Consider the following 93,184-nt stretch of genomic DNA (forward strand, 5'->3'; position numbering starts at 1 on the left):
AGGTCATTGATACCACGGATCATGCCCAAGGGGAAAACCCCTATTACCGCGCTTCTGCGCATTGATTCAGGTGCACTATGAATAAGCTTGAACGGGCCAACCGAGTACGTCGCCAGGAAGCGGGTTTGTGCCGCCAATGGAGTTTGGATGATTTTCATCAGGTTTTAAGAGCAGCCTCCGTCACGCGGGCCTATCTGGTCTATGAAAATGGCTTGTTCAGGCTTTCCCATCCCCATCTGCTGAAACCCCTGCAGAGTTTTTTTGAACTCTCTCAGGATTTTTCAAGCCATGAAGGGGTGTTTATTGGCCGTGAGGAGGGCATTGACGCGCTTTTCTTTGCCTTTGTGCATGATACGCGCAGGGGCTTGGCACAAGGGGGCCTGCGCTTTGCGCCCTATACGAATCTGGCAGAGGTCTTGGTCGACGGTCTGCGCCTTTCACAGGGAATGACGCGAAAAAACGCCTTGGCGGGTTTGGATTGGGGGGGCGGCAAGGGCATTATGACCCTTCCTTCTCAGTTTAAACATCCGCGTGAATTCCAGGCAAGCCCTGAACGTCAGGCCTGTTTTGAAGCCTATGGCCGTTTTGTGGCCTCGTTGGGCGGCGTTTATTATACCGCTGAAGACGTGGGCACCAATACCCAGGATATGGCGGCACTCTTAACGCAAAATCGTTTTACCACCTGTATCCCGCCAGAACGTGGGGGCAGTGGCAACCCCTCTCCTTTTACTGCCCGTGGCGTTTTGCGGGCCATGCAGGCTGCTTGGCTTGCGCTCTCTGGCAGCGACAATCTTCGTGGGGTACGGGTCGCCGTTCAGGGCACAGGCAATGTGGGCGCACCTTTGATCCGCGCGCTCGATGATTTGGGGGCCACTGTTCTGATTTCCGAGCTGAATCAGGCCTCCTTGAATGAAATTCTGGCAGAACGCCCCCATCTGGAGGTGATTTCGCCTCCGGATGCAATCTTTGATGCCGAAGCCGATATTTTTGCCCCCTGTGCCATTGGTGCCCAGGTGAATGCCGATACCATTCCCCGTTTAAAGGTGAAATTGGTTTGCGGGGCTGCCAATAATATTCTCAAGGAGCCTGAAGCCGATGCCGAACGATTGCGGCAGCGCAGTATTGGTTTTGTGCCCGATTTTGTCTGCAACCGCATGGGCATTGTGAACTGTGCCGACGAGTGGCAGGGCTATCTCGCAGAAGATGTACAACTCGCGGCAGAACGGGTTTTTCCGGATACCCTGCGTGTGTTTAATTATGCGCAAAGCCGCCACTGTACGGCTACCCAGGCCGCCAATGATCTGGCCGATATGGCTGCCAGTGAATTGCATCCCCTGATGGGACATCGGGGCAGAAGGATTATTGATCACCTGATCATTTCAGGTTGGGCGCAAGGAGATGCCAAGCCCAAAACAGAACGTCGCTTTGAACCGATTTTTGTGCCCGTGCTGGATGAGCCTCCTTTGCGGCTGCAATGGGAGCGAGAGGGTTTCTACGGGGGAGATTTTCCAGTTTTAGCAGCAACTCCGTACTCTACTGCATTTGCTCCATCTTTGGCTGATATTCTCTCTTCCGTGTTATTGGATATAAAATCCCGGGCCCTGCAACTTCACCAGGGAGTCTCTCCCCGCAGGGTTTTGGGAACCGAGCATGGCGGTCTGGCACTTCAGTTGGCCGTTGAGCGCAATTCGCCCTATACGCGTGAAGAATTGGGCCGAACGGAGTTTGTCTCCATGTGTCGGGACCATTATTTCAGAAATGAAGCCAGGGTCAGAGAACAATTGCAAGTCAGCGGCGTGGGCTTTGAACCTCCCCAATGGCTCAGTCCCATGCGCGATTCCGGCAGTTCAACCGTTCAAGCGCTCTATGATTTTTTAAACCGTTCAGGCTTGGTCTATACCCAGGAGTGCATTGCCTATCACAGCCCCACTTCAGGTTCGGTGATGGTGGCCTCAGATTTAAAGCGCTCGAAATTAAAGGTCGATTCACGTTATTTCTATCACCTTGTTTCAGCGTCAGGTAAATCAGCCGATGTCGAAATCTATTTCCTCGAATATCTGCCTGGGGTGGTGGCTTTGGGCGTTCATCCCGAGGGGGCATATGCCGACTGGGTGGGCCAGGAAATTCAGCATCCAATTTATCGACACCCAATCCCCGTGCTGGCCTCTGTTAATTTAAATGCTGAAATCGAATGGATTATTCCCTTGGCGCGCAAAGCGCATGAAAGACTGGCGCGGGAATACGGTCTGAATCCGCAAGTTCAGCTTTTTGATGCCCAGGGTTTGATGTCGGCCCCTGAATTTCAAGCTTTTACGCCCCAGCAGGCCTGTGAAAATATTGTGGAGCGTCTGGCTTCTCGCCTGCGTCAGGAATCCGGCCAATGGGCAGTGGATGCCCTGTATTGCTCCCGTTCAGGCGTCAGGGTTATTCCCCGTTACAGTGAGCAGCGTTTTGTGCGGATTGAGCAGGCGGTGAAAGACTTGAAACGCGCGGTTATGGAAAATGAAATTCGCTTCAGTTCTGAACTCTGGAAAGAGCATGTTTTGAAAATTCTCTCTGGCCTTTCGATCTGGTGTATCTCCAGGCAGTATTGGTGGGGAAATGCCATTCCCAATTCTGAAGATGTCTTTTCGACTTGGTTTTCAATGGCGGCCTGGGTATTACAGGGCGCAGGCTGGCCAGACAATCCCAAGCCAGAGGCAATCGATGAAGTCTTTGTGGATCAGGAACTGCTCTTCCGATGGGTCGTGCCCTCACTTTTGGTGGGCATGATTGTGACAGGTCAGCCCGTATTTAAACATATTTATGTCCATGGTACGCTCCATGTCCAGGAGCGTCATTTACTCCCTTCAGGTCAGGGCTCGGAGCAGGCCTCTGACGAAGAGCGTTTTCAGTTCAAGCGCGTTAAACGGCCCATGAAATACCGTTTGGGCAATATCGTTGAACCCGCGACTTTGGTGCGCCGCTTTGGAGCCGATGCGCTGCGCTTGGGGTTTGTGCTTTCACTCGAATCCTCAGCTCCTGATGTGGTGATGCTTTCAGAGGAGCGCCTCAGACTCGCGCGCAAAGTCCTGTATGAGTTAAATTCAAAATTGAGTGGTTTTTATCAACTGGTCAAAGCTTCGGATCTCCCGGTTGAGCTTTTGCCTTTGGATTGTTACCTGCTGCAAAAAATACCCGATTTGGAAAAATGCGTTAGTGAGGCCTATCAAGCGAATCAATTTGGCTTGATCGGCAAAGAACTGATTACCGCTTCGCGGGAATTGGTGAAATATATCAATACGGTGATCGAGTTGCGGCGGACGAAAAGTCTGGCCTCTGCCCTGTATGTGGTTCAAGTCGTTTTGAGTGCTTACCATCAGCTTTTTTCGCCGCTTTGCCCCTTTTTGTTTCAAAAGTTGTTTAGTTGGAGCCGGGAAAGAGCAGTTCAAACTTCGGCTGTTTTCTCGGAGTCTGATCCGCTATACTCATGGGAAGAAGCATTGCTCCTGGAAAGGGAGATCCCATGAGAAAACTAAAAAATATCCAGGTATTTGCCCTTGCGCTTTTCGTAAGTGCCTGTCAGACTCAAAATCTGTCAAAGCCCCCTTTGCCCAGCAGCTCTCCTCTTCTTTCAGCCAGTGCAGTGCCGAGCCCTTCAGTCTTCCCAGGACTGACCAGCCCCTCGCCAGTGGCCAGTTCTGTTCCTGCGTTTACGCCGAAGCCCGGCAGTCAGGTGACACCCATTCCCCAACTCACCCCCACTCCCCAGCCCAAGCCGACGGCAAGTAGTTTGCTGCCTGCTGGTGCGAGCGTAGACGCCTCCTTGAAAGCTGAAATGGCCCAAATACTTGAAAAACTTTCTCCTGGAATCCAATCCCATGCTCTGGTTTCAGAGATTACCCATGCCCATGCTTTGCAATTGGCCCAGGATTCAAAAAATACACAATTTCAAATTCAAGCGACGTATGATCCTATTTCCCCCTCCGCCTTGCAAATTTTGATGATGCACGCAGGGGTTTTTGCTTCAGACAACCTATTGAATGCTTATTTTTCTGATTCAAACAGCAGCAGTCTGCTCAGCCGCTTCAGCCAACAAATATCAAAATCCATGGGCAATTTACCTTTTACCCATTATGCGCTGGAGGTCATTCGCAAGGATTCTTCCTGGTATGTCAGCCTGGTGCTCTTAACTGAAATCGTGACGCTTAAAGGGCTACAGTTGGAGTATGCCCAGCCCGCGCAACTGAGTCTTCAGGGATCCATCAGGGATGCTCGTTTTCAGACGCCCAGTGGTTTATTGACGCGCCCCGATGGTCAGGTCGAAAGTTTAAATCTCAGCAGTTCGGATTCGCGTTTTGAGTTGCCACTTGATCTTTCCAGCACTGGCTATTACAGCTTTGAAATCAATGTGGTGGGGCCCTATGGGCCTCAGCCTGCCACCAATTTTGTCGTGGCTGTAGGCGTTCCCTATCCCAAACCTGAGAACCAGCCCGTTCCTTCACCTACCCCTTTGCCAGAAATATCTGGCCTGCGTCAATTGCTCTTGAATCTTGTCAATTCCGACCGACAGGCGATGGGGCTCTCTGCCCTGAGTGCAGATCCGCTCTTGGCTCAAGCTGCACAAAATCACTCCGAAGACATGATCAACCAAGGTTATATTGGCCACAATTCGCCGTCAGTTGGTAGCCCCCAGCAGCAGGTAGCTCTGGCGGGAGTTTCGGATTTGGTGGCGCAGAATATTGCCATTAGCCATTCTCCTGAGAATGCGCAGCGCGAATTGATGAGCAGCCCTGGCCACCGCAAAACCCTGATTAAGCCAGAATGGACCCATGTCGGTTTTGGCATTTCCCAGGCCCCAGACGGTTTTTTATATATTACCCAAGATTTTGTTCAACGCAAATTGGTATTGGATCCTTTCCCGGCTTCTATCAAACAGGGTGAAAATATAGTGGTCAAAGGCAAAGCCCTTTCAAGTTCAGGCTATCTGGGTGTCTTTCTGGATGGCACAATCCAAGGAAGCCCCTATAATCTGAGTGCGAATCCTGAATTCAATCTGCCAGTGAACCTGCTCAGTACGGGCAAACATCAACTGCGGATTGGTATCAGCGGCCCGCCTGTGAATAATTCCTATTCCTTTACTTTCTCTAACCTCTGGGATTTTACCGTCAATCCCTAAGCCTAATGTGAAAGTCTGACGCGCGAGCCTTCAGGGTATTTTTGCACTTCAATCCGAAAAGGGAAGAGTGATTTTAAATCATCCACATGGGTGATGACCAGAATACAGGCATAGAGGCCTGCGACTGAATTGATGGCTTCGACCAATCTGCTCTTGCCCTGTTCGTCCTGGCTGCCAAAGCCCTCATCAATCACCAGGGTTTGAAGCTTTGCACCTGCTCTGCGCGCCAGCATTCTTGAAATAGCCAGGCGAATTGCGAAATTGACGCGAAAGGTTTCTCCTGCACTGAAGGTCTCATAACTGCGAGTGCCCATTTCATCGCTGATTAAGATATCCAGGGTTTCGACCAAAGAGTCTTTGGATTTGAGTGATTTCAGGGTCTGAAATTTAATATGCATGCGACCTTCTGTCATTTGACTGAGCAAATCATTGGCCGCGTGTTCTATTTCAGGAATTGCATTTTCAATCACGACGGCCTGAATCCCCTTTTGCCCGAAGATATCCGTCAATTCAGCATAGAGTCGGAATTCCTGGTCTAAATTTTTTTGGGCAAGCAAAGCCTCTTCACGCATCTCAGACTGTAGATTCAGGCTTTGCAGTTCTTTTTCCAAGGCAAAGATTTTGGCATGGTTCTCTTTTTCTTCTGCCAGATAGATATTCAATTGGGTTTTGAGTAGACGGGTTTCACTCTCCGCTGATAAATAGGCTTGCCGGATCTGTTCGGCTTGGGAGAGCTTTTCAAACAATTGGGTCTGTTCTAAAACCAGGCTGGCTTCGGTTTGGGCAATCCGCTCTGACTCTTTGCTGATTTGTCCCCATAACTCCTCTCCGCTGAGCAGGGCTTCCCATTTCTGTTGGTAGATTTTGAGCCTTTGGATTTCATCGCGAATAAACTGCAGATTTTTCACCCACTCAGGCAGGGGTTCCAGTTCATGCTCCAGCCTTGTGATTTGCGCCTTGAGTTCGGGGGCAAAACTTTGCTCCTGGAGTATTGTTTCTAAAAGGCTGGAGGTTTGTGCTTGCTCGGCAATCTGTGCTGTGAGTTGAGCCAGCTCAGTTTCGGCCTGTTCTGCCTCCTTGAATTTCTGCTCTATTCCAGCATATTGGGAGAGGGCTTTGCGCGCCTTTTGGTGCCTTTCTGGCTGATAATCGAGGACCCTTATTTGGGCACTTATTTCTTCTTTTTCGGCCCTTAAGCGCTGCAGTGAGGGGGAATGCTTCAGTGCATCCAGCAGTTGGGCAAGTTCGGCTTCTTTTTCAATCAATTCAGCTTTGCTGGCTTTTAAAGCCTCAAGCGCCTGTTCAATTTGGCCGATTTCTTTTTGAAGGGGATCGCGTTTTTTCAATTCTCTTGTTAGCTGGCTATATTCGGCGCGAAAGGAGAGGATCTGTGCTTCCAGGTCTTCTAACTCCTGTTGCAGTTTTTTTTGCTGCGTTTGGTTTTGATTCAAATCTTGGCTGTATTTTTGCACCAAGAGATTGAGATCCTCAGGGTTCAAGAGGCGTTCACACAAGGGGCAGGCATCGGCTTGGTGGCTTTCCAATTGCTCTTTTTTTTCAGCCAGTAAGAGTTCATTTTCAGCAAGGCTGCGCAGCCGTTCTGTCTTTTGTTCCTTGAATTGATTCTGGGCCTGCCCTGCGGTGGTGATCTCATTTAATTGATGCTGGAGAAGATTCAATGCTTCCATTTCTGAGAGGCGGTCTTGAAGACGGTCTTGAAGGGAAACTTCTGCTTCAAGCTTTTGAGACTGCGCTGCGATATACGCTCTCAGGGCGTGGGCTTGATCCTCCAATTCACGACTGAAGCTTTCCACTTCCTTTGTTTTGTCAAGAAGGCTCTGGCGGAGGAATTGATCCTGGGAAAATTTTTCTTCCCAGGTCTGAAACTCCGTCAGCAGGAGCGTATAGCGCTCCCAATCGGCACGGATTTCTGGTGCCTTGTTCTGTAGGGTTTGCCATTTCTGGGCCTCTTTGCGCAGATACTTGAGGGCCTCCTGCGCTTGATTCAATTTCAGAGAAACAGCATGGGCTTCTGATTGAAATTTTTGTTGTGCCTGGTGTTTTTCAGTTTGAAGTTCCTGAAGCTGAGTGACTTGGGCTTCTAAGGCTGTTTTTTGTTCGGCATAGCTCTGTAGACGTTGGTAACCAGCTTCAATCTGGGGACGTTGTTCGCGCAGTTTCAAGATTCGGGCTTGCTCAATCTGATTTTCCTGCTTGTTTTTTTCAATCAGGCTGAGTTCCTGTTTGAGTTGAACCTGTCTTTGTTCAAAGATTTGCAGTTCAGCATTTTGAAGTTGAAGGCGATTGAATGCTTCAGTCTTTGTTTCCAGAGCGTTTTGACTGGCTTTCAGCTTTTGATTCAGTTCTTTCTCGGCTTCCTGGAGACTGAGGATCTGCTCTTCAACAAAGGGCTTGGCGGTCAATTGGGCCTCCAATTGTTGCAATTGCCCCTGAATGACCTGTTTCTCCTGTTGAAAACGGGTTTTTTTTTCTTTTGCCAAGGCTTGTAATTTTTCATACTGATTTAAATTGAGAATATCTGCAAGCACATCTTTGCGTTCTTTGGCCGAACTGGTGGTAAAGACATCTGCCCGCCCCTGAAGAATAAAGGAGGAATTGATAAACAGGGTATAATCCATACGCAGGGTCTGAATGATCTCTTGCTGCGTCTCTTTGACGCCTTTGCCACTTAAGGAACGAAAACCCTCTTCGCTTTTGACCTGAAATTCGAGGGTATGTTTGCCTGGGCTCTTGCCTTTGGATCTTTGCCGAGAGCGTAATATTCGATAGGTCTTGTTTTCGAGTTCGAAACTGAACTGAACGCTGACTTCGCTCTCTCCCAGTCGAATAATGTCTTCACTGTTTGGGCTGCGAGATTTTTCAAACAGAGCCCAGGTCAAGGCATCTAAAATTGAAGATTTGCCACTGCCATTGGCCCCCGTTAAGCAGGCAATCTGAAAGGGACTGAAATCCAGTTCAAGATGCTCATAGGCCATGAAATTTTTGGCTTCAAGTATGAGGGGAATCATGGGTAAAGTTCGGAGGCCCTGGCTTCGACCACATAGCTCCAACCAATTGAATCCAAGCGGTTAAATGCGATCAAGAGTGTGGGTTGATCTTTTCTTTTGAGTTCGAGATGTCCAAAAGGATGCTGTTTGAGTTCAGAAAGAACTTCAGGGTGGGGATAAGTTGAAAGTTGAAGCTTCTCTGATTTTGACTGCTCAGATTTTTGCGTTTGCACGACAATTTCTCCTGCCTGATTGAGCAGATAAATATTTTCAATCGTTTTCATATCGGGTAAGGCCAGCAATTGACGGGCCCAGGTCTCTAGGACCATTTCAATCCCAGCGACACCTGCCATTTTTCCTGAGGGCAAGAGTATCGGCTGAACACAGGGCAGCAAAATGCCTTGTCCAGAGGCATCGAGATAGGGCTCTCCCCAGAGAGCCTGGGTTTTACCAAGGGCCTGTTTGTACCAGGGTCTTTGACGGGGATCGTAGCTGGGCTTGTAGCCCCCTTTGCCAGGATAAGAGAAATGAAGGCCTGCTTCCAGCCCAATATATGACCAGATCAGAGGTACGCCTTGCTGATCCAAGGCTTTTCGTAGCTGAGCAAGAGAGCTGAGCGGTTTCTGCGGGCTTTGCATAAAAACTTCCTGAAAAACAGGGGTTAGTCCAGCCAATTGCTTGAGAGGACGTTTGACTGCTGATGCTGAAACGCCAGGAGCCAGTTTAAAACCAGCCTGATCGATGCTGATTTCACGTTGATAGAGCGGAGAGAAGTGAAAATCACGGGGCCTGCGTTTGGGATCTGAAAAATCGTCGTTCAAGAAAATCGCTTGGGCCTGGGGATTTTGAAGATTGAGACTGGATTCGGTGGCCGATACCAGTTTGGCAAGCAAGCCCTGCATGCGTAAAAATTCAGAATCAATTTGCTGTGTTTTTCTGGCAATTTCGGTTAAGTGTTTGCTTAAATGCGCTTCCCTCTGCCTCGAAATCTGAAGCGCGTGCTGGCTGCTCCAGGTCGCGGCCAGGGTGATAGTGGAGCTGAGAGCCAAAAATAGCATTACTCCTGCAGCCACCCGATTGCGGTGTTTTTGCAGCGTTCGGAGGGTTTTGCGTAGCTGATTGTCGGGCCGCGCTTCGGTTTCTTCGCCGTGCAGATAACGGCGAAGATCCTGGGCCAAGGCATCTGTGCTGGCATAGCGATCTTTGCTCTTTTTGGCAGTGGCTTTGTGAACAATGGCCTTCAATTCGACGGGAATCTTGATGTGCGGATCAAAGGGGGTAAAGTCTTCAATCTCTGCCTTCAGCACTTTTTTTAATAAATCCATGGCTCCTGTGGCTTTAAAGGCCGGCAAAAGAGTGAGCAATTCATAGAGAATCAAGCCCAAAGCGAATTGATCACTGCGTCCATCCAGTTCTTTGTTCTTGCCTGCTGCCTGCTGTGGCGACATATAGCGGGGCGTGCCGACAATTTGCCCGATTTGTGTCTGTTCACCCAAGAGATCGTCAGAGATGGCTTGCTTCAACTCGATTTGATCGTCTGCATCCTGGTCTTGGAAGAGTTTTGCAATGCCCCAGTCCATGACATAGACTTCTTTGTATTCCCCGATCATGATATTTGCGGGTTTTAAATCCCGATGTATGACCTGTTTGCTATGGGCATAGGCCATTGCATCGCAAACCTTGAGAAAATGGTCTAGCAGGGTTTCCAGACTGTGTTCATCGTCAGGCAGTTTTCCAGCCTTATAGAGTTCCTGGGATTCTTTGATCAGATCCTTGAGGGTTTTGCCTTTGACCATTTTCATGGCATAGGCCAGACTGCCGTCAGGACGGATATCGAGGTTGTAAATGGGCACGATATTGGGATGGTCTAATTGTGCTGTGATTTGTACTTCATTGAGAAAGCGTCTGAGCAGGCCACGATTTTGAGCCATTTCCTGAAGCAATTGCTTATAGGCAATTGTGCGTTGCAGGTTTTTATCCTTGGCCTTGTGCACCAGCCCCATGGCCCCTTGGCCCAAAAGGCCGAGAAAGTCATATTGTTCTGAGAGTTTCAGGTTGGGGCGTTCTCCCATTTGCTGCTCAAGCAGCTGAGATTGGCTGAGCAAATCGATATGGGTGACTTCAATCGGTTCGAGAAGGTGAATTTCCTGGAGGGCTTTGCTGTCTATTTTTTTTTCGGAATAGAGCCAGGCCACGAATTGATCCAGATTGGCTTGGGGAAAATCATGAAAATAGCTCTGATACAAACTGTCCAGAGAGTCAGGAGCTCGATCGCCTAATACGGTTTTTATATCCTGCAGATTCATGAGGCACCTGCCAATTCAAACTCAAAACGCCTCCTTCATGATCAGGAGGCGTTTTATGAGTAGCACAGGCTGGATTCGAACCAGCGACAACTCGGGTATGAACCGAGTGCTCTAACCAACTGAGCTACTGTGCCAAAGTTGAAACTATTATACTCTGGTTTTTTTCAAGAGCAAAGAGGATTCACAAAGACATTCTTTTTCAGCTATGCTGAACCTATGAAATCTGAACGAAAGCCCTACCCTGACGAGCCACTCTACCGAGTTTTATATCAATTAATTTTAGCGGAAAGCTGGGAACATTTACTTTATATTGGCCAAAAGGGCGACCCTGCCTTACTCGAAACCCTGTTTGAAGCCCGTTCGTATTTAAACCGCGCTCAAAAACTGAGCCTGATAGAATCTGATCCTGAAGCATTTAAATACTATCAAAGCCTGGCTGCCACTCAAGAAAATACTGATTTTTATTTGGGTTATTCACAGACTCAGGCCCATTTCCCTTCGCTTGAAAGCCTGTTTGCCTTTTACCGCAGCCAAAAAACGGCCTGGCACCACTACCCAATTGATTTTTGGGCTGAAAAAGCCGCAAAAGAAGCCCAGGAATTTCATTTATCGCAGCAAAAAGGGCAGTTGAGTCGCCTGAGAGAGTTTTCCCCGGCCCCTGATTTCGTGATTTTGGATGGTTCAGAATTTTTCAGCCAGGCGGATTTGATGGCTTGTTCAGAGGCCCGCTTGATTTTACTGATGGGCGTCAGTGCCTATAAAAACTTTGCCAATTTTAAACGGCTCTCCGAAGATCCACGTTTTTATTTGATGTATCAAAATTGGCAAGCGGGTTTTGGCTACGCCCTGTTTAAAAAGCTACCGGCTTTAAAATCTGGTATCAGCGTGGTGATACATACCAAAAATGAAGAAAAAAATATACGTACCTGTTTAGAGAGTGTGACCTGGGCTGATGAACTTCTGGTGATCGATATGTACAGTGATGATACGACCTGTGAAATCGCCAGAGAATATGGTGCAAAAATCATTCCCCATATCCCCGTCACGTTTATTGATCAGGCCCGGAACTTTGCCCTGGCTCAAGTTCAGCATCAGTGGACCTTGGTGCTCGATGCCGATGAGCGGGTCCCTGAGGCTCTGAAAACAGAACTTCGCCATTTGAGCCAAGCAGCTGATTCGGTTGCGGGTTATTGGTTGCCACGCCAAAATTGGTTCTTTGGCGAGTGGATTCAAGATCTTTTTCCCGATTTTCAGATGCGTTTTTTCCGCAGCGGTTCAGGGGCCTGGACGGGTATGATTCACGATTTTGCGCGTATTCAGGGTGAAACGGTTTATCTGCCTGCGAGACCCGAACTGGCCCTGCAACATTATTCATACCATACGGTTCAGGATTTTGCTCAGAAACAGATCTATTATGCACAGCATACGGTCTCTCAGTATCAGGCGCTTGGCGATCAGGTTCAGATTAACAGTGAGACGATACGAAAAGAATTCAGCCAAGATCTTGCCAAACTTCAAAAACGGATCCAAGACCCGCATCTCAGCGATCTCAATTGGTTAACCCAGACACTTTATTTCTTTTCTAATTACCTCACTGGAGCAAGTTTATTAGAGAAATATGGTGAACTATCTAAAAATACTCAAAAAAAATCGATATTAAGCGCATATACCTATTTAAAAAATGGAATTCGTTTTGATTATCCTTTCAAAGAGAGCATTGCCTCAGCGCTTGAAATCTGTGATGAGTTGATTATTTGCTATGCCACCGATTCAGAAGATGAAACCCCGGCTGCGCTTCAGGAATTGGCTTCACAGGAAGCCAAAATTAAGCTTTTTCCTTCTGAAGTCTGGAAGCAAAACAAAGGCCATGAGGGAGAAGTGATTCGTCTTGCGGCTGAAGAAGCCATGGCCTATTGTCAGGGAGAATGGCTCTGGCATGTGCAGGCCGATGAGGTTTACCATGAAACAGATTTAAAAAAATTAAAAGACGTGCTTTTAGCTGCCGATGCCCGTCAAACAGATGCCTATCGCTTTAAGATCCTGCATTTTTATGCAGATTACCAAACCTTGATTTCTGAATCGGCCCAGGAAATTGGCTGGTATCAGCGCTGCATTCGCTTGACACGCAGGGGTAAAACCCAGCATATCAAAGATGCTTGGACGCAAATCCTGGATCCCAAAGCGCCGGGAAAAATCAGAGATCTTGAAATTCGGATTTTTCATTATGGCCATGTGCGAGAACATGAAGCGATGCGGCGCAAGGCCTCGTATATGGAACAGCTTTATGCTCCCTTGCCAGAGGATTTCGAAGTTTGCCCAGAAGGGCGTTTCAGTTATGATCGGGTACCCGAAGCGTATCTTGAAACCTTTCAAGGCAGTCACCCAGTTTGGATGCGTCAACGCATTGCCCGCTCCGCACTGCAGCACTTGGCTTTGTTACCCCGAAAGCCCAAAGTCTTGGTAATTTCACGCCACCACCAAATCAAAAAAGGTTTTGGCATCAGTTTGAAAGAGATCTATGCCAGCGGTGTATTGCACGCGCATTTTGAAATTCATCAATTGGCCTGGCATTACCATGGGCCCGATCAGCTCCAGGATGAAGTATATGTTTATGGTTTGAAAAAAGAAGATCCCTTTGGCTTGCAGCGCTTAAAGCAACTGCTAATCCTGCTTGAGCCCGAAGTGATTCTTCTGCATGCTGATACGCATTTTTTCCCTGTCTATCTCTCAATACTTGAAAACTGGCAAGGGGCTGTGATGGGCTGGTTTCCTGTGGATTATTCCCGTGTGAACAATCCCCGTCCGATTCTGCCCCTCTTGCAGCGCTGTCAAAAAATTCTCAGTCTTTCAGAATTTGGTATCAATCAGCTCAAAAGGAATTATAAGGGGCCCCTGGAAGTTGTTCCCCTGGGGGTCAATACACAATTATTTTATCCTCTTGAATCAGACCAGCAAAAATGGGAATTGAGAAAAGCCTTGGATTGGCCTGAAGAAGCCTTTGTCTTTTTAATGATCGGAAATAATTTTTGGCGCAAAGGCATCGAATACAGTATTGAATCCTTTTTTCAATTCAGGCTGAAATTTCCTGAATTGGCGAAACAGGCCTTTCTCTACCTGCATACTGAGTTTGCTGAATCTTTTCAGGAATTAATTCAGGCCTATGGTTTAGAGCATCATATTCGCATGAGCAAAGGATTTGACCCCTATCGCCAACCTTTTTCTCAAAAAGATTTACTGAAACTCTATCAAGCGAGTGATACACTGATTCTAACTTCTTTGGGAGAAGGTTTTGGAATGCCCCTTTTAGAAGCACAAGCCTGTGGCTTGCCTGTGATCGGCACTGATTTTTCTTCGATTCCAGAAGTCATCGGTCAAGCCGGCCTTTTAATCAATGCTTCTGCCCCGATTTGTGGACAGAGCTCTGATTGTATTGTTTGGCTCAAATTGCCTGATACTGAACATGCAGCGGAAAGAATGGCTGAAATGATGAGCAATGCCAGTTTACGTCAAGAATTCAAGCAAAAAGCCCTGGCCCGAGCCAAACAAATGACTTGGACCCAAACAGCTGAATTGCTGGGGGGAGCTTTAAGCCAGTTGGTTGGTCAGGGAAAGCCCGTTTTTGAATACCAGGAACCCAGGATTCTTTCTGTATGAAAATCAATAAATTTGTCTTGATACAAATTGCTGAAGAGTCTTTTGACGAGGCCTTGTTTATTCCCCGTTTGATTGAACAATTGCCTGCCAATAGTCAGGTCTATTGCCTTTCCAACTCGATTTCCTCAGCCTTTATTTCGAGTATTACAGGTCTTCGCGTATCGATGATGACTGAAAATCAGGAAAACAATCTGCATGATTTTTCAACCATTGTCGTCAACGATGAAATCGACGCCATCATTGTCATGGATTTGTATAAATACCTGGTCACGCCCAAAGATATCAATTTCCTGCCCAATTGGTTGGATGAGTTTTATAAACCGATCTATGCCCTTGATTATTTTAACCTTCTGGAATACCGCGAGCATCAATTGCTATTGAAAGCCAATATTCCGCGTGCCTATGCCGAAGGTGAAGAACCAGAGCCATTGACCATTTCACCTATTTTGCTAAAGCCATTCCCCCCCAATTATCCCCTGGATTTAAGTGGCGAGCAGGAAAAGGTTGTCCCCTGGAATGCTGTAGATTCGATGTTTCAAGTCAGAAAAGAAACGGTAAAGAGCCAAATTCGTGCTTCTTTTCAGATTGATGAAAATGAAAAAATCGTGACCCTCTTGGTGGATCCCCTCTTGTTTTTAAAATCGCTTGAAATATCTGCCCTTGGCTACTATATGGCCTTGATCGAAATTATCGGTTTTTACTTAAGGCAGTTCCCCGAAACCCGCTTTCAATTCCTGATTGTCGGTCTTTTCCCCCCCCAGGAAGAGATGAACGAAATTCAGGATCTCAATTTAAAAATTCGTTATTTCTCGCACCTAACGGCTGACAATTATCTGACCTTGATTGCGGGCAGCGATTTGCTCTTAACCCATACCACCCGCAGCCCCTTGCTTTTGGATGCCATGGTTGCAGAAACCCCTTGTTTGGTTTTGGGAAACAGTGTGATTCAAGAACTATTGGAAGATCAAACCCGTGAATTAAAATCCTTTTTTAGCCCCCATCCCTTTCTCTATGATATGGTTCATCTGATGATGAATCTGAATCAGTGGACTTCCTATCTTCCGATTTTTCAATTTACTGACTATCCCATTCCCTATAAGGAACTTGATTTTCCAGAACCGGGAATGAAATTTCAAGGATTGATTTACCATTTCGCCGATGTCTTTGATGATTTAACCACAGTACCTATCTTTGAAAATCTTTTGTTTAATCCTGAATATATGAATAATTTTAATGAACAGGTAAAATTAGCACTTAAACGCCATGAATCTTTCTTCCTATCTCAAATCATTGCCCGAAACGCTGAAGCTTAAAGAACGATATACTGCCAGTCAGGCAGCATTTAATTCCGTGCTCAGTCGCAAAACTCAAGAAATCCAGATTCAACCTGCCTGGAGTCATCTTCAACCTGAATTTTTTAGAGCCCCAGAGGTCTGGCAACTCAATTCTCCTGATCTCTATCCCTATTACCGGATTCTCTTTTATTCAACCGTTGCATTGATCGTCGCCGTGCTTTTGATTCTCATTGCCTTTATTCAGGGGTTCTTTGTCAATGAAGCGAAACTATTTAATGCTGTAATGACAAACTATGCTTCAAATAATCCAAAATTTCAAGAAAAAGCCCAAGAATACTTAAAAAAGTATCCCCAAGGCAGCTACCATCTTTCCGTTGAGAATATTGTCCAGTCAAGTTCTCAAATTGGCTATCTCGCTGCCTTAAACCAAGCTGAGCATCAACCCAGTTATCCCTTAAAAATGCAGGCTTATCAAAATGTATTGAGTAAATATTCGGCTATTCCAGCAGAAAGAAAACAAAAGCTAGAAATAAAGCTTGCTAAATATACAAAACAAGTTCAAGAATATGAAAATCTTTTAAATAAAGCCAGAACTTATAGTAAAAAAGAATACTTCACTTCCAGCCTGCTTTTACTTTCAAAATTGGTCAAAAAAGGGCCTGTTTATGGCAATTTGTATACTGAAGCTCAGGATTTATTAAACAGTATTTCAATTAAGAAAATTGACTTTTATTTGGTAAAAGGGCAATTGAGAAAAGCCAAAATCGCCTTAAACGATGCCCGCATTTATGGTGTATCCGAGAATGTGCTTACGGATTTAAGCAAAAAGATCAAAAATTTAGAACAGTTAAAACCCTTAAGATAATTGCATCGATGCAATTGGCCCCTCCAGAGAGGGGCCTTGCTTTGTGTTCAATTTATTCAGCTTCTAAAGCGGCGACACGTTGAACCACATCGACAAAACTGTCGGGGTTCAGGGACATCGAATCAATCCCTGCTTTGACCAAAAACAAAGCAAAATCTGGATAATCACTCGGACCTTGGCCACACAAGCCCACTTTAATCCCTGCCTGATGGGCTTTTTCGATGACTGTTTGAATCATAATCTGAACGGCTTCATTGCGCTCATCAAAGAGATTGGCCAGTTTGCCAGAATCGCGATCCACGCCCAAGGTCAATTGGGTTAAATCATTCGAGCCAATCGAAAAACCATCAAAACGGGTGGCAAATTTCTCTGCCAAAATGACATTGGAGGGAACTTCGCACATCATATAGACCTGTAATTCTTCTAATCCCCGTTTCAAGCCATTCTCAGCCAAAACCTCATGGATTTTATCGGCTTCATCTAAGGTTCTGCAAAAGGGAATCATGATGCTGATATTTTTAAAACCCATTTCTTCTCTGACTTTGCGAATGGCCTGGCATTCCAAACTGAAGCCCTGTTTATATTCTTCGCTATAATAACGTGAAGCTCCCCGAAAGCCCAACATCGGATTTTCTTCAATCGGTTCATAGGCTTGCCCACCGATTAGATTGGCATATTCATTGGTTTTAAAGTCTGACATACGCACAATCACCTGGCGAGGATACTGTGAAGCCGCAATTTTTGCCACGCCATATGCCAATTGGTCAATAAAATAGCGCTTTTTATCAGCATAACCGCGCGTCATTTGTTGGATGATTTTGCGGGTTTCATCCTCTTCTAGACTGTCATAATGAACCAGGGCATTGGGATGAATTTTAATCGCATTGTTGATGATAAATTCCATTCGGGCCAGACCAATTCCATCACTGGGTAAACGCCACCACCTGAAAGCCATATCTGGATTGGCAATATTGAGCATAATCCGGGTTTTGGTTCTGGGAATATTCGTGAGCTCCACTTCGTTTTCTTGAAATTGGAGAATGCCATCGTAAACAAATCCTTGATCTCCTTGAGCACAGGAAAGCGTCACCAATTGTTCATGTTTTAAAATACGTGTCGCATTGCCTGTACCCACCACAGCGGGAACCCCCAATTCACGGCTGACAATCGCAGCATGACAGGTTCTTCCGCCTTGATCGGTAATGATCCCTGCGGCTTTGCTCATAATCGGAACCCAGTCGGGATCTGTCATTTCGGTAACCAAAAGCGAACCCGGTACAAATTGCTCAATGTCTTCGACTGAGCGAATCAAACAGACTCTTCCTGTTGCAATCGCATCGCCAATACTCAAGCCCGTAACTATCGGAGCTGCTGCATCCAAGAGCTCATAGGTTTTGAGCATATGGGCTGTCTTTTGCGACTGAACCGTTTCAGGCCGTGCTTGAACAATAAACAATTCACCTGTTTCGCCATCTTTTGCCCATTCAATATCCATGGGGCGATTGTAATGTTTTTCAATCGTATGGGCCCAGCGGGCCAGTTTGAGAATATCCTCTTCGCTCAGGCAGTAACTTGTTTTTTCAGCCAGGGAGGTATCTACAATTTGGGTGGTTCCCACCCCTCCCAAGGCATAGATCATTTTTTTATGCTTATGGCCCATTTTTTTAGAAATCAGGGGGTGTGTCTTTTCTTCCTCTAGAAGCGGTTTAAAGACAATAAATTCATCGGGGGTGACCATGCCCTGAACAACACATTCTCCCAAACCCCAAGCCCCAGTAATCACAATGACTTTTGGAAAACCTGTTTCTGTGTCCAAGGTAAACAAAACCCCAGAACTGGCTTGATCTGAACGTACCATTTTTTGAATGCCGACACTGAGAGAAACCTCGAGATGATCGTATCCCTGTTTTTCGCGGTAAGCGATGGCCCGATCAGTAAACAGTGAGGCATAACATTTTCTGATCGCATCCAGAATCCCCCCCAAACCTGTGATGTTTAAGAAGGTTTCCTGCTGGCCAGCAAAACTGGCATCGGGTAAATCTTCAGCGGTGGCACTGCTGCGCACGGCAACATCGACACTGTCTTGGCCATACTTTTGGCTGAGTTCTTGGTAAGCAGCTTTGACAGCCTGAATAAATTCAGGCCTAAAATCAGTATTCAAAAATAAATTGCGAATGGCTTTGCCTGTTTTTTCCAAAGAAACCTCTTCTTGGCGAAAGGCTTCAATACAGGCTTTCATTTTTGTTTCCAATTGATTGAAGTTTAAAAATTCCTGGTAGGCGGCAACTGTGGTTGCAAATCCATTGGGAACCCTAATATTTTTTTTACTTAAGAGGCGAATCATTTCACCCAAGGATGCATTTTTACCGCCCACTAGGGGTAAATCGTTCAAACTGAGGGTGTCATAAAAACGAATATATGAAGTCATGGTATGCCTCGAGTTGTATTGAGATCTTCTCTATTATACAGTGGGGGAATTTACTTGTTTTTTTATTTTCTTTTTGGCCCTCACGCCGATTTATCCTGTCAAGTGTCCTGTCAAAGATAATCGGCACGCGCTTTTTATTTTATCTCCAATAATAAACATTATTGGAGATGTAGAACCTATGAAAACACTGGGTTTTTACTCTTTAACTACAATAACTTGGCAACGTATCTTAATATATTTCAGGCGGGTCATTTTTTTAACTCCAATAACACGATGGCTGTATTTTTTAGTTTTTGATCAGATTTATTTACTTATCTCTCTTTGGATTACTATTTTTGTTTATTTTTGATTGTATATATCATAACATAGGTTTTTAATGAAAAATAGAGAAAACTAGAGATATAATGTTCTATTATATTTTTTTAATGATTAAATAGTTATTTATGCGTAGATATATCAGTTTAAAATTTTTCTTGGCCCTGCACAAAAGAATTGCATCGATGCAATTCTTTTATCGACCCTATTTTATGCTTTATTTTCAATAATCTGTTGGCTTTATTTTTAATCGAAATACTTTCTAAATATATTTCAATACTATTTTCAGCTTATTTTTAATCTATAGTCATTAAATTGAGTATTTGATATTTTTTGTTTTTTGAGACCCAACTGCTGCTCATTTTTACTCTTTTTCAGATTTTTGAGAGCTCCTCCCACCCCTTACGATGAAAATACACCTTTCATCCAGACACTAAAAAAGCCTCTCTTTTCAGAGAGGCTTTTTTATATCTTCAGTTTTATTACTGAATGAACTTTTATTCAGTAATATATTTTGAGGCAACCCAACCCACTGTTCCCTGGGATGTTTTAATTTGTGACCAAGTTAAACCGTCTGCAGTAACTGTTGCACTTTGTAAAACTTCAATTTCAGTTTGTGCTGGCAGGGTGGTGATTAAGGCTTGGCTGACAGAGGGGCCCGAGCGGAAACTGACACCAGCAGCATTAATTTTTTTGGTTGCTGCACTGCTTGCAGGTAGACTTGAAGCCGGTGTCTGATCGAGAGTTGTCGTTTCAGTTGGGGTGGCTTGCGTATTTTCGGCAATGGGTTGTACTGCAGGCTCTGTTGTTTGCTGAGTTATAAATGAAGCTGAAACCCAGCCCGTTAAACCAGAGGTTGTTTTTATTTTTGACCAAACATACCCCCCTGCATTCTGGCTCTTGTCTTCTAAAATTTCAACTTTTTCATTTTGACTCAAACGGGTAAGCGCAGCTGATTGGGTACTGGCTTCAGAGCGCAAGGCCACTCCATTGCCTGTGATCATACCTTCAGGCACGACAGGGGCAACAGCTTGGTTTGCTGTGCTCACAGTTTCAGTCGCTTCTGTTTTTTGCGGTGTGGTGGAGGCAGGTGTTTCCTGTTGCACTTGTGCAACAGGTTTGGGAGTAAAAATTTCAATGCATTTCATTACGATTGGGGTCAGACAAATCAGACCGACCAGGATGGTCAATAAGAGCATTTTATTCTGATAAAGGGGCATTTCATTGCCTTGCTCTTCAACTGTGGATTCTGGGCTTTCCATAGTATTTACTTCTTCTTCCTGAACCAATTGTGAAATTGTACGCATATTAGATTCTATGACTTCGATATCTTGCTCAGTACTGGCATAACTTAATGCTTGCTTTAATTCTTTTAAAGCCTGACGATAATTTCCTGCCATATAAAATTCGTTTGCACTTTTATGATAATGGGCCAACATATTTGCTGGAGAGGTAGTTTCTTGTGAGATAGGGGGTTGATTCATGCCATCAGGATCCTTTACTGTTTCAATCGCTCAACTTACACTACTATATACAATAGGTAATATAGAGGGGCATGGGAAAGGGTAAGTGTCACAACTTCAGGATAACAAAAGGAAATCTTTTCTGAAAGGCATAGTTTATGCTTCTCAGAAAAATATTTTATCAACATGAAGCATCTTTCTTCCGAAGAATGGATTATTGCCTGTACACTCAAAAAATTAGAACGGGAACAGCGTGTTGAATTGATGATTCAATCCCATGTGATTTTGATACTTTTAAACGAATCTCAACCCCTTGCTCTTTTAAACCGTTGCCCGCATCAAGGTTATCCACTCAGTTCCTCTCGCCTGGATGCTGAACAAAAGATTTTAACCTGTCCTTTTCATGAATGGTCTTTTTCGCTTTTGGATGGCCATTGCCTGCAGAACCAGTCTCAACTTCAGTTTTTTCCACTGAAAGTCGAAGCCGGGATGGTCTGTGTAAAATTAAGCCCTTAAGAATCCGTGTTAAAATTAGTGAGAGTTTAAACAAGCAAAGGTTAACCCATGGGCCTTCTTGAATTTTTATTTGGCAAACCGCGCAGCAAGGAAAATTATCAGCAGAATTTACCCGCTCCTTTGGTAAAATCTGGCAAAGCGCTGACCCGGCAGGCTTCGGTTCTGGATCTTCAGGTCGGAGGCGTGGTTTCCTATGACGGCACCGATTTTATTGTTCGCAACCGCCACGCCTATGAATCCCATGGCTTTGAATGGTTTTCCTTTCACCTGATCGATACGATTTCAGGTCGCAAACTCTGGCTCGATGCCGAAGATGACGATGAACTTGAAATGGGTATCAGCCAGGAGATTGATTTGGAACTGTCTGGCAGTATCCCTTCCCGCCTGAGTTGGCAGGGACAAACCTATCGCCTCGATGAACATGGCTTTGCAAAAGTGCTGATGGAAAGCGAAGACAGCACCCCCAAATATGCCCAGGTGGAATACTGGGACTTTTATTCTTCTGATGAAGAGAGTGCCTTAGGCGTTGAAAAATGGGGGGGGGATCTCGAAGTCAGTTTGTCTCAAGCAATTGAGCCCTATGAAATCACGATTCTCGCGCTCGGACCTGCCGATGCCTAGAATTGTTTTTATTGTAATCTTTATACTGGTTGCAGCGATTCCCTTTCTGCTCTTTGCAGGCTTAAGCAATGCTGGCACGGGTTCAGCTGGGTCTCACAACGGTTATTACCGTCGGGGCTCCTCGTTTTACTTTTTTGACTTTGGCGGCCGAGGCCGTGGCTACAGCAACGGTGGCTTTCAAAGTGGCGGTTTCCGTTTTGGCAAATAAACTTTTTCGGAGGTAAATGTGGAAGAACTTCGCGCGCTTACACCTGGTGTACTCTTGGTTTCTTTAATCTATTCAATTTTGGGTATGATTTTTTTGATGGTGGCCTATAAGGTCTTTGATATCGTCAATGCCCTTGAGTTTACCAAAGAACTCGAAAAAAACAATCAAGCCTTGGGAACTGTGATCGCAGGCTTTTTCATTGCCATCGCTATAATTATCGCAGCGGCAATTCACGGCTGATGAAAAAGCTTCTTTCTTCTCTTCTCTTTGCCTGCAGTCTTTCTCTCGGCTCAGCAGCCCTGGCTGAAGAATCTACCCGTTTGTACCTGCCTCAGAGTGTTCCTTTGCCTGCTGTAGCTTTGGTCGATGATTCCAGTGCATTGGGACTCAATCCGGGGGGGGCTGGCGCAAAAGATTTATTTGAACTGTATCTGAGTAAATCTTTAAACCCCAACAATGCTGGGCAATTCAGTGTTTTTGCAGGCATTCCCAACATGTCCTTTGGGTATCAGCAATTTCAAGCGGGAATCTTGGGTGATTTGCGCCGTTTTTCAATGGGGGTCAGCTACCCCCTTCAAGACTATTTATCACTGGGCCTCTCCTATCACCTAACCCAGGAAATTGCATCTGCCAATTCCAATATTCATTCCTTTGATTTGGGGCTGCAATTTCGTCCCGTCAGCTTTTTATCTTTGGGCCTCAGTGCCCGAAACCTCAACAACCCCCGCGTTCAAGACCGCGAAATCAAGCGTTCCTATGTGGCCGGCGTAGGCGTCCGCCCCTTTGGCAAACGCTTGACCCTGACGGCTGATGCCCAATGGGATGAAGGCGATGATGTCAAACAAATGACCGGTCTTTTTGGGCTGGAATCTGAACCCATTGATGGGATACTACTCAGAGGCTCGATCGATTTAAAAGGTCAGTTCATGCTCGGATTGGGCTTCCAGTTTGATCATTTCAATCTGGGCTATTATCACAGCTTCAACGGAACGCCCAATCAAGACAGCCTGCACCTCAAGGTCACCAATACCACCTTTCATAACGCCATTCAACAAATGGGAAACCATTTCGCCTATATTAACCTTCACCAGGGGCTGATTCTCGACTCCGGCGAACCCACAGGCAATTTTCTGCGTAAAAACCAACCGCTTTCCTATTGGCGTTTTTTGGAACAGCTCAAAGAAGTAGAGACGCTTTCCCGCTATAAGGGCGTCGTGATTGATCTCAGCAGCTTACGCGCTGGCCTGGGTACGATTGAAGAAATTCATGAGGCCTTGCGCAGAGTGCGTTCTGCCGGAAAACAGATTATTGTCTATTTGCGTGAGGGTGGCATGGCCGAACACTACCTGGCCTCGCTGGCGGATAAAATCGTCATGCATCCTTTGGGCAGCTTGCAAATGAAGGGCTTTTCTTATGTCATGCCCCATTATAAAGATCTGCTTGAGCAGGTGGGCGTCAATATCGAGTTTATCAAAGTCGGTGCGTATAAAACCGGTCTTGAATCTTATACCCGCAGCGAGTCCTCTGCCGCCACACTCGAACAATACGGTTCGATCCAAAAAGACGATTTTGATCGCTACCTAGCCAATTTACAAGCCACCCGCCATTTGGATCCAGCTGTGATCGACAAGATTTTTAAAAAATCACTCTTCAATGCCAGTGAAGCCAAGGAAACGGGCTTAATTGATGCGATTGCCTATCAGGATGAAATCCCTGAAATAGCGGCCAATTTGATCCATCAACCCAGCAGTCAGTTTGAAGATATCAGCCGGACCCGCTTTGAAAAAAACGCCTGGGAACCCAGTGATAAAATAGCTGTCGTCTATATCTCTGGCAATATTGTGGAAGGCAACAGTGGACGTGGACTGGTCTTTGGAGAAGAATATGTCGGTTCAAATACCATTGTCGAACAAATTCTGGCTCTGCCCCGAGATCCCCAAGTCAAGGCCCTGGTGGTACGCATCAACAGCCCAGGGGGCTCAGCCCTGGCCTCAGATGAAATTTACAGGGCCATGAAACTCTATAAAAAACTGACCGGCAATCCCGTGATCGTCTCAATGGCAGATGTGGCAGCTTCTGGTGGGTATTGGATTGCCCTGGCGGGGGATCAAATCCTTGCCAATGAAAGCACCATGACGGGAAGTATCGGCATTTATGCTGGAAAAACCAATCTCCACGGCCTGTTCAATCTGCTGGGCGTCAAGCATTCAATTATCAAAACGAATGAGAAAGCCGATGCTGAAGGTGAACACCGCGCCTATAGCGATGATGAACGCCAAATGATTCAAAACAATCTGAGAGAATACTACCGTGTTTTCCTGGAGCGGGTCTCTGAAAATCGCAAACTCGATTTCTCGGTAGTCGAACAGGTCGCCCAAGGTCGGGTCTATACGGGCAAACAGGCCTTGAATATTCACCTAGTCGACAAAATTGGAGGCCTTTCTGAAGCAATTGCCCTGGCCCGCAGCCAGGCAAAAATTCGTACCCAGGGCATACAAATTGAGCATTTGCCTGAAATGGGCAATTTCCTTGCCCAAGCGACCTTGCCTTTAGAGCAGAAAGCCCTCTTGCCTGAAATTCGAGCCTCGGTTGAGCGTTTGTTTCCCTCATCTACGCACGTTCTCGCGATGTTGGAGCCTGAATTTTTCTTAAAATTTTAAGAAATTCAGCTTTCAAGAATCAAGTCACCTATTTTTTTTTATTGGATATAAAACAAGTAAAATCTTTTGGATTCTATACTTGTTTTATATCTTTATTTCTGAAAGTGAATAGATAATGAGGCTTCAATCATTTTTCCTTCTTTCCCTTTCCGCTTTTTTTCTCACAGCATGTATGCAACGCAACGATGCTCTCACCCAAGCCGTTCCTCAAGGCGGCGCGAAATTTCAAACGTCTTCTGAAGCTTGTCCCAGTATGTGTACCGCACGCGGTCTCAATTATCAAAAATTTATTGGGACTTCCATCGGAGATTGTTTTTGTGAACCCCATTAAGCCAGTTTGTCCCGAATCGCTTTGACGATTCGCTGGGATGCTCCTTTTGGCCCGTATCTTTCAGCCTGAACAGTTTGGGCAGCCCTTCGATAGGCGGGTTCTGTCAAAAGGCGGTTCAAAAACCAGGCCACGATCTCAGCATGCGGATCTGTTAGCAAGGTGAGCGCAGGCCCCAAAAGGCGGGTCTGCGCCTCTGCAAATTTTGGCGTGTATTGTAGCCCCTCTCGCCCCCAAGTCAAAATTGGAATGCCTAAGCCTGCGGCCTGCTCATGGGCCGTTCCTGCAAAACCAATCAAGGCTTCAGCCTGGTTTAAGATCGCTCCCCAATAATCTGAAGTATAGAGATAGAGGCGCATTTCCCCTTTTTGATAGCGATCTGTTTTTTCAAGCTCTTGTTGTTGCCAACCGCTTTGCAGCAAAACGGTCTGGATTTCATAGTTTGGAATACCGGGTGCCAGGCTGAGCAAGAAGTCATAGGGCCTCTCCCTGCAAGCTTCCAAATGGTGCACTAAATCGTTAAAATTCGCCACAGCATCCTGCCGACTGCCTGGAGCCAAAGCGATTCTGTTTCGCCCGGGTTGTGGGTGATAATTCCAGTTTTTCAGAGGTTCACAGCGATCCAAGATCGGGTTCCCCAATGCTTCTACCCGCAAGCCTCTTATTTTCAGACCGGCTGCGGTGAGCGCGTCGCGTGGATAGATTCCCAAACTTGCCTGACGCAGCATTTGGCATTGCAGGACATCATAGGTATTTTTTCGACCCTGGGTATAATAATCACTCAAGGCACAGCCCACAAAGGCAAAGGGCAGTTTGCGCTGCCAGGCATAGGTGACGACGACGATATCTCCCACTGCAAGCACCCCATCCAAGGGGGTTTGATTGAGCACCTGACGTGCTTTCAAGAGATGCCCCCCCAAACCGGCCTGAAAATCCTTGAAAAGCTTCAATGGATTTAAATAGGCAAAACCAGCGGAAGGCGGCGAAAACTTGACAGGCAGGCATTCAATCCCCGCCTGCTTGTAAAAATGACCTTCTCCTACCAAGGGCAAAGCCAAAAGGGTATCTTGTGGGGCTTGTGCTTTCCAGGCCTGGGCCAGACTGACGCCAAGTAAATCTTCGCCCATGCCATTGCTGAGCAGGAGCATGCGTCGCTTCATAGGCTACCTGGAAAAAAGTCTTTGACCAGATCCAGATAAGCTGTGCTGTGCACCTTCCCCTCACGAATGCTTAAAGTCTGCTCACGGGGCCATGAAGGCATTTTTTGCCAGGACATGAGGATACGTATCGGTTTTTTTCCTGCCTGCCCACTGACCCGACAGAGGGCGTTTAAATAGAATCCCTGCGCTTGGGCTGCCTGCCTCACCGTGGTTTCTGTCTCTGCTGGCAGGATCAGAGCCAATTGCCCCTGGGGAGTCAACCCGTCTTTCGCAAAGGCGAGAATATCCTTCCAACTCAAATCCAGGCTGGAGCGTCCACGGGCCCGGGCTGGCTCTGGAGAAAGCGTATAGGGTTCAAAATAGGGGGGATTGCTCAGTATCAGATCAAAGGCCCGTTCTGGACGGTAGTCTTGTAATTTGAGCTGCCTGAGCTGAAGTCGCTCTTCCCAAGCTGAAGCTTTAAAATTTTCCTGGGCCTGTTCAGCCGCTTGGGGTTCTGGTTCCAGCGCTTCAATTTGGGCCTGGGGATATTTTTGAGCCTGCATCAGGGCCAAAATCCCTGTCCCCGTGCCAATATCTAAAATGTGTTGGGGCTGCTCAGATTCAACCCAAGAACCCAGCAGCAGAGCGTCTGTCCCCATCGGGATGGGACTGTTCTGCTGCCGAATCCAAAACTGCTTGAGGCGAAAATCAGTGGGCATGCCTGAGTTTAAAGTCTTCCGTAAAGCCAATCAATTGATGCAGAATTCCCGGCTCCATGGCCGAATGGCCTGCATCGGGAACAATCTCAAGCTGGGCTTCTGGCCAGGCCCTGTGCAAATCCCAGGCAGAGCGTACCGGGCAGACCACATCATAGCGTCCATGCACAATATAGCCCGGAATCTGGCGAATTTTATCGACATTTTCCAAAAGATAATTTTTGCTTGGGAAAAAGGAATCATGGATAAAATAATGGCATTCAATTCGCGCGAAAGCCAAGGCAAACTCAGCTTCATCAAAGGCTTCGACCAGGTTTAGATCGGGAATTAATTTAGAAGTCGCGGCTTCCCAGGTACTCCAGACCCGTGCAGCCTGCAACCGTACCTCTGGATCTTCTGAAGTCAGGCGGGCATAATAGGCTTTGACCATGTCATGGCGTTCATTTTCAGGGATCACGGCCAGGTATTTTTCCCAGACATCGGGATAAAGCCAAGAGGCCCCTTCCTGATAAAGCCATTGAATTTCTTCGGGCCGACAGAGAAAGATTCCCCGCAAAATCAAACCACTGGCCCGATCAGGATGGGTAATCGCATAGCTGAGCGCCAGGGTACTGCCCCAGCTGCCCCCAAAGACCAGCCATTTTTCAATGCCCAGTTCCTGGCGCAATTTTTCAATATCTGCCACCAAATCCCAGGTGGTATTCTCTCTTAAATCGGCATGGGGCAAGCTTTTGCCTGCTCCGCGCTGATCAAAGAGAATGATGCGGTAAAATTCAGGGTCAAAAAAGCGGCGGTATTTTTCATTCACCCCGCCCCCAGGCCCGCCATGCAGGAACACGACAGGATAGCCTTCTGGATTGCCACAGGCTTCGTAATACAAACTGTGAGGGTCGGAAACCTTGATAAATCCGGTATGGTAGGGTTCAATTTCAGGAAATAGAATGTTTTTCTGATCTGCTTGTAGAGGTTGCATAGCCGCTCCTGACGATGTTTTTCTGCTTCTCCAGACAGAGAACACTGGCAGTATACAAGCTATTCGCTAATACTGCCGACCCAAACGCATTTTAGAACAAACAACCTATCATTGAGTTGCCAGAGGCATCCTATTTCTTTGCAGGTTCTTGATGGTGCAGGTATTCCTTTCCGGCCTCAATCAGGAGGGCTGTAGTATTGAGCACCCAGTCCTTTTCAGTCTTGGGCCAGTTCTCCCAGCCTTCCGGAAACTGGTGATCGCGAAACATCAGGGTCACATCAGCCAGTGAGACGGCAGGTTCTCCGTCAATCTCCTTCGTATTCGGGCTGTTGGCGAGAAAGGCCATCAGTAGCCCAAATTCACCTGTAGAGCCAATCAAGTTATTTTCCCCGAGGGTCTTGGTAAGCGCTTCAAGCACTTCCCGATCCGCCGCATCATCCTGGCGATGTGCAATCTTCTGCAGTATCGCTGGCCCAGTCTTAGCAACGAAATTACCCAGGTCAGCCAAGAGCAGCCCGGCAGCCTTTCCGCTGAAGACCTTCGAATCTGGGTCACGGAGAAGATTTTCTGCAATGAAATGGGCGATGTCGGAGCGCTTCAGGTAGCCATCCTTGGCCCGCATCGCCAGGCGGTCAAATTCAGAGGGGCTAAATCTCCCGGTATTCAGACGCGAGGGATCCCCCTGTAGAATGCCACTGTGACCAGGGTGCGAGCCCTGAGAGCCAGGAAAATCAAGGCTGAACAAGCTCGGCGGTAGCGGTGAATCCAGCGCGCCCGATTTGCTCAGCATCTTCGAATGGTTGCCTTTAGCGAAAAGCTCAAGCAAATTTCCCAGGTTGCCGCCGCCGCTGTTACCAAGGGCCACGACATCAGAGATGTCGGCAAGCGGCTGCTCTTCAGTATTGCGAACGGGCAGCGCACCTCCTGAGACCGCAGAACCTATAAATGGACAGGTTGCTTTCTTGGTAGCGATCGACTCTAACTGCTCGCTGCTTAAAGAGAGGACCTGCGTAAGCACATCTTCCGTTGCAAGCAAGCCTTCTCCCAAGGCCGGATGTGCTTTGTCATCCAGATCCTGAATGGTAGCAGGAGCCTCAAGTCCAGCAATTTTCAAGCTGGACTTGGGCACAGACCCCTGCTTTAAGGCATTGAGATCCAGTGATTTCCCGTCAAGGACATAGCCTTCACCTTTGGCTGAAACTAAAATTCGGTCTTTGCCATCGTTCGGCTTTGGAGCCTGACGATGGTCTTCGGGGGTAGCTTTGCGAACATTTCCATCTAAGGGTTCTTCGTTATTAAAGCGAAAGGAAGGGATTGAGGGCATAAGAAACTCCTATTTACAAATGCACAAACTGCATTAAATTTTAATCATATTTTATCTCGAAATATCTAAATTTTTGAAACAAAACTTGTGCACTTTTTTATAGCGTATTTTTTGTAGCTTAGGGCAGGCCCCCTGTAAAGCCTGGAGCACCTGTCTAAAATTACCACTTTACATCAAAGTGATTTCTCTGATAGCAATGAGGATAATTTTTGAGTATGTCCAAGCTCTGAAAAGAGTCTCAAAGAACGGGTTTAATCCCCATATCGCTCTGTTCTAAGTCTCGAAAGCATTCTCAGACGCTGTGATTTGTTCTGCAATAGCTTGAATTTTTTCAATAGAGACATAGTGTTGACGATTTTTATGCCAGCTCAAAATTCCCTGATAAAACACCTTATTACAACGTTGAAGAATTTGCATTTCATGATCTGCAACCCTATCTGCTACGGCTGCTTCGTGGGTAAGAATAGAGCCTTCACCAGCCATAGCCAATTTACGGCAAATACAAATAGTGTTGACAATCAAGCGAGTCAAAGGATACTCATGCTCCAAGGTTTCACCCAGGGTATAATCGTATTTGCGGTCTTTTAACATTCGAACAAAGGGAAAAACATGTTCATCATTAAAGGCTATCAGACCTTTTTGCTCTCCTTTGTAGCAATCTGCGGCCAATACAGCAGGAGAAGAAAACAGTTCGTAATTTTCGACTTCTTCAATGTTCAAGCGATGATAGCCCAGAGCAATGCTATTGGGCTGCTCAATTAAAGCCGCTGCCAATTGATGCTGAAGCACCCAATGGGATTTGATTTCAATTTCAGGAAACGCCGCAAGCAAAGCCAACAAAAACTGGCTGGTAAACAAATTGCAATCCCAGCCATTGCTCAAATAAAGGCGCAGGGTCTTCGCTTCTCCCTTTTGGGTGAATTGCTGCATCGCAGACATCGTCTGATCCAGGGTCTTAAAAAATTGTGGCAAAGCATGGTTTAAACGTTGTCCAGCTTCCGTAATCACCAAGCCCTGCGCTTGTCGTTCAAAGAGTTGAACATTTAATTTTTCTTCCAATTGTGCAATTTGGTAACTTAAAGCCTGCTGGGTATAATTCAGAGCTTCGGCAGCACGCGAAATATTCAATTGCTTGACCAATTCTTGAAAACTGATCAGGGCGTCTAAATTCACATCGCTCATATCAGATCCTCACGTTGAAAATGCCATTGTGCCAACTGCTCAGCAGATAAAACCTGAGCGTTCAAATGGGAATGATAAGCCAACAAAAGTGCTGGGCGCACCCTTAAAGTCTGAGGCGGCTCTGCAACCACAGCCAATTTGCCTTGACTTTGCTCTTTTTGAGTAATGCTGGCGGGTAAAAAAGCAGCCAAGGCCATGTGTTGACACATGTACTTTAAAATATCCACATTGGGCACAATGATTTTAACCTGACGGGGATAGGCTGTTTGGTTCCAAAGCGGAAAGGGAGCTTGCAAAGCCAATGAGGACTCAATTTCACCATAGAGATAATCCGACCAATGCCCCCCCCTGTATTGGGGATGTGAAACAATTTGAAAAGGTTCTTCAGGCCCCAGATAGAGTTCAAACTCTCGTCCTGAGATATAGGGCATCACCCGTTCTCCATTGAGCGAATAAGTGGTCAATACCACATCCAATAATTGTGATTGAAAGGCATCCAATAAAATATGCCAATCTCGATTGAATCCCTGTACATTAAGCAGGTACTGGGGATGCAATACACGCAGAGCAGAAACCAAAGGCAATAAAATACTTCGGCCCCAAAAATCAGACCAACCGAAGCGTATTTCGGCAGGATAAACATTATTGGATACTTGGTTAATTTTGGAAACTCCGATCAGCAGTTCCAAAGCCTGACGTTTGAAGTACTCGCCAGCATCGGTCAATTCACTCAGTTGATTATTAAACAGGGCAACGCCCAATTGTTTTTCCAATTGACGCATGTTTTTTTGTAAGGTCACAGGGGTTACGTTAAGGCTCTCAGCAGCCTGTGAAACATTCAGACAATCGGCCAGCACAGAAAAAAAGTACAGCCATTGTATTTTCATTTTTTAAGCGTATCCTAACAGCAAGAGTAACGGAACGAATAAATCAAGCCCTGCGGATCCAGCACTGAATTGAGTTTATCATAGCGTATATGCTCCCCAAAACGCTTGCTCCTGTAAACACTCCAATCGCCTGTTTAGACACGTTTCAGAGGGTCTCAAACGAAGTTTCTAATCTGCCGTGTTTCTATTTTCACTGAGTTCCCCGCAGAGATTGACCTGCATCAGTTCACGGGTACGCTCCGGGCTATAGCCCACAGTCAAGAGGTAATAGAGTTTGGCCAAGGCCGCTTCTGCGGTCATATCCCCGCCGCCAATCACCCCCACCTCAGCCAAAGCGCGACCGGCTGCATAACTGGTAATTTCAACACCGCCCTTCAGACATTGGGTAACATCGACAATCACCACGCCCCGTTCTGTAGCTTCTGCCAGAACGCGGAGAAAATCGGGGTCACGGGCGGGGCCATTGCCCAGCCCATAGGCCTCTAAAATCAAACCCTGCAAAGGCGGCTGCAGCATATTTTCAAGCACCTGGGCCGAGATGCCGGGAAAGAGGCGCAAAGCCCCCACGGTGGCTTTATTCAGGGCCTGCACATGCAAATTGGGGGGTGTCACCGGCACCGGCCGAATTTCAGGCCAGCGAATCTCGATTTCAATACCGGCAGTACCCAAGAGCGGGTAATTGGGGGAGGCAAAAGCTTGAAACCCCTTGGCATCAACTTTAACGGCCCGACAGCCGCGCAAGAGTTTCCCGCCAAAGAAGAGACAGACTTCTGGAATCGCATATTGCGATGCGATCAGCAGCGAGGTGATCAGATTATCGCGGGCATCATTGCGAATTTCACAGAGCGGAATTTGCGAACCCGTCAAAAGAACAGGCTTGCGCAATCCCTGCAACATAAAGGGCAGAGCCGAAGCGGTATAGGCCATCGTATCGGTTCCGTGCAGCACGATAAAGCCATCGTAATCGTCATAATGGCTGGCGATATCCTCGGCAATTACCAGCCAGTCATCAGGGTGCATATTGGCTGAATCGAGCAGATTCGGGTATTCGTGGATTTCAAATTCTGGCATGCCCGCCTGATTAAACATCGGCATAAGTTCCATTTGGGCCTGAAGATAACCGGGCTCGGGACGATAGCCCTGGGGGGTATTCATCATGCCGATCGTGCCGCCATTATAGGCAATATAAATCCGTTTCATCAGGCCTGAGTGCCTGATTCACGCAACTTGAGTAAATCTGAAAGAATACCTTCAAAATATTTTTTATCTTTGGCATGGGTCAAGAGCTCTGTCGCTGATTCCAGGGGAACCCACCGCGCTTCAGGATTATCTGGGTCTTGAGGTTTGAGTTCTTCCTGTTCAGTGGTAAAGAGGTACATATAGATGGTTTTAACTTCCCCCCTGTCCTCTGTTCCCTCAGAATTCAGTGCAGTGCGCTGATAAGATGGCAAAGGCCGGTTTAAGCGCAGAAATTCAATCCCGGATTCTTCAAAGATTTCCCTTTGAGCAGTCACGGCAGGCTCTTCTCCCACCTCAATTTTACCCTTGGGCAAAGACCAGGAGGTGCCTTTTTGACTCACGATCAGCACCTCCCCTTTGCTATTGAGAACCACGCCCCCAGAAGAATAGGTATGCGCAATCGGCGTGGGTTGAGGAACCGCTTTCGGTTTTTCTGCTTCTGGTTCTTCCAACAGCACAGTTGGATCTAGAATACTGAGTTTACGGGTCAAGGCCTGGTGGCGTTCTTCCAAGTTTTTATGCGCCAGATTAAGTTGTTCAAGCTCTTCCTGTTGCTTGTTTTTTTCAGCCTGTAAATCAGCATAGCGCTTCGCATTGACAATCGCAATCGCTGCCTGATCAGCCAAATAATCAAAGAGAAACTGATCCACATCGGTAAAATTATTCATGAGCTGTTTTGCATCGGCATAAAACAACCCAATTACGCGTTCTCTCAGCATCAGGGGGGCACACATCGCCGAATAGATTTTCTGCGACATCATGCTTTCACTGTGACCTAAAACCTGGGGATTGTCTGAATTAAGACGTACAATCGTATGCTTTTCACTCAAAGCGTCTTTGAGAATCGAGTGGCTGATATCCGCCTGGCCGGATTCCGCTTTTTCCTTATCAATACGGTAGGTGGTCGCGTATTTCCAGAGGATCTTCTCATGCGTATCTGTCAGCACAATAAACCCTCTTTCTGCGCCAATTAGCCCCAAACCTTCCTTGAGAATATTGAGCAGAATCATGTCCAGATTGTTGAGGGTGAGAATGGATTGCGTTACTTTTTTCAGGCGCATCAGATCATCTTTGTGGATAAAGTGCCTTTGCATATCCATCATGGTGTTTTGGCGGGGATCGGGCCCTGTTTCTTCGCTATAGACCAAATGAATATCGCTGGAGATTTGAATCCGATCATTCACTTCAAGTTGTTTTTGTTTGACCCTGACACCATTCACAAAGACATAATTGGTAGAGTTGAGATCCTGAACCGTATAATGCCCGTTTTCAAGAAATATCCGGGCATGGTTGCGTGAAACCTTGGGGTGATCAAATACAAGATCATTGTCTTTGCTTCTCCCAATCGACAGCACAGGCTTGTCCATGGGATATTTTTTGACAATATCATTGCCTTTTAGGTGTGTTAAGAATTTCATCAGTGGATCATCTGACTCTCAGGAATTTTAACGCCTATTGTACACAATCCTGAGCCTGAAAGGAATCCCGCAGAAATTTAAAGCAGAGCGCGTGGGCCGTCAATCATGCCATTGCCAAACTGCTCATCAAAACCAGGCGCACCCAAGTCAATCGCAGTGCCCTCCAAACGGGTTTTGATCTGGGCGGGGGTCAGCTGGGGGTGACGGCTGCGAATCAAGCCGACCAAACCAGCCACAATCGGGGCCGCCATGGAGGTGCCATCCATAAAATCGTATTGGGTCTGATACCCTTCATTTTGGGTCATATAGACAGAAGTCTGAGGCATGGTAGAAAGAATCTGAACGCCTGGAGCAACCACAGACACCCAAGAGCCAAAATTTGAAAAACCAGCCAATTGGCGGGAATTGTCGACAGCGCCCACTGAAATCACACCGGGAATGGCTGCCGGATAGCGCAGTTCATTGGTGGATTCATTGCCTGCGGCCACCACCACGGGCACATTGCGGGAAAAAGCATAGCGAACAGCCCGTTCGAGGGTAGGATCTGACTGAGGACCACCCAAACTCATATTAATCACCTGGGCGCCATGATCGACAGCCCAGACAATGCCAATCGCAACATCGAAAGCATTGCCTGCCCCTTCGGCATCCAATGCTTTAACGGGCATCAGTTTACAACGGGGGCAGGTTCCAGAGACCCCTTCACGGTTATCACCCACAGCAGCGGCAATGCCTGAGGCATGGGTGCCATGGCCATTGTCATCCTGAGGAGGGGTTTGACCTTGAGAGAGCACATTGTAACCAGAGACAAGATTGGCACGCAGATCCGGGTGAGAAAGATCTGCGCCACTGTCAATCACCGCGATAATCACACGGGGATCGCCCAGGGAGAGATCCCAGGCCTTGCCCATGCCGATAATCCCCAACCCCTTCTGTTCAGAAGAGCGGGGGTCGTTGACTGTAAATTTATTGGTATATACCGGGTTGGGCCCCGCATATTGCACATAAGGATCCTGTTTCAGAGAGTTCATCACCTGGGCAGTGGCCATGGCAGGATTCAATTGTTGGTAAAGCGCTTCGCCCATGGGCGAAACTTTCAGCAGGCGCAGGCCATGGGCCTGAGCAAACTGTTGCAAAAGCGTGGGATGGGTGCGGGTTTTAAAACTGACAATGACTTGGCCTGGCACATACTGGGCACGGGCAGCGCTCGCACGGTTGAGACGGGAGACAGCAGCAGTGGGAAGCGTATTGGAAGGCGCTGAAAGCGTCAATTCAGGAGCCATGCGGCCACAGGCCACCAGGCTGATTCCCGCCAAAGCGGCTGTCATCGTTTTTTTGAAGTTCTGCATGAGCTGTTTTTTCATTGTCATCTTATTCTCTCTTCACGCCAGTGCTTATGCAAAGATTATAGCCTGAAAAGCGCTAAAACTTTCGAACCCTTAAAAAGAATATTACTATTTCTTATCTTCGAGATAAAGAACGGGAGGCACGTAAAGCACTTAAAGCGGCAGAAGGGGCTGCAGGATCCGCAGGAGGCTGCGCTGGATTCATGCCTGCAGCCAGGGCTTGAAGAGAGGCATCAATCTGAATGCGCCCCGAACCGAAGAGACGGGCATCGCCAACCGGCTTCGCAGTCCGGGTTATCAATTCTTTGACCTGTTCTGCTTTTAAGCCAGGATTCATGCTTAAAAGCAAAGCGGCCTGAGCTGTTACAATCGGACAGGCCATCGAGGTACCGCTCATGGCAGAGTAAAATACATCAATACCATTCTGTGACATGGCATTGGTCAAATAGGTCGGCGTGGTCGACATAATATCGACACCAGGGGCCATGACATCAATCCGCTCATCGTGGTTGGTGAAATCCGCGAGCCAGTCTTTGCTATCGGTTGCGCCCACCGCCAGAACACCGGGAAGATTGGCAGGGAAACCGGTATGGGTAAAAGAGTTTCCAGCAGCCGCTACAATCAAAACTCCCTTAGACTGCGCATATTCAATCGCAAGTTGAATCGGCTTGCTTTGATCGCCCCCCCCTAAACTGAGATTGATCACCCGCGCCCCTTTGTCAGTGGCATAGGTAATTCCTTGGGCAATCGCAAAAGCTGAACCCCAGCCTTCCTGGTTCAAGGCTTTGATATTCAAAACCTTAACCATCGGCGCAATCCCAGCCACACCGGTCTGGTTATCTGCTAAAGCAGCGATGATACCCGCTACATGGGTGCCATGGCCCAACTGGTCGAGGGGATCATCATCAACCGTATCGGGAGAGCCGATGCCATTGGGGCCAGAAACATCTTCGGCCATGAAGTCCATGCCATTGATAATTTGTCCTTTCAAATCAGGGTGACGGTAATCTACCCCGCTATCGACCACAGCCACCAGGATTTCCTGTTTACTGCGCATCAGCCCCCACGCTTGGGGAATTCCGATTTTGGGCAAAGCCCACTGCAAAGGATAAAAGGCATCAGAAAGAGGAGCTGCTGCAGTCGACTGTCTGAAAACAGGAACCTGAGGAGCAGCCAAGGCAGTATAGCGTGGGTTACGGGCGACACTTGCCACTTCAGGAAGGCTTTTCAATTTTGAAACCGCTTGATCACTCTGGGCCTGAGACTGAAATTTCAAAAGCGCGAATTTGTCTCCTTGAATGGTCAGAGGCTGGGCATGGGTTAAACCGGGCAGAACAGGAGTCTGTTGGGCTTGGGTGGCAAAACCACTGCGGTACTCGACCACTACTTCAGCGGGAAGAAATGGAGACTGCTTTTTCGTGACCCACTTGGCCTGAACACGGGCAGGGGCAACCTGACGGGTCGGAATCGCAGACAAAGGCGCTTGAAGACCGGAAGAACAGGCTGTCAAAACCAGAAAAGAAGCTGAAATGGTTGAAGCTGAAAAAAGCTTTGATTTCATAAAAAGAAGACTCCGACTACGCTTTTGATAAAAATCATATCGGAAAAAAAACCAAAGAGATTGCTTAGACTAAACAAAACTTAGAAAAAAGTTAGTCATTACTTAATAACTTAATATTTTGTAATATTTATCAGAGACCCAATTGACTTGCAAACTATTAATTGTTAAGATTTGTATATCAGGTAAAGTTAAGTTTTGTAAACAAAAATTTAGTTTTACAAAGGGAGAGGAACAAGGAAATGAAAAACAGTGTGATTCGCAAAAGACAAAAAGGTTTAACTTTGATTGAAATGCTGACCGCCACGAGCATTCTCATGACAGTCAGTTTGGGCATGGCAACATTTATCCCTGCCAGTTTTAAGAACAATGATCGCAACAAACGTCAAATCGTCAGCACCCAGATCATTAACCAGGTCATGGAAGAAATCAACCGCCAGGAATTTAATACCATCAATGCAGGTACAGAACCCGAAAGGGCTCAGAATGAACCCCTGATTACCGTTCTGGATACCCGAGGCAATGATGTAAGTATAGACACCACAGTTTCACCGCCCCTGGTCACAGGCAATACCATCAGCATGGGTGACAGCTCAAACCCTTTGACCTATCCGCGCCTGATCAGCATGAACAACGTCAACTACCGTGTCGATCTGCTGGTTCAAAAAGGACCTTTTGATCAAATTGCAAGTCTTTCACCAGCCCAAAGCGATAACAAACTTTCAGATTTTCTGGTGCCTCCCGCCCTGGCCGGCAACAATGCGAGTCTCTCAATCCAAATGACGCCATCCACGGCTATCGGTTATAAAAATACCACTCCCTTCCAATTCAGCAGCAGTTGCTCAGGTTGCCCTCCCGAAAGATTCCGTCAATACAATTGGAATTTTGGCGTCGGCGAAGGCAATAATTCTGGAGATGCGGCCCCAGTCAAAACCTTCAGTGTCCCAGGCAGCAACAAAGAAGTCTTTCTCACGATTACAGACACAAGAGACCCCAGTTGGGCCGTCAGCACCCGCAGATATCTCACCATCAAAGAATCGGCTGTTACGGTAGAAGTTATTCCCAATGCGCCAGAAACCGGAGAAACCGTCACGTTCAGAGCCACCTGCAGTACAGACAACAATATGGATTGCGGCAGCAGCCCTCAGTTTGTCTGGACCTTTGGAGATGGACAATCCCAAACCGGCCAAACCGTGACCCACGTCTATCAGGAATCGGGAAACTATACCCCCGCAGTGACAGTGACAGGGGGAGCAGATCCCACAGCCAGTCAACCCATCAGCGTCTCTCCGGCAGGCGGTCGCCAGGCAATTATCAATCTCAATCCAGGAAGCACAGGGATCGCAGGGCCCTTAGATAATTCGGAAACCACAAATTTTCAATTTGAAACCACCAGCCGACATCTGGCAGATACTGGTGCCAGCGCAGTAGTTTACAAACTCAATTTTGGCGATGGAAGTCCAGAAGTGGAATTGAGAGACGAAAACCCCAATGATAGCAGCTTTCCCTCCAGCAACCACCGCTATCTGTTGGGAGGAGACTATAAGGTCAGCATGACAGCCACCCCCGTCGGCGGCACAGATACCAGTCCAGTCATAACCAGCACCACCGTTCACGCCCAATCCAAAGTCGAAATTCTGACCTCAACCACCACCGTCAATGTCGGTCAACAGATTCGCTTTGACACCACTGCCTTGGGGACAGGTCAAAACCCTGCCTATAACTGGAGTTTTGGAGATGGTCAGAACCAAGTAAACTATGCAGGCATGAGCTACCATACCTTCGCTGAACCCGGTCTTTATGACGTAAGCGTTCAGGTAGAAGGGGGCACACGGCCTTCTGCAGTCAAACAGATCCAGGTGGTCACCATAAACGGCACAGGCCATGATCAAGCCGAAATGAAAAAAATAACGGTCTTTATCTCACCCTGGACAGGCAAAGGGAATCAGCAAAAAATCAATACCAGCTCCGTCTTTTTTCTGGGCCAAGCGAAACGATAAGGGGAAAAACAATGAAATCACAAAAAGGCTTTACCTTAACAGAATTACTCGTCAGTATTACCTTACTGGCAGGATTGACAGGGTTGGGTTTAAGACTCTACCTGCAATCAGAACAGGCGCTTAAAATCGCAGAATCTGAAGCCAATATGCAACAAAGTGCGCGCATCGCCATTACCAAAATTGCCGAAGAGCTGCGCCAGGCCTCAGATTATTTTGAAGTTCCCTTCGACGGATTGCCCCAAGCGAAAGAGATCCTGTTTATCCGCCCTGTTCACGATCATAATTCAGGACAGGTCAGTGGCAATATCCTGGTCAGGTATTGGTTTCACCAGAACACGGAAGGCGTTTATTCGCTCTTAAGAGCGGAAAAAAATCATGGCAGTGAAACCCACTTAAATACAAGCGATGGGGAATTTGAACCCGATCCAGAAAAAGCAAGCGATCGCGAAAGCTTTAAAATCACCCCCCTGATTCGGGAAGCAACGGTGATCGAGCCCGGAAAACAATCCTATTTTCAACAAAACAGAAGCCAGCTCAATCTGGTCACCCTGCGTCTCGTCACCGCGACCTATGGCTATGTACGGAATCCACAGAGCGCACAGACCAAATTGGAAGTCAAAAGACGGTTTCGTTTGGATACCACCCTTGATGCCCGCAATCTGAATCTTTAAGAGGTCACTATGCAAAGAAAAATAAAACCCCAAAAAGGAAGCGCACTCTTGCCCGTCATGATCCTGGTGGTGGTCATGAGTGCTTTGATGGGAGCCATGGCCATGAAAATTACAGGGCATGTCAAAGTCAATCAACGCACCGTTTTATCTGAAAAGGCATTGATGATTGCCGAAGCCGGAATTCAAAGAGCCTTGACCGGACTCACCTGGCAAAATGACAATATGAGCTGGGAACTCAAAGACCTGACCCAAAGACCCGCAAACGCGCCCGAAAGTTTCTGGCTGTGGAAATGGCAAACCGTTAAAGACAGCAAGGGGCTCCCCATTGGACGCTATTGGCTGGAAATTCTGCCAGCGGAAAGTAACCGTCGCCTCATGCGCATCAAAGCCATCGGACAAATCTTTGCTGACAGACAAGGCGGCACTTCAGGCCGAGAGGTTCAACGAACCCTGGGCGTAGAATTCAGACAAGTCAGCCTGGGAGATTTTGCAATCGCCAGCAACCACCAGCTCGGAGGCACCCGAATCAATGGGGGAGCACGTATTCATGGAGGCATTTTTACAGCCGGAAAACTCCATCTTGATGCTTCTTCAACAGGAATTTACAACGATTATACGGATTTAAATGACAATCAGAATTTTCAGGGCTATAGCTTACCCGTCACCCCCCCTGAAGCTGAAGTCTTTGTTTACAAAGACCCCCTTTCAGCAGATATGGAAAATGGCGTGGTCAAACTGGCTGCACAAGCAGATTTGGGAACTTCAGCCAATCCAATGCAAGCCATCCATGTCCAAGAAAATAGCAATATCATCGACCCAGGAACAGGCATGACAGGAACCGCAGGAGACGGGATTATTGGACAGGGCCAGGAAAAAGCCAAAGGTAAAAAAGATCATACCCTTCCCAGCGTCAGTTTTCCCGATGCCTCTGTGAACAGCAGCTTTATGAACGCCCGCAAAAATGAAGCACAAAACAATGGCAATGCCATTTATACAGGCGACCTGGTACTCGGAAACTCAGATTTCAGTCTCGGCAGTGGGCCCGCACTGAGCTACAACGCCAGTACCCATGAATTGGTACTCCAGGGTACTGTCTATATCATCGGCAATCTGAGCATACCCCAAAGCGTTAGTTATACAGGCAAAGGCGCACTGTTTGTAGAAGGCAATGTTCAAGCGCCTGAGGGTCTTGAACCCAAAGATTCAAGTAATTTCCCAAATACAGAAGCCCTCGGACTGGTTTGCAGCGGCAATATGGAATTGGGAAGAAATTCAGGTGATAGCAGTCGCTATGCAGGTTTCTTCTTCGGCAATCAATCTATCACGGTTCAAAAAGCCAAAATTTATGGAAATATCTTTGGCAATACCGTCAATCTCCCGACAACCGGCACCCGCCCAGATATTTATGTTCACCCTGATTTGATGGGCTCAATTGGGGTGGCCCTGCCAGATTTTAGCAAAGCCGAAATCTTACGCAATAAATGGTGGGAAATGAAAGGACGCCTGGGCTTAAAAAGCCCAGACTAAAAGCCTGAGAACTGGCCAAAGGCCTGGAGCAAAGAGGGTTGAGAACCTCCTGCTCCAGGCCTTTGGCCTCACTATTTTCAGAAGTGGCAGCAAAAATACGGGCCTCGCTTATTTTTAGTTTCAATAACAAGATAAGCAGATGAATGCCCTCCATAAAATTCAAAAGCATTTCTAACATTTGCAAGCAAAACAAGCCCAAAATAGGCAGGCAAACGCTTGTCAGTAAGCAAAATCACAGATGAAAGCACAAAAGAAAGCCCACTCAATACAATACGCAGGGGAGAAAGCAGAAGGAACCCGTAGAGCAGGCCTGGCTTTCTGGTAAACTGGGTATCTGAAACAAACTGGATTCCATGGAGCAAGCCATGTCTACGACCCTGGCCCAATACACAGAGGCCCTGACTGAGAAACTCAAAACGGTAATTGCCGCCTTTAAAAAGAAAGAAAATGATCCCCAATTAGAAACCCTGTTTGCAAAATGGGAAAAACAACTGGCAGAAATGCAAGCCAGCGCAGCCGAAGGAGAAACCGTTTCAGTCGCATTGCTGGGGGGAACAGGCGCAGGCAAAAGCACCTTGATCAATACCTTGCTCGGCGAAGACTTATTGCCCACCCACAGTTTTCGCACCTGTACTTCGGCAGCGGTTGAAATCAGCTATGCTCCCACCAAGCTAATCGCCGTACAGTTGGAGTTTATCAGCCCAGAAAGTTGGGAAGCCGAAAAGCAAGCGTTTTTGGATGAAATCAAAGAATCCCGTGAGAGCGGTCAAAACCTGCTGGGTCAACAGGATTTTATCTACAAAGCCTGGAGCTTGTATAAACCCCAGGAAGGGCCGCCCCCACTGCCCTTTCCCTTGGACGAGATGATCCGCCTGCTTGAAAAACCCCTGCCTGAAAACCTGCAAAAATATCTCAACGAGGGCATTCATCTCAGTCGCTACCGCAGTGCTGAACAACTCAAGCAGGAACTCACAGCGATTCTTACCGCACAAGGGCAGATCTGGCCCTTGCTGAAACGGGTACAAATCAGGGGCCCCTTTGAAATTCTCAAAGGGGGGCTGCAATTGGTGGACTTACCAGGTTTAAATGATCCCAATCCCGCACGGGAACAGATTACACGGGCCTATCTTAAGCAGGCCGGGTTTATCTGGTTGGCCTTTAACCTGACCCGCGGGCTGACCCGCGATGTGATGGAATTGCTCAAAGACCGTGGCTTTCTGACCCAGGTGATCATGGACGGCACCCTCAGCGCACTGGCATTTATTGGCACCCGTGCGGATGAATTTATCCCTGAACTCGAAAAACAACAATTGGGCTTGCCCGCCGAAGCAAGTCTGGAACAAGTACTCAGTGCCAGACAGGAACAGATTCAAGCCCGGATTCGGGAACAACTGAGTGAATTGACCCTGTGGTTCAGCCACCGCTATCGGGTACAAAGCCAAATCGGCGACGTACTCCAGTTGATCGGCCAAACCCTTGAGCACTCACCTGTCTTTGTGGTTTCTGCGCTCGAAGAACAGCGCCTGCGGGGCTGGCGAGAAGGCCAGGGCTTGCTTGAAAATCAGGCGCAAACCGGAATCGCACCTTTGCAAAACTATATGGAAGAAATTGTCAGCAACCAAGGTTTGCAGGCGCGAAAAAAACTGATCCGCAGTCAATGCCAACAGATGAACCAGGAAATCAAACGGCTCTTGCAGGGCTTAAAAGGGCGCAAGAGCTTGCAAAGTGTCGCCGAAATTCACACACAGGGCCTTGAAAACGCCTTCGGGCAGGCCCGTCAGACCCTGGAGACCGGTTTGCAACAAATTCGTGAAAAATTAGAAAAACGCCAGGCCGAGGCAAAAACGATTCTACTGGGCCATTTTTCAAATTATCTGCAGGAAAGCAAACAGGAATTGCCAGAACTGATCAGCACCTGGGGCAGTCATTCCTGGCAAATTTTGCAAAGAACCGTGCGCAATCAAGGCTTTTACACCAGCCCCTCCACAGGCAGCCAACTGAATTTGCCCCAAGAACTTGGCGATTTTGTACTCGGCGGACTGGCCCCGGTCTGGAACGCCTATTTTATTCAGAATATTGAAACAGAGCCCGATCTTTTGCTCAATCAACTGCTCGAGCTGCTCAAACACTTTGCTGAAAGTTTTCAGAACCTGCCCCAAAGTGATGAAGCCCTGCTCACAGAAGTAAAACAAAGGCTGGCAGAAATCAACCGCTCCTGCTCAGAAATATTAAGTGAACAGGCGCTTCAGACAGGCCTGCGCTTGCAGGAAGATCTGAAACAAAGCCGAAGAAAACTCGCAGAACTGCTCTTAAATCAAACCGAAAAAGAGCTGAAAGCAGCCTGTGCTCTGGCCAAAGAACATACGGGAGCAGGGCTCAAGCAACAGATTTTGAGCACCCTGCAAAACCATCTGGAAGCAGGTTGGGAAAGCCTCGAACACGAATCCAATCAAGAAATCGCGAAGCAATTGGAGACGCTGACGCATCATTTGCAGCTCTATCTCGAGATCATGAGTGCCGTGCTGAGAGAAAATGCCCAGATGATCAGCACACTGCTGCCCAAGCAAGCGTGAAAATCCTGCATTTTGCCGATTTACATATCGGCGTGGAAAACTATGGCAAGATCAATGCCGAAACAGGTCTGAATACCAGACTTGAGGATTTTGTAAAATCCTTTGATCGCCTGATCGAAGACGCGATTCAGGAAAGCGTCGATCTCGTAATTTTTGCGGGAGACGCCTTTAAAATCAACGAACCCAGCAATACCCACCAGCGCCTTTTCGCAGAACGTATTCTCAAATTGGCCCGCCATGAAATTCCCGTTTTTCTCTTGATTGGCAACCACGATCAAACCAACCGCTATGGGGAATCCCATGCCTTGGATATTTATGCCACCCTGGATATCCCAGGGGTTTGGGTCAGTGGCCGCCCCCAGATTCAAACCCTTCCCACCCGTTCAGGCCCGCTGCAAATCGTCAGTTTGCCGCATATTTCCAAGAGCGCTTTGATGACCGTCGATGATTATGCCCGCAAAACCTTTACTGAGGTCGATCGCAGCCTGGTTCAACAGGTGGAGGAAATTCTCGATTATTTTAAAAACCAGCTCAATCCCGAAATCCCCGCCATTCTGGCAGCCCATGTGGGGGTGGAACAAGCCCGGATAGGCTCTGAACACAGCATGTCGATTGGCTATGGTTTTACGATCCCGCTGGGGCTCTTGACCCGCTCAGAATACAAATATGTGGCCTTGGGGCATATTCACAAACACCAAATCTTGAGTCAGGATCCGCCGGTAATCTATCCAGGCAGTGTCGACAGGGTAGATTTCGGCGAAGAAAAAGAAGAAAAAGGCTATATGCTGGTCGAAATTTTGCCTGAAAAGACAAATTATCGCTTTGTCGCCTTGCCCAGCCGCCGGTTTATCACGCTTGAAAAAAATCTGCTCGAAAGTGAAACCCCCACCGAAGATCTGCTCAAAGGCATTGAAAAAGCCCAGGTTCAGGATGCAATCGTGCGCGTGATCTATACAATTCAAACCCATCGCGCCGATGAAGTCAAAAGCCGCTTGCTCAAACAAGCCTTGGAACCAGCATTTCACGCCAGTATTCGCCCAATCCTAGAAGACCAGGATGAACGGATACGCATGCCCGATCTGGCTGAGACAGAACCGCTGCACCCGCTCAAAACGCTTGAGCTCTATCTGCAAAGACGCGAAGACCTTTCAGGCCTCCAGGAAGCACTGCTGGAACGCGCACAGGGCCTCTGGCAGGAGCTGGAAAAACGCGAAGGATGAAAAAATGGCCAGCAGGCATTGCCGAAATGCTGATTTCAACCTTCTTTTTTGCCCTGATGAATTTCTGCGTCAAAGGGCTGCCTGGCATTCCCACCCATGAAATGGTCTTTTTCAGGGCTCTGGGCGTTTTCACGCTTTCAGGGCTCTCACTCTGGAAACTGAAGATCTCCCCCTGGGGACAAAAAAAATCCTGGCTGCTGCTACGCGGGCTCTATGGCACCTTGGGGCTGAGCCTCTATTTCTGGACCCTGAAAAACATGCCCCTGGCATCAGCCGTCACGATCCAATACCTCTCTCCGATTTTTTCTACAGTGGTTGCGATCTGGTTGCTGAAAGAAGTGCCGCCTCGTCGTCAATGGCTGTTTTTTGGAATCTCGATTCTGGGGGTCATGCTGATCAAAGGTTTTGACACCCGGATTGCCTGGCTGCCCCTGGTGGCAGGCATTGGAGCGGCGATCTGTTCGGCTCTGGCCTATAACTATGTGCGCAAACTGCGGGGGTTGGATCACCCCCTGGTAACCGTCTTTTATTTTCCCCTGGTGACCTTGAGTTTGGTCAGCCCCTATACCCTGACCCATTGGGTCAGGCCCCACGGACAGGAATGGCTTTGGTTGGGACTGATCGGCATCTTCACGCATTTTGCCCAGTATTATCTGACCAAAGCCCTACAGGCTGAAAAAATGGCGATCATTTCACAACTGAACTATATCGGGGTGGCCTATGCCCTGGCCATGGGCTGGTTTTTCTTTCACGAGCAAATCCCGCCCTTGGCCATTCTCGGCCTGGGTCTGGTGATTGCAGGCGTGGTTTTGGGCAATACCCTGGGGCGCAAACAAGAAAATAAGAGCGCGCTAATGCACACACCCTCTGCGCAAAGCAAAGCATAGCCCCGAAGCGCAAAAGACTAGCAGCACAAACCCAGCATCGAAAAAAGGCTGTAAAAAAGGAACCCCAAGCCCCAAAACCCGTCTATAAAAAACATCCCCCAAGAGGTCAAAACATGAAACCGATTCTGCTTACACTGGCCTGCAGTCTGATGCTGGGCTGCAGTCTCGCCCCGATCACCCCCCCAAATCAGCCCAGTGAAACACCTCTGCCCATTAGCACGCCCAGCCTGCCTCCCGCAGATTTTTCTCCAGAAATCCCCCTAAAACTCACGCTCTTACCGGGTGAACAGCGGGTCTTGAATTTAAAAACAACTCCTGGCATCAAATACCTGCTGATCGTGGAAGCCGATGCCGCCAGCGGACAAAATCTGGATGCCAAGCTTGGGGATCTGTTTACAATCGACTATTTTGGCCCCAATTCAGATATTCAGAGCGAGAACCAGGCCCAAAACTTCCGAAATTTACCGGGCTTGTTTCACGATTTACAGTTTACGGGCATGGACTATGGCGCCTATTTGGCCCTTTCGCTCAAAAAAGAGGCAAAATTCCCGCTGCCCCTAAAACTGACACTGAAGTCTGAAACTCCAGCCCCCGCAGAACCCACTCCTGCCCCCGAAATCACGCCCACTCCCAGCCCCCTCCCGCCGCTGCAAATCAGCGCGGAAGCGCAGCAGGAGACACTGACCCTCTATTTTAATCAGGCCGTTGATTCAGAAAGTATCGAGCAGGCCTTGGCAGCTTACGGGCAAGCCCAATTACCGCTCAGTATCGAAAAGGGAGGGGCAGGCTATTTTGTGGAGGCCAAGGCCCGTAAAATATTTTCAAGTCAAGCATTTGAAAAGCGCTGGAACGCTCAGAAAACAGAGCTGCGCATCAACTTAAAAACAGAATTTCAATGGCCAACAGATCGTGACCCAGAACGTCAGCCCCACTACACGCTAAAATTTGACCAAATTCCTGAATTAAAAGACGCTCAGGGTTTCAAACGAAATTACCAGTTTCTTTCCCCTTTGGCCAGCAGCGATGGCCAAGGTCTTGAACTGAAACCTGTCTATAGCCCGCTCAAACCCCAATTTACCCACGGCAGAGCGAGTCTAAATTCAGACCTGGCTTTGCATTTCTCTCAGCCCGTGGCCTACAGAACGGCAGATCGAATCTTGGCAGGGGGCAGCAATGGCAACCCCCTACAGGCCCCTGTGGCGACGGGCAGCCTGACAAAACAGCAGGTGGCCCAAAACTATTCCCTCAGCCTGGAAAGGGGAGGGCTCACGCTCTTCGAGCATATCTCCTGGGCAGCCTTTGGCGGGAGTGTCGAATGGGGCACAAGCACGTCCGAACTGAAATTAAAAGGCCCAGTGCCCCTCAGCGAGGCCCTCAGCGGGGTTTACCCCCGAGGAGCCGAACTGGAAAGCTGGCCGGGGCCCTACAATACCGATGATGCCGATGCCAATGGTGAAAGCTTGAAACTCTCACTTGTGACCCGCTCTTGGCAGGAGGTGCCCTTGGGAGAGATCAACCTGAGAGAAAACCTGAAAACGGCAGGAGAAGTCGCCCAGGATTTGCAGGCCCAGTTGCGTGAAGCCTTGCTCAAATTGCCTGAACCCTATCCCCATGACAAAGCCAGTTTTACCTGCAAAGCAGACAGCCTGGGTGCGCTTCGGCTGAGCTTTGAGGATCCCCAGGGCCTCTTTCTGGGCTTTCGCTTTCTCAGCCACTTTAAAACCAGCTCCAGTCAGAGACTGCCGGATAAATGGAAAGATCTTGGCCAAGCCGAAACCCTGCCTGCAGGTATAAAACCCCCTCTCTGGCAGGCAGGGGATTTGCTGACCCTTGAGCTGGCCCCCACCTTGTTGGCCCCCGATGGCGATCCCTTTGAAGGCTTAAGTTTTTCGCTGCGAGTAGAATCCTGAGAACCAAAACTGCAAACAGAGAAAAAGCAGCGCGCCGCCCATATCCCAGCACAAATCCCAGGCCGTGCCTGTGCGCGAGGGGATCAGGCTTTGGTTCCATTCGTCCCAACTGGCCAGAGCCAGGGCAATCAGCAAAGCAAAGAAGATCTCCCGCGCTGAAGCCCGCTGACGAAAGGATGACTGTAGCGCGCCGAGCCAGCTCAGCGCCAGCAAGCCATAGGCCGTCACATGGCCAGCTTTCCTGAGCAGGGTATTCAAGCCCGCAAGGGTCTCGGCGCTGAAGCCAGGAAAAGCCCAGGCAAGCAAAAGATAAAGGAGGCCCCCCGTATTTTCCGCAGAAAAGGTCTGAGAAGAAGCCCAAGCGATCAATCCCGTCATGATCAAAGCAGGTAAAAGCGTCAGCAAACGTTTTTTCATGCAGGCAGCATACACTAAAAAATTTCTCAGGAAAAAGTCCTAAATTTTTGGTACGATGATTGAAATCGCATCTTCACAGGAGTCAGCCATGGAGCATCTGGCGCAACTTTCAGATCTAATCGGCATGAAAGGCCAATGGAACGCCGCAGGAACTGTCTTTAAGACCGATACCCTGAGCTACGGCTATCTCAGTCCAATCCAAAAGATTGAAGTGGAAGGCCAGGGGCTCTATATGATTTCGTGCCCGATCACCAATACCGAATGGTGGCATCAATTTATGCCTGTTTCGGGTTGCCCACGGCTGAAAGGCCAATGGATTGAAATCAAAGACCGCTTCGATCCCTTTTGCCGTGCTGCTCAATGTGATGAGGCCTGTGGCGCCGAAGATCAGTTCGTAGATCTCAGTGCCGGGCGCTTTCGCGTCGATGAAGATCGCGAATTTCTCAACCAACGTTTTCCCCGTTTGGGATTCTTTCTTGAAAGAGCAGAAAAACTGACGCAGGAAATTTCACGGCAAACGGGATGTGGGATTCTGCTCGATACCAGCAGCAGTGTACTGGATCTGCGCGCCCGGTTTATCGGCAGCGACGAGAATATCCAAAAATTTGCCCAGGCCTTTAAAGCACTGTATGCAGAAATCACACGCCTGCAGGGCAAAGTCAGTACCGCCTGGCTGCCCCAACCCGAAGATTATTCAGATGTAAAAATCAGCGAAGAGAGTGTCTTGGCAGAGGCCCGTTTTTACGCCTTGCAGGAAGCCGTTCGCCAGGAATCGCTGGATATGCTCAATTTTCTGGTTCAGAAAAAGGGAGGGCAGATCATTGAAAACGAATACTACCTGCCCGTTGAGCAGGTGACCTATACCCTCTTGAATAATAGAATTGAGGCCAGTCGCAGTGGCCTCTATATGGGAGCCGAAGGCTTCAAAAAAGGCGTTCAGGAATTGCAGCAGTTTTTTCAAACCACCCTGGGAGGCGGCCGCTGGTGAGCCCGCCCGTTCTCTTTCTCTGCTATGGCAAACCTGAAGATTTGCCAGAAAGCAAGCTCTTCAAAAATCTACTCAGTTTAAGCCGTCAAAACAAATTGCCCAGCCACTGGGCCTGCCTGCTGATGGGAGAAACCCCTCTGACGGGTGAGGAATGGAACCAAATCATAGCAGAAAAGCTCAGAGAAGAAGGTTTGGAATGGCAGGAAAACAGTCTCACTAAATTTGAATACTTTCAGGTGGCAGAACATTCCACGCAAGAACTCACCCAATTGCATGAATTGATTGCCCATCTCAATGTTCAACTCGATCTTCAGGGCAATTTTCTGTTTTATCCGCTGCAAGAGGATTTTTCAGAATTTTTGAGAATTATACACAGTCTGGGTCTTTCAAGACCCCCTGAAGTGCGCGGCTTTCGCAGAATTTTGCTGGAGATGCCCCTGCATTCAGATCTCGCAGGCTTGAAAAGCAAACAACGCGAATTGCATGACCTCTTTCGTGAAGAACAAATTTTCAGACGCAGCTATGGCCTCTGCCCCTATATCCTGAATGCCTTGATCAGCCTGCGCTTTTCCAATGGCATTTTTGAGCCGCTCTGGAACCGCCACCAGATCCAGGCAGTGGAAATCAGCTTGGGAGACCTTACCCCTGTTAACAGAGAGCAACCCTCTTTTATTGAAGAACGTCTCCCCGCCCTGCTTCAACTTTTATCCCTGATCGCCATGGACCCCCCCGTGCTGCGCGAGGAACAGGCCATTCGCAATGAAATGCTCAAGGTTTTACTTTCTTTAAGAAATCTCGACCCCTACGAAATTCCTGAGTTGGCCATGCTGGGGAGATTGAAATCAGAAAGTCTGCTCCAAGCAGACATTGAACCCCACGAATCCTATCTCGGCTTGCGCATCCATATCGACAATGGACGTTGGAACGAAACCCCCTTTTACCTGCGCAGCGCAGCAGGGGTTCCCCAGGATCGCCTGGATCTGGTTTTTCATTTTCATCCCGTCTCCAATCGGCTGTTTCAAGAAAGCGATCCCTTAGACGTTCAAAACACACTGGTGATCAGTTTTTTTCCAGAACTCAAATTGGAACTGAGCTTGGGAGTTCCCGCCGGTCAAAACACCACGGAATTGCAGGCGGTTCAACTGAACTGGAAAGATGAGGCGAATGCCAAAAGCATGCGCGCAGGGTTTGATGCCCTCTTGCTGGATTGTCTGGAAGGCAGACAGGAACTGTTTCTCAGAGCTGACGCAATTGAAAGCATTGAAGCTTGGATCAGCCCTTTAAAAAAAGCAAGAGAACAGAAGAAACTGCCCCGCTATCTTTACCGGGATTCAGAGTGGGGGCCGAGCGAAGCAGAATCTCTGTTTGAAGATTTACACGCCCAGTGGTGGGAACCTGAAAACTTCTGAAGCGCAAATTCCAACCCAAGGCAGAAAAATCAGGCCATTGGGCTCATCACCAGATTCTGATTCAAAGACTGATTGAGTTTATCTATCGCATCCATCAAGCTGCGCAGGGCATTTTTATCAATTTTCTGGGTTTCGAGAAGGCGTTGGGTCGTATCAAAGAAATTCAGGATCCTTTCAAACTGAGGCGGCACTTTCTCAATTTTATGTTTCGCATCTTCCAGATCCTGTTTGTCTTTTAATTCCTTACGCAGCATTTCTAATTCCATGCATCGTTTACGGATGAAGGTTTTCAAGACCGCCTGGGCCACATCCGCAGGATCATTTTGAAGGGCGTTCATCATCATTTCTTTTTCTTCTTCATTCATACCAAAAGCAGCCTGAAGCTCAGGAGCATGAAGATACGCCATCACCTGATAGGCGGCTTCTATCATCGCTTGAAGATCTTGCTGAGCTTGCCAGTCTTCGAGCCGCTGCTCTTCTTCCAATAGCTCCATGGCATTTTGATTTTCATACGCCCAAAATGGGGCTTCAGCTTGAGTATCGGTTGCTTTAAAAAACTGATCAAGGCCCTGACCTGCACTGCCAGAAGCTGCAGCCAGTGGAATTTGCCCCGTTTGCGTCGTTTCAGCCAGTGAAGGATTTTGGCTCAGCGCATCCAGACGCAAGGCCAATTGAATGGAAGTCACTTGATAGGCGGTAACCCCTTCAGCATTGGTAAAGGGGGTATAAATCTGAATCAAACTGCCACGACTGGCTTCATCCGCATATTTTTGTACGGTGACGGGTTGTTGAGGCCTGGATTGCGTAGCTGGGGTTTCATAGGCCGATGAAACTTGAATCTTGAGGTGTAAGTCGGTTGTGCTCAATGCCTGGGTTCCCACCAGGGAAGGCCCGGAAGCGAGCTGAGACTGTTTCTGACGGCGCATGGCGTCTGCTAAATATTCCAATTGCAGAAAGAAATTCACGAAATCCTGAAAAGCATACTGCACCATCTGCTTTTGCACAGGGCTCAAACTGGGAGAAGCCTGCCCCTCGGCACGCGCAAGCTCAACCTGTTGCAATAATTGTGATTCTAAACGAGAAATGGATAAAACACTCACGAATCAGCCTCCGCCAAAGAAGAATGAATGGGATTAGAATACGCTAGCACAGTACCCCTCCAAGTTTCAAGCTCTTAAAGGCAGGCCTTCACGCTGCCCAGAAGCAATGCGAATCAGGAGAGAATCTTTTCGTTTAGCGCATCAATCAACTGGCTCAAATTCTGCTTGCGGGTGGCCATCAATTCAAGCAAAATCAGGGCAGAGAGAATACCATCCCGCTCCATGATATGCCCTTGAAAGGCATAGCCCCCCAAGCCATCACTGGCCATCAAGGCCTGTTCCTGAACCATTTCAGCGGTAATATTGCGAAAATCTGTGGTAGTTGAATAGGTAATTGGCAATTTGTGAAATTCTGCAACCTTTTCAGCAAAATCATGCTGACGGGTAGGCTTGACAATGCCCCCATGCCATTCTTTCTCAGTGACCAAATAATCAATTAAAAGCGCAAACATTTGATCATGGGGAATCAAGGTGCCACAGATGCCAATGGCCTGCATATTGCAGCCATCGCCATCAATCGCAATGCCCACCCCCAGAGAAGCCCGTGTACTGACCACCACCTGACGCAATTCGTAAAGATTCTCATCACTCAAGACAGGCACCAAACTGCCAAAATCGGAATGGGGGCTGTTTTGAATTTCACGCAAAACCCCACCTGCTTCCCTGAAGATTTCGTGAAGGTAACCCGAGCTGATGCCATAGAGATAATCCACAGTGATATCGATCGGCAGAGAGGCAATCAGGCGTAAATCGACAAAGCGTTTGATTTGGCTGAAATAAGCGGGTTTGGGGTTGTGGAGGTTCTTTTCACCGGGATTGACGCTGTAATGCAGATAGCCAGGATTTTCGCTGAGGATCTGAATTTCTTGTTCAATGCCCTGGGTGGTGTCTTCACTGGCAATGGCCATATGGGAGGTAATAAATTTCACACCATTGTATTCAGCGGACTCATTGGCCCCGGTAATCATAATCGCGCCCGTACAGACCAAATCCTGAACCATCCAGCTGATAACCGGGGTAGGGGCTGCACGATCGCTGATATAGACATCCAGACCATTGTTGGTGACGACTTCTGCAGCCACTTGGGCAAAATGTTGCCCCATAAAGCGCGAATCACAGCCGATCACCAGTCGCGGCGGGAAATTATCAATATAGCTCTGTTGTTTGCGTACATGGTTACAAATGGCCTGCACCACCATACGCAGATTGGTAAAGGTAAATTGGTCTGCTACGACCGCCTGCCATCCATTGGCTTCAAAGCGTGGTTCCATGAGGTATTAAAGCTATTCTCCGCTTGAATTCATCGATGGGCGCGATCGGAGTAGGATCCGTCTGATTGAGCAAGGCCAGATAAACACTGACAAAATCACCCAGGCAGGTCAGATACAAAACTTTTTCCAAATGATTCTCGCCTTGGGCCTGAAGCACCGTTACCGAAGCAATATGGTCTGCCACCAGCTCCAAGGAGACGCGATCAAAATCTGCCACATCGGAATTTAGCGTAAGATAAACCAAAGCCTTTTGGCTATGATAGGCAGCACACATTGCCACCATCTCATTGTGATTGAGTTCCGGCAAATTCGAACAAACGGCAAGCCGCTTGGCATTTTCACTCCATTGGTTTTTCCAGCGTTGGGCAATAATACCCGTTTCTGGATCACTGCCCCAAAAAAGAACGTCGTGGCTACGCAGAGATTTTGCAAGTTTGAGGGGTTCTGGCTCTGGATTTTGTGGGCTGATCGCAAAAGCATGGGCCCAATCGGCAAGAGGCTCCAAACTCTTTGCAAGTTCCGCAGCCGAAAGTTTCAGACTGTCCAGCTGATAAAGACTCCCCAAGAGGGCAAAAAGCATATCAAAGAGTGCAGAGCGTGGTGGCAAGCCGCCTGCAATCGGAATACAGTGGATACCATTTTCGGAGGCAAATTGAGACAGGGCTCCCCCAGAAGAAAGCACGAGCAAATGCGCCCCCCGTGCCTTCGCGGCTTGCATACAGGCCAAAGTTTCTGCCGTGTTGCCTGAATAGGAGACCCCAATCACCAGGGTATGGGAATCCACCCAAGCCGGCAGTTTTGCGGATTTATTCACCCAAATGGGAAGCTTCGACTCAGTACAGAGCGCTTGAAGCAAATCCCCCGTACTGCCAGACCCCCCCATACCACAGACTAAAAGCTGATGAAACGTATCACTGGGGGCCTGAAGGGGGTGGTTCTGCCCCATTTGAAAATGCAAGCGGGCCCGTTCTGGAGCGGCTTTTACCAGTTCCAGCATGCCTGAAGGGTCAAATTGGGTCAGCTGCTGCAAATCGTCAAGCGTCGGGTTCATGAAAAGATTCCTTCAAATCAGTTTGATCAGGCCAGTTATATCCTTGCCCGTACAGTTTAGTCTATTTCTAAGGGTTCTGGTTTAAGAGCGGGACAAAATCCTCGCACCGTCAAGAAGAAAAAGACCACCGCCAAGAGGCGATGGTCTTTAGAAAATGAAAAGCCTAGGCGCGTTTACGCTCAAAGAGTTCTTTGGCGATAATCAAACGTTGAATTTGACTGGTGCCTTCGTAAATCTGGAAGATTTTGGCATCGCGCATCAATTTTTCAACAGGATATTCTTTGCTATAGCCATTTCCGCCGTGAATCTGAACAGCATCAGTGGCCACGCGCATCACGGTATCCGCTGCAAAGCATTTGGCAAAAGCTGCAAATTTGGTATTGCGCTCGCCTTGATCGATCATCCAGGCCGATCTCCAAACCAACATGCGAGCCGCTTCAATATCTTTCGCCATATCGGCAATCATAAAGCTGATGGCCTGGTGGCTGGCAATCGGCACCCCAAAGGTTTTGCGTTGGGAGGCATATTGAATCGATTCTTCCATCGCACGGCGGGCCACACCAACAGCACCTGCTGCGACCATGGGGCGAGAAAGGTCAAAGGCGGCCATGGCAATTTTAAAGCCCTGTCCTTCGCCACCGAGCAGATTTTTGGCAGGAACTTTCACGTTTTCAAAGGTAATCCCACGGGTATCAGAACAGCGCTGGCCCATGTTCATTTCTTTTTTACCGACTTGAATGCCTTCGCTGTCAGCTTCAACCAAAAATGCGGTCATGCCACGGGCACCGGCGCTTAAATCTGTAGAGGCCAAAACAAAATACCAATTGGCAACGCTGGCATTGGTAATCCACATTTTGGCACCATTGAGAATATATTCATCGCCCACTTTTTTGGCGGTCGTGCGAATGCTGGCGACGTCTGATCCCGCATCGGGTTCAGTCACACAATAGGCGGCAAGCAGAGGCGCTTCGGTCATACGCCCCAAAAAGCTTTTCTTCTGGTCTTCATTGGCAGCCACCAAAACGGGGCATTCTGCCAGCATATTGCCTTCCATTGCGGTCGAAATACCAGAACAACCATAGGCCAGTTCTTCAGAGACGATACTGCCATCCAGAACACTCAGGCCCAGGCCGCCGTATTCTTCGGGAATATGGTTGTTGATCAGTCCGGCATCCCAGGCTTTGTTGATGATTTCGCGGGGATATTCAGCGGTTTCATCGTGATAAGCGGCTTTGGGGATGATTTCTTTTTGGGTGAAATCGCGGGCCAGTTTCTGATACTCTTTTTGTTCATCAGAAAGAGAAAAATCGATCATAGCGAGCTCCTTGCGGGGGTAATAGGTTGATCAAACGGCATTATAACACGGTGCATACAAGTGAAGGAGTGCTGGCCAAGATTTATTCAAGCGATTGCTAAAAAGCACGCTAGCGCTCATTGCAAATCTTTGCTGATCTTCTCAACCAGGCCATCATTGTCTTCATAGCCACTGTTGTTCAATACAATCGTGAGAAAATCTTCACTGATCTGATAACTGATCAGGGTGCGAAAACCGGCCCAGGAACCATTGTGCCAGACCAAATCGCCCTCTTCATCAATCACCCAGCCATAGCCATAATCGGTTGTTTTCCCATTGTTCAGCTGTCCAGGTTGAAACAGCATTTTCAGGCCAGCCTTGGAAATCAATTTTCCCTGAAACAGAGCCTCCTGCCATTTGCGCAGATCCAAAGCTGAGCTGTAGATGCCACCATCGCCAACAACACCATCCATCCAGGTGAGATCATCACCAACCAGTTGATTGCGCTGATAGGCCATGCCCTTGACCAGGGGCTTGGATTTGCCCGGTTGGTAGACAAAACTGTCCTGCATGCCGGCTGGGGTAAAAACGTGTGCTTTAAGATAATCTGCAAAGCTCTGTTTGGAGACAGCTTCAACCAACGAAGCCAAGAAAGCATAGCCTGTATTGCTGTAATCATACTTGCTATTGGGCTTAAACGCGAGCGCTGGCTTGTGTTTGCGGAATAAATTTAAGATATCTGCATTGGTGAGTAACTGATCAGTATCCCACTCTTCTTCTGCCAGTTCGATATAATCAGGAAGCCCTGAACGGTGGCCCAACAAGTGATCCACGGTGATTTCAGGATAGGGCAGCTTCAAGTATTTCTGAATTTTATCTTCATAACGAAGTTTGCCAGCTTCCACCAATTGGGCAATGGCCAAGGCCGTAAACTGTTTTGAAACTGAAGCCAGATTAAAAGCCGAGTTCATTTCCAGCTTTTTCTGACTGCGAATATCGCAATAACCTTGTGCAGCCTGAAAGACAACCTTTCCTTCTTTGACCATTAATACCGTTCCATGAAATTTTGGAGCCTTGGAAAGCTGCTCAAGGGAAGATTTTTGCGCAGCCCTTGCAGCAAAATCCGGGATAAAAACGGGGCTGAAGGCAGCGAATATCAAGGCGGCCCCTAAAGCGCCCTGTCTGGCCATGTTCTTCAATTTCAAAATTAAATGCCTGCTTTAACTCTATGGATGGGACAGTAAGAAAAACACAGACAGTATATCTAAAAAAAGGAAATTGGAAAACTGGGCAGAGAAAAGCTCAGAAGGTCTTAAGCACTCTGATTCAAAGATCCGACCGCTCTTTTGATGCCATTCAGGCTCAAATCTTCCATCTGGATCAAACTGCGAATCGTATTCAAAGTCCAGGAACCATAGGTTTGATCCCAGCTCTCCTTGGGCAAGGGGTTCAACCAAACCAGATGGGGAAAGCGTTTTTTAAAGCGGTTTAACCAGACCAGGCTGGGTTCAGACGTTTCATCTTCAAAATACAGACTGCCATAGGGAGAGACCAATTCACCGGGGCCCATGCTGGCATCCCCCACAAAAATCACCCGTGTTTCTGGAGACGCCTGCAAAAGCTTCTCTGTTTCAATGCGTTCCTGATGACGCGCATCTTTGAAAACGCTTTGGTAAATCGTATTGTGAAAATAATAGATTTTCAGACTCTTGAAGCGATCCTTGAGTTTTTCAAACACCAAGCGGGTCAGATCAATATGGGGAAGCATCGACATGCCCCCATTGTCGATCAAGAGCATAACGGTGATTTTATCCTTCAAATCGCGTTGAAAAACCAGTTCAATTTCACCGCCATTTTTGGCTGTGGCTTGAATCGAGCGCTCGATATCCAATTCAGTATGGGCACCCGAGGGTTTGAGTTGCTTCAGCGAAGCCAAAGCCTGGCGAATATTGCTGCCTTTCAAGGCATTCGAAGAGGCATAGTCGATAAAATTTCGTTGTCCAATCGCTTTGATAGCCGAACGGTTGCCGCCCGGCCCATGTACGCGCACCCCAGGCTGGGCCATGCCCGAGTGCCCAAAGGGAGAACTGCCCCCTGTTCCCACCCAACGATTGCCGCCATCATGTCGTTCCAATTGGGCTTTCAAGGTTTCCCAGAACTTGCGAATCAACTCTTCCTGGCTCAATTTCCAGACCGGGCCCGTGATTTCATTTTGGGCAATGGCATTTTTCAACCAGGCCTTGAACTGCGGGGTAGAGAGCAGGGCGGGGTCCCCTTCTGCAAGATTGGGAATATCAATATCCAAAAAATAGAAGGCAAAGGCGCGTTCAAAGGCATCCAGATGCTCTGCCTTTTTGACAACCGTCAGTTTTAAAAAGACAAACAGACTGTCTAAATTCTTAACCAGCCCTCTTTCCAACCCGCTTTGAAATTCAAGAATATACTGCAAACTGATGGGCACGCCATAGCGCGGCAAGAGCTGAAAAAAGGCGATAAACAGGGGATCTGCTTCCATCACGGCTTACCAGGAACGCTGCTGTCGATGGGGGCCTTTGCGGTAGGCCAAAATATCTTCAGTGCGCTTGAGCAAAGCCCCCAGAAAGGGCAGCTGATCGGGTACCAATACTTGGGTTTGAGTTCTTTGCAATGCTTCGAGCCAATCCAAAAGTTCACTGGTGGCAGGGGCTTTTTCAAAGCCCCTGGCCCGCAATTCATAAAAAATATTCAAAGCCGCGTCTACCAAGCCAGAATCCGGGGATTCAAAATGCAATTTGATAATCTCAAGCATTTCTTCCCGGCTGGGAAAGGCCAGATGGTGACAAAAACAACGCCGCAGAAAGGGATCTGACAGCTCGCGCTTGGCATTGGAGGTGATGATGATCAACGGGTTCTGCTTGGCCTGAATGATCTGGTTGACCTCCCGAATGGTGAATTGTTTTTCATCGAGCACATCGAGCAGATTGTCCTGCACATCGGTTTCTGTTTTATCGATCTCATCCAAGAGCAATACCACCCGCTCTTCACTGCGAAAGGCACGCCCAATCGGGCCCCAGATAATATAATCAAAGAATTCATTCACATTGCGCTCCGTCTCACCGGTGCCAAAACGGGCATCGTTCAAACGCAAGACCGTATCCTGCACATAACAGGCCTCTTCGCCTTTGATCGTCGATTTGGCTCTTAAAATTTCAAGCGGCATCTTCAATGCGCGGCTGATCTCAAAGGCCAACTGGGTTTTGCCCGTGCCGGGTTCCCCGGTCAGCAAGAGAGGCTTGTCCATTTGCATGGCCATATTCACAATCATTTTCAATTCAGGGGTTAAATAATATTTATCTGAGCCTGTAAATTCCATGCTTTGTTTCACTGCCTTTCAGAGCAAACTTAAAGATTGTTTTCAAACCAGCTGATACTGCGCTGCCAACAAAGATCCCAGTCTTCTTCGCGCATAAAATGCCCCGATTCAGGATATTCGAAATAGGCAAGGCGTTCAGGGGCCTGGGCATAATAGGTCTGAAGGGCCTGATGAAAATCCCGGGCAAACTGCGCGGGAACCGCTTGATCCTGGCCTGCATTCTGAGAGAGCAAAGCGCACGGGAAAAAGCGTTCAGGCCGGTGAGCCGGACTCTCTGCAGGGCTTTCTCGCCAATAAGGAGAGCCCAAAATCACAGAAACGGCTTTCAGACGGGGTTCGGCTAAAATGGCGGCATAGGCAATATAGCCCCCCATCGACACACCCACCAAGCCCAATTTTTCTGGTTGAATCCAGCCTTCAGCCAGATAGGCATCGATCAAGTGAGGCAATTCAGCCGCAGTGGCCCGAACAGCGGCTATCAATTCACTGCCAAAATCAGGATTCTCACCCGAAAACCGCGCCTCAAAATCAGCATAGCGCCGCGCGCCATGGCCCCTATTGTCAATACCAATCGCCAAAAATCCATGTGCAGCCAAACTTTCAAGCTCTTTCAGGCTTTGTTCTTTGGCTGACCCCAAACCATGGTAAAAAAAGACGGCCCCTTTATGGCTGGCCTGTTCACGATCTTCGGCATAAACCCAAAGGGCAGGCGCAATCTGATCACAAACTTCATGTACGATTCCCATCAGATTCTTGCCTTTCTGCTTTCAGAGGGTTGGCCGCAGGTACAATCCAGTCAGCCAATACTGCTCATTATAGTAGAATCAGAGCGAAAACGCCCGGTTCAGACTTCGGGTTTCACAGCCCGCGTGGCATAGTAACAGGGCGCATTGTAAGCGTGTAAATGCCCAGAGCCATTGGTATCATGGAAGATATCCGTCAATCTGAAACCTGCCCGCAATTGCCCGCCCAGTTGCTCTTCTATCGTATGCGAGAACTGAATGCCCCAATCCTTTTCAAGTGACTCCTGATAAAGTTCAGGATCCTGAAGCGGATTAAAGGGCAGCTTTCTTACCACTTTTTCTTCTGCTTCATCAAAGAGATAATTGAAGCCATTGTCCAAACCTGCCAGCAAAACCCCGCCGGGCTTGAGCACGCGGAAACATTCTTGCCAGATCGACTCGACTTCCTGAACATAGCAATTGGAGACCGGATGAAAGATCAAGTCAAAGCTCTGATCTGCAAAGGGAAAGGGCTGGGTCATATCTGCCCGCAGGGTGGTAACGGAATAGCCTTCGCGTTCGGCAACTTCCTTTTCACGGGCCAATTGCTGCTCTGAATAATCCAGAACCGTACATTCGGCTCCCAAGGCAGAGAAAATCGGGATTTGCTGCCCTCCCCCTGAGGCCAGCCCCAAAATTTTACAGCCCTGAAACGCTAAAAACCAGGCTTTGGGAACCGCTTTGGTGGGCGTCAGAACCACCGACCAATCCCCGGCTTTGGCGCGGGCAAAGGTCTCAGAATCAATCGGCAGACTCCATTCCCAGCCTGAACCGACCCATTGATCAATCACTTCTGAATTGATTTGTGTATAGTGCATCTTCTTTTTCCTTGAGGGTTTGAAATTAGGGGCGTATTTGGGGGCCACTTTGTTCCCGCTTCTGAAGAGATTAAAGATCCAGGTACCAGATCAAAAGAGCAGGCAAAACCCACGGTCTATCAAGCTGGGTTTTGCACTTGGCCAATCAGGGTATAATGAAAAAAATCCACAATGATAGGTAAACCCCCTTGAAAGTCAGAATCCCCTTCCTTTCAGGCATACTTTGCGCCTTGCTGAGCAGCGCAACCCTGCCGGTGCAGGCCCGTGAAGCCAGTTATTCAGATGTCTTCAAACTCAACCCCAACGCCAGTTATATTATGGTTTTCGCTTTTCCCTCTGCTGCCTGGTTGGATTGGTCTAACCCCAGCAGACTGGCACGCACCACGCTTCAAAGCCAAATTGCAAAAAAAATCTATGGCTACCCCAGTTCAATAGGACATGCCCAAATCGCCTGGTCGTGCCAACAAGCGGATGGCAGCCAGCAGGAAGGCGCAGCGGGTCAAACCGGACAAGACAATGGACAAGGGGTCTCCACCCTGCTTCAAGGCTGGGGCATGAGCCTGCTTGAACTTGTCTATGATGACGGCCATCTTGAGTCTGCCCAGGAAGTCGAAGAGCGGATTCAAAGCGGTGCCAAAGCCCAGCAATTTTCTTGGATTGGTTTTCAGGTCAAACCCGAACAGTGTCAAAAACTTGCAAATTTCGTCAAGGCCTATGATCAATCGGGGGCAGCCATCAACTATGGTTTTCCTGTTGAACCGCTCAAGATGGAAGGCGCGGGCTGTACCAGTTTTGCCAATGCCGCTGTCGAAACAGCAGGTATTCCCTTTCCCTTGCGCAAGTTCTGGACCCGCCACTATGATGTGCCTTTAATAAAAATGGGTCGCCAAACCAAACTTCCAGCCCATACCAAGCTGGTCCCCAATGCCCGTCTGCCCCAAGAAAACCGTTCAGTGCCACTGACAGAATTTCTCTGGGGAAATGTGACTTGGGCGCAAGCGGGTGAAAGCTCCATTCCGTTTACTTACTATGATCCTGAACTGTTTTACGAGAATTTTCTGCATCTTGAAAATGTCTACCGCAAAAGTTTAGGCCTGCAACCCAAGCCCCCGATTCGCACCGAGGGCTATGATGAATTTCAATTGCCACTTAAAAATGCAAGCGAAGCATGGATCGAAGGCTTGCTCAAAAAAGGCACGGCGATGAAATTGGGCTTTATCCATCAAACCTCTGGTCTGATTGTAGATCTAAGCCACGAGCCTTGAAGCCCAGCCAATCGAGAGGGGCTTTGCCCTTCTATTCAGTGTAGACTTCCAGTTGGTAACCCGTATATTTTCTCAGATTGATCACCCCTTCTGAAAAAATCAGGTATTGCCCTTTGATGCCTCTTAGCTCCCCGGCAACCTGGGGGTCTTTGTCCAAATTGAAAGAGCTGACTTTTTGGGGGTATTCAAGTACCGGATAGTCGATATTCACGCTTTCAGCTGCCTCTAAAAATTGAACGGCATCGGATTCCTGGGTTTGTACAAAGCTTTTGAATTCATTTTCAAGCTGATTGAAAAGTTGATCTCGCGCTTGTGCCAAATCCAACGCTTCGACTTCATTTTTCAACATTTTACGCCAATTGGTTTTATCTGAAACCTGTGTTTTAAACAGCACTTCAGCCAGGCCCGAGAGATAGCGGCTTGAAACCCGCAGAATAGGTAAGGCCTGCACCGCACCCTGATCAATCCAGCGCGTGGGCACTTGGCTGGTGCGGGTAATTCCCACCTTGATACCTGAAGCATTTGCCAAATAAACATAATGATCAATCATGCAATGGCTTTGACCCCACTCAGGTTCGCGGCAGGTACCCTGGGCAAAATGACATTTTTCTGGGCTCATAATACAGCTGTCACATTGGGCAAGGGTGGTCATGCAGGGATAACAATAACCCTGGCTGAAACTTTTTGAAGTGGCGCGACCACAGTGTTGGCAAAATATTTTTCCTGTAAAAACCAGGCGGATCTGCTGCCCCAAAAGGGCATTCATATCCACAAGCTGCTCTCCCACAGGCAAATGGTAATGAACGGGGGTCTCCAGCTTTGCTTTCATTTTGGATATGGAACCAGTCGCAATCAAGGGCATGTAAGTTTCCTTTTCAGATGATTGAATCTTCAGTCTTATTTGATAATCTAAGGGTTCACCATAACCTCTCTTCAGAATCCTACAGGACTTTGGCAAAGGTCAAGGCGTTTTATCTGTTCGAGGGTCCGCAGGCCTAACCTGGTACGCTGAAAACGCGGGCAGGATTTCCCATGACCGTCGTGCCCGCTGCCACATTCTGAATCACGACAGAACCCACACCTACTTTGGCATTTGCCCCAATCTGGATAGTAGAAAGCAGGGTGGCTCCGCCCCCGACTTGGGCACCGGTTTCAATTTCGACCTTTCCCAAAACGGTTGCCCCCGCAAAGAGGGTGACAAAGGGCCCAAGCCTGACATTGTGGCTGAGAATACAGCCCGTATGAATCAAATCAAAATCACCCATCTGGGCCTGGCTTTGAATTACAGCCCGGTCGAGCACCATCACCCCTTTGCCCAGCGAAACCGAGGGACTCAACCAGGCTGACTTTGCAATCAGGGTGGGAGAATCAAAACCCAACTGGCGAAGATAAATCACCATGATTTCTCGGTTGGCTGGCAAATAAGCGGCGGGAACGACTTGAACAGCTTGGGGGTCTAAGGATTCCAGATACTGGCGGTTTCCCAGCACGGGATACCCCATAAACTGCTCAGGGGGAGCGGGATCATCGACAATAAATCCCACCAAGTGCCATTCTGGATAGCTTTCAATGAGTTCTGTCAGCATTTGCGCCAAGCCGCCGACGCCCCAGATTATCAATTTCATGGCCTGACAGCTTGCGCCACCCTTTCGCGATTGAGCTTGCCCCGTGAGGTTTTCGGAATTTGCGCAACGGGATACCATTGAGTGGGCATTTTATGCGCTGAAATTTGGGTTTTGAACCAATCTTTGACAGTTCTTAAATCGACCCCATCAGTAAGCACCAAGGCCACGCCAATATTTTGTCCGGCTATCTCATCGGGATAGGCAAAGGTGCAAGCTTCCTTGACCAGGGGGCTGCGTTCCAGGGCCAGGTCCAAATCTTCTGGATAAATTTTCATGCCGCCCCGGTTAATTTCATGTCGTTTTCTGCCCACCAGCACCAAACGCCCCTTGGCATCTAAATAGCCCAAATCACCCGTCTGAAACCAGCCATTGAGAAGTGCTGCCTGGGTCAGGTCTGGGCGCTTGTAATAGCCTTGCATCAAGGCGGGTGTTCTTACCAAGACCTTTCCCACCTCTCCCGGCTTACAGGTTTCAATCACAGCTTCCTGATCTTGAATCACCCAAAGATCTGAGCCCCAGGCTTCGCCAATATAGCCATCACAAAATTGGGTACAGTTCTCTTCGGTTCCTGCCAGCCAGCTTCCCGTTTCGGTTATTCCATAGGTATTTTTGACCCGATCAATGCGGGTCCACTCCTGAATTTGTTTTCTTAAATCCAGGCTCAGGGGAGCCGAGCCACAATGGACAAGTTCCAAAGTGTCTTGTGAAGGAGGCGCAGAAAGTTTGAGCGCCATTTTCCACAGCGAAGGTACAGAACTCATAAAACGAATGCGCTCTTGAGTGAGGATCTCCCCCAAATCTTTTAGCGTATTCAGACTGAAAGGAGGGAGCAAAATCAGGGTTTTGCCATTGAGCAAGGGATAGAGACAATTGCATATCAGTCCATGCCCAAAATGGGTAGGCAAGAGATTCAGGCTTCGCTCCAAGCGGGAAAGCGGCACATAGGGACGCAAGAGATAAAGACGGGCAAGCAAACTGCGAAAACTATGCACCACCCCTTTGGGCTCCCCAGTTGAACCCGAGGTATACAGAATCAGCGCGGGGGCGTCCCAATCCACGCCAGAGTCTGGCTGTATTGAAAACTTTACTGGCATTTCGCTCAAGCTTTCTGTTTCAAGCCATAAAAATTCGCCCCCCAATTCTGCCTGTAGATCTTGATGCGGAATTACTTTGCGGTAGATCAGTCCCACACTGCCTGAATGTCGCGCCAGGTTGAGCAGCTCTGGCTGACTTAATTGAGTATCAACGGGTATACAACACAGTCCCAATTCCCACAGTGCAAACAGGTCAAGAAAGAAATAATGCGAATTGCCATGGGCCAAAAGCACAAACTGGCCCGCCCTGAAACCCAGTGCTTGAAAAATCTGCATGCGCAGTGCGATCTGTTCGCGCAGGTCTTCAGGACGCAGGCGCACACCCTCGGCAAGGCTTACCAGCGCTCCTAAATCGCCACTCAGAAAGGGAAGCTTCATGGCAAACACAGGTGTCCCGCTGCAAGCAAATAGGCCTGAATGGCAGCAAAATTTTTCATAGCAAGGATCTCAGCGGCATCAAGACGCAAACCAAATCTCGCCTCAAGTTCAGAAATTAACTGGATATGCGCCAGCGAGTTCCATTCAGCAGAAATGCCGTATTCAAGGCTTTCCAATTCCTGCAATACTGCTTCTCCAAAAACCGTGACAAAACACGCACTTAAGCTATCCACACCCGGCTTGCCTCAATATCAAACAATGAACTAAAAGTATAGCCTCAAGCGAAGCCATTTTCAATCGAATGAGATCTTCCCCCTTTTGCTTTCCACACGCATGTGGCTCAGTCAAACTTGCCCAAAACGCTTATATTATAGGCAAGGACACAAGTCAAGAAAAGCTTTCAGCGTATATTTCTCTCGACAGGGCTTACTTTTGTTTTTCAACATGCTATATGATGATGCTATATGATAATGCTATACAATCTGAAAGCCTCTTGCCGAAAGTCTCTTGGCCGGCTTTGAACAATCGAATTGAGCTTAAATATTGCGATGAAAAAATACGTTCCCTTCTATTTGCTTTGCGCCTGCTTAATTGGCATGCCACTTCAGTCTCTTGCACAAGCGACCTCCCCCCCTGATCAAACGGGAAAGGGCTATGAGTTTGAAGGCAATGGCAAACGTAAATTTGAGTGTCTGAAAAGCCTGTATACCCCCGTCCAATTGCCAGATTTAGAATTGGATCTGGCTGAACAGGCGCAGGCACTTCAATTGTCCCTTCAGCGCCAGCGTTCAGTTTTGCCAGGGCGACCTTTCTGGCGATCTGAACAGTTACAACTCAGTGCCTCAGACCTGATTAAAATCGCAGAAACCATTGCCCAGTTGCCAGCCAAACCCCACATAAGTCAAATCAGCCAAAACTTTACAGCCTATTTAATTCAGGGCGAAGATGGCTGTGGCAATACCCAATTTACAGCCTATTTCGCTCCACTGATCCGGGTCAAAGCTAAACCCGACGCCCAGTTTAAATATCCCCTCTATCGCAAGCCCAGTGCCTGGCCCGGAGGACATATACCCAGCCGAGCTGAAATTGATCAAGCGGGGGCTTTAAAAGGATTGGGGCTTGAAATTGCCTATGCCGAAAATCTCTTGGATATCTTTTTTTTACAGGTTCAGGGTTCAGGCCTTGCCTCTTTTGTGGATACAGGCGAAAATTTCACCTTTCAGTATGGCGGCCAGAATGGCTTGCCCTACAGCAGCGTGGGACGCCTCTTGGTTGAAAAAGGACATGTCCCAGCCCAGCAGATTTCACTGAATGCAATTCGTGAGTTTTTTGAATTGCATCCCGAACTCTTGCCTGAATATTTGGCGCACAATCAAAGTTACACTTTCTTTGACAAGGTCAAAACAGGCCCCAAAGGCAGCTTAAGTACCGAAGTGGTTCCTGAAATTTCAATTGCCGTCGATCCCAAAATGATTCCCCTGGGCAGTGTGCTTTTGGCCGAAATCCCCTTGCTCAACCCGCAGGGAGAATGGATCGGACACAGCTACCGCCTGCTGGTGGCCCAGGATACGGGGGGGGCCATCAAAGGCCCTGGTCATGTCGATCTGTATATGGGAGCGGGCCCCGAAGCCCAAGCCAAAGCAGGTCATATGCATCATTATGGCCGCCTGTGGTTGTTAATGCCACGAAAATAGCGCACAGAGGTCTGCGGCGGCTAAGCTTCCCAGCCCCCCAGATGCACAGTACGTCCTTCTTCAGACAAAAGCGGGCCAATCACTTCAATCGCTTTGGCCCTCCGCATTGACCAATACAGCACCAAAGGGATAATTCCACGTTCACGGGCCTGTCGGGCCAAAACAAAGCAGCGGCGCAGCCATTTTTCATTTCAAAGGATTGACAAGCAAGCAAGCAATCGTCATTCTAGAATGTGGAATCTTGGCTATAAAGCGAGAGCCCCAAGTGATGCTCATGCTTAAAGTGGATAAATTAGGAGTGTTGGATGGGTCTATGCTAAAAACATTGCACAGGTTATTCTTCCTGCTGGCTGCATCTCTCAGTCTGAGTGCCTGCCAGCAATTCCAGGAAGATCTCGGCCTTCTCGATTTGCCCAACTTTCAAACCGTCTTATTTGATTTAAACTGTGGTGAGTTTGGATTTTACACATTTAAATCGATTGAGTTATGCGGCGGAGGTAAGGACAGCTTTGGCTTTCTCTATGAGGAAGACAAAGTGGTGAAGGTGATACTCGATCCCACTGAGGGTGATCATACGCTGTTATATACGCCCACCTATTCCATCGCCTTTCACTCAGATTATCTCAAAGAAGGTCAAATCCTCAATAAATCACAGGCACTTGCCAGCTGTTCACGTTTTCGCAAAGAGTATGGCAATGACCCCATCTACTATACGGAATATGCTTCTGAATTTGAATTAAAAATCATAAAACATAAGGGCGAACAAACCCACCACATTTTGGGTGACTCTACGCAATGGGAACTTGAATGGAAACTGAATTGTCCCCAATTGCAGATGAAGGCCCAGGGCAAAGACCAGATAGATATCAGCCGGGATCCAATCCCCAAACGCTGGAAAGAGGCAAGCACAGCAGGCTTGCCCCCGGCTCCGAATTGAAACAAAGCCACTGAAGCCTCACTTTATTCTGAACGCTTTGCAATGCCTTGAGAATCTCGGATTTGCGCCCTCAGATTTTTTTGATACCCTGAGCGAGAAAATGCTTTCGCTCTGTAAAAGCCAACAGGAAGTTGTCTCCCTATCGGGTATAATTAGGGCGAATAGGAATCAAATTAAAATACAGGTTCTGGAATGAAAACCACGCTTGCACAAGAGACCCTTATCGATCCACAGGCCACTTTTCTGCTCATGTTCTCTGAACAAGACCCTGTTTGGGGGCTAGAAGACTTTTGTGGAAGTATCCTGCGCTTTGATTCTCACCCCGAGCAGCTTCCCCGCTTCAAAGAGGCCACTCTTTATCTCTGTGGCGATCTCAGTCGGACCCGCGAACTTGATTTCAGTGAGGCCAAAGCGGTGAGGGTTATTCGTGAACTGTCCCAGGGCGAACTCGAAACGGGATGGCAAGCAGTGAGTTTGGGACAGGTTCCCCTCAATCTTCATGGTCTGGGTATCTATTATCGCCGCTATTTTGACACTGAGATTGATTATTTCCATGCCATTCAATCTGAACACACATTTCAAATTTTGAGAGAGTCAACCAAACCTGGGGTCGCTCGGCGCACAGGGATTTATTTAACCCCCGTCAAACAAGATACGGAGGGGCTGCATTTTCACTTGCTTCGCTGCTCGACAAATCTTGAAGGTCCAACAGAGAATTTTCAAGCAACAGATCATCAAATTATCAATGCCCTGAACCAAGAGGCCGCCCTTTTTTTCAGATCTCCGGCCCCTTTAAATCACGTGCTTGCGCAAATTTATCACAATTCTCCAGCCAGCGAAAACCAGAAGCAAAGCAAAGCAAAAATTTCAGCCCATGCAGATAAAACCAAGGACATGTCTGTCAATGGCATCATGGCATTTTGCACGTTTTACCATGAACTCGAAAAACTAAAACCGCTCTCAGAAGACCCTTTTGATTATGGACTCTATCAAACCAGTGGATTGACAAAATTGCATTTCCGCCACAAAGCGCCAGAAAGTGCAGGAAATTATCCGCTTGAATTTACACTGACCCTCTATCCCCATTCACTCTTTCTCATGCCTTTATCGACCAATCGCCTGTACACCCATACAATTCAATCTTCTATGTTAGATGCAGAAAAACTGCCTACCCGTCTGGGTTACGTGGTTCGCTGTTCTAAAACCGAAGCCCTGCACAATCAGGGCCAAACCTTTTTAAAGCAAGGTCATCAAGCAATTCCCTTAGAAACGCCATCTTCTGAGGGCCTTAATGAATTGCGGTCTTTGTACCGCGAAGAAAATAAATCAACAGCTCAGATCGCCTACGGAGATCAATTTTTATTCAGTATGAATCAGGGAGATTATTTGGCTCCTGTCTGTCACTCAAAGGATGCGTTTTTGGTCTATGATTTGCCCCCACAAGACAATCTGTTTGAAGCCCTGAAGGCCGCTACACGCTTTGAAATGCAAGGCAAAGGACGGCAAGGAGGTCTATTGGTTCTGCCAAACTCAGAAGATCTGTTTCCCCTGGTTCGAACCACTGCTGAGTTTCAGTTCCCAGCCCAAATTTTTGCTCCGGTTCATGAGCACTTGGCCCAAATGATTCTTGAGCGCACTTCCCTGACCTCAAAATTTAACAATGCCCTGATTGAAATCTATAACAAGGCCTATACCCAGATGGGCAGTCATTCAGATCTGGCACTGGATTTAGAACGCGATTCCTGGATCGCACTCTACTCATGTTATCAAAACCCTGAACAGGCCTTCCCCCTGCGAAAACTCGTGATCGAAGCCAAAGCGACTGGGGAAATTTTTGAAATAGCACTGAAACATCATTGTGTGGTAATTTTCTCAGTCGCCACAAACCGGCTGTTTCGCCACAAAATCATGCTCGAAAAAACGCCAACCACACCAGAGAATAACTGGCTGGGTGTAACCTTTCGGAGTGCTAAAACCTTTGTGAATTATCGCAGCGCTCCTGTTCAATTGGCTGATGGGCAGCAGCTTCATTTGGCCACACCAGAAGAGCGACAAGCGTTTTTAGCATGGCGAAGGCGTGAGAACCAGGAAATGGATTTTGATTACCCCGCGCTGAATTTTACACTCAGTCCGAGTGATTTACTCACTCCTGAATTGCTTTAAATATAATGTAAGATCTAACGAGGAAAACCTACTCCAAGAACATTTCTTTCACTTCATCAACTTACTTATGTCTATCATGAAAATTTGAACACTAATATCAAAATATGCACGTTTTCAATACAAATTAGTTTTTTTCGCTCATATAAAATTGTTTCAATGGTTATCTCTTCCTGAAAGAATAGGCAAGATGATGAACTGAGCAGTGCCTCATCTTATAACAAGCTGTGAAGAATCGCATATCCAAGGGCTATTCCACTTAATTTCTTAGCCGAGATCAGGCTCCTCTTTTTGATCCATGCTCTGATAGAATGGATCCTTTCGCTGCACCAATCACCCAGAGCGTTCAAGATATGATCAATTTACTCAGTCATTGACATTGATTGCTCAATTCTCTTAGAGTTGACATGTCTTGGGTGTAACCCCTGCCATACGGGCATATTTCTCAGACTCTTCACATTTCTTTAAGAAAGCATAGGCCATAGAAATATTATTGTAAACGAGTTTTATCTTTGAATAGGTGTCTGGAATTTCGAGTCCAACTTTTATGGACTCTTCGTATCGGCCCATCGCCCCTAATACCCCTGTCAAATTGTATTTGATATCGTTGTTTTTAGGATCAAGTTTATGCAGAGTTAAAATATCTTCATATGATTTTTGAAACTGATTGTCTTCAAAATACATAATAGAACGACTGTCTAGCGCCTTCCAATAGTCTAATTCGCTGAAATCCGGCGTTACAGTGGGAACAAGCTTGGCAGTTTTTTCAATAATATAGGTATAGTCTTCAATCGCATGTCCACGGCCTTCTGGGGTTTTTAAAGCACCATAGGCATAGGCTCTATTGGTTCTGAGATTTATTTCTTCAATGAAAATCGAGGGTTTAAAGGCATTGTAATATTCAATCGCCTCTTGAAATCTGGCAACCTGCAGAAGTGAGCCAGCCAGCTTATAATAGACTGCATTCATAGAATATTGAGTTGCTTTTAGAAATTTAATTAAAGTATTAGCAGACTCATTGTATTTTTTCTTCTCAGCATAAAAATCAGAAAGCAAGACGACAGGCAAATGCCATTTTGGAGCAAGAGAAATAACCTTTTCAAAAGCTTTTACGATATCTGTCTCTGGATTTGACATCGCCCAATACTTTATAGCCTGAGATAGCAGAACATCAGCAGAGTGAGGGTCACTCTCAATCGCTTCATCCAGTAATTTTTGAGCCGCATCATATCGCCTCAGGAACAGCAATTCTCTTGCAAAAGCAGACTTAAACAAAACCGAATTGGGATTGATATTTAAAGCCTGAGAAAGTTGCATTTCATTGCTTCTTGAAAAAAGAGTTATTTCATATCGGGCAAACTTGGAGTATAAGAGCAACCCAAACAATTTATCATCTTTTGCTTTTTCCAGATAATCATACAATTTATTCAGAAAATTAGAATCTATTCCATAGGCATTTAAAGGATAGGTTCTTAGCTCTATTTCCGTCAACAGTATATACAAAGCCTCAGATTGCATATAAGCCTCAGGCTGTTTTGAAAAGTCATTTAGTTGCTTCACTACAGCTTCAATTTCGTTAAATTTTTCAAGTTTTAGCAAGGCCAGACATTGATTAAAAAGTGCGTGAATTGCCGGAGTTGAACTGTTCGTAAATGCTTTTATCAGTTCAATCGTCCTTTCAGGTTTTCCAGCTAAAAGATAAGCTGAAGATAAATCAAAAATAACTTCAGGATTGCCCGGATTTTTATTTAGTTTTTCTTGAAATTTCTCAACCAAAGTGTCACCAGAAACTGAATATATTTGGCTTTGAATTACACTTGAATCGAAAAAAAGTACAAAGGGCATCAGAGGATCAGAGGTTTCAAAAAATTGAGCTCTTTTATCAAATTTCATTGAGGTGGGGACTTCAGCCACATTTTGTTCATTCAAAACACTTGCTGAAGGAGAGCTTGACGGTTCTGGCGTTGGCGAAAGCTTGATTGAATCAGCTGATTCCCAGAGATTCGAATTAGTAGATCTTATCATGGGTATACTGCTTGGGCTTTTAGTAGTGTTGATCGAGACTACTGGAGTACACGCATTGAGTAAAGTAAAAACCGTAAAAAGACTGGCTAGAACCTCTAAATGTTTAAGTTGAGACATTTTCTACGCCCTTCAAAAATTAGTAAAAAAGGCCTCGCTTTATCAAAAAAATAGCAGGTCTGGAATAAAGAACGATAGCCCATCAAAACAATTCGATTATACTCAATTCAGCTTTCAGATACAATTCTGAGCTCAAATCAAAAATGACAGGGTTTGAAAAACCACTTGATCTCCTCTGTATATATAAGATTTTAGGGTTAGGGAAAAAAGAGCAGAAGCAAAGAAATAGGCTCAACGAAAACTCAGACCGCTATAGATGAAAACGCCTGCATTCAGGGGCTGCCCTAAGAGATAGCCAGCACTCTTCCAACCCCCATTCAAAAATACCCCCCAATGCCGATCAAAAAACCATTCAAAATCAGCTCTGATTGCCATCCCAGTATTAAATTGCTCCTGTTGCCAGAGGTCAAACTGAATGCCAGCGCTAAAATCATCGGTTTTGATAATTTCAGGAAAATTGATTCCCATGCCAAGATTTTGCATAGGGCGGCCATACTTCAAATAGAGCAGAAAGAGTTTGTGATCGATTTTAAAAAAATGATTTAAATACAATTCATAACCCAATGGAGAAGGGTTAAACAGCGTGCCATAACTCCATCCAAAACGCTCATCCCCGAGCAAAATCCAGGGTTTTATTGGCTCATCATCGTTTGTGGGTTTATGAATCACACCATCCCATAGCGTTTGGTAAAACAAGGGATCGAGTAATTCCCAAGCCAGACTGAGGGTGACAGCTTCGTTATAATATTGAATCAGATCGGGTTGTACTCGATTGTCGGCGCTAACAGGCTCTTTGCCACTGTAAAGTTGGTAAGTGGGCAAGATAAAATGGACAGGATCACCCGCTGTTTTTTGCCAAGTTTCAGGAATCGCAGGATTTTGTGGAATTACCAGAAACGCATAAATCGGAAAAAAAGATTTATTGACCCAGCCATGTACCAAGGTATCGGCAAAGGCAGCATTGTTTTTATAGAGTTCGATTTGGCTCTGCCGTGCAATCATACTATTTACTTCAAAACCGCCCACTGAAAGCAAGGCCCGGTCTCTAAGACTGGCATTTTCTGCCATTTCAACTGTGGTAGTAGGAAAAAACGGATTCAGATCATGGAAGATAAACTGACTATTCACCTGCGCAGCCCGTGTCCAATGCCCAAACTCATGAGACCAAATCGTAAATTCATAGGTCCAAAAAATGGACCATGTTTCACTGAGAATATTCCCTACCCAACCGGGAATCAAAGACCTTAAAAAATTTTGATTCAAGTCCTGAAACACTTGATTTCCAAAAATACCCATGCGCGCAGGGATTTCAGGACTGTAGGACAGTGGAAGCGGGGCTTGAAACTGTCGAAAGTAACCAGCCCTCTCTTGAGATTCGCTCTCTGTTTGAACTGTCTGGGGTGCATCGTCAGGTAGACCCTGGGCTTGAAGACTAAAAAATGGGAAAAAGCTCAGTAAACTTGTCAGTAAGATTTTTTTTATTTTATGCATAACCCATTCTAAAATTGCAGTTCAGGTGTGTGAATGACAGACGTCAACAAATTAACGACAGATGGCGTTGATTGTCCGTGCTAAAATTAAGCTCAGTTACTTTCTCGAGCAATTTGCATGACCACCACAAGTCTGATTCATTATTTTTTGGCTTTTTTGGAATCTTTGGATGTGACCCCGATTTTTCTGGTGCCCGGCGCAACTTTGGATCCACTCGTGCAGGCCTTGGCTGAAGATCAAAGCTTAAAAGCTGTGTGCTGCAGTCATGAGGTCAGCGCAGGTTATATGGCCGATGGTTATAGTCGCGTGACGGGCAAACCAGGCATTATGGCTGTGATGGGGGGGCCTGGTGCCAGTCATGCCATGACCGCACTTCTGACTGTAAAAACCGAACAGATTCCCTTGCTGCTTGTGACAGGAGATGTCGACTCCAAGCTAGCTGATTTACACGCATTTCAAAACCCAGGGCCAGCATTATTAAACCAATCTGCCTGGCTGGAACCACTGATGCTGAAAAGCTGGAGAATTCAGGATCCAGCAGAAGCCCCAAAGATTTTGGCGCAAGCCCAGACCTGCTTAAAGGCCTGGCCAGCTGGCCCCCTTCATCTTCAGATTCCCGTCGATCTTTGGGAAAAACCTTTAGAGGCCGATCTTCCGGCCCTCAAGTTAACGATAACCGAAACACCGCCTCTTTCTCCAGAACGAATCAGACAGTTAGGGGATAAGCTAAAATCTTCAGTAAAATGCGCCTTATGGGTGGGCTCAAGTTTGAAGGCCTCGCTGGCAGCGCCTCAACTTGAATCATTGGCAAATTCGCTGCAGATCCCGGTTATCACCAGTTTGCGCGCCAAAGGCCTGTTGCCAGAGAATCACCCTTTGAGTATGGGGGTCTTTGGATTTGGGGGAAATAGTAGGGCCGAACAGCTGCTCTTGAGTGAGGAACTCGAAACCTTGGTGGTTTTGGGGGTTCGACCCTCAGAACGCAATACCCTGTCCTGGCATGCGGATCTGCTCACGGGCAAGCGCAGTATCCTTTGGGTGGATCAGACCACGCAACCTCAATGGGCAAAGGCTTTCCCCCAATTGGAGGTCATTTCAGCCAATCCCAACGCGATTTTAGAAGCCCTGGCCACTCAGATTCCCCCCCTCCCAGAATCGCTCCGGGCACAAAGGTTAGCTTGGCTGAAGTTCATCAAGGAACGGCCCGCCAAGTTACAGCCCCCTGAACGTGAGACTTTGGCCACTTACTTCAAACTTTTACGCCAGGCCATAGAGCCCACGGCCCCAGTGTTTGTCGATGCAGGACTGGTCAAGCGCAATGCAGGTTCACTCTGGCAGGCCCTCCAGCCTGATACCTTTTATATCTCTTCAGAGGTGGGAGCAATGGGCTGGGCCATTGGCGCAGGAATAGGCGCAGCCTTTGCACAGCAAAAGCCTGTGGTGGTGCTAACAGGAGACGGCTCAATGCGCATGCAGGGCACAGAAATCAGCACAGCGGCGTTACATCGCTTGCCCATTTTGTTTGTGGTTTTCAAAAATGGCACCCTGGGCAGCGTGGCGCAAAGGCTAGCGGAAAGCCCCTCAAGCCAATCCCTTTTACAATTGCCCCCGATTCAATGGACTGTTTTTGCCAAGAGTTTGGGGGTTCCTGCCCAACAGGTAAACAGCCCCGCCGACCTTGCCAATATTCTGGCAGAAAAGCAGGTCCTCAAGGGCCCCTTTTTAATCGAAATTCTCTTGCCCATATCTGACAGCCAGGCCCCAGAACGGGCAGTTCCAAGGCTTGAACGACCCGAGCATCCTGGTTACTTGTCAAGGCCCTCAGAGCAAGATCTATGAAAAAGCGATCTGCTCAATGAAAGAAGTCCTCTTAACGGGCACCAGTGGCTATCTGGGCCACGCCCTGGCCAAAATGCTTGAACCCCAATTTGAGCTCAAACGGCTCACTGCTCGCTTGGCGGAGATTCAACCTGAATCATTGCACCCTGATTGCGTCATACATCTTGCCGGTGCGCTCCGCCATCGCGAAACAGAATGCTTTGAAACCAATTTCCTGGGGTTTCAAAGCTTGCTCAAGGGGCTTGCCCATCCGAAAATCCCGATTGTCTATTTTTCCAGCCGGGCGGTTTATGCTCCCCATTCAGAACCCTTGCAAGAAGATTCTCCCTTGGCTTCGGCAGAAGCCTATGGCCAAAGTAAAATCCAGGCCGAACGCCTGTTGCTCGCAAGCGGTCACCCCTTTTTGATTCTGCGACCCACCCTCATCTGGGGTTGGAACGGTGAACAGGCCGGAAGAAGTTTTATTGCCCAAGCTGCCAAGCGCCTGATGAGACAGGAAACCCTTACGCTGTATTTGCCGCCCCGAAACCATGACTCGCTTTATGTGCAGGATCTGGCGCGTTGGCTGCCGAGCTTGCTAAGCCCTGGCCCCCACTGGAACCAAGCTTTTAATTTAGCCGCCCCCCCAACTGACTTTCATACCCTGATTCTGCGCCTGGCCCAAGAGGTCGAAAGACAGTGCGGCCATTCTCCCCAAATTCAATTCCAACCTGGCCCCCCGGCACGGGCCCCGCTGCTATCGCTGGCTAAATTCAGACAGACCTTTCCTCAACTTGGCTGGACGCCAGAGGCTCAGATTTTAAAAGCGCTGGTTCAAGGGCTAAAAGCACTTCCAGAATAGCAAACGGATGACCCAACCCACGCTTGAACGCTTTCAGGCGCATGCGGATTTTTCATGCGGTTCAATAGCGTTCCCCAGCTATCCCCTGATTGATCAGCGAGGACAAACGCTCTATCTGCTCTGATTCTAAGCGAAGCTCTTGAGCTGCCCAATTTTCTTCCAGGCGTTCAATTCTCCGTGTCCCTGGTATCGTGGCAACATCACGCGAAAGCAGCCAAGCCAAAGCCACCTGGGCAGGCGTGGCATCTATTTCATGTGCAATTTCAGCAACAGCATCGGCCAAGCGGATATTTTGGGCAATGGCTTCTTCACTAAATCTTGGATTTTCCAAACGCCAATCTCCAGGTTCTAAATCACTTCTAGAGCGAATCGCACCCGATAAAAATCCCCGCCCCAACGGACTATACGCCACAAATCCAATCTCCAAGCGTCGAAGGGTGGGAAGAATTTCAGCCTCCACTTCGCGCGACCACAAAGAATACTCGGTCTGGAGTGCACTGATCGGATGCACAGCATGTGCACGGGCAAGGGTTTCTGAGTCAGCCTCTGACAAGCCAAGATAGCGAACTTTTCCTGCCTTCACAAGTTCAGCCATGGCTGCCACGGTTTCCTCGATTTCAGTGTTGGGGTCTATACGGTGTTGGTAATAGAGATCGATATAATCAGTTCCCAAGCGCTTCAAAGAAGCATCGCAAGCAGCCTTTACATACTCTGCATTGCCTTTGATTCCTTGCCAACTGCCGTCTTCTCCCCGTGAAATGCCAAATTTGGTCGCAAGGGTGATCTGCGCACGACGCCCCTTCAGGGCTTTAGACAACAAAAGTTCATTGGTAAAGGGGCCATACATGTCTGAGGTATCCCAGAAAGTACACCCCAGGTCTGCAGCCCGGTCAAGTACACTCAGATTTTGCGTTTCTGAAGAGGAACCGTAAAAATCCGACATCCCCATGCATCCCAAACCAATGGCTGGCACCCGCAGGCCCTGTGTTCCAAGAGTCACTACTTTCATCAATCAGGATCTCCCTTTGTCAATATTTAGATCTTCAAAAGATACTGAATTTGAGAGGATTCAAAGCCAAGAATCCCCAAAGTCTTAATTGAGATTATACGTTTCCCAAGCTTCACAGACCTGCCAAATTCTCCAAAATTATTGCCTGATCCTCTAAGTATTTAGAAGAGAGCTTGATTTCTGATTTGTACTGGCATACACTCAAAAACATGAGAGACATGCAGATTTCTGGTTTAAGCAGCAAGGTAGCAAAGCTTTTTGAGGCTGAAAATAGCCGTTATTTACTCAAGCCACTGCCTGGCCTTAAATTGCTACGCTGTACCCAAGCAACCCCCTTAGAGACAATGCTCTATGAACCTGTTATTTGCATAATTCTCCAAGGGCGTAAAGAAACGAGATTGGCAGAGCGAACATTCCATTTTGGAGCCGGTGAATCCCTGATTGTAAGTCATGAATTGCCTGTGCAATCTCGAATCACAGAGGCCAGCCCAGCTCGACCCTATCTGGCCCTCATTCTCAGTATCGATCTCGCGCTCCTGCGCAGCCTCTATGAACAGATAGCTGAACTGGCCTTGCCAAGCCATGAGGAGCAGTCTTTAGCCGTCCACCAGACAGATAAAGCACTCATCGAAACTTTCAGCCGCTATCTGGATCTGATCGACAAGCCACTCGAAGAAAAGATTCTCTCGCCCCTGCTGTTTAAAGAAATTCATTTTCGCCTGCTGATCGCTGCACATGGCGGCATGCTGCGCCACTTGCTTTGGCATGACAGCCATGCCAGTCGTATTTCGCGAGCCATTGAACATGTGCGAAAAAACTTCGCGTCCCCTTTGCCTGTTTCAGATTTAGCCCGACATGTCGGCATGAGTGCCTCTTCGTTTTATCAGCATTTTAAATCGATTACCGGAACCACTCCCTTGCAATACCAAAAGGCACTCCGTCTGCTGGAAGCAAGACGCCTATTGAGCGAAGGCCGAAATTCAGTCAGCCAGATTGCCTTTGATGTCGGCTATGAAAGTCCAACTCAATTTAGCCGAGAGTACGCCCGAAAATTTGGAGCCTCTCCACGCCATGAGCTGCGCATCCATGCCTAGCACTTGAAAACTGCTTAAGGCCCATAGCTTCAGCCAGAAGGGCAAAATCATGGGCCGGAATTTTGAGCTGGCCGAATCTAAGCCCCCAAGATGGCTTGTTCTGAACAAAGGAAAACTTTCAATCAGGAGCTTGTGCCCTGCCTCCTCACCAGTGGCAGATTGCAGATCTAGACGGTGAGGCTAAAAGTCTGGACTCCTCTCCACCGCTTAGATCACAGCTGAAACAATTTCAACCAGAGAAGTAAAGGCCTGAAGGGGTTCACCTTCAGGATATGTGGAAAGTCTTGGCCTTTCAATCTCAGCTCTGGCTGCTCACACAGCAAATTGGGTTGATCCTGTAACCAAAAATGAAGCGCTTGCCTCATTGTGGGTTCTAACTGTTCTGAAGCGGTCTCACTCGGCAAAGGCAATTGCAGGGAAAAGAAGGGGTGCTCTTTCAACCAACGAGAAGATAGATGAAACGAAAGTTGTAAATGTGTGGAAAGGCTTTCCTGAAGTTTAACGAACATATATTATTTGCCGCTTGAAGGGTTCTTGAAAGTTGCATGCTGTGATTGTTTTTCGAGACGAATTAAAAGACACCAAGGCGACTTGGGGTTTGGTTTCAGGGATTCTGACCACATCATTCCTTTTCCTCTCTTGCTCCAAATAGAAGTTCCAATACGTCTTATAGTCGCCTGTTTTTAAGCTGAAAACTAACCGTTGCATATTGTTCTTTTTTACGGCAGGCCCATTATTTTTTATATTCGTCCCTTAGCAATCCCCAATACATCGTATTGCATATTTCGTTATTGATTATTACATCATTTCGAATCACGCCTTCAAGTTTAAAGCCATATTTTTCAGGGAATACAATGCTCTTATTATTTTTATCATTACAACAAATTCTAATTTTATTCAATTTTAGCTCATCAAATATGAAATTAATCATTAAATCACATGCTTTTTTTACTATTTTCTTCCCTTCATACTCCTTATCAATCATATAACCAATTTCCGCAACACTTAAATCATGATTTATGTCTTTGATCAAAACCAAACCGATAATCTTCTTATGCTCCCAAAGCCCCCAAAAATAACCCTCACCATTTTTAAATATTTCCAAAAATTTGGAAATATAGGCTTCAGCATCCCTTACCGTTTTTGTTTTGCTGACAAAGGGAATCCATCTTTCACAGTTTTTTCTATCTCTGTCAATATAATCAAAAAAATATTGGCATTCTCTTTTCTCCAATATTTTCATTTTAATATTGTTGCCAATATCTAGCTCAAGCATCATAATTTCTCCCAATGAATAGAGCGTTCGCCATAAAACCAGCACGACAGCTGACGGATTCTGTTGATCAAATTGCCACTTTATCACTCAAAAACGAATAGTCTCTTTGTCCCTGGTAAATCAAAGAAGTGAGCCCCAGATAACGCTTTAACTTACCACAATAACCTCTGTAAAGGCTTCGACACTAAAGCCTTGAGCATAGACGCGTTTTCAAGCCCAACCGACAAGGACAACACTGCGATGCTCAACTGACTCATATGATTATCAGGAGTGGATTCTCTATGCAACGCACCATCAGCACCTTATTGAGATCGCAACGCCACGCAAGTGCCTTGTCAGCTCAAAGTGCTGTGTTGGCAGGGATCCTGCCTGGAGTTCAAAAATACTCAGAATAAATGTTTCTCCTCAAGATCCTGAAAGTGAGTTAGAATCCGAAAAAATTCAGTGTCGATCTTGCCATTAGTATAGCGAACCTCCCCAAGATCAATTCTGCGTCCACCTTGGGAATCTTGAAAAGTACCACCAGCCTCTTCAACAATAATGGCAACAGGAGCATGGTCCCAAGGTTTTCCAATCACATCAACAAAAGCATCAATTTCACCATCTAGAAACTCGATCATATTTTTCAGTGATGGTGGAATCCAAACTGACATATCTTGAAATTTCTCTACCCGTTTAGTTTGAACTCGTTCCCAAATGGCTATTTTGCTTTGAGAAAGATGTTTGGATAATGATAGGTTGACAGGCAAAGGCTCATCTAGATCAAATGATTTGGCATGATATGCTCCTTTTCCTTTCGTTGCCCACCACCTTCGATTCAAAGCTGGGCGACTAATTAAACCCAGTATGAGTTCGTCATTTTCTTCTAAAGCAATATGGGTTCCCCAGTATTTTTTACCCGCAATGTATTCAGAAGTCCCATCAATGGGATCTAAAATCCAACAGCGATTAGCTTGTTTGGTTAGGCCAAATTCTTCCCCCAAAATAGCATCATCAGGGCGCTCTTTAGAAAGAATAGTCTTCATTTTTTGTTCAATTTCAAAATCTATTCTTGTTACTGGCGTTCCATCCTGCTTCAATATTGGTGAAAAGTTGGTTTGAAAAAAAGATAAAGCATATTTATCAGCCATGTCTGCCAGACGATGGGCAAGAGCTAAATCACTTACGAATGAATCTTGAATTTGCTCTATCACTTTATTCTGTCAAGTCTCTCCAATCTTGATTTTCCTGTGTCTTGAGCCGTCAAGACACGGATTTTGAGCGCATGATGAAAGTTTATTAGAAGTGCCCGGGCCAAAAGCATTGACTGAACTGAATCGTTTTGCTCAGCTCCCGCCTTTCAGGCAGAAAAAGCTGAGAGGACATCATTGAACTTCATCGAAGACATCAACCAAATGTTGAACCAGTTTGAGCAAACGTTCGTATTCCTGCATAATCAGGTTACTGCCCGTTTCAAGTTCGATATCATCAAGATCATCTGCCAGGGCGTCACAGTCTTCCATGAGTTGATTCAGGGTTGCTTCACGCTCTTCTTCGCTAAGCTGATTCATTTGCTTGAGCAATTGCAAAGCTTCTTCCTGTAATGCTTCACAGCCATCCTGGAGAATCTGAAAGGCACCATTGTAATGAAGGGCTTTAAACAAGCGCTCTTGAAGTTGTTCCAGAGGGCGCATCTGCAGCCGGATTTCACTGGTCTCAAATTCCGCTTCGAGCACATCAAGGGATTCTTCAATTTGCGCTTTAACGGCCAGAGTCTGCTGGTAGAGAATACTTTGCAGCTCTGAATTTTCCTCATCAAGGGTCAAGGTGTGGTTAATTTCACTTTGCAAAAGATAACGCACCTGCTCTTGGGTAAACCGAAGAACCCGTTCGTAAAACGCATCATATTCAGTCTGGGATTTCGGAAAACGCAAAGCTGAAAATCGTTCCAAATCTCTCGCCCAACGCTCATCCTCAGAGAGTGAGGTTTCGTATTCAATGTATTGAAAGAGTTCCTGAGCCTCAGCATGTTCAGGATCCTGGTCGAGAATTTGTTTTAAATAGACCTTGGCACTCCCTGAATCTCCCAAGAGATAGAGCAGACGGGCCATTTCGATCAGAAAACGGGCTTCATGAGGAATTTTACGCAGGGCCGTCTGCAAAAGTCGGTGCACTTCAAGCAGCCCAGCTTTGTTTTCAAAGCCTCCAGCCTGAATTTCATCCAAAAGTTGACAGGCCAATACGTAGCAATCGTCAGGATCTTCCCCATATTCTTCAAGAGGTTTACTGCTTTCAGGTACAAACTTGAACATCAATCGCTGTTTCAAACCCAGCATTTGTATTCTCCTTCAATAGCAATATTATCCTAATTTATTAAAACCCTGGTTCTAGATATTAGTGTACCCTGAAAAATTTCAAAATTCCTGAAAAATCAAATCCGCTATTTTTTCAACCATCAACAAGGCCCAAAAAATACACGGCAGAGTTTTCTGCCGTGTCAAAGAGTTTATGAATTAGTGAAGGCCATAGTCTGCGGGGGTTTTACGATTCACACCATTTTCCCAGTTCTGAAAATGTGCCATGGCCTTACGACTGTCTTGGATCGTGTTGACTTCGTCGTTGTTTTCGGGCATGGTATTAAAAAAGAAGACATTCAGAATTGCCTTGTTAAATTTTCCCCAAGACTGGAAAAATTTTTTGGTCGCATCCATTGTTGCCTGGGGGCTGTCGATAAAGCGCTTATTCGCTGCGCGAAATTCTCTCCAGATTCTGCCTTGTTTGGTAGATTGGAGATCATCACCAAACGATTTTCTTTGCGCCCGATAACGCGTAAAGGTGTCAGTGTTTAAAACGCCGATGACTTGATCTGAAGCAGATGAAAGAGATGTCAGCAGTTCAGTCCGACAGTTTTTTAAAGCATTTTCAGTCTCTTCACTGGGATTGGCAAGATGTTTCTGCTCGGCTTGCAGTAAATTTTGATAGGCTCGTTCTGATTGAAATCGGCATGCCGAAGAAATATTTATCTGCTTGTTGCCAACTTCATTTGAGGATACATAATGCAAATGGAGAAATTTCATCTGTTTGGTGGCTTCGGGAGAATCTAAACCATGGCGGTTGATGATCTTGTTTAGATCGCGTGATTCCAAAATATACTCTGTGTTTTCACTACAATATTCTTTATGAGCATAGGCCAGAAAGCGATTGGCTTCAATCTTGGAGGCTGAATCTGAACGGGGGTTAAATTTCATCAAGATGAGATTCATGCATTTAACTTTGGGAGATAAGCCAATTTTTCCACTTGTGGATGATTGTTCAAATTGAATGGAATTCCGGCTGAACCCTATCAACTTATTTAAAATCGAGGTGGCTTTCAGTTTGCTGGCATCGTAATCGATCATTTTAAAGCTGAACTTTTCATCAAAATCTTTGAGCAATTCTACCCGCTTATCTTGAACGACACGGGCTGGCTGGGGCATATCCTGAGCGCGTTCGCTGATCACACTGGGAGTAGCACTTTTAAATAATTCCGCCATGGTTGTTGGCGTTTTTGTTTTTTGTGGAGATTCAGAAGGAGCCACAGAGCTTTCGGTTGTTTTTACGGGTTCAGAAACTTGGCTGGGGGCAGTGGGTTTGGGTGAAAGGGGAGCAGGAATGGGGGTGCTGACAGGGGTATTTGGGATGCTTTGCATTTTTTAACCTCTTGCTGTGGTTTTGATAATTCAAGTATACGGCGTTAACATTATTTTAGTCAAGGTAATTTTCTGATTTTTTTTCATTTTTTTTCTCGCAGCTTATAAATTGATCATTTCAAAATTTGAGCAATGCTGCCAAAATTAAGCCCCAAAAGCTGCTGTCAATGGGCATGATGAGCCGAATTCAATCCAGAAGCGATGTTTGGCTCTGCGCAAGGCATCCGTCGAAGGCAACGCGGGGAGGCATCTCATCGAGGTATTCGATACCGTAATCGACCTGTTTGAGTTCGAGGGTGATGAGCGAGCGCAGCACAAAAGGACAGAGCTAAAAGCTCAAGACCACTCTGCCAGGCCAGCGGCAGCCTGTTTCATCGTTTTGCTAGCGGTGGTGAAAAATGCGGGTATCCCGTTCCCGCTCAACGAAATGGTTCAGCAAGCTTCGCCAACAACCCAGGCAGCTCTGCGATGTTGAATTCTAATTTTTTACAATTCTCACAGGGTGTTTCCATACTTTTTTTTCGACCTGTTCAACCCTTCTCTTGCCTCGACTTTTACGCTACGCTAAACATGTACCATGAAAGGCAAAGCTTTCTAGAATCTTTCTCTTCATTTATCCCAGACCAGCAACCACTCTCCTGTGGTGCTGTTATGCTTTTGTCGCAACAAATCCCGAGGTAATCTATGCAGCGTTTTAAACGAGCGATCTTAACCCACGGGGGTGCAGGCTCAAATCCCCAGAATTCAGACGGCCCTCAAGCCGCAGCCGTTCAGGGCTTGGCTCTTCTGGAGCAGGGCCAATCCGCTTTGGCAGCCGCAGTTCAGGCTGTCAAATACTTAGAAGACGATCCCCGCTTCAATGCGGGCACAGGCTCGCGTCTGCGCGCCGATGGTAAAACCATGCAAATGGATGCCTCCTGCATGACCAGCGCAGGCCAATTTGGTGCCGTGGCCTGTGTCGAAGATGTTCAAAACCCGATTGATTTGGCCCAGGGGGTCTTGCTCTACTCGCCCTGCATTCTGCTGGTGGCAGACGGGGCCCGATTATTTGCCCAGCAGCAGGCCATTCCGTTTTGGACTACCCGCCAAAGCCCCAAATCCAATCCCCAAGCCAACCATCATCCCAGCCCAGATCAGGCCCCGGCCTGCGATACCGTTGGGGCCGTGACCTTCGATGGCAAAGTCTTTGCCGCAGCACTTAGTTCCGGTGGACTCGCTCAAGCTGCCCTCGGGCGTGTTGGCGATGTGCCGCTGCCGGGCTGTGGCCTCTTTTGTGGCCCAGAGGGGGCCGTGGCCTGCACCGGCGACGGTGAGTTTATTGCCCTCAAGCTCTTGGCCAAAGAAGTCTACAATTGGCTGGCTGAGCTTAGCCCCACAGAGGCCGCAGCCAAAGCCCTCAGTCTTTTCGACCCCAGCGTGGATATTGGCTTGATTATCCTCACCAAAAATGACTTTGCCGCCCAGTCTCGCAATGGCATGGCTTGGTCGCAGCAAACAGAGAGAGACTAAAATATGGCCTTAAAACCTTTTTTTCAGGGGCGACTGATCGCCATTGGCGGCAACGAAGACAAATCCGATCAATTATTGGTACTCAAACGCGTGGTACAAGAGATTGGCAAACCAGATTTTAAGGTGGGTATTGTTACCACTGCCAGCGAAGAGCCCGAACAAAGAGCCAAAGACTACCAGGCTGTGTTTACGGCTTTGGGCGCCGCTGAGATCGTGATTTTGGATATTCGCACACGGGCCCAGGCCAATGACAAGGCCATCGCCAAAACCCTCAAAGATCTCGACTTGATTTTTTTGGCTGGAGGTGACCAATTGCGTCTCACCACCATTTTGGGTGGCTCGCGCATACTCGAAGCCATGCATCACAAGCTCGATACCGGGGCATTGATTGCAGGTACCAGTGCTGGAGCAGCTGTTTTCTCAGACACCATGATCTACGAAGGCAGCAGTGAAGAGGGCTTGGTCAAAGGCAAAGTGCTCACCACCTCTGGCTTTGGCTTTGTTGAGAATATTATCTTTGATACCCATTTTATGGCGCGGGGCCGTTTGGGGCGTCTGATTCAGATTGTTACCACCAATCCCACCTGTATTGGTGTGGGTATTGGTGAAGACTCGGGGGTGTTGCTCAAAGGCGATGAAACCCTCGAAGTGATTGGCACAGGCCAAGTCCTGATTGTCGATGGCTGTGATATTGGCCATTCGAATATCATGGATATTCAATTGGGGGGGCCAATTGCGGTCGAAAACGTGCGTATTCACTCGCTGGTCAAGAGCTATGGCTTTGATTTCAAAACCCGCAAATTTATTGCTCCGATTGTCACAGAAAAAAAGGAAAGCCCATGATTACAATTCAAGAACTCAAAGCCCTGCGCGGCCCCAATCGCCACAGCCGCCACCCCGCTATTTTTATGGTTGTGGATATCGCAGGCTACGAATTAACCCCCTCAGACAAATTGCCAGGCTTTAACGCGCGCCTTTTGGCTTTGATACCCAGCTTGCAAATGCATGGCTGCTCCATTGGTGGGCCCGGTGGCTTTGTTCAGCGCCTTAGCCAGGGCACCTGGGCCGGACACATTATTGAGCATATCGCGATCGAATTGCAGTGTTTGGCGGGCATGGAAGTGGCCTATGGCAAAACCCTCGACACAGAACAAACGGGTATCTATCTGGTGGTGTTTAAATACCTGGTCGAATCAGTGGGCTTAAAAGCCGCTCAATCAGCGGTAGCCCTCTTTGAGGCCCTGGCAGAAGACCGGCCCTTTGATTTGGATCAGGCCGTGGCCGAACTCAAGATTTTGCGCGAAGACAATATGCTTGGCCCCACCACCTGGAGCATTGTCGAAGAAGCGCAATCACGCGGTATACCCTGCATTCGCCTCAATCAAGACAGCCATATTCAATTGGGCTATGGCGCTTACCAAAAGCGGATTCAGGCTTCTATTACCAGTCAGACCTCAGCCATTGCCGTCGAAACTGCCGATGGCAAAAGCGATGTCAAAGCCTATTTGAAAAATGCGGGTATCCCCGTACCCAAGGGCCAGATAGTCACCAGCGAAGCCGAGGCCCTGGCTGTTTTTGAAGAGATCTCTGCGGCGGTGGTGGTCAAGCCCGATGTGGGCAATCACGGCAATGGCTCCACCATCAATATTAGCGATCGCGAACAATTGATCAAAGCCTTTCACGAAGCCCAGGCTTATCACCATGAGGTAATTGTCGAAGAATATGTGAACGGTGGAGATTATCGCTTTTTGGTGATCGCTGGCAAGTTTGTGGCTTCTGCCACGCGCGAACCGGCCCATGTGGTCGGCGATGGCCAGTCCACGATTGCCGCGCTGATTCAAGGCGTCAATGCCGATCCCCGGCGCGGCTTTGGCCATGAAAAGGTCCTGACCCAAATTGAAGTCAATTCCATGACCGCAAGACTCTTGGCCCTCAGAGGCTTGTCTTTGGCTGATTGTCCTGCCCCTGGCGAAAAGATCTACCTCAAAGCCACTGCCAATCTCAGCCAAGGCGGCACAGCTACAGATGTCACCGATGAAGTGCATCCTGAGATTCGCCTGATGGCCGAACGCACGGCTCAGATTATTGGATTGGACTGTGTCGGTATCGATGCTTTGGCCCGCGATATCTCCCTGCCTTTGCATCAATCTGGTCTCAAAGTGGTCGAGGTCAATGCTGCACCTGGCTTTCGCATGCATTTAGAACCCACCCACGGCACTTCGCGCAATGTGGCCAAACCGCTGGTGGATATGCTTTTTCCCCAGGGTTATACCCAGGTGCCGGTTGTGGCTATCACGGGTACCAATGGCAAAACCACCACCGCAAAACTGATCACCCACGCCTTGAAATACGCAGGCAAAAAAGTCGGGCTGGCCTGCACCACAGGCATTGCCATTGATGGCAACTTTGTCTTGAGTGGCGATTACAGTGGCCCCGAAGGAGCGGGTATTGTTGTTAGAGAGCCCAGTGTTGACCATATTGTCTTAGAGGTGGCCCGTGGCGGCATCATCCGGCGCGGGCTGGGGGTCGATGAAGTGGATGTGGGCGTGCTCTTAAATATTGGCAGCGATCATATGGGCACAGATTGGATAGAAACGCAAACAGATCTCGCTTTGGTCAAATCCACGGTGATTGAAGTGGTCAAAAAAGAGGGCACAGCGGTTTTAAACGCAGACGACCCCATCACCATGAGCGTTGCCGAGCGCGCACGGGGCAAGATTATTTTGTTTTCGCTCAATGTCCATAATCCGCTGCTGGCTGAGCATATCTCCAAGGGGGGCACGGTGGTTACCGTTGAGCAGCGCAATGTCTTGATCCGCAAACAGGGTTTGGATATTCCTGTTTGCAGTCTCGAAGAAATCCCGATTAGCTTTGGCGGCATTGTTGATTTTAATATTTCAAATGCCCTGGCGGCGATTGCCGCGCTACAGGGCTTAAACCTGCCATTGGAGCAGATTCGCAACGGCATCATGACCTTTTATCCTTCTGCCAATCAGAATCCAGGCCGCATGAACCTCTTTGATTTTCAGACCTACAAAGTGCTAGTAGATTACTGCCACAATGCCGACTCGGCAACGGCTTTGCAGGGCTTATTACCCAGGCTGGCCCAGGGCCAAAAGATAGGGCTTTGCCATGGCACTGGCAGCCGCACAGATCAGCAAATTATTGCCTATGGCAAGGCCCTGGCACCGCTCTATGACCGCGTCATTTTGACTGACTTTGATCCGCGCCAAAGGCCTGAAGGTCAGACACCTGAGTTGGTGCGTGAGGGCCTGCTCTTGGGCGGGCTTGCCGAGACGCAAATTGAGATCGTGCCTGTGGCAGAGGCTTTAAATCAGCTCTTTGCCCAGGCCCAAAAGGGCGATCTTTTGGTGATCAACCCCAACAAACTGGAGCCAATCATGAGCCAAATTATGGAGCGCTACCGCCAAGTGATTGCAGGAATTTAAACAGACAGCCAGGGACGCCCTGTGTCAGGATAAATTTGCTGTCCTGATGGAAACCGCCAGTCTCACCGCTCAGGAATTAAGCGAATATTGCCGCAACAAAGGCCTTTATCCAGAAGAACGTTGGAAACAGACTTTTATTCAGGGTTTCAGCCCCTCCACGTCTGAACCCAGGCCGTTGGTCAGGAAAGACCCGCAATTGGACACCTATTGGAGCCCTTGCTTTAAATCCGGTAAATCTGCCTGATTCTGAACGGTCGGCTGCATGACTCACCTGACAACGACCTTGACAAATACCGGCAGTATTCAAGCTCTATTTTTGATTTAAAAGACTATAATTTTGTTTTCTGGCAGATAGTTTTTTTAAAAGTAAAGTGACCAGTAAAATACTTATAATCGGAAGACATATCATTCCAAAAAAAAGTTTTAAAATTGATATTTTAGAAACCAACAGCAACAGAACATTCGATATTTTTGGCAAATAGAATATTGAAGCCACAATACATATATTTTCAAGATAATCAAAGCCCATACCAACGAAGGGTAAAAGACTCAAATAGTACATTTTGCTATCTTCAGAGACGATTCTTTTGAGGAGCGCCAATAAGGCCAAACTCAAAAACAGTGCACCTATTAAGGGAAAGAGCAGATCTACAGAAGTAAAATGTGTGATGTAATATTGTAGTCCCTCCTTTTTAGACAATAACAAAAAATTCTTCAAATATTCATAATTGTATCCAAAAACAACGTCTGGAGCATCATATCCACCCGTCAGAGCTTTAAGCTGTGGCGATACAATCTTATCAAATACTGTTTTGAGAGCGGCAAATAAAACAAAAGATATTGAAATAAACTTCCATGTAGAAAATTTATTTAATTTATCAATAATTTTTCTCATTTATAATCTCTTTATAGATTCAATATTACATAATAGTTCAAGTTTGGCTTTTGCATCATCTTTTAACAAACCACCGTGATAACAGATGATATTTTCGAAATCAAGTTCTAGCAGTTTTTCAAGTGATTGAGTTGCCAGATCCATATCATTTGTGAAATTGGGATCTGGACCTTCCAAGACTCCATTCACAAGATTAAGAGCATCTCCAACAACAACTGTCTTATATTTTTTTAAGTAATAACAAAGATGTCCCGGTGTATGTCCTGGCGTGTGAATGACATCAATTCCACCGCATATATCCAAATAATCTCCATCTTTTACGGAATTATTTACTTTAGACTTCAGTTCTTCAAGCATGTCCACAATCGTACCGTTTATTTTGCCTTGAAGTTTCTTTTCTATCTGAGTTATTCTTTCTGGCGTCATTTTGATTGGCATTTTTGTAAATTCAATATATGGCTTTTCATCACAATGAGATACGGTCATTAAATGTTCCGATGCCATTTTTTGTAATGAACTTAAGCTGCCAATATGATCTAAATCTTGATGTGTAATTAAAATATGAGATAATTCATTCAATGAGCTGCCGGTCTCCTCAATAGCATCTATAAACAAGTCAGCTTGCCCAGGAAAACCAGTATCAATCAAAACAACGGATTCGCTATCCCATAGCAACACTGGATTGATTACACCATCGCCGCCTATAAAGCTCTTTGGAATATCCAGTATTTTTAATCCTTCAGACATATTCATCATGTATGCAGCCAATAATTGGCATTCTCCTTTATTTATTCAGAGTAAAACTAAACTTTTCAATTGTTTCATCTATCCATTTCAGAATTCCTTCTATTTCAATAAGCACATATCTGAAGGATGACGAAAGATAAATGAAATTTACATTTTTGTTGATGCAGGAATTGGCATGATATTCTTCTTCAAGCGTTTTTAATAAGTGCAGTTTCTGTTGATACTGCACTTTTGAAGTCTCAAGCATGTCGATCATCAGTTCAGGTGTCAAATTGCTGCCAAACGAGAATTTAAGTAAAAGCTCATGACGTGACGGTTGAATCTCGGTTGCTTCAAGCATCCAGTCTTTAAGAACTTCTTTTCCTTGTTCAGTAATTTGATAAATTTTCTTTCTTGAACTATCACCGGTATCCAGTATCCTGATCAGCTCTTCTTTCTCTAATTGAGAAAGGACAGGATAGATATGTCCAAAATTTTCATTCCAAAAATGTGAAATCGTTCTGTCACAGAATTTTTTGATATCGTATCCTGAGCTTGGCTTTATCGCCAAAACGCCTAATAACGCATATCTGGTTTTATTTTTTATAGCCACATTTTTCTTTCCTTATATCAGACTGATATAGTTATCGTATATCAGTCTGATATAGCTGTCAACGTACTGGTTTGTTTTTGTAGGAATGAAAGTAGCAATTCGCTGTGCCTATGGAAGTCACGGTCTGGAACCTTCGGAACAGAGACACCGAACATGAGCATCAGGGTCAGATATCCCTGATGCAAGCGGATTCTATGGGATTGCATGAGGAGTCCCAGAAACTAAAATACTCTAGGGAATAAGCTCATAGGCACCAGCGTCAGGATTGCCGCTATAAGCCCGACCCGTAATGTCCTGCGTGAGTGGGTTTGTTCCTGAGCTATCCAGGTTTAGAGCGGCTGACCCCACTGTCAGGGACAGGCCATCGTCAGCGCTGAAATAGAGATTATCTGCCCCATCGGGATCTGCTATGGCAAGAAAAGCGGGATCCGTTGCCACATTGCCCGTAGAACCCGCTTGCAGAGTATAGCTGCCCAAATCGCGCAAGACGGAATACAGAGAGGTCAATAGATTGGTCTGGAGATTAATGGGGTTGGCTTCATTGTCCCAAACGATGCTATTGCGCAGGTTCAGGTTGCCACTGCCCATATGAATGGCATGGCCAGCGGTGCCTGTGTTTTCAGAGAAACTCACCTGTTGCAGCTGTAGATTTCCAGCATTATTGGCAAGCCCGCCGCCTTCAGCGGCTGAGCTATTATTGGCAAATGCCGAACGGCTGATTACGGGGCTTCCAGAACCCGCCAAATACAACCCACCCCCTGATAGGGTCGCTTGATTTCCCACCACCATCAACTTGTCCAGGGCCATGAACGTTCCTGCTGAAAGGTACATCCCTCCACCGATGTTCTGGCTGATATTATTCAAGATGCGGCTGTCACTCAGGTTCAGTTTTGTTGCGTTGATATATGCGCCCCCTCCAGGAAAGGTCGCCTGATTTTGCTGGTAGAGTGTCCGCAATAGATTGAGTTGGGTACCAGTGAAATACATTCCTCCGCCGTTGCTTTGGGATTTGTTCAGTTCAAAAGTACAATCTGTAATATCTGCTTGCGTGCTTCCTGAGAGATAAAGGCCACCGCCAGGAGAGGTAGCTGTATTGTTCTTTAAGATCGTATTTGCCAGGGTGAATGTATTGACACCCGTGACATAGATCCCACCGCCCACAGAAGTTGATTTGTTATTGTCAAAGCTGGATTGAGAAATATTCAGATTGGAAGAGGAGGCATAAATTCCCCCCCCTGGGGAGGTGGCGGTATTGTCTTTTAAATTCAATTTAACTGCTGTGAGAGTGCCGGATGAGATATTGAACGTACCCAGACTGTGGCTATTATTGCTGGCACTTACATCTGTCAATTGCAAACTGGAATTGTTCGGAGCGTAAATAGCAGACCCCCCAGCCCCGGTTGCTTTGTTATTTGTAAAATTTACACGTGTTAAAGTCAAAGTTCCACCTGTGCTGCGAATGCCAGCCCCCCCGCCGCCATTGGCCTGACAGGCGTTAAAGCTGGAGTCGCTGATGCTCAGGCTGGCCGCAGTGCTGTTGTTATAAATGCCGCCCCCGCCAGCGCCATTGGCTTGGCAGGTATCGAAACTGACGTGTAGCAAATTGAGATTGCCCGCATTATTGTAAATGCCCCCGCCCCCACCGCCTGTTCCTGCGACACGCAAAAAACTGACCAGGCTAAGTTCTTGATTCCCACCTTCTTTGTACCAGGCTCCTCCCCGATCCACTGAGTAATTATTGCGAAAAATCGTATTGCGCAAAGTCAGCGATTGGTTGCCGGTATACAAGCCGGCACCACGTGGAGAAGGCAGATCAGAGGTTGTATTGGCATAGCCGCCTTCGATCACCACACCATCGATTAGGGCTGCATCGCCATGGCGCAGGATATTGATGGAGTTGTCACTGGGATTGCCAAAGGGCAGGGCACCATAAACATCGTCTTTATTGAGATCTCCGCTTAAAATGGATTCGTTGGCGGCGATGTTGCGGCTTGCCAAAACGGTCTCGCTACCAGCAAAACCACCATACAGGCGCACCTGGGCAGGCACCATAAAGTGGGCTGTGCGATCACCTGTATTGGAGGGCCGATAACTGCCTTTGGCCAACCAAACTTCGTCTGTGGGTTTTGCCAGGGCAAGTGCAGACTGCAATTGCGTAAAAGCGTCAGCCCAAGAGGCCCCCGTATTATTGCCGCTGGCCGTATCATGAACAAACCAAACCCGGTTGCTCAGATTGAGTTGGGCTTGCAGGTTGTTTTCTGAACCTTGCAAAACCAATGCTCCAGCCACAGCACCTGCGGGTATTTGGAATTGTATGGATGTCGGGCTTTGCGCCAGTAGCGGTGCGACTACACCATCGACTGTGATTTTTTTAATTGTATCCAAACGCGTACCTGAGACACTTACATTCATGCCAATCTGGTAAGCTGTGCCCGCGACAGCATCCAGACTGGGTGGGGGCAGGGGGGTGGCAGTCGGGGTGGGTGTTGGAAGAGGGGGGCTAAAGGTACTGCCGCCAAGATTTGAAGCTGTTACGGAAAACAAAAGTGATGCACTGGCAGATGTACCCGGAAGGGTCACCTGAATTTCCGAATAGCCAAAATCTACCAGAGCAGTCAATTGCCCCTGAGGGGTTATTTGAAAATCTTGGGGCCGAGAAGAATGGTACTCCAAAGGCAAGTTTGAGATATCGAGTGGCTGTCCGTTGGCATCCAAGGCTGTGATTGTAATTTGTCTGCTATCACCTATTCCGCTTAAAAAACGAGAGGAGACAGAGATTTTTAATGCATTTACAGAGGCAATGAGCTCTGGTGAGGCATGGAATACCTTTGTTTTTGGTTCTGTAGAAGCTGTGCTCTGAGGTGTCTCTGGCTCTTGCGGTGGCTTGGGACTCACAATGGGGATGGAAGCGGGTGATGGCTTCACAAGCGTTGAGGGAGGCAGGGAGGCCTTGATCGTAACCGATGCAATGGGGCCCGGCAGGGGATTTGCCTGGCAAGCAAGCAATAAACTGGCAGCGCAACCGAAAGTGAACCATTTCTTTGACTCAAGCATAAATGTGCATCCTTCATTTATTTGATGTCGACTTGAAACCGAACAGCAAACGATAATCTGCACACAGGCATTCAATCACTTATTTTTCTCAATATTGCCAGATGCTTAATTGTCGGTTGCCCAATTGCCAAATGTTCAATAGATGAATCCAACAGATAAACTCAACGGATAAAAATCCTCATCATCCCAAAACGAGTGAATAAGCCAAAAACGAGTGAATAAGATGCTAATAGGCCAGCTAATGAATCTTATTATATCACCTATTTGGCGTTGTTTCATGAATGTTGAATTCAAAAAAATCACCAAGGTCAGTGAATTTGTTTGGTTCTGAGGCCTGCTCAGATTTCTCTTTCTTGGGATATCTATCATGGCATTTGTAATCCTTAAAGCGGGGCGGCAGTTTGCAGCCATCAATGGCAAACATTTCACGCCCAATCAGCTTCTGTTCATCACAAATCATCAGTACCTGTAAAAAGAGTTGGGAGATTTTTTCACTGGAACGGGAAATAAAATCTGCAATCGTGGTGAAATGGGGTTGTGAATTG

General features: G+C 47.3%; 73 protein-coding genes, 1 tRNA gene and 1 pseudogene. 32 read left to right on the top strand and 43 right to left on the bottom strand.

What is annotated here, in order from left to right; translation table 11 throughout:
• Positions 1-77 precede the first annotated feature (77 nt).
• Together COW20_10795 and COW20_10800 are read left to right on the top strand one after the other, a co-directional pair.
• Positions 78-3,509, top strand: coding sequence for a hypothetical protein (locus COW20_10795; protein PIW48015.1), 3,432 nt, complete (start codon positions 78-80; stop codon positions 3,507-3,509).
• Complete coding sequence (locus COW20_10800) at positions 3,470-5,158, top strand: hypothetical protein (protein ID PIW48016.1); 1,689 nt, start codon at positions 3,470-3,472, stop codon at positions 5,156-5,158. The genes COW20_10795 and COW20_10800 overlap by 40 nt, the downstream gene beginning before the upstream one ends.
• Positions 5,159-5,160: 2 nt before the next feature.
• Here the strand turns inward: COW20_10800 and COW20_10805 are convergent, their stop codons facing one another.
• From COW20_10805 to COW20_10815, 3 genes are all read right to left on the bottom strand, one after another.
• Positions 5,161-8,187: a hypothetical protein gene (locus COW20_10805; protein PIW48017.1), complete on the bottom strand. Its 3,027-nt coding sequence runs from the start codon at positions 8,185-8,187 to the stop codon at positions 5,161-5,163.
• Positions 8,184-10,472: a hypothetical protein gene (locus tag COW20_10810; protein ID PIW48018.1), complete on the bottom strand. Its 2,289-nt coding sequence runs from the start codon at positions 10,470-10,472 to the stop codon at positions 8,184-8,186. The genes COW20_10805 and COW20_10810 overlap by 4 nt, the downstream gene beginning before the upstream one ends.
• Before the next feature lie 60 nt (positions 10,473-10,532).
• Positions 10,533-10,606 (bottom strand) — tRNA-Met (locus COW20_10815).
• Between the two features lie 82 nt (positions 10,607-10,688).
• Here COW20_10815 and COW20_10820 point away from each other — a divergent pair.
• Genes COW20_10820 through COW20_10830 form a run of 3 tightly spaced genes read left to right on the top strand, consistent with a single transcriptional unit; the run spans position 10,689 to position 16,286 of the window.
• A complete protein-coding gene (locus tag COW20_10820; protein PIW48019.1) occupies positions 10,689-14,126 on the top strand; it encodes a hypothetical protein in 3,438 nt (1,145 codons plus the stop codon).
• Positions 14,123-15,439: a hypothetical protein gene (locus tag COW20_10825; protein ID PIW48020.1), complete on the top strand. Its 1,317-nt coding sequence runs from the start codon at positions 14,123-14,125 to the stop codon at positions 15,437-15,439. Before COW20_10820 ends, COW20_10825 begins: the two co-directional genes overlap by 4 nt.
• Positions 15,390-16,286: a hypothetical protein gene (locus COW20_10830; GenBank protein PIW48021.1), complete on the top strand. Its 897-nt coding sequence runs from the start codon at positions 15,390-15,392 to the stop codon at positions 16,284-16,286. Before COW20_10825 ends, COW20_10830 begins: the two co-directional genes overlap by 50 nt.
• A 52-nt stretch (positions 16,287-16,338) precedes the next feature.
• On the opposite strand, the gene COW20_10835 is transcribed toward COW20_10830, so the two are convergent.
• Both COW20_10835 and COW20_10840 read right to left on the bottom strand, forming a co-directional pair.
• Positions 16,339-18,714 (bottom strand): phosphoenolpyruvate synthase, encoded by a 2,376-nt coding sequence (locus COW20_10835; protein PIW48022.1) that lies wholly within the window; start codon positions 18,712-18,714, stop codon positions 16,339-16,341.
• A gap of 812 nt (positions 18,715-19,526) precedes the next feature.
• The gene (locus COW20_10840) at positions 19,527-20,513 is read right to left on the bottom strand and encodes a hypothetical protein (GenBank protein ID PIW48023.1); all 987 of its coding nucleotides are present in this window, start codon (positions 20,511-20,513) and stop codon (positions 19,527-19,529) included.
• 165 nt (positions 20,514-20,678) lie between these two features.
• On the opposite strand from COW20_10840, the gene COW20_10845 reads away from it, so the two are divergent.
• The 6 genes from COW20_10845 to COW20_10870 all read left to right on the top strand — a co-directional run bounded on the left by COW20_10845 (position 20,679) and on the right by COW20_10870 (position 24,828).
• Complete coding sequence (locus COW20_10845) at positions 20,679-21,008, top strand: hypothetical protein (GenBank protein ID PIW48024.1); 330 nt, start codon at positions 20,679-20,681, stop codon at positions 21,006-21,008.
• A 48-nt stretch (positions 21,009-21,056) separates the two neighbouring features.
• Entirely contained in the window at positions 21,057-21,629 is a 573-nt protein-coding gene (locus COW20_10850) for a hypothetical protein (protein ID PIW48025.1), read from the top strand.
• Positions 21,622-21,837 carry a hypothetical protein gene (locus tag COW20_10855; protein PIW48026.1) on the top strand — a complete coding sequence of 72 codons (216 nt, stop codon included), beginning with the start codon at positions 21,622-21,624 and terminating at the stop codon, positions 21,835-21,837. Before COW20_10850 ends, COW20_10855 begins: the two co-directional genes overlap by 8 nt.
• An 18-nt stretch (positions 21,838-21,855) precedes the next feature.
• Positions 21,856-22,077 (top strand): DUF350 domain-containing protein, encoded by a 222-nt coding sequence (locus tag COW20_10860; GenBank protein ID PIW48027.1) that lies wholly within the window; start codon positions 21,856-21,858, stop codon positions 22,075-22,077.
• The gene (gene sppA / locus COW20_10865) at positions 22,077-24,497 is read left to right on the top strand and encodes a signal peptide peptidase SppA (protein PIW48028.1); all 2,421 of its coding nucleotides are present in this window, start codon (positions 22,077-22,079) and stop codon (positions 24,495-24,497) included. The genes COW20_10860 and sppA overlap by 1 nt, the downstream gene beginning before the upstream one ends.
• Positions 24,498-24,612: 115 nt before the next feature.
• The gene (locus tag COW20_10870; GenBank protein PIW48029.1) at positions 24,613-24,828 is read left to right on the top strand and encodes a hypothetical protein; all 216 of its coding nucleotides are present in this window, start codon (positions 24,613-24,615) and stop codon (positions 24,826-24,828) included.
• On the opposite strand, the gene COW20_10875 is transcribed toward COW20_10870, so the two are convergent.
• From COW20_10875 to COW20_10920, 10 genes are all read right to left on the bottom strand, one after another.
• Entirely contained in the window at positions 24,825-25,985 is a 1,161-nt protein-coding gene (locus tag COW20_10875; GenBank protein PIW48030.1) for a hypothetical protein, read from the bottom strand. The two genes, COW20_10870 and COW20_10875, sit on opposite strands and share 4 nt — an antisense overlap.
• Positions 25,982-26,686 carry a DNA-binding protein gene (locus COW20_10880; GenBank protein PIW48031.1) on the bottom strand — a complete coding sequence of 235 codons (705 nt, stop codon included), beginning with the start codon at positions 26,684-26,686 and terminating at the stop codon, positions 25,982-25,984. Before COW20_10880 ends, COW20_10875 begins: the two co-directional genes overlap by 4 nt.
• Complete coding sequence (gene pip / locus COW20_10885; GenBank protein PIW48032.1) at positions 26,676-27,656, bottom strand: prolyl aminopeptidase; 981 nt, start codon at positions 27,654-27,656, stop codon at positions 26,676-26,678. The genes COW20_10880 and pip overlap by 11 nt, the downstream gene beginning before the upstream one ends.
• A 130-nt stretch (positions 27,657-27,786) precedes the next feature.
• Positions 27,787-28,980 carry a hypothetical protein gene (locus COW20_10890; protein PIW48033.1) on the bottom strand — a complete coding sequence of 398 codons (1,194 nt, stop codon included), beginning with the start codon at positions 28,978-28,980 and terminating at the stop codon, positions 27,787-27,789.
• A gap of 273 nt (positions 28,981-29,253) precedes the next feature.
• The gene (locus COW20_10895) at positions 29,254-30,162 is read right to left on the bottom strand and encodes a hypothetical protein (protein PIW48034.1); all 909 of its coding nucleotides are present in this window, start codon (positions 30,160-30,162) and stop codon (positions 29,254-29,256) included.
• Positions 30,159-31,049 (bottom strand): hypothetical protein, encoded by an 891-nt coding sequence (locus COW20_10900; GenBank protein PIW48035.1) that lies wholly within the window; start codon positions 31,047-31,049, stop codon positions 30,159-30,161. Before COW20_10900 ends, COW20_10895 begins: the two co-directional genes overlap by 4 nt.
• Before the next feature lie 168 nt (positions 31,050-31,217).
• On the bottom strand, positions 31,218-32,249 hold the full coding sequence (locus COW20_10905; protein ID PIW48036.1) for an L-asparaginase 1: 1,032 nt from the start codon (positions 32,247-32,249) through the stop codon (positions 31,218-31,220).
• Complete coding sequence (locus COW20_10910; protein PIW48037.1) at positions 32,249-33,706, bottom strand: hypothetical protein; 1,458 nt, start codon at positions 33,704-33,706, stop codon at positions 32,249-32,251. The genes COW20_10905 and COW20_10910 overlap by 1 nt, the downstream gene beginning before the upstream one ends.
• Before the next feature lie 77 nt (positions 33,707-33,783).
• Positions 33,784-35,076 (bottom strand): peptidase S8, encoded by a 1,293-nt coding sequence (locus COW20_10915; protein ID PIW48038.1) that lies wholly within the window; start codon positions 35,074-35,076, stop codon positions 33,784-33,786.
• A 91-nt stretch (positions 35,077-35,167) separates the two neighbouring features.
• Positions 35,168-36,613, bottom strand: coding sequence for a hypothetical protein (locus tag COW20_10920; GenBank protein ID PIW48039.1), 1,446 nt, complete (start codon positions 36,611-36,613; stop codon positions 35,168-35,170).
• Between the two features lie 239 nt (positions 36,614-36,852).
• Between COW20_10920 and COW20_10925 the strand changes: the two genes are divergently transcribed.
• From COW20_10925 to COW20_10935, 3 genes are read left to right on the top strand one after another with little or no spacing between them, the layout of a single operon-like run.
• Positions 36,853-38,610 (top strand): hypothetical protein, encoded by a 1,758-nt coding sequence (locus COW20_10925; protein PIW48040.1) that lies wholly within the window; start codon positions 36,853-36,855, stop codon positions 38,608-38,610.
• A gap of 11 nt (positions 38,611-38,621) precedes the next feature.
• Positions 38,622-39,281, top strand: coding sequence for a hypothetical protein (locus COW20_10930; GenBank protein PIW48041.1), 660 nt, complete (start codon positions 38,622-38,624; stop codon positions 39,279-39,281).
• A 9-nt stretch (positions 39,282-39,290) separates the two neighbouring features.
• Positions 39,291-40,808: a hypothetical protein gene (locus tag COW20_10935; GenBank protein ID PIW48042.1), complete on the top strand. Its 1,518-nt coding sequence runs from the start codon at positions 39,291-39,293 to the stop codon at positions 40,806-40,808.
• 77 nt (positions 40,809-40,885) lie between these two features.
• Here COW20_10935 and COW20_10940 read toward each other — a convergent pair whose 3' ends face one another.
• Complete coding sequence (locus COW20_10940) at positions 40,886-41,170, bottom strand: hypothetical protein (GenBank protein PIW48043.1); 285 nt, start codon at positions 41,168-41,170, stop codon at positions 40,886-40,888.
• On the opposite strand from COW20_10940, the gene COW20_10945 reads away from it, so the two are divergent.
• From COW20_10945 to COW20_10960, 4 genes are all read left to right on the top strand, one after another.
• Complete coding sequence (locus COW20_10945) at positions 41,162-43,381, top strand: hypothetical protein (GenBank protein PIW48044.1); 2,220 nt, start codon at positions 41,162-41,164, stop codon at positions 43,379-43,381. The genes COW20_10940 and COW20_10945 overlap by 9 nt on opposite strands.
• On the top strand, positions 43,150-44,601 hold the full coding sequence (locus COW20_10950; protein PIW48045.1) for a hypothetical protein: 1,452 nt from the start codon (positions 43,150-43,152) through the stop codon (positions 44,599-44,601). The genes COW20_10945 and COW20_10950 overlap by 232 nt, the downstream gene beginning before the upstream one ends.
• Positions 44,598-45,488: an EamA family transporter gene (locus COW20_10955; GenBank protein PIW48046.1), complete on the top strand. Its 891-nt coding sequence runs from the start codon at positions 44,598-44,600 to the stop codon at positions 45,486-45,488. Before COW20_10950 ends, COW20_10955 begins: the two co-directional genes overlap by 4 nt.
• A gap of 113 nt (positions 45,489-45,601) precedes the next feature.
• Positions 45,602-47,398 (top strand): hypothetical protein, encoded by a 1,797-nt coding sequence (locus COW20_10960; GenBank protein ID PIW48047.1) that lies wholly within the window; start codon positions 45,602-45,604, stop codon positions 47,396-47,398.
• On the opposite strand, the gene COW20_10965 is transcribed toward COW20_10960, so the two are convergent.
• A complete protein-coding gene (locus COW20_10965) occupies positions 47,369-47,830 on the bottom strand; it encodes a hypothetical protein (GenBank protein PIW48048.1) in 462 nt (153 codons plus the stop codon). The two genes, COW20_10960 and COW20_10965, sit on opposite strands and share 30 nt — an antisense overlap.
• 73 nt (positions 47,831-47,903) lie before the next feature.
• Here COW20_10965 and COW20_10970 point away from each other — a divergent pair, with 73 nt between their 5' ends.
• Positions 47,904-48,803: a hypothetical protein gene (locus COW20_10970; protein PIW48049.1), complete on the top strand. Its 900-nt coding sequence runs from the start codon at positions 47,904-47,906 to the stop codon at positions 48,801-48,803.
• The gene (locus COW20_10975; protein PIW48050.1) at positions 48,800-50,212 is read left to right on the top strand and encodes a hypothetical protein; all 1,413 of its coding nucleotides are present in this window, start codon (positions 48,800-48,802) and stop codon (positions 50,210-50,212) included. The genes COW20_10970 and COW20_10975 overlap by 4 nt, the downstream gene beginning before the upstream one ends.
• 29 nt (positions 50,213-50,241) lie before the next feature.
• On the opposite strand, the gene COW20_10980 is transcribed toward COW20_10975, so the two are convergent.
• From COW20_10980 to COW20_11020, 9 genes are all read right to left on the bottom strand, one after another.
• The gene (locus COW20_10980; protein ID PIW48051.1) at positions 50,242-51,312 is read right to left on the bottom strand and encodes a hypothetical protein; all 1,071 of its coding nucleotides are present in this window, start codon (positions 51,310-51,312) and stop codon (positions 50,242-50,244) included.
• Between the two features lie 113 nt (positions 51,313-51,425).
• On the bottom strand, positions 51,426-52,583 hold the full coding sequence (locus COW20_10985; GenBank protein PIW48052.1) for a hypothetical protein: 1,158 nt from the start codon (positions 52,581-52,583) through the stop codon (positions 51,426-51,428).
• Positions 52,567-53,634 carry a hypothetical protein gene (locus COW20_10990; protein ID PIW48053.1) on the bottom strand — a complete coding sequence of 356 codons (1,068 nt, stop codon included), beginning with the start codon at positions 53,632-53,634 and terminating at the stop codon, positions 52,567-52,569. The genes COW20_10985 and COW20_10990 overlap by 17 nt, the downstream gene beginning before the upstream one ends.
• A 163-nt stretch (positions 53,635-53,797) precedes the next feature.
• Positions 53,798-54,949, bottom strand: a complete 1,152-nt coding sequence (locus COW20_10995; protein PIW48054.1) for an acyl-CoA dehydrogenase — start codon at positions 54,947-54,949, stop codon at positions 53,798-53,800.
• A 116-nt stretch (positions 54,950-55,065) separates the two neighbouring features.
• Complete coding sequence (locus COW20_11000) at positions 55,066-56,118, bottom strand: penicillin-binding protein (protein ID PIW48055.1); 1,053 nt, start codon at positions 56,116-56,118, stop codon at positions 55,066-55,068.
• Between the two features lie 122 nt (positions 56,119-56,240).
• Positions 56,241-57,443: a hypothetical protein gene (locus tag COW20_11005; GenBank protein ID PIW48056.1), complete on the bottom strand. Its 1,203-nt coding sequence runs from the start codon at positions 57,441-57,443 to the stop codon at positions 56,241-56,243.
• A gap of 6 nt (positions 57,444-57,449) precedes the next feature.
• Complete coding sequence (locus COW20_11010; GenBank protein ID PIW48057.1) at positions 57,450-58,280, bottom strand: MoxR family ATPase; 831 nt, start codon at positions 58,278-58,280, stop codon at positions 57,450-57,452.
• A gap of 29 nt (positions 58,281-58,309) precedes the next feature.
• The gene (locus COW20_11015) at positions 58,310-59,026 is read right to left on the bottom strand and encodes a hypothetical protein (protein PIW48058.1); all 717 of its coding nucleotides are present in this window, start codon (positions 59,024-59,026) and stop codon (positions 58,310-58,312) included.
• A 98-nt stretch (positions 59,027-59,124) separates the two neighbouring features.
• Positions 59,125-59,880: an SAM-dependent methyltransferase gene (locus COW20_11020; protein ID PIW48059.1), complete on the bottom strand. Its 756-nt coding sequence runs from the start codon at positions 59,878-59,880 to the stop codon at positions 59,125-59,127.
• A 230-nt stretch (positions 59,881-60,110) separates the two neighbouring features.
• Here COW20_11020 and COW20_11025 point away from each other — a divergent pair, with 230 nt between their 5' ends.
• A complete protein-coding gene (locus COW20_11025; GenBank protein ID PIW48060.1) occupies positions 60,111-61,145 on the top strand; it encodes a hypothetical protein in 1,035 nt (344 codons plus the stop codon).
• Between the two features lie 31 nt (positions 61,146-61,176).
• Here COW20_11025 and COW20_11030 read toward each other — a convergent pair whose 3' ends face one another.
• The 4 genes from COW20_11030 to COW20_11045 form a co-directional block, all read right to left on the bottom strand.
• Positions 61,177-62,007, bottom strand: a complete 831-nt coding sequence (locus COW20_11030; GenBank protein ID PIW48061.1) for a DUF2797 domain-containing protein — start codon at positions 62,005-62,007, stop codon at positions 61,177-61,179.
• A gap of 133 nt (positions 62,008-62,140) precedes the next feature.
• Positions 62,141-62,848, bottom strand: coding sequence for a hypothetical protein (locus COW20_11035; protein ID PIW48062.1), 708 nt, complete (start codon positions 62,846-62,848; stop codon positions 62,141-62,143).
• Positions 62,767-64,242 carry a hypothetical protein gene (locus COW20_11040; protein PIW48063.1) on the bottom strand — a complete coding sequence of 492 codons (1,476 nt, stop codon included), beginning with the start codon at positions 64,240-64,242 and terminating at the stop codon, positions 62,767-62,769. The genes COW20_11035 and COW20_11040 overlap by 82 nt, the downstream gene beginning before the upstream one ends.
• Positions 64,239-64,427, bottom strand: a complete 189-nt coding sequence (locus COW20_11045) for a hypothetical protein (GenBank protein PIW48064.1) — start codon at positions 64,425-64,427, stop codon at positions 64,239-64,241. The genes COW20_11040 and COW20_11045 overlap by 4 nt, the downstream gene beginning before the upstream one ends.
• 363 nt (positions 64,428-64,790) lie before the next feature.
• Between COW20_11045 and COW20_11050 the strand changes: the two genes are divergently transcribed.
• From COW20_11050 to COW20_11060, 3 genes are all read left to right on the top strand, one after another.
• Positions 64,791-65,936: a murein transglycosylase A gene (locus COW20_11050; protein ID PIW48065.1), complete on the top strand. Its 1,146-nt coding sequence runs from the start codon at positions 64,791-64,793 to the stop codon at positions 65,934-65,936.
• A gap of 313 nt (positions 65,937-66,249) precedes the next feature.
• Positions 66,250-66,873, top strand: coding sequence for a hypothetical protein (locus COW20_11055; GenBank protein PIW48066.1), 624 nt, complete (start codon positions 66,250-66,252; stop codon positions 66,871-66,873).
• Positions 66,874-68,241: 1,368 nt separating this feature from the next.
• A complete protein-coding gene (locus COW20_11060) occupies positions 68,242-69,036 on the top strand; it encodes a hypothetical protein (GenBank protein ID PIW48087.1) in 795 nt (264 codons plus the stop codon).
• Positions 69,037-69,429: 393 nt separating this feature from the next.
• Here COW20_11060 and COW20_11065 read toward each other — a convergent pair whose 3' ends face one another.
• Together COW20_11065 and COW20_11070 are read right to left on the bottom strand one after the other, a co-directional pair.
• Positions 69,430-71,175 carry a hypothetical protein gene (locus tag COW20_11065; GenBank protein PIW48067.1) on the bottom strand — a complete coding sequence of 582 codons (1,746 nt, stop codon included), beginning with the start codon at positions 71,173-71,175 and terminating at the stop codon, positions 69,430-69,432.
• Between the two features lie 231 nt (positions 71,176-71,406).
• Positions 71,407-72,666 (bottom strand): hypothetical protein, encoded by a 1,260-nt coding sequence (locus COW20_11070; protein PIW48068.1) that lies wholly within the window; start codon positions 72,664-72,666, stop codon positions 71,407-71,409.
• Between the two features lie 117 nt (positions 72,667-72,783).
• On the opposite strand from COW20_11070, the gene COW20_11075 reads away from it, so the two are divergent.
• Both COW20_11075 and COW20_11080 read left to right on the top strand, forming a co-directional pair.
• Complete coding sequence (locus COW20_11075; protein ID PIW48069.1) at positions 72,784-74,505, top strand: hypothetical protein; 1,722 nt, start codon at positions 72,784-72,786, stop codon at positions 74,503-74,505.
• A 16-nt stretch (positions 74,506-74,521) separates the two neighbouring features.
• Positions 74,522-75,346 carry a hypothetical protein gene (locus COW20_11080; protein PIW48070.1) on the top strand — a complete coding sequence of 275 codons (825 nt, stop codon included), beginning with the start codon at positions 74,522-74,524 and terminating at the stop codon, positions 75,344-75,346.
• Between the two features lie 61 nt (positions 75,347-75,407).
• Here COW20_11080 and COW20_11085 read toward each other — a convergent pair whose 3' ends face one another.
• Positions 75,408-76,355 (bottom strand): aldo/keto reductase, encoded by a 948-nt coding sequence (locus COW20_11085; GenBank protein ID PIW48071.1) that lies wholly within the window; start codon positions 76,353-76,355, stop codon positions 75,408-75,410.
• Positions 76,356-76,573: 218 nt separating this feature from the next.
• Between COW20_11085 and COW20_11090 the strand changes: the two genes are divergently transcribed.
• Entirely contained in the window at positions 76,574-77,449 is an 876-nt protein-coding gene (locus tag COW20_11090; GenBank protein PIW48072.1) for an AraC family transcriptional regulator, read from the top strand.
• A 212-nt stretch (positions 77,450-77,661) separates the two neighbouring features.
• Here COW20_11090 and COW20_11095 read toward each other — a convergent pair whose 3' ends face one another.
• The 5 genes from COW20_11095 to COW20_11115 all read right to left on the bottom strand — a co-directional run bounded on the left by COW20_11095 (position 77,662) and on the right by COW20_11115 (position 82,393).
• Positions 77,662-77,958 carry a hypothetical protein gene (locus tag COW20_11095; protein ID PIW48073.1) on the bottom strand — a complete coding sequence of 99 codons (297 nt, stop codon included), beginning with the start codon at positions 77,956-77,958 and terminating at the stop codon, positions 77,662-77,664.
• A 224-nt stretch (positions 77,959-78,182) separates the two neighbouring features.
• Positions 78,183-78,812 (bottom strand): hypothetical protein, encoded by a 630-nt coding sequence (locus COW20_11100; protein ID PIW48074.1) that lies wholly within the window; start codon positions 78,810-78,812, stop codon positions 78,183-78,185.
• Positions 78,813-79,111: 299 nt separating this feature from the next.
• Positions 79,112-79,918: a hypothetical protein gene (locus tag COW20_11105; GenBank protein PIW48075.1), complete on the bottom strand. Its 807-nt coding sequence runs from the start codon at positions 79,916-79,918 to the stop codon at positions 79,112-79,114.
• A gap of 171 nt (positions 79,919-80,089) precedes the next feature.
• Positions 80,090-81,040 carry a hypothetical protein gene (locus COW20_11110; GenBank protein PIW48076.1) on the bottom strand — a complete coding sequence of 317 codons (951 nt, stop codon included), beginning with the start codon at positions 81,038-81,040 and terminating at the stop codon, positions 80,090-80,092.
• 177 nt (positions 81,041-81,217) lie between these two features.
• Positions 81,218-82,393 (bottom strand): hypothetical protein, encoded by a 1,176-nt coding sequence (locus COW20_11115; protein ID PIW48077.1) that lies wholly within the window; start codon positions 82,391-82,393, stop codon positions 81,218-81,220.
• 205 nt (positions 82,394-82,598) lie between these two features.
• On the opposite strand from COW20_11115, the gene COW20_11120 reads away from it, so the two are divergent.
• From COW20_11120 to COW20_11140, 5 genes are all read left to right on the top strand, one after another.
• A complete protein-coding gene (locus COW20_11120) occupies positions 82,599-82,868 on the top strand; it encodes a hypothetical protein (protein ID PIW48078.1) in 270 nt (89 codons plus the stop codon).
• A 209-nt stretch (positions 82,869-83,077) separates the two neighbouring features.
• Entirely contained in the window at positions 83,078-83,902 is an 825-nt protein-coding gene (locus COW20_11125; GenBank protein PIW48079.1) for an L-asparaginase, read from the top strand.
• 3 nt (positions 83,903-83,905) lie between these two features.
• A complete protein-coding gene (locus tag COW20_11130; GenBank protein ID PIW48080.1) occupies positions 83,906-84,745 on the top strand; it encodes a cyanophycinase in 840 nt (279 codons plus the stop codon).
• The gene (cphA, locus tag COW20_11135) at positions 84,742-87,351 is read left to right on the top strand and encodes a cyanophycin synthetase (GenBank protein ID PIW48081.1); all 2,610 of its coding nucleotides are present in this window, start codon (positions 84,742-84,744) and stop codon (positions 87,349-87,351) included. Before COW20_11130 ends, cphA begins: the two co-directional genes overlap by 4 nt.
• The gene (locus COW20_11140; protein PIW48082.1) at positions 87,338-87,595 is read left to right on the top strand and encodes a hypothetical protein; all 258 of its coding nucleotides are present in this window, start codon (positions 87,338-87,340) and stop codon (positions 87,593-87,595) included. The genes cphA and COW20_11140 overlap by 14 nt, the downstream gene beginning before the upstream one ends.
• Before the next feature lie 66 nt (positions 87,596-87,661).
• On the opposite strand, the gene COW20_11145 is transcribed toward COW20_11140, so the two are convergent.
• The 5 genes and pseudogenes from COW20_11145 to COW20_11165 form a co-directional block, all read right to left on the bottom strand.
• Positions 87,662-88,246 (bottom strand): hypothetical protein, encoded by a 585-nt coding sequence (locus COW20_11145; GenBank protein PIW48083.1) that lies wholly within the window; start codon positions 88,244-88,246, stop codon positions 87,662-87,664.
• Positions 88,247-89,002: an MBL fold metallo-hydrolase gene (locus COW20_11150; GenBank protein PIW48084.1), complete on the bottom strand. Its 756-nt coding sequence runs from the start codon at positions 89,000-89,002 to the stop codon at positions 88,247-88,249.
• Between the two features lie 28 nt (positions 89,003-89,030).
• Positions 89,031-89,585, bottom strand: a complete 555-nt coding sequence (locus tag COW20_11155; GenBank protein ID PIW48085.1) for a PadR family transcriptional regulator — start codon at positions 89,583-89,585, stop codon at positions 89,031-89,033.
• A 231-nt stretch (positions 89,586-89,816) separates the two neighbouring features.
• Positions 89,817-92,639 (bottom strand): hypothetical protein, encoded by a 2,823-nt coding sequence (locus COW20_11160; GenBank protein ID PIW48086.1) that lies wholly within the window; start codon positions 92,637-92,639, stop codon positions 89,817-89,819.
• A gap of 394 nt (positions 92,640-93,033) precedes the next feature.
• A pseudogene (locus COW20_11165) lies at positions 93,034-93,184 on the bottom strand (transposase).

It is taken from the genome of bacterium (Candidatus Blackallbacteria) CG13_big_fil_rev_8_21_14_2_50_49_14 (assembly GCA_002783405.1).
In the GTDB taxonomy this organism is placed as follows: Bacteria; Cyanobacteriota; Sericytochromatia; order UBA7694; family UBA7694.

Bases quoted from the DNA above. Each gene is read 5' to 3' on its own strand.
- COW20_10920 (PIW48039.1), bottom strand. From the start codon at position 36,613: ATGAAATCAAAGCTTTTTTCAGCTTCAACCATTTCAGCTTCTTTTCTG.
- COW20_10945 (PIW48044.1), top strand. From the start codon at position 41,162: ATGGAGCAAGCCATGTCTACGACCCTGGCCCAATACACAGAGGCCCTG.
- COW20_11010 (PIW48057.1), bottom strand. From the start codon at position 58,280: ATGGAATTTACAGGCTCAGATAAATATTATTTAACCCCTGAATTGAAA.
- COW20_11015 (PIW48058.1), bottom strand. From the start codon at position 59,026: ATGGGAATCGTACATGAAGTTTGTGATCAGATTGCGCCTGCCCTTTGG.
- COW20_11145 (PIW48083.1), bottom strand. From the start codon at position 88,246: ATGAGAAAAATTATTGATAAATTAAATAAATTTTCTACATGGAAGTTT.
- COW20_11030 (PIW48061.1), bottom strand. From the start codon at position 62,007: ATGCCCTTGATTGCGACTGGTTCCATATCCAAAATGAAAGCAAAGCTG.
- COW20_11150 (PIW48084.1), bottom strand. From the start codon at position 89,002: ATGATGAATATGTCTGAAGGATTAAAAATACTGGATATTCCAAAGAGC.
- COW20_10900 (PIW48035.1), bottom strand. From the start codon at position 31,049: ATGAAAATACAATGGCTGTACTTTTTTTCTGTGCTGGCCGATTGTCTG.
- COW20_11065 (PIW48067.1), bottom strand. From the start codon at position 71,175: ATGTCTCAACTTAAACATTTAGAGGTTCTAGCCAGTCTTTTTACGGTT.
- COW20_11000 (PIW48055.1), bottom strand. From the start codon at position 56,118: ATGGCCAGACAGGGCGCTTTAGGGGCCGCCTTGATATTCGCTGCCTTC.
- COW20_10805 (PIW48017.1), bottom strand. From the start codon at position 8,187: ATGATTCCCCTCATACTTGAAGCCAAAAATTTCATGGCCTATGAGCAT.
- COW20_10840 (PIW48023.1), bottom strand. From the start codon at position 20,513: ATGAATCAACCCCCTATCTCACAAGAAACTACCTCTCCAGCAAATATG.
- cphA (PIW48081.1), top strand. From the start codon at position 84,742: ATGATTACAATTCAAGAACTCAAAGCCCTGCGCGGCCCCAATCGCCAC.
- COW20_10830 (PIW48021.1), top strand. From the start codon at position 15,390: ATGAATCTTTCTTCCTATCTCAAATCATTGCCCGAAACGCTGAAGCTT.
- COW20_10850 (PIW48025.1), top strand. From the start codon at position 21,057: ATGGGCCTTCTTGAATTTTTATTTGGCAAACCGCGCAGCAAGGAAAAT.
- pip (PIW48032.1), bottom strand. From the start codon at position 27,656: ATGCAACCTCTACAAGCAGATCAGAAAAACATTCTATTTCCTGAAATT.
- COW20_10970 (PIW48049.1), top strand. From the start codon at position 47,904: ATGGAGCATCTGGCGCAACTTTCAGATCTAATCGGCATGAAAGGCCAA.
- COW20_10955 (PIW48046.1), top strand. From the start codon at position 44,598: ATGAAAAAATGGCCAGCAGGCATTGCCGAAATGCTGATTTCAACCTTC.
- COW20_10870 (PIW48029.1), top strand. From the start codon at position 24,613: ATGAGGCTTCAATCATTTTTCCTTCTTTCCCTTTCCGCTTTTTTTCTC.
- COW20_11110 (PIW48076.1), bottom strand. From the start codon at position 81,040: ATGCTGGGTTTGAAACAGCGATTGATGTTCAAGTTTGTACCTGAAAGC.
- COW20_10825 (PIW48020.1), top strand. From the start codon at position 14,123: ATGAAAATCAATAAATTTGTCTTGATACAAATTGCTGAAGAGTCTTTT.
- COW20_11095 (PIW48073.1), bottom strand. From the start codon at position 77,958: ATGTTCGTTAAACTTCAGGAAAGCCTTTCCACACATTTACAACTTTCG.
- COW20_10800 (PIW48016.1), top strand. From the start codon at position 3,470: ATGGGAAGAAGCATTGCTCCTGGAAAGGGAGATCCCATGAGAAAACTA.
- COW20_11050 (PIW48065.1), top strand. From the start codon at position 64,791: ATGAAAAAATACGTTCCCTTCTATTTGCTTTGCGCCTGCTTAATTGGC.
- COW20_10795 (PIW48015.1), top strand. From the start codon at position 78: ATGAATAAGCTTGAACGGGCCAACCGAGTACGTCGCCAGGAAGCGGGT.
- COW20_10990 (PIW48053.1), bottom strand. From the start codon at position 53,634: ATGAACCCGACGCTTGACGATTTGCAGCAGCTGACCCAATTTGACCCT.
- COW20_10925 (PIW48040.1), top strand. From the start codon at position 36,853: ATGAAAAACAGTGTGATTCGCAAAAGACAAAAAGGTTTAACTTTGATT.
- COW20_11040 (PIW48063.1), bottom strand. From the start codon at position 64,242: ATGAAGCTTCCCTTTCTGAGTGGCGATTTAGGAGCGCTGGTAAGCCTT.
- COW20_10845 (PIW48024.1), top strand. From the start codon at position 20,679: ATGAAGCATCTTTCTTCCGAAGAATGGATTATTGCCTGTACACTCAAA.
- COW20_10915 (PIW48038.1), bottom strand. From the start codon at position 35,076: ATGACAATGAAAAAACAGCTCATGCAGAACTTCAAAAAAACGATGACA.
- COW20_11085 (PIW48071.1), bottom strand. From the start codon at position 76,355: ATGAAAGTAGTGACTCTTGGAACACAGGGCCTGCGGGTGCCAGCCATT.
- COW20_11035 (PIW48062.1), bottom strand. From the start codon at position 62,848: ATGGTATCCCGTTGCGCAAATTCCGAAAACCTCACGGGGCAAGCTCAA.
- COW20_11130 (PIW48080.1), top strand. From the start codon at position 83,906: ATGGCCTTAAAACCTTTTTTTCAGGGGCGACTGATCGCCATTGGCGGC.
- COW20_10810 (PIW48018.1), bottom strand. From the start codon at position 10,472: ATGAATCTGCAGGATATAAAAACCGTATTAGGCGATCGAGCTCCTGAC.
- COW20_10995 (PIW48054.1), bottom strand. From the start codon at position 54,949: ATGATCGATTTTTCTCTTTCTGATGAACAAAAAGAGTATCAGAAACTG.
- COW20_10880 (PIW48031.1), bottom strand. From the start codon at position 26,686: ATGCCCACTGATTTTCGCCTCAAGCAGTTTTGGATTCGGCAGCAGAAC.
- COW20_10905 (PIW48036.1), bottom strand. From the start codon at position 32,249: ATGAAACGGATTTATATTGCCTATAATGGCGGCACGATCGGCATGATG.
- COW20_11055 (PIW48066.1), top strand. From the start codon at position 66,250: ATGCTAAAAACATTGCACAGGTTATTCTTCCTGCTGGCTGCATCTCTC.
- COW20_11060 (PIW48087.1), top strand. From the start codon at position 68,242: ATGAATCAGGGAGATTATTTGGCTCCTGTCTGTCACTCAAAGGATGCG.
- COW20_10985 (PIW48052.1), bottom strand. From the start codon at position 52,583: ATGGAACCACGCTTTGAAGCCAATGGATGGCAGGCGGTCGTAGCAGAC.
- COW20_11080 (PIW48070.1), top strand. From the start codon at position 74,522: ATGAAAGAAGTCCTCTTAACGGGCACCAGTGGCTATCTGGGCCACGCC.
- COW20_10895 (PIW48034.1), bottom strand. From the start codon at position 30,162: ATGAGCGATGTGAATTTAGACGCCCTGATCAGTTTTCAAGAATTGGTC.
- sppA (PIW48028.1), top strand. From the start codon at position 22,077: ATGAAAAAGCTTCTTTCTTCTCTTCTCTTTGCCTGCAGTCTTTCTCTC.
- COW20_11020 (PIW48059.1), bottom strand. From the start codon at position 59,880: ATGCACTATACACAAATCAATTCAGAAGTGATTGATCAATGGGTCGGT.
- COW20_10930 (PIW48041.1), top strand. From the start codon at position 38,622: ATGAAATCACAAAAAGGCTTTACCTTAACAGAATTACTCGTCAGTATT.
- COW20_11125 (PIW48079.1), top strand. From the start codon at position 83,078: ATGCAGCGTTTTAAACGAGCGATCTTAACCCACGGGGGTGCAGGCTCA.
- COW20_10935 (PIW48042.1), top strand. From the start codon at position 39,291: ATGCAAAGAAAAATAAAACCCCAAAAAGGAAGCGCACTCTTGCCCGTC.
- COW20_11075 (PIW48069.1), top strand. From the start codon at position 72,784: ATGACCACCACAAGTCTGATTCATTATTTTTTGGCTTTTTTGGAATCT.
- COW20_11070 (PIW48068.1), bottom strand. From the start codon at position 72,666: ATGCATAAAATAAAAAAAATCTTACTGACAAGTTTACTGAGCTTTTTC.
- COW20_10820 (PIW48019.1), top strand. From the start codon at position 10,689: ATGAAATCTGAACGAAAGCCCTACCCTGACGAGCCACTCTACCGAGTT.
- COW20_10960 (PIW48047.1), top strand. From the start codon at position 45,602: ATGAAACCGATTCTGCTTACACTGGCCTGCAGTCTGATGCTGGGCTGC.
- COW20_10890 (PIW48033.1), bottom strand. From the start codon at position 28,980: ATGCCCTCAATCCCTTCCTTTCGCTTTAATAACGAAGAACCCTTAGAT.
- COW20_11160 (PIW48086.1), bottom strand. From the start codon at position 92,639: ATGCTTGAGTCAAAGAAATGGTTCACTTTCGGTTGCGCTGCCAGTTTA.
- COW20_11115 (PIW48077.1), bottom strand. From the start codon at position 82,393: ATGCAAAGCATCCCAAATACCCCTGTCAGCACCCCCATTCCTGCTCCC.
- COW20_11005 (PIW48056.1), bottom strand. From the start codon at position 57,443: ATGGAAGCAGATCCCCTGTTTATCGCCTTTTTTCAGCTCTTGCCGCGC.
- COW20_10910 (PIW48037.1), bottom strand. From the start codon at position 33,706: ATGAAATTCTTAACACACCTAAAAGGCAATGATATTGTCAAAAAATAT.
- COW20_11090 (PIW48072.1), top strand. From the start codon at position 76,574: ATGCAGATTTCTGGTTTAAGCAGCAAGGTAGCAAAGCTTTTTGAGGCT.
- COW20_10855 (PIW48026.1), top strand. From the start codon at position 21,622: ATGCCTAGAATTGTTTTTATTGTAATCTTTATACTGGTTGCAGCGATT.
- COW20_10875 (PIW48030.1), bottom strand. From the start codon at position 25,985: ATGAAGCGACGCATGCTCCTGCTCAGCAATGGCATGGGCGAAGATTTA.
- COW20_10835 (PIW48022.1), bottom strand. From the start codon at position 18,714: ATGACTTCATATATTCGTTTTTATGACACCCTCAGTTTGAACGATTTA.